Annotated in this window: 109 protein-coding genes, 5 tRNA genes and 28 pseudogenes (2 of these 142 cut by a window edge); 96 read left to right on the top strand and 46 right to left on the bottom strand. The window is 46.4% G+C overall.

Translation table 11 applies throughout. The features are described from left to right. The 9 genes in view from trpA to DXE35_RS10300 are tightly spaced (at most 60 nt apart) and all read left to right on the top strand, a layout consistent with a single transcriptional unit that may run on beyond the window. Positions 1-254: the final stretch of a tryptophan synthase subunit alpha gene (gene trpA / locus DXE35_RS03700; protein ID WP_114689611.1), read on the top strand. Its footprint begins 544 nt before the window's first position; 254 of the gene's 798 nt are visible here — the last part of the coding sequence; the start codon falls outside the window, past its left edge; it ends in the stop codon at positions 252-254. Positions 255-259: 5 nt separating this feature from the next. Continuing rightward, the gene (gene accD, locus DXE35_RS03705; protein ID WP_114689612.1) at positions 260-1147 is read left to right on the top strand and encodes an acetyl-CoA carboxylase, carboxyltransferase subunit beta; all 888 of its coding nucleotides are present in this window, start codon (positions 260-262) and stop codon (positions 1145-1147) included. A 29-nt stretch (positions 1148-1176) separates the two neighbouring features. Then, positions 1177-2475 carry a bifunctional tetrahydrofolate synthase/dihydrofolate synthase gene (gene folC, locus DXE35_RS03710; protein ID WP_114689613.1) on the top strand — a complete coding sequence of 433 codons (1299 nt, stop codon included), beginning with the start codon at positions 1177-1179 and terminating at the stop codon, positions 2473-2475. A gap of 3 nt (positions 2476-2478) precedes the next feature. Then, positions 2479-3291: an SPOR domain-containing protein gene (locus DXE35_RS03715; protein ID WP_114689614.1), complete on the top strand. Its 813-nt coding sequence runs from the start codon at positions 2479-2481 to the stop codon at positions 3289-3291. Beyond that, positions 3291-3839: a CvpA family protein gene (locus tag DXE35_RS03720; RefSeq protein ID WP_231969987.1), complete on the top strand. Its 549-nt coding sequence runs from the start codon at positions 3291-3293 to the stop codon at positions 3837-3839. The genes DXE35_RS03715 and DXE35_RS03720 overlap by 1 nt, the downstream gene beginning before the upstream one ends. 23 nt (positions 3840-3862) lie before the next feature. Beyond that, on the top strand, positions 3863-5401 hold the full coding sequence (gene purF, locus DXE35_RS03725; protein ID WP_114689615.1) for an amidophosphoribosyltransferase: 1539 nt from the start codon (positions 3863-3865) through the stop codon (positions 5399-5401). A 60-nt stretch (positions 5402-5461) separates the two neighbouring features. After that, entirely contained in the window at positions 5462-6670 is a 1209-nt protein-coding gene (locus tag DXE35_RS03730; RefSeq protein ID WP_114689616.1) for an O-succinylhomoserine sulfhydrylase, read from the top strand. A gap of 22 nt (positions 6671-6692) precedes the next feature. Next, on the top strand, positions 6693-7136 hold the full coding sequence (locus DXE35_RS03735; RefSeq protein ID WP_231969988.1) for a class I SAM-dependent methyltransferase: 444 nt from the start codon (positions 6693-6695) through the stop codon (positions 7134-7136). 26 nt (positions 7137-7162) lie between these two features. Beyond that, on the top strand, positions 7163-7309 hold the full coding sequence (locus tag DXE35_RS10300) for a hypothetical protein (RefSeq protein WP_231969989.1): 147 nt from the start codon (positions 7163-7165) through the stop codon (positions 7307-7309). Between the two features lie 93 nt (positions 7310-7402). On the opposite strand, the gene DXE35_RS03740 is transcribed toward DXE35_RS10300, so the two are convergent. After that, positions 7403-7711, bottom strand: coding sequence for a high-potential iron-sulfur protein (locus DXE35_RS03740; protein WP_114689617.1), 309 nt, complete (start codon positions 7709-7711; stop codon positions 7403-7405). Positions 7712-7913: 202 nt separating this feature from the next. Between DXE35_RS03740 and DXE35_RS09610 the strand changes: the two genes are divergently transcribed. The 14 genes and pseudogenes from DXE35_RS09610 (at position 7914) to DXE35_RS03790 (ending at position 13756) form a co-directional block, all read left to right on the top strand. Then, entirely contained in the window at positions 7914-8183 is a 270-nt protein-coding gene (locus DXE35_RS09610) for a hypothetical protein (protein WP_197713959.1), read from the top strand. Next, a complete protein-coding gene (locus tag DXE35_RS09615) occupies positions 8184-8483 on the top strand; it encodes a rhodanese-like domain-containing protein (protein ID WP_197713960.1) in 300 nt (99 codons plus the stop codon). It abuts the gene before it with no gap. A 184-nt stretch (positions 8484-8667) separates the two neighbouring features. Next, positions 8668-9030 carry a hypothetical protein gene (locus DXE35_RS03750; RefSeq protein ID WP_197713961.1) on the top strand — a complete coding sequence of 121 codons (363 nt, stop codon included), beginning with the start codon at positions 8668-8670 and terminating at the stop codon, positions 9028-9030. A gap of 69 nt (positions 9031-9099) precedes the next feature. Continuing rightward, a pseudogene (locus tag DXE35_RS11355) lies at positions 9100-9168 on the top strand (hypothetical protein); the annotation flags it as partial. A gap of 30 nt (positions 9169-9198) precedes the next feature. Further along, positions 9199-9405: a hypothetical protein gene (locus DXE35_RS03755; RefSeq protein WP_114689618.1), complete on the top strand. Its 207-nt coding sequence runs from the start codon at positions 9199-9201 to the stop codon at positions 9403-9405. Between the two features lie 3 nt (positions 9406-9408). Next, positions 9409-9630: a hypothetical protein gene (locus tag DXE35_RS03760; protein ID WP_114689619.1), complete on the top strand. Its 222-nt coding sequence runs from the start codon at positions 9409-9411 to the stop codon at positions 9628-9630. Further along, positions 9623-9778 (top strand): hypothetical protein, encoded by a 156-nt coding sequence (locus DXE35_RS09235; protein ID WP_162784954.1) that lies wholly within the window; start codon positions 9623-9625, stop codon positions 9776-9778. Before DXE35_RS03760 ends, DXE35_RS09235 begins: the two co-directional genes overlap by 8 nt. 18 nt (positions 9779-9796) lie before the next feature. Further along, the gene (locus DXE35_RS09240; RefSeq protein WP_162784955.1) at positions 9797-9949 is read left to right on the top strand and encodes a hypothetical protein; all 153 of its coding nucleotides are present in this window, start codon (positions 9797-9799) and stop codon (positions 9947-9949) included. A gap of 8 nt (positions 9950-9957) precedes the next feature. After that, complete coding sequence (locus DXE35_RS03765; protein ID WP_114689620.1) at positions 9958-10584, top strand: DUF6969 family protein; 627 nt, start codon at positions 9958-9960, stop codon at positions 10582-10584. 10 nt (positions 10585-10594) lie between these two features. After that, positions 10595-11572, top strand: a complete 978-nt coding sequence (locus DXE35_RS03770) for a sulfurtransferase (RefSeq protein ID WP_114689621.1) — start codon at positions 10595-10597, stop codon at positions 11570-11572. An 11-nt stretch (positions 11573-11583) separates the two neighbouring features. Beyond that, positions 11584-11901 carry an ArsR/SmtB family transcription factor gene (locus tag DXE35_RS03775; protein ID WP_114689622.1) on the top strand — a complete coding sequence of 106 codons (318 nt, stop codon included), beginning with the start codon at positions 11584-11586 and terminating at the stop codon, positions 11899-11901. Positions 11902-11918: 17 nt separating this feature from the next. Continuing rightward, positions 11919-12137: pseudogene (locus tag DXE35_RS03780) on the top strand (YgaP family membrane protein). Between the two features lie 590 nt (positions 12138-12727). Continuing rightward, positions 12728-13219, top strand: a complete 492-nt coding sequence (locus tag DXE35_RS03785) for an OmpA family protein (protein WP_114689623.1) — start codon at positions 12728-12730, stop codon at positions 13217-13219. A 15-nt stretch (positions 13220-13234) separates the two neighbouring features. Next, complete coding sequence (locus tag DXE35_RS03790; RefSeq protein ID WP_114689624.1) at positions 13235-13756, top strand: hypothetical protein; 522 nt, start codon at positions 13235-13237, stop codon at positions 13754-13756. A gap of 304 nt (positions 13757-14060) precedes the next feature. Here the strand turns inward: DXE35_RS03790 and DXE35_RS03795 are convergent, their stop codons facing one another. Together DXE35_RS03795 and DXE35_RS03800 are read right to left on the bottom strand one after the other, a co-directional pair. Beyond that, positions 14061-15194, bottom strand: coding sequence for an ABC transporter ATP-binding protein (locus DXE35_RS03795; RefSeq protein ID WP_197713962.1), 1134 nt, complete (start codon positions 15192-15194; stop codon positions 14061-14063). Positions 15195-15252: 58 nt separating this feature from the next. Then, on the bottom strand, positions 15253-15822 hold the full coding sequence (locus DXE35_RS03800) for a molybdate ABC transporter permease subunit (protein WP_269459899.1): 570 nt from the start codon (positions 15820-15822) through the stop codon (positions 15253-15255). Positions 15823-16001: 179 nt separating this feature from the next. Between DXE35_RS03800 and DXE35_RS03805 the strand changes: the two genes are divergently transcribed. From DXE35_RS03805 to mnmH, 20 genes and pseudogenes are all read left to right on the top strand, one after another. Then, positions 16002-16343, top strand: coding sequence for an ArsR/SmtB family transcription factor (locus tag DXE35_RS03805; RefSeq protein ID WP_114689625.1), 342 nt, complete (start codon positions 16002-16004; stop codon positions 16341-16343). Positions 16344-16362: 19 nt separating this feature from the next. Further along, positions 16363-17167 (top strand): annotated as a pseudogene (locus DXE35_RS03810) (molybdopterin-dependent oxidoreductase); the annotation flags it as partial. Then, on the top strand, positions 17151-18230 hold the full coding sequence (locus DXE35_RS03815) for a c-type cytochrome (protein ID WP_114689626.1): 1080 nt from the start codon (positions 17151-17153) through the stop codon (positions 18228-18230). The pseudogene DXE35_RS03810 and the gene DXE35_RS03815, both read left to right, overlap by 17 nt. Positions 18231-18297: 67 nt before the next feature. Then, positions 18298-18750 (top strand): thiosulfate oxidation carrier protein SoxY, encoded by a 453-nt coding sequence (gene soxY / locus DXE35_RS03820; RefSeq protein WP_114689627.1) that lies wholly within the window; start codon positions 18298-18300, stop codon positions 18748-18750. Positions 18751-18804: 54 nt separating this feature from the next. Then, complete coding sequence (soxZ, locus tag DXE35_RS03825) at positions 18805-19113, top strand: thiosulfate oxidation carrier complex protein SoxZ (RefSeq protein WP_114689628.1); 309 nt, start codon at positions 18805-18807, stop codon at positions 19111-19113. A 249-nt stretch (positions 19114-19362) separates the two neighbouring features. Continuing rightward, positions 19363-19473: pseudogene (locus tag DXE35_RS11190) on the top strand (sulfur oxidation c-type cytochrome SoxA); the annotation flags it as partial. 27 nt (positions 19474-19500) lie between these two features. After that, positions 19501-19923, top strand: a complete 423-nt coding sequence (locus DXE35_RS10305; protein WP_231969991.1) for a hypothetical protein — start codon at positions 19501-19503, stop codon at positions 19921-19923. Between the two features lie 105 nt (positions 19924-20028). Beyond that, on the top strand, positions 20029-20619 hold the full coding sequence (gene soxX, locus DXE35_RS03835; protein WP_231969992.1) for a sulfur oxidation c-type cytochrome SoxX: 591 nt from the start codon (positions 20029-20031) through the stop codon (positions 20617-20619). A gap of 48 nt (positions 20620-20667) precedes the next feature. Next, positions 20668-22398 (top strand): annotated as a pseudogene (soxB, locus tag DXE35_RS03840) (thiosulfohydrolase SoxB). Between the two features lie 21 nt (positions 22399-22419). Continuing rightward, a complete protein-coding gene (locus tag DXE35_RS03845; RefSeq protein ID WP_114689629.1) occupies positions 22420-22857 on the top strand; it encodes a DsrE family protein in 438 nt (145 codons plus the stop codon). A 41-nt stretch (positions 22858-22898) separates the two neighbouring features. Continuing rightward, complete coding sequence (locus tag DXE35_RS10310; protein ID WP_231969993.1) at positions 22899-23120, top strand: hypothetical protein; 222 nt, start codon at positions 22899-22901, stop codon at positions 23118-23120. Positions 23121-23174: 54 nt separating this feature from the next. Next, entirely contained in the window at positions 23175-23375 is a 201-nt protein-coding gene (locus tag DXE35_RS10315) for an MBL fold metallo-hydrolase (protein ID WP_231969994.1), read from the top strand. A 45-nt stretch (positions 23376-23420) separates the two neighbouring features. Then, positions 23421-23654: an MBL fold metallo-hydrolase gene (locus tag DXE35_RS10320; RefSeq protein WP_231969995.1), complete on the top strand. Its 234-nt coding sequence runs from the start codon at positions 23421-23423 to the stop codon at positions 23652-23654. A 225-nt stretch (positions 23655-23879) separates the two neighbouring features. After that, complete coding sequence (locus DXE35_RS03855) at positions 23880-24191, top strand: hypothetical protein (RefSeq protein WP_114690368.1); 312 nt, start codon at positions 23880-23882, stop codon at positions 24189-24191. 20 nt (positions 24192-24211) lie between these two features. Further along, positions 24212-25333 carry a YeeE/YedE family protein gene (locus DXE35_RS03860; protein ID WP_114689630.1) on the top strand — a complete coding sequence of 374 codons (1122 nt, stop codon included), beginning with the start codon at positions 24212-24214 and terminating at the stop codon, positions 25331-25333. A gap of 19 nt (positions 25334-25352) precedes the next feature. Next, positions 25353-25790 (top strand): YeeE/YedE family protein, encoded by a 438-nt coding sequence (locus DXE35_RS03865; RefSeq protein ID WP_114689631.1) that lies wholly within the window; start codon positions 25353-25355, stop codon positions 25788-25790. 1 nt (position 25791) lies between these two features. After that, positions 25792-26239: pseudogene (locus DXE35_RS03870) on the top strand (DUF6691 family protein). Between the two features lie 38 nt (positions 26240-26277). Further along, the gene (locus DXE35_RS03875) at positions 26278-26622 is read left to right on the top strand and encodes a protein tyrosine phosphatase family protein (RefSeq protein WP_114689632.1); all 345 of its coding nucleotides are present in this window, start codon (positions 26278-26280) and stop codon (positions 26620-26622) included. A gap of 21 nt (positions 26623-26643) precedes the next feature. Continuing rightward, positions 26644-27063: an acyl-CoA thioesterase gene (locus DXE35_RS03880; protein WP_114689633.1), complete on the top strand. Its 420-nt coding sequence runs from the start codon at positions 26644-26646 to the stop codon at positions 27061-27063. Positions 27064-27069: 6 nt separating this feature from the next. Further along, complete coding sequence (mnmH, locus tag DXE35_RS03885) at positions 27070-28158, top strand: tRNA 2-selenouridine(34) synthase MnmH (RefSeq protein WP_114689634.1); 1089 nt, start codon at positions 27070-27072, stop codon at positions 28156-28158. On the opposite strand, the pseudogene DXE35_RS03890 reads toward mnmH, so the two are convergent. Continuing rightward, positions 28148-28468, bottom strand: a pseudogene (locus DXE35_RS03890) (acyl-CoA dehydrogenase family protein); the annotation flags it as partial. The gene mnmH and the pseudogene DXE35_RS03890 overlap by 11 nt on opposite strands. A 135-nt stretch (positions 28469-28603) precedes the next feature. On the opposite strand from DXE35_RS03890, the gene DXE35_RS03895 reads away from it, so the two are divergent. Continuing rightward, complete coding sequence (locus tag DXE35_RS03895) at positions 28604-30211, top strand: ABC-F family ATPase (RefSeq protein ID WP_114689635.1); 1608 nt, start codon at positions 28604-28606, stop codon at positions 30209-30211. Positions 30212-30252: 41 nt separating this feature from the next. On the opposite strand, the gene DXE35_RS03900 is transcribed toward DXE35_RS03895, so the two are convergent. The 4 genes and pseudogenes from DXE35_RS03900 to DXE35_RS03915 form a co-directional block, all read right to left on the bottom strand. Then, the gene (locus DXE35_RS03900) at positions 30253-30522 is read right to left on the bottom strand and encodes a DUF1289 domain-containing protein (RefSeq protein ID WP_114689636.1); all 270 of its coding nucleotides are present in this window, start codon (positions 30520-30522) and stop codon (positions 30253-30255) included. Further along, positions 30519-31691 (bottom strand): annotated as a pseudogene (locus tag DXE35_RS03905) (GNAT family N-acetyltransferase). Before DXE35_RS03905 ends, DXE35_RS03900 begins: the two are co-directional and overlap by 4 nt. A 2-nt stretch (positions 31692-31693) precedes the next feature. After that, positions 31694-32080: a lactoylglutathione lyase gene (gloA, locus tag DXE35_RS03910; RefSeq protein ID WP_114689637.1), complete on the bottom strand. Its 387-nt coding sequence runs from the start codon at positions 32078-32080 to the stop codon at positions 31694-31696. A gap of 82 nt (positions 32081-32162) precedes the next feature. Then, a complete protein-coding gene (locus DXE35_RS03915) occupies positions 32163-33833 on the bottom strand; it encodes an electron transfer flavoprotein-ubiquinone oxidoreductase (RefSeq protein WP_114689638.1) in 1671 nt (556 codons plus the stop codon). Positions 33834-33990: 157 nt separating this feature from the next. Here DXE35_RS03915 and DXE35_RS03920 point away from each other — a divergent pair. From DXE35_RS03920 to DXE35_RS03995, 16 genes and pseudogenes are all read left to right on the top strand, one after another. Further along, positions 33991-34691: pseudogene (locus DXE35_RS03920) on the top strand (CoA transferase subunit A). Between the two features lie 42 nt (positions 34692-34733). Beyond that, positions 34734-35380: pseudogene (locus tag DXE35_RS03925) on the top strand (3-oxoacid CoA-transferase subunit B). Positions 35381-35415: 35 nt separating this feature from the next. After that, complete coding sequence (locus DXE35_RS03930) at positions 35416-37278, top strand: alpha/beta fold hydrolase (RefSeq protein ID WP_114689639.1); 1863 nt, start codon at positions 35416-35418, stop codon at positions 37276-37278. Between the two features lie 17 nt (positions 37279-37295). Next, a complete protein-coding gene (locus tag DXE35_RS03935; RefSeq protein WP_114689640.1) occupies positions 37296-39338 on the top strand; it encodes a RelA/SpoT family protein in 2043 nt (680 codons plus the stop codon). 18 nt (positions 39339-39356) lie between these two features. Continuing rightward, a tRNA-Val gene (locus tag DXE35_RS03940) sits at positions 39357-39433 on the top strand. A gap of 99 nt (positions 39434-39532) precedes the next feature. Beyond that, positions 39533-41455 (top strand): threonine--tRNA ligase, encoded by a 1923-nt coding sequence (thrS, locus tag DXE35_RS03945; protein WP_114689641.1) that lies wholly within the window; start codon positions 39533-39535, stop codon positions 41453-41455. A gap of 36 nt (positions 41456-41491) precedes the next feature. After that, positions 41492-42025, top strand: coding sequence for a translation initiation factor IF-3 (infC, locus tag DXE35_RS03950; protein ID WP_415070285.1), 534 nt, complete (start codon positions 41492-41494; stop codon positions 42023-42025). Between the two features lie 127 nt (positions 42026-42152). After that, positions 42153-42350, top strand: coding sequence for a 50S ribosomal protein L35 (gene rpmI, locus DXE35_RS03955; RefSeq protein WP_011902674.1), 198 nt, complete (start codon positions 42153-42155; stop codon positions 42348-42350). Between the two features lie 25 nt (positions 42351-42375). Then, entirely contained in the window at positions 42376-42741 is a 366-nt protein-coding gene (gene rplT / locus DXE35_RS03960; protein ID WP_114689643.1) for a 50S ribosomal protein L20, read from the top strand. Positions 42742-42766: 25 nt separating this feature from the next. Then, entirely contained in the window at positions 42767-43813 is a 1047-nt protein-coding gene (gene pheS / locus DXE35_RS03965) for a phenylalanine--tRNA ligase subunit alpha (RefSeq protein ID WP_114689644.1), read from the top strand. A gap of 29 nt (positions 43814-43842) precedes the next feature. Continuing rightward, positions 43843-46299, top strand: coding sequence for a phenylalanine--tRNA ligase subunit beta (gene pheT, locus DXE35_RS03970; RefSeq protein ID WP_114689645.1), 2457 nt, complete (start codon positions 43843-43845; stop codon positions 46297-46299). Positions 46300-46347: 48 nt separating this feature from the next. Beyond that, the gene (locus DXE35_RS03975; RefSeq protein WP_114689646.1) at positions 46348-46659 is read left to right on the top strand and encodes an integration host factor subunit alpha; all 312 of its coding nucleotides are present in this window, start codon (positions 46348-46350) and stop codon (positions 46657-46659) included. After that, on the top strand, positions 46649-46999 hold the full coding sequence (locus DXE35_RS03980; protein WP_114689647.1) for a MerR family transcriptional regulator: 351 nt from the start codon (positions 46649-46651) through the stop codon (positions 46997-46999). Before DXE35_RS03975 ends, DXE35_RS03980 begins: the two co-directional genes overlap by 11 nt. A gap of 25 nt (positions 47000-47024) precedes the next feature. Continuing rightward, positions 47025-47101: transfer RNA gene (locus DXE35_RS03985), tRNA-Pro, on the top strand. A gap of 35 nt (positions 47102-47136) precedes the next feature. Further along, positions 47137-47550 (top strand): PaaI family thioesterase, encoded by a 414-nt coding sequence (locus tag DXE35_RS03990; protein WP_114689648.1) that lies wholly within the window; start codon positions 47137-47139, stop codon positions 47548-47550. 229 nt (positions 47551-47779) lie between these two features. Beyond that, positions 47780-48029, top strand: a pseudogene (locus DXE35_RS03995) (H-NS histone family protein). Between the two features lie 50 nt (positions 48030-48079). Here the strand turns inward: DXE35_RS03995 and DXE35_RS04000 are convergent. Then, positions 48080-48814: a helix-turn-helix domain-containing protein gene (locus DXE35_RS04000; protein WP_114689649.1), complete on the bottom strand. Its 735-nt coding sequence runs from the start codon at positions 48812-48814 to the stop codon at positions 48080-48082. A 300-nt stretch (positions 48815-49114) separates the two neighbouring features. On the opposite strand from DXE35_RS04000, the gene DXE35_RS04005 reads away from it, so the two are divergent. From DXE35_RS04005 to bamC, 9 genes are all read left to right on the top strand, one after another. Next, a complete protein-coding gene (locus DXE35_RS04005; protein WP_114689650.1) occupies positions 49115-51970 on the top strand; it encodes a 2-oxoglutarate dehydrogenase E1 component in 2856 nt (951 codons plus the stop codon). A 48-nt stretch (positions 51971-52018) separates the two neighbouring features. Further along, positions 52019-53161: a 2-oxoglutarate dehydrogenase complex dihydrolipoyllysine-residue succinyltransferase gene (gene odhB / locus DXE35_RS04010; protein WP_114689651.1), complete on the top strand. Its 1143-nt coding sequence runs from the start codon at positions 52019-52021 to the stop codon at positions 53159-53161. 12 nt (positions 53162-53173) lie between these two features. Next, positions 53174-54610, top strand: coding sequence for a dihydrolipoyl dehydrogenase (gene lpdA, locus DXE35_RS04015; protein ID WP_114689652.1), 1437 nt, complete (start codon positions 53174-53176; stop codon positions 54608-54610). Next, complete coding sequence (gene zapE / locus DXE35_RS04020) at positions 54611-55714, top strand: cell division protein ZapE (RefSeq protein ID WP_114689653.1); 1104 nt, start codon at positions 54611-54613, stop codon at positions 55712-55714. A 9-nt stretch (positions 55715-55723) separates the two neighbouring features. After that, positions 55724-56575 carry a 3',5'-nucleoside bisphosphate phosphatase gene (locus DXE35_RS04025; RefSeq protein ID WP_114689654.1) on the top strand — a complete coding sequence of 284 codons (852 nt, stop codon included), beginning with the start codon at positions 55724-55726 and terminating at the stop codon, positions 56573-56575. A gap of 52 nt (positions 56576-56627) precedes the next feature. Beyond that, a complete protein-coding gene (locus DXE35_RS04030) occupies positions 56628-57830 on the top strand; it encodes a tryptophan--tRNA ligase (RefSeq protein WP_114689655.1) in 1203 nt (400 codons plus the stop codon). Between the two features lie 9 nt (positions 57831-57839). Continuing rightward, positions 57840-58226, top strand: coding sequence for a class I SAM-dependent methyltransferase (locus DXE35_RS04035; RefSeq protein ID WP_331851932.1), 387 nt, complete (start codon positions 57840-57842; stop codon positions 58224-58226). A gap of 253 nt (positions 58227-58479) precedes the next feature. Continuing rightward, on the top strand, positions 58480-59352 hold the full coding sequence (gene dapA, locus DXE35_RS04040) for a 4-hydroxy-tetrahydrodipicolinate synthase (RefSeq protein WP_114690369.1): 873 nt from the start codon (positions 58480-58482) through the stop codon (positions 59350-59352). Next, positions 59349-60497, top strand: coding sequence for an outer membrane protein assembly factor BamC (gene bamC, locus DXE35_RS04045; protein ID WP_114689656.1), 1149 nt, complete (start codon positions 59349-59351; stop codon positions 60495-60497). Before dapA ends, bamC begins: the two co-directional genes overlap by 4 nt. 62 nt (positions 60498-60559) lie before the next feature. Here the strand turns inward: bamC and DXE35_RS09365 are convergent, their stop codons facing one another. From DXE35_RS09365 to DXE35_RS10330, 3 genes are all read right to left on the bottom strand, one after another. Further along, positions 60560-60736: a hypothetical protein gene (locus tag DXE35_RS09365; protein WP_174220938.1), complete on the bottom strand. Its 177-nt coding sequence runs from the start codon at positions 60734-60736 to the stop codon at positions 60560-60562. Positions 60737-60847: 111 nt separating this feature from the next. Then, the gene (locus DXE35_RS10325; RefSeq protein WP_231969996.1) at positions 60848-61195 is read right to left on the bottom strand and encodes a hypothetical protein; all 348 of its coding nucleotides are present in this window, start codon (positions 61193-61195) and stop codon (positions 60848-60850) included. A 150-nt stretch (positions 61196-61345) separates the two neighbouring features. Beyond that, positions 61346-61957 carry a cupin domain-containing protein gene (locus DXE35_RS10330; RefSeq protein ID WP_231969997.1) on the bottom strand — a complete coding sequence of 204 codons (612 nt, stop codon included), beginning with the start codon at positions 61955-61957 and terminating at the stop codon, positions 61346-61348. Between the two features lie 175 nt (positions 61958-62132). Here DXE35_RS10330 and DXE35_RS04055 point away from each other — a divergent pair, with 175 nt between their 5' ends. After that, positions 62133-62726, top strand: a complete 594-nt coding sequence (locus DXE35_RS04055; protein ID WP_162785015.1) for an FKBP-type peptidyl-prolyl cis-trans isomerase — start codon at positions 62133-62135, stop codon at positions 62724-62726. 177 nt (positions 62727-62903) lie between these two features. Here the strand turns inward: DXE35_RS04055 and cysE are convergent. Together cysE and DXE35_RS04065 are read right to left on the bottom strand one after the other, a co-directional pair. Beyond that, positions 62904-63559, bottom strand: a pseudogene (gene cysE / locus DXE35_RS04060) (serine O-acetyltransferase); the annotation flags it as partial. A 23-nt stretch (positions 63560-63582) separates the two neighbouring features. Further along, positions 63583-64335, bottom strand: coding sequence for an RNA methyltransferase (locus DXE35_RS04065; protein WP_114689658.1), 753 nt, complete (start codon positions 64333-64335; stop codon positions 63583-63585). Positions 64336-64466: 131 nt separating this feature from the next. Between DXE35_RS04065 and DXE35_RS04070 the strand changes: the two genes are divergently transcribed. Next, complete coding sequence (locus DXE35_RS04070) at positions 64467-65255, top strand: inositol monophosphatase family protein (protein WP_114689659.1); 789 nt, start codon at positions 64467-64469, stop codon at positions 65253-65255. Positions 65256-65285: 30 nt separating this feature from the next. Here DXE35_RS04070 and DXE35_RS04075 read toward each other — a convergent pair whose 3' ends face one another. From DXE35_RS04075 to DXE35_RS04085, 3 genes are read right to left on the bottom strand one after another with little or no spacing between them, the layout of a single operon-like run. Continuing rightward, the gene (locus tag DXE35_RS04075) at positions 65286-66068 is read right to left on the bottom strand and encodes a UDP-2,3-diacylglucosamine diphosphatase (RefSeq protein ID WP_114689660.1); all 783 of its coding nucleotides are present in this window, start codon (positions 66066-66068) and stop codon (positions 65286-65288) included. Beyond that, a complete protein-coding gene (locus DXE35_RS04080; protein ID WP_114689661.1) occupies positions 66065-66568 on the bottom strand; it encodes a peptidylprolyl isomerase in 504 nt (167 codons plus the stop codon). The genes DXE35_RS04075 and DXE35_RS04080 overlap by 4 nt, the downstream gene beginning before the upstream one ends. Then, entirely contained in the window at positions 66543-67451 is a 909-nt protein-coding gene (locus tag DXE35_RS04085) for a tetratricopeptide repeat protein (protein WP_197713963.1), read from the bottom strand. Before DXE35_RS04085 ends, DXE35_RS04080 begins: the two co-directional genes overlap by 26 nt. Before the next feature lie 89 nt (positions 67452-67540). On the opposite strand from DXE35_RS04085, the gene cysS reads away from it, so the two are divergent. From cysS to DXE35_RS04115, 6 genes and pseudogenes are all read left to right on the top strand, one after another. Then, on the top strand, positions 67541-68962 hold the full coding sequence (gene cysS, locus DXE35_RS04090) for a cysteine--tRNA ligase (RefSeq protein ID WP_114689662.1): 1422 nt from the start codon (positions 67541-67543) through the stop codon (positions 68960-68962). Beyond that, positions 68962-69588 (top strand): annotated as a pseudogene (locus DXE35_RS04095) (DNA-3-methyladenine glycosylase family protein); the annotation flags it as partial. The gene cysS and the pseudogene DXE35_RS04095, both read left to right, overlap by 1 nt. A gap of 81 nt (positions 69589-69669) precedes the next feature. Continuing rightward, the gene (locus tag DXE35_RS04100; RefSeq protein ID WP_114689663.1) at positions 69670-70641 is read left to right on the top strand and encodes an acetyl-CoA carboxylase carboxyltransferase subunit alpha; all 972 of its coding nucleotides are present in this window, start codon (positions 69670-69672) and stop codon (positions 70639-70641) included. After that, positions 70607-71899 carry a tRNA lysidine(34) synthetase TilS gene (gene tilS / locus DXE35_RS04105; RefSeq protein ID WP_114689664.1) on the top strand — a complete coding sequence of 431 codons (1293 nt, stop codon included), beginning with the start codon at positions 70607-70609 and terminating at the stop codon, positions 71897-71899. Before DXE35_RS04100 ends, tilS begins: the two co-directional genes overlap by 35 nt. A 63-nt stretch (positions 71900-71962) precedes the next feature. After that, on the top strand, positions 71963-73213 hold the full coding sequence (locus tag DXE35_RS04110; protein WP_114689665.1) for an aspartate kinase: 1251 nt from the start codon (positions 71963-71965) through the stop codon (positions 73211-73213). A 74-nt stretch (positions 73214-73287) separates the two neighbouring features. Continuing rightward, positions 73288-73382, top strand: a tRNA-Ser gene (locus DXE35_RS04115). 61 nt (positions 73383-73443) lie between these two features. On the opposite strand, the gene DXE35_RS04120 is transcribed toward DXE35_RS04115, so the two are convergent. Beyond that, positions 73444-73989 (bottom strand): hypothetical protein, encoded by a 546-nt coding sequence (locus tag DXE35_RS04120; RefSeq protein WP_114689666.1) that lies wholly within the window; start codon positions 73987-73989, stop codon positions 73444-73446. A gap of 371 nt (positions 73990-74360) precedes the next feature. On the opposite strand from DXE35_RS04120, the gene DXE35_RS04125 reads away from it, so the two are divergent. From DXE35_RS04125 to DXE35_RS04135, 3 genes are all read left to right on the top strand, one after another. Continuing rightward, entirely contained in the window at positions 74361-74660 is a 300-nt protein-coding gene (locus tag DXE35_RS04125; protein WP_114689667.1) for a hypothetical protein, read from the top strand. 53 nt (positions 74661-74713) lie between these two features. Next, positions 74714-75058, top strand: a complete 345-nt coding sequence (locus DXE35_RS04130; RefSeq protein ID WP_231969998.1) for a Smr/MutS family protein — start codon at positions 74714-74716, stop codon at positions 75056-75058. Between the two features lie 129 nt (positions 75059-75187). Next, positions 75188-75529: an ElaB/YgaM/YqjD family protein gene (locus DXE35_RS04135; RefSeq protein WP_114690370.1), complete on the top strand. Its 342-nt coding sequence runs from the start codon at positions 75188-75190 to the stop codon at positions 75527-75529. 287 nt (positions 75530-75816) lie between these two features. Here DXE35_RS04135 and DXE35_RS04145 read toward each other — a convergent pair. The 5 genes and pseudogenes from DXE35_RS04145 to DXE35_RS04155 form a co-directional block, all read right to left on the bottom strand. Beyond that, positions 75817-76846 (bottom strand): annotated as a pseudogene (locus tag DXE35_RS04145) (thiolase family protein). Between the two features lie 17 nt (positions 76847-76863). Continuing rightward, positions 76864-79205: pseudogene (locus DXE35_RS09620) on the bottom strand (3-hydroxyacyl-CoA dehydrogenase/enoyl-CoA hydratase family protein); the annotation flags it as partial. A 258-nt stretch (positions 79206-79463) separates the two neighbouring features. After that, a pseudogene (locus DXE35_RS10945) lies at positions 79464-79955 on the bottom strand (AMP-binding protein); the annotation flags it as partial. Further along, positions 79922-80587: an AMP-binding protein gene (locus DXE35_RS10950; RefSeq protein ID WP_197713964.1), complete on the bottom strand. Its 666-nt coding sequence runs from the start codon at positions 80585-80587 to the stop codon at positions 79922-79924. The gene DXE35_RS10950 and the pseudogene DXE35_RS10945, both read right to left, overlap by 34 nt. A gap of 226 nt (positions 80588-80813) precedes the next feature. Beyond that, positions 80814-81539 carry an outer membrane beta-barrel protein gene (locus DXE35_RS04155; RefSeq protein WP_114689668.1) on the bottom strand — a complete coding sequence of 242 codons (726 nt, stop codon included), beginning with the start codon at positions 81537-81539 and terminating at the stop codon, positions 80814-80816. A 242-nt stretch (positions 81540-81781) separates the two neighbouring features. On the opposite strand from DXE35_RS04155, the gene DXE35_RS04160 reads away from it, so the two are divergent. The 6 genes and pseudogenes from DXE35_RS04160 (at position 81782) to DXE35_RS04185 (ending at position 86353) form a co-directional block, all read left to right on the top strand. Then, positions 81782-82315, top strand: coding sequence for a TetR/AcrR family transcriptional regulator (locus DXE35_RS04160; protein WP_114690371.1), 534 nt, complete (start codon positions 81782-81784; stop codon positions 82313-82315). Between the two features lie 164 nt (positions 82316-82479). Then, positions 82480-84256, top strand: a pseudogene (locus tag DXE35_RS04165) (acyl-CoA dehydrogenase C-terminal domain-containing protein). Between the two features lie 10 nt (positions 84257-84266). Then, positions 84267-84569 (top strand): AMP-binding enzyme, encoded by a 303-nt coding sequence (locus tag DXE35_RS04170; RefSeq protein ID WP_114689669.1) that lies wholly within the window; start codon positions 84267-84269, stop codon positions 84567-84569. Then, positions 84566-85539 (top strand): annotated as a pseudogene (locus DXE35_RS04175) (NAD(P)H-dependent flavin oxidoreductase). The gene DXE35_RS04170 and the pseudogene DXE35_RS04175 overlap by 4 nt, the downstream one beginning before the upstream one ends. 336 nt (positions 85540-85875) lie before the next feature. Continuing rightward, a complete protein-coding gene (locus tag DXE35_RS04180; RefSeq protein WP_114689670.1) occupies positions 85876-86115 on the top strand; it encodes a lysophospholipid acyltransferase family protein in 240 nt (79 codons plus the stop codon). Between the two features lie 58 nt (positions 86116-86173). Continuing rightward, the gene (locus DXE35_RS04185) at positions 86174-86353 is read left to right on the top strand and encodes a hypothetical protein (RefSeq protein ID WP_114689671.1); all 180 of its coding nucleotides are present in this window, start codon (positions 86174-86176) and stop codon (positions 86351-86353) included. 22 nt (positions 86354-86375) lie between these two features. Here the strand turns inward: DXE35_RS04185 and DXE35_RS04190 are convergent, their stop codons facing one another. From DXE35_RS04190 to DXE35_RS04205, 4 genes and pseudogenes are all read right to left on the bottom strand, one after another. Next, positions 86376-86801, bottom strand: a complete 426-nt coding sequence (locus DXE35_RS04190; protein WP_114689672.1) for a DUF4442 domain-containing protein — start codon at positions 86799-86801, stop codon at positions 86376-86378. 42 nt (positions 86802-86843) lie between these two features. Next, a pseudogene (locus tag DXE35_RS04195) lies at positions 86844-88498 on the bottom strand (IlvD/Edd family dehydratase); the annotation flags it as partial. A 34-nt stretch (positions 88499-88532) separates the two neighbouring features. Beyond that, positions 88533-89051: a transporter gene (locus tag DXE35_RS04200; protein WP_114689673.1), complete on the bottom strand. Its 519-nt coding sequence runs from the start codon at positions 89049-89051 to the stop codon at positions 88533-88535. A 51-nt stretch (positions 89052-89102) separates the two neighbouring features. After that, complete coding sequence (locus DXE35_RS04205; protein WP_114689674.1) at positions 89103-89375, bottom strand: hypothetical protein; 273 nt, start codon at positions 89373-89375, stop codon at positions 89103-89105. Positions 89376-89692: 317 nt separating this feature from the next. On the opposite strand from DXE35_RS04205, the gene DXE35_RS09265 reads away from it, so the two are divergent. Continuing rightward, positions 89693-89983: a hypothetical protein gene (locus DXE35_RS09265; RefSeq protein WP_162784957.1), complete on the top strand. Its 291-nt coding sequence runs from the start codon at positions 89693-89695 to the stop codon at positions 89981-89983. Position 89984: 1 nt separating this feature from the next. On the opposite strand, the gene trhP is transcribed toward DXE35_RS09265, so the two are convergent. Together trhP and DXE35_RS04220 are read right to left on the bottom strand one after the other, a co-directional pair. After that, a complete protein-coding gene (trhP, locus tag DXE35_RS04215; RefSeq protein ID WP_114689675.1) occupies positions 89985-91292 on the bottom strand; it encodes a prephenate-dependent tRNA uridine(34) hydroxylase TrhP in 1308 nt (435 codons plus the stop codon). 133 nt (positions 91293-91425) lie between these two features. Then, positions 91426-91501 (bottom strand) — tRNA-Asn (locus DXE35_RS04220). Positions 91502-91571: 70 nt separating this feature from the next. On the opposite strand from DXE35_RS04220, the gene thiD reads away from it, so the two are divergent. Further along, positions 91572-92390, top strand: coding sequence for a bifunctional hydroxymethylpyrimidine kinase/phosphomethylpyrimidine kinase (gene thiD, locus DXE35_RS04225; RefSeq protein ID WP_231969999.1), 819 nt, complete (start codon positions 91572-91574; stop codon positions 92388-92390). Positions 92391-92430: 40 nt separating this feature from the next. Here the strand turns inward: thiD and thiE are convergent, their stop codons facing one another. The 11 genes and pseudogenes from thiE to DXE35_RS04270 all read right to left on the bottom strand — a co-directional run bounded on the left by thiE (position 92431) and on the right by DXE35_RS04270 (position 101287). Next, a complete protein-coding gene (thiE, locus tag DXE35_RS04230) occupies positions 92431-93057 on the bottom strand; it encodes a thiamine phosphate synthase (RefSeq protein WP_197713965.1) in 627 nt (208 codons plus the stop codon). A gap of 18 nt (positions 93058-93075) precedes the next feature. Then, a complete protein-coding gene (locus tag DXE35_RS09635) occupies positions 93076-93357 on the bottom strand; it encodes a hypothetical protein (protein WP_197713966.1) in 282 nt (93 codons plus the stop codon). A gap of 26 nt (positions 93358-93383) precedes the next feature. After that, a pseudogene (locus tag DXE35_RS04235) lies at positions 93384-94203 on the bottom strand (thiazole synthase). 21 nt (positions 94204-94224) lie between these two features. Then, entirely contained in the window at positions 94225-94422 is a 198-nt protein-coding gene (gene thiS / locus DXE35_RS04240; RefSeq protein WP_114689676.1) for a sulfur carrier protein ThiS, read from the bottom strand. Next, positions 94413-95564 (bottom strand): annotated as a pseudogene (locus DXE35_RS04245) (FAD-dependent oxidoreductase). The gene thiS and the pseudogene DXE35_RS04245 overlap by 10 nt, the downstream one beginning before the upstream one ends. 15 nt (positions 95565-95579) lie before the next feature. Next, positions 95580-97406: pseudogene (gene thiC, locus DXE35_RS04250) on the bottom strand (phosphomethylpyrimidine synthase ThiC); the annotation flags it as partial. 148 nt (positions 97407-97554) lie between these two features. Further along, a complete protein-coding gene (locus DXE35_RS10340; RefSeq protein WP_231970001.1) occupies positions 97555-97926 on the bottom strand; it encodes an NUDIX domain-containing protein in 372 nt (123 codons plus the stop codon). A 628-nt stretch (positions 97927-98554) separates the two neighbouring features. Continuing rightward, positions 98555-98629, bottom strand: a tRNA-Arg gene (locus tag DXE35_RS04260). A 62-nt stretch (positions 98630-98691) separates the two neighbouring features. Beyond that, entirely contained in the window at positions 98692-98835 is a 144-nt protein-coding gene (locus DXE35_RS09270; protein ID WP_162784958.1) for a hypothetical protein, read from the bottom strand. Further along, positions 98828-100027: pseudogene (locus DXE35_RS04265) on the bottom strand (MFS transporter). The gene DXE35_RS09270 and the pseudogene DXE35_RS04265 overlap by 8 nt, the downstream one beginning before the upstream one ends. Before the next feature lie 38 nt (positions 100028-100065). Beyond that, positions 100066-101287, bottom strand: a pseudogene (locus tag DXE35_RS04270) (CaiB/BaiF CoA transferase family protein). Positions 101288-101366: 79 nt separating this feature from the next. Between DXE35_RS04270 and DXE35_RS04275 the strand changes: the two are divergent. Then, positions 101367-103355: a DNA topoisomerase IV subunit B gene (locus tag DXE35_RS04275; protein WP_114689677.1), complete on the top strand. Its 1989-nt coding sequence runs from the start codon at positions 101367-101369 to the stop codon at positions 103353-103355. A 71-nt stretch (positions 103356-103426) separates the two neighbouring features. Next, a complete protein-coding gene (gene parC / locus DXE35_RS04280; protein ID WP_174220957.1) occupies positions 103427-105802 on the top strand; it encodes a DNA topoisomerase IV subunit A in 2376 nt (791 codons plus the stop codon). Between the two features lie 15 nt (positions 105803-105817). Here parC and DXE35_RS10345 read toward each other — a convergent pair whose 3' ends face one another. Together DXE35_RS10345 and DXE35_RS10350 are read right to left on the bottom strand one after the other, a co-directional pair. Next, positions 105818-106234, bottom strand: a complete 417-nt coding sequence (locus tag DXE35_RS10345; RefSeq protein WP_269459900.1) for an XdhC family protein — start codon at positions 106232-106234, stop codon at positions 105818-105820. A gap of 18 nt (positions 106235-106252) precedes the next feature. Next, a complete protein-coding gene (locus DXE35_RS10350; RefSeq protein ID WP_231970002.1) occupies positions 106253-106777 on the bottom strand; it encodes an XdhC family protein in 525 nt (174 codons plus the stop codon). A 139-nt stretch (positions 106778-106916) separates the two neighbouring features. Between DXE35_RS10350 and DXE35_RS04290 the strand changes: the two genes are divergently transcribed. Then, positions 106917-107498, top strand: coding sequence for a nucleotidyltransferase family protein (locus DXE35_RS04290; protein WP_114689678.1), 582 nt, complete (start codon positions 106917-106919; stop codon positions 107496-107498). 9 nt (positions 107499-107507) lie between these two features. Here DXE35_RS04290 and DXE35_RS04295 read toward each other — a convergent pair whose 3' ends face one another. From DXE35_RS04295 to DXE35_RS04305, 3 genes and pseudogenes are all read right to left on the bottom strand, one after another. Beyond that, complete coding sequence (locus tag DXE35_RS04295) at positions 107508-107966, bottom strand: RidA family protein (protein WP_114689679.1); 459 nt, start codon at positions 107964-107966, stop codon at positions 107508-107510. Between the two features lie 60 nt (positions 107967-108026). Further along, the gene (locus DXE35_RS04300) at positions 108027-109166 is read right to left on the bottom strand and encodes a vWA domain-containing protein (protein WP_415069963.1); all 1140 of its coding nucleotides are present in this window, start codon (positions 109164-109166) and stop codon (positions 108027-108029) included. Positions 109167-109231: 65 nt separating this feature from the next. Next, positions 109232-110101, bottom strand: a pseudogene (locus DXE35_RS04305) (AAA family ATPase). Between the two features lie 165 nt (positions 110102-110266). On the opposite strand from DXE35_RS04305, the gene DXE35_RS04310 reads away from it, so the two are divergent. Further along, the gene (locus DXE35_RS04310) at positions 110267-110632 is read left to right on the top strand and encodes a c-type cytochrome (RefSeq protein WP_114690373.1); all 366 of its coding nucleotides are present in this window, start codon (positions 110267-110269) and stop codon (positions 110630-110632) included. A 31-nt stretch (positions 110633-110663) separates the two neighbouring features. Next, the gene (locus DXE35_RS04315; protein WP_114689680.1) at positions 110664-111017 is read left to right on the top strand and encodes a c-type cytochrome; all 354 of its coding nucleotides are present in this window, start codon (positions 110664-110666) and stop codon (positions 111015-111017) included. Positions 111018-111105: 88 nt separating this feature from the next. Here the strand turns inward: DXE35_RS04315 and DXE35_RS04320 are convergent, their stop codons facing one another. Continuing rightward, complete coding sequence (locus DXE35_RS04320; RefSeq protein ID WP_114690374.1) at positions 111106-111744, bottom strand: GntR family transcriptional regulator; 639 nt, start codon at positions 111742-111744, stop codon at positions 111106-111108. Between the two features lie 143 nt (positions 111745-111887). Here DXE35_RS04320 and scpA point away from each other — a divergent pair. The 3 pseudogenes from scpA to DXE35_RS04335 form a co-directional block, all read left to right on the top strand. Next, positions 111888-113991: pseudogene (scpA, locus tag DXE35_RS04325) on the top strand (methylmalonyl-CoA mutase). Positions 113992-114005: 14 nt separating this feature from the next. After that, a pseudogene (gene meaB, locus DXE35_RS04330) lies at positions 114006-114883 on the top strand (methylmalonyl Co-A mutase-associated GTPase MeaB). 10 nt (positions 114884-114893) lie between these two features. Further along, positions 114894-115343 (top strand): annotated as a pseudogene (locus DXE35_RS04335) (acyl-CoA carboxylase subunit beta) (its annotated part continues 456 nt past the right edge of the window); the annotation flags it as partial.

Raw genomic sequence — 115343 nt, forward strand, 5'->3', positions numbered from 1 at the left:
TCACGGGAGCATCCCACCTTAATACCCAAGATGTAGCTAGTATCATCCCCAAAATCCGTGAAGAAACCGATATTCCGATTGCTGTTGGATTTGGGATTAGCGATGCCGCTAGCGCCAAGGCGGTATCCGCTAGCGCTGATGCGGTGGTAATTGGCAGTCGAATTATTCGCCTTTTAGAGGATGCGCGCCCGGGGCAGGCAGTACAATCACTGGAAACCTTCATTCGTGAGATTCGTGATGAATTGGATAGTTAAAACTAATGAGCTGGATAGATAAATTACTCCCACCCCAAATTCAACATACTGATCCTGCAAATCGCAAATCAGTACCAGAAGGATTGTGGGTTAAATGCCCTGGTTGCGAAACTGTTCTCTATAGCACGGACATTGAAGCCAATTTATCGGTTTGCCCAAAATGCAGTCACCATATGCGTATCGGTGCGCGCTTGCGTTTGGAAAGTTTGTTGGATGAAAAAGGACGCCATGAAATCGGCGCAGATATTTATCCAACAGACCCACTGCAATTTAAAGACTCCAAAAAATATCCAGATCGCATTAAGGAGGCAAACGACGCCTCTGGCGAATCTGAAGCATTGATCGTCATGAGCGGCAAGATCGAAGCGATTCCTGTAGTGGCAGCCTGCTTTGAGTTTCAATACATGGGCGGATCAATGGGTTCCGTAGTGGGTGAGCGTTTTGCCCGCGGTGTTCAAGAAGCGAACAATAAGCAGTGTGCCTTTATTTGTGTCACTGCTACTGGCGGCGCTCGTATGCAAGAGAGTTTGCTGTCACTTTTTCAGATGGCCAAGACCAATTCCATGTTGACCTTGCTGGCCAAAAAACGCCTGCCTTACATTAGTGTTCTTACAGACCCAACCATGGGTGGTATTTCAGCAAGCTTTGCTTTCATGGGTGATGTGGTGATGGCTGAACCAAAGGCTTTGATTGGTTTTGCTGGTCCACGCGTGATCGAGAAGACTGTGCGTGAAAAGTTGCCTGAAGGCTTCCAACGTTCTGAATTCCTGATGCAAAAGGGTGGCATTGACATGATTGTTGATCGTCGCCAAATGCGCGGAAAGATCGCTCGTCTCTTGGCTTTGTTGCAAAAGCTTCCAGAGCCTGCGATATCGGGTAGCGCAGTCATTTAAGCGCTTGAGCTCAGCCCACCAAGCCCCATATATTTTCTAGCCTAGAGGCTTTTCTTAGCCACCTCGAGACTGCTCCCCCTATTGGTATCGATAGGGGTCTTGAGCGCATTAATCGCGTGAAGGCTGCGCTAGATTTGCATTTTGATTGTCCTGTTATTACCGTTGCCGGAACGAATGGCAAGGGATCTACTTGTGCTTTTTTAGAAAGCATTCTGCTGGCTTCTGGCTATCGTGTCGGTTGCCATACATCGCCGCATCTGTTGCAGTTTAATGAACGTGCTCGCATTAACGGCGAGAACGTTAATGACAATCTCTTGCTTGAGCATTTTGTCGCTGTAGAAAAAGCGCGCGTGAGTTTGATTGATGCCCCAACGTTGACTTATTTTGAGTTCACCACTTTAGCGATCATGCATTTGTTCGCTAAATCCAATTTAGATGCGGTTGTTTTAGAGGTCGGAATGGGTGGGCGTTTAGATGCGGTCAATATCGTTGATGCGGATTGCGCAATCGTCACTAGCATCGATATTGATCATGCGGATTTCTTGGGTGGGACACGCGAGGCCATTGGTTTAGAAAAAGCGGGCATTTTCCGTCCAGGACATATTGCGGTTTGTGGCGATCCCGTGCCTCCTCAATCACTCATTGATTATGCGGCAAAGCTAGGTTGTGATCTTTGGTTGCAGGGACGTGATTACAACTTCCAAGGTGATAAGCAGCAATGGGGTTGGGCCGGGCGCAATAAACGCTTTAGCGGATTGGGTTATCCAGCCCTCAGAGGGGCAAACCAAATACTCAATGCCTCAGCTGTAATCGCTGTTTTGATGGCCTTGCATCAGAGATTGCCGGTGAGCGCCCAAGACATTCGTAATGGATTCGCTTTGGTCGAGTTACCGGGGCGCTTCCAGGTGCTTCCAGGGCAGCCTACGGTGGTCTTGGATGTGGCTCACAATCCCCATGCGGCAGCCACCTTGGCCCAAGGTCTCGATAAGATGGGTTATCACCCTTATACCTATGCCATTTTTGGGGCGATGGCCGATAAGGACATTGAGGGGGTTATTAAACCTCTTTTGGATATTGTGGATTTCTGGTTTTGCACAGATTTGCCTATGTCCAGGGCGGCTAGCGCCAAGGTCTTGGCCGAGAAGCTTGAGGCCATGGGCGTAAAGCCTAAAAATGGAGCAGATGGCGGTATCGAAATCTTCGAAAACCCTGCTTTAGCGTATCAAAAAGCGCTGTCTTGGGCGGGTGAGGGTGATAGAATTGTTACCTTCGGATCCTTCTATACCGTTGCAGGCGTAATAACTTACCGAAACAGCCAGGCTCACTGATCCATGATTCGTTTACCAAGCTTTTTTAAGCGAAAAACCCAGTCTAATGACCTTGCAAAAGGCTCAAGGGGTGGTCGCGCAGCCAAAAGAGTGGCGTCACGTAGTTTTCAGCGTGCAGCAGAGGCTGAGGAGCTTGCTCTTACAGAGGATCCAGAACAACAAAGAGCGCGTCATCGTCTTATTGGCGCCGCTGTCTTGGTACTCATTGCTGTGGTTGGCTTGCCCCGTATTTTGGATAACAAGCCAAAGTCGGCTCCAAACGATATCGCCGTCAATATTGTTACCAGCTTGCCCATTCCCGGCGCTGAAACCAAGGGTGAAGAAAAGTCAAAAGCAGAAGCGCCAGTTGAGCCTGCTAAAGAAGCCCCTAAAGTTGCAGTAACGCCCGCACCAGAAGCAAAGGCAGAGCCTAAGCCAGAGGTGAAGTCAGAAGCTAAGCCAGCGGCGCCTGCTGTAAATAAATCTGGCGCATTGGGTTTGGCGGCAGGTGAGGAAGTGGTTGCGGCAAGTACTCCTAAAGTGGAGTCTAAGCCTAAGGCTGATGAAGTTAGTAAACCAAGCACATCAACTGGTTCTGGAAAGTTCGTTATTCAGATTGGTGCTTTCGCATCTGAAGAGCGCGCTAAGGGTTGGGTCGCAAAACTCAAAGAACAAAAGATGCCGAACTATGTCTTAAACAAGACGGGTAGTGATGGGGCGAAGTTATATGTTCTGCGTGCTGGGCCGTACACCGACAAAGATGCAGCTGAGGCGGCGGAAAAGAAAATTAAGGCAATGGGTCTTGCGCCAAGACTCGTTGAATCCGGCAAGCAATAATGGAATACCTATCCACCCTCAAGCTAACATCGGTGGATTACTTCACCCTAGTTGTGCTCCTAGTTTCCGCCTTGGTTGGAATTTCTCGTGGATTGTTTAAAGAAGTTCTCGCTTTAGCGTCTTGGTTTGCCGCAGCTTGGATTGCTTATCACTATAGTACTTACCTCTCTACAGAATGGCTCTCTACTTTCCATTTGGATGAGTGGCTGAGCCTTGGAGTGAGCTTTCTTATTCTCTTCATCCTCACCTTCATTGTTTGTGGTTTGTTTGGTGGGGTAGTGCAAAAAATTATTTTGTCAGTTGGGCTGAGTTTGACTGATCGTTTCCTTGGTTTGATATTGGGCGTGCTTCGTGGCGGCCTGATCGTGGTGGTTTTTGCCACCCTAGCAGCACTCACCCCAATTCCACAAAGCATGGCTTGGAAGAATGCTATTACTAGGCCGGCGATTGATATGGCAACCGGTTTAATTAAAGGTTGGCTACCCGCTGACTGGGCTAAACAATTAGGTGATGCTATGCCTAAAGTTACCCAACACCATTACTCCTAAATTCACAATAGGAATCTAGAGATATGTGCGGCGTCGTCGGAACCGTTTCCCACTCACCAGTAAATCAACTTCTCTATGATGCGTTGTTGCTCTTGCAACATCGCGGTCAAGATGCCGCAGGTATTGCGACGATGAATGGTAATTCGTTCACGATGCACAAAGCCAACGGTCTTGTAAGGGGTGTTTTCAGAACGCGCAATATGCGCAGCTTAGTTGGTAATGCGGGTATTGGTCAGGTGCGTTACCCAACTGCTGGTTCTGCGAGTAGCGAAGAAGAGGCGCAACCTTTTTATGTCAGCGCACCTTATGGCATTATCTTGGCGCATAACGGTAATCTTACTAACGCACCAAGTTTGCGCGTAGAGATGGCCTATCGTGATCGTCGTCACATCAATACCAGTTCCGATACCGAAGTATTGTTGAACGTATTGGCCGATGAGCTGCAAAAAGAAACTAATAGCGCAGCGCTTGATGAGGTTGCGATGTTTAACGCAGTGACTGGTGTCACCAGTCGTGTTAAGGGTTCCTATGCTGTTGTATCACTGATTGCTGGTTATGGTTTGTTAGCCTTCCGAGATCAGTATGGTATTCGTCCTCTTTGCATTGGACGTATCGATACGCCTCAAGGTCCTGAGTGGATGATTGCATCAGAGTCTGTGGCGCTTGAAGGTCTTGGCTTTACGTTTGTGCGCGACGTTAATCCAGGCGAGGCGATTTACATTGATTTAGATGGCAATTTTTACTCATGTCAGTGCGCGCCTAATGCCGTGCTGACCCCTTGCATATTTGAATATGTTTACATGGCTCGTCCTGACTCCACGATTGATGGTGTCACCGTCTATAACGTGCGTATGCGCATGGGTGATTATTTAGCCGAGAAGATTCGTCAAGAGACTAATGTCGATGAGATCGATGTGGTGATGCCGATTCCGGATTCTAGCCGTCCTGCAGCAATGCAAGTGGCAAAAAACTTGGGTGTAGATTACCGCGAAGGCTTTTTTAAGAACCGTTACATCGGCCGCACCTTCATCATGCCAGGGCAGGCTGTTCGCAAGAAGTCAGTACGTCAAAAACTCAATGCTATGCGGATTGAGTTCAAAGATAAAACGGTATTGATTGTGGATGACTCGATTGTGCGTGGAACAACCTCATTTGAGATTGTGCAGATGGCGCGTGAATCTGGCGCGAAGAAAGTGATCTTTGCATCAGCGACGCCTCCAGTTCGCTTCCCCAACGTCTATGGTATTGATATGCCTACTCGCAGCGAGTTGGTTGCCTATGGTCGTACCGATGAAGAAATTAATAAGATGATTGGCGCCGATCAACTCATCTATCAAAGTATTGAAGATATGAAGCAGGCGGTGAGGGATGTTAATCCAGATCTCAAGAACTTTGAGGCATCTTGTTTTGATGGTAACTACATCACAGGTGACATCACTGAGTCTTATTTGGATGCTTTGGAGGTCGCTAGAAATACCTCGGCTGCTAAAGCCGATCGCCAAAAGGATTCAAGCGATTTTGCCCGCTCTCAACTTCATCTACATTTGGCTATCGAAGACTAAAAAGCGACAGGAATTTGCCTCATCCGAGGCCAATCCGCAATTCGGTGTCAAAATAGCAGCATGAAGAGCAAAACCACACGCAAAAAACCGAATTTTTTTAAGCTAGCGCTTGAGACCTTGTCGGTCCGCGCTGGTACACGTCGTACGGCCGAGTATCAAGAGCACTCAGAGGCGATGTTTCTTACTTCTAGTTTCTGTTTTCATAGTGCTGAGTTAGCGGCCGATGGTTTTGCACATACGGATCAAGGCTTTATCTATTCGCGCTTTACCAATCCTACAGTGAGTATGTTTCAAGAGCGCTTAGCCGCCTTGGAGGGTGGTGCGGCTTGCATTGCTACTGCTTCTGGCATGTCTGCCATTTTGACCATGGCGATGGCGCATTTGCAAGCGGGTGATCATGTCGTTTGTTCTCGCTCCGTATTTGGCGCAACGATTCAATTATTCACAAACATCTTGGGTCGCTTTGGTATTACAACGACTTATGTTGATTTGGCTGATACCAAGTCATGGCAGGCTGCTGTCCAGCCAAACACTAAACTCTTTTATTTAGAGACGCCATCCAATCCCTTGACTGAGATTACGGATATCAAAGCAATTTCTAAGATTGCCAAGAAGACCAAAGCATTATTTGCGGTGGATAACTGCTTCTGCACGCCAGCTTTGCAAAAACCCCTCTCTTTGGGTGCTGATGTGGTCATCCATTCAGCCACTAAATACTTGGATGGTCAGGGGCGCGTTGTTGGTGGTGCGATTGTAGGTAGCAATGATTTCATTATGGGCAAGGTATTTCCTTATGTGCGCACAGCCGGTCCAACCCTCTCCGCATTTAATGCCTGGGTATTCCTGAAGGGCTTAGAAACTTTAGAGCTTCGCATGAAGCAGCAAAGTCAAAATGCGTTCGCGCTGGCGCAATGGTTGGAGAAGCAGCCTGGCGTTGAGCGTGTTTACCATCCGGGTCTGAAGTCCCATCCACAACATGATTTGGCTAAGCGCCAACAAAAAGAGGGTGGCGCGATTTTGTCTTTCACCTTAAAGGGTGGAAAGAGGGCGGCATTCAAACTTATTAACCAAACCAAGCTTTGCTCGATCACCGCAAACTTGGGTGATACCCGCACGACGATTACGCATCCGGCTACAACGACGCATTGCAGAGTATCACCAGAGGTTCGAAAAGCCGCAGCCATCTCCGATGGCTTGGTGCGAATTGCTGTAGGGCTTGAAAACATCAACGATTTAAAGAATGATCTCGTTGGCGGACTCAAAAAATAATCAAGTTCATCAGGACGGGCTCATGGGATTCTCCGATGCCACTCAGTTCTGGAATGAACGTTTTGATAAAGAAGAGTTCATCTTCGGCAAAGAGCCAAATGAATATCTGGTTGAGAAAACAGAACAATACCTAAGGCCCAAAGATAGGGTGCTATGTATCGCTGATGGCGAGGGGCGCAATGGCGTCTGGCTTGCTAAGCAAGGTATGCAAGTAGTTGGCTTTGATGCATCGGATATCGCCCTGGCCAAGGCAAGGCAGTTTGCCAAAGATAATCAAGTAGAAGTCGAGTATTCATTTTCGGATACGGATAGCTATGCTTGGCCTGAAAATACTTACGATGCCGTGATTGGTATCTTCATACAGTCCGCTGATTCAGCAATGCGCGCCAGAATATTCCAACAGGCATATAAGGGCGATCAGGCCGGGCGGTCTCTTGTCTTCAGGGCTATACGCCTAAGCAGTTAGATTACAAAACTGGTGGATCATCTTTAGTGGAGCAGCTGTACACAGAAGAGTTGATTAGAGATCTTGCTAAAGAGTTTCAGATCATAGAGCGTGTTCGTTACGAGAAAGAACTCTCTGAACGCCCAAGACATACGGGGATGTCTGCTATTTTGGGCTTAGTAGCTAAAAAGTGAGTTTTCCCTGATGAGGGTTGTTTAAAAATAAAAAGACTGCCAAGGCAGTCTTTTTATCTATTGAAACAATTCGACTAAAAATGAACGGCTAACCTAAGCTTTCTTGGCATAAGCAGAGCACCAGCCTTTACCTGCAACCTTCTGCGTTCCAAATAATGAACAGCCCCCAGTCGCATCGCCTGCTTTGCCTTGGAACAGTGCGCAGTTATCGCACTCCTGGCCGGCAGCATATTTTGCATACTTAGCCTTATCAACAGTTGTTGCATTGACTTTGTACCCCAATGCGGCAGCTTGTGGATCAGTTTCAGAAACCATTGCTTGGGCTTGAACTTTACCGTTTAATGCAAGAGTGCAAGCGCCAGCGGCAGACAAAACCATAAATTGGCGACGACTATTTTTCATAAGAGCTCTCCAGTATTTGGATGGATAAAAAGATTAAATAACTAGCTAAATTGCATATCAAATGGGATAGCACCATCAACAATAGGGGTTTCTCAGTATTAAGTTTAATCAAGCTTGGCTCCACACTACATAAATATGCATAAATGCGTATAGAAGCATTTAAATTAGCGTTTCATATCAAAACGATGCAAAAAGGGGTTTTATGAAAAGGTTTCTTTCTCTTGGTCTGATGTTGTTTTCAGGTTTTGCCGCAGCGCAAACCGGTACACCCGCCAATCCAGAGTTGCTACAAATTATTGATAGGTCTACAAATTTTGTAGTCAAAACGGCCAAAGGACCAATTGAGATCACGCATGTAATGACGTCTTGTGCAAAAAATAAAGGTTGGCCACAACCTTTAATTCCGATTAAGGGCGTTATACCGGTTGATGAGATTGATGTTCTTAATGCATTAAATGACAAGGATTCGTGAGTGGTTGATGATCGCGTTAAAGGCACTATCCCTGGCTCTATTGGCATTCCATATACAGAAGTGGCAATGCGAATGGATGAATTAGGTTGCAAAAAGCCAGCCGCAGGATCAACTAAATGGGACTGCTCTAAGGCGAAGAAGGTTTATGCCTTCTGTAACAGACCAGTTTGCCCACAAAGTCCAATGGCGATGGCTGATATGACGCGCGATGGTTTTCACGCTACTAAGATTTATTACTATCGTGGCGGTATGCTTGACTGGGATGCGTTGGGTCTAACCACCATTAAAGGTGAGTTTTAAACCAAGCTTTATCGAAATTGATGCAAAAAGGGAGGTTAGACTCCCCGTTTTTATTGCACTCAAGCCGAATTACATGATGTAGCTCAAATGCTTGTCGTTATTTCATGTCAATAGCTTGACATTAAGTGTGAATTGTATAATATATAAATATATATTATTAAATGGTTAAATGAAATGAGTAAATATGCTGAATAAAGTAGAGCAGAGTAAGCCGGCTCCATACATGAATCCACTTTTAGCGGGCATTCTTCCCGGAGTGGTTTTGTTATTCACTTTTTTAGTCACAGGTCATGGGCTAGGGGCTACAGGCTTTACGACACGCTTAACAGCCTGGGTGGGAATGTATGTTGCCCAAGTTGCAACTAATGCAAACGACTACCTTGGTGGAATGGTCGAAGAGTGGAAGCCATTAAATGCATGGATTACATGGCAGGTGCTTGGTTTAGCTATGGGTGCATTGCTGTCAGCCTTCTTGGCGAAAAGAATTCATATTCAAATGGACGGCAAAACATTTCTAGGTGGCTCTAAGCGTCCATGGACAGCTTGATTTGGCGGCATATCGGCTTGATTTGGCGCGCGAGTCGCAGCAGGTTGCACTAGCGGTCTTGGGCTTTCTGGAGCGGCGGTACTAAGTCTGACCGGCTTTACCTTCTTGGGAACGTTTTTTTTGCAGTTGGTTTATTGATAAGTCGTTTCTTGAAAGAAGGGAAATAAGATGAGTGAGATTCTTTCAGGTCTTTTGCTGGGATCAGCCTTTGGCTTTGTATTAGAGCGCGCAGGGTTTGGTAACCCAAATAAGTTAACTGGCCAGTTTCGTTTGACCGATTGGTCTGTATTTAAAGTGATGTTCACGGCTATTGTGTTTGCCGCCGTAGGCCTCTTAATTTTGGAAAAGACAGGTCTTGTGGACGCGGGTAATTGATTTGTGCCTCCTGCATTTTTAGGTGCTGCTGCATTAGGTGGTGATTTGGTTGGTGCGGGATTTGCAATCGACGGGTATTGCCCGGGAACCGCGGTAGTGGGTTTGATGTCTGGGCGCATTGAGGCGGCGATCTTTTTGTGCGGATTAATACTGGGCACTGTATTGTTTGCGGGTATCTATCCAAGCATGGACTTCTTGAATGGACTTCTTGACGACCATGGGTGAATACGTAAAAGCAGATGCGCTGCCAGATGCTTTCAATATTTCGGGTTTATCAATCGCTGTTGGTATGGTTATCGCAGCGGTCGTAGTCTTTATCTTGGGTTCTTGGATGGCAAAGAAGTCCAAAGGCTCGGTTAGCTCGCAAGTTTAATTATTTGAAAGGCAAAATATGCCTAAGAAATCAACTGTTGCTGCATTGGCGATCGCTTTGGCTGGTTTAGCAGCTGCGCCATTGGCGTATTCAGCGGATGCTCCTGTTGGTCCAACAAGCGCAGACCAAAAGAGCCCTTGTGGTCCTAAAAAACGTAAAGCCGCAGAGTAATTTAATTAATGCTTACTCAATCTAATCTTTGGTTAGCCGCTCAAGCGCTAGCAAATATTCAGATGCGATATGCCGAAACCGGGCGCACCTTGAATGAAGCTGCTTTATATGGCGCCAAGGAATTCATTGAGTGGCGGCACTATCCAATTAATGATCTTGTAGATGAGCAGAGTGGTTATGAGTTCTACTACCATGCGCATTCTGCAGATGAAATGCCCAATGGTGAGCATGGTCATTTTCATGTGATTAAGCGTGATGCACGGAGCTTTCATCACCTTATTGGCATTTCCTTAGACCAGAAGGGTTTGCCAGTTCGCTTATTTACCACTAACCAGTGGGTCACCGGCGAAGAGATGGCGGATTCGAACATTGCAATCAAATTCATTAAAGGATTTGAGTGGACGACAAAAGGTCGCATGGCTCCAGTAAGTCAATGGATTAGCGCTTTGATTCAATTATTTGCTGCAGAGATTGAGAGTTTACTTTTAGAGCGAGATCAAAAGAGTGCGCGACTAGTGGTAGAGCGGGGCGATCGTGAGATGGTATTGAACTCAAAAAAGCATCATGTTTTAACGGAATGCAAGCTTGATTTGATGGGTCGTCTTTCAGACACTTTGTTAGTTGTAAATTCATAAGGGAGTAGAGATGAAAAAAATTCAATGGCTTTTAGCAATTGCCCTAACGGGCTTGGTGGGTCTAGCTCAGGCAATCACTTTGCCCGGTGCTGTGGTCAGCGCCGATTGGTTGTTCAATAATCTATCTGATGTTCAGGTAATTGAAGTCAGAACGGATTTAGCAAGCTACCTCAGAAACCCTGAATGTGATACTGACAAAAAGACTGGTAAGCAATTCCTGGTTGAGGTGGGTGGCCATATTACCAATTCCACCCTATTGGATTTTAAGAAGGTGCGCGTAGAGCGTCTGGTAGATGGGAAAAAGAGTAAGTTTCTGATTCCTGAAAAAGCAGATTTTGAGAAGTTGGTGCAATCTTTAGGTATCAACTCTGATAAGCCGATTGTGCTCGTACCTATTGGGCAGGATATGTCCGATATAGACGAGGCATTAAGAACTTATTGGTCATTTAAGGTGTATGGCGAAGATCCAGTAGCCGTATTGGATGGTGGAATTGCCGGTTGGCTGGGTGACGGGCGTGAATACGTAACCACCAATGCTCAAAAGGCAATTGGTAATTGGTCTGCAAAAGCGTATCGCCAAGAATTAATCGCAAGCTCGGATGATGTGGCTGCTGCGTCCAAAGCAGGTAAGCCGCAATTATTGGATGCGCGTCAGCCTGCCCAATATCTGGGTCTTGCAAAGCTACCAGATGTACTGACATTCGGTCATATTGCCGGTTCAAAAGAGTTGGCGCCTGAGTTATTGGCAAAGCCAAGCAATGGCGAATTGTATTTCTGGCAAAAGAATAGCTATGATGCGTTGATGTCAGCCAATGGTTTAAGTGTTAAAGGCCCAACAATTGCCTATTGCAACACTGGCCACTTAGCAGCCGGTGGTTGGTTTGTGATGTCAGAGCTAGTTGGTAATAAATCCACTAACTTATACGATGGCTCTTTGTATCTTTGGACACTTGAAGGTCGACCATTAGTCGGTGTTCCGTTGGATTAAGGGCGCACACTATGCCAGTTCTTAAAGCCAGTATTAATTTAAAGAAGATGCAGTCATCAGCAGACGACGCTTGTCGTTTGATGAAGGTGCTCTCAAATAGAGATCGTATGTTGTTGCTATGCCAGATAAGTCAGGGGGAGATGTGCGTTGGTGAGCTCGAAGAATGTCTTGATATTTATCAGCCTACCTTATCCCAGCAACTCACTGTTCTTAGAAATGAAGAGTTGGTCCAAACAAGAAGGGATGGTAAGCAAATCTATTATTCACTATCCAATCGGATTGCTTTGGAGGTGATGAATGTGCTTTATCAACATTACTGCAGTAAATAACCAAAGGGGGTCTTAATATGAAATGCAATGTCGGTGGTATTGATCGTATGTTACGTATGTTGGTTGGCTTGGTGTTAATTGGTCTAACTGTAACTGGAACTGTTGGCGTATAGGGGTGGATTCGTGTTGTACCTCTCGCAACTGGCTTATTCAGATTTTGTCCAGCGTATCCACTCTTGGGAATTAATACTTTCGGTACTGATTCTTCATGTGGTGGTGGCGGTTGCTGTAAATAAGTTTTGCGTCATCAGTATGGACAAAAGCCAACTTAATGGTTGGCTTTTTACTGGGATAATTTAGTCAAAATTGTCTAAAGCACCTTATTAGGTTACTTTCAAAGGCAATCATCCTTGCAGAGTAGAGCCCTCTTTAGGTATAAAATTGCACTATGCGATCCCGAAGTAGATCGCTCGTAATTCTTATTTGCCTTTTCCTGATTTCATTCCAGATTACGGCAGGTAGCATCTTTATTGATGCTGCTCTTGAGCGTGCTCATATGCATCAAACTTCATTCTCCACACTGGTTTCCGATCATGTTCACGCTGGTCACGATACCGATGGTTGACAACAGGAATCTCGCACACTTTTCTTATAATGAGTCATGTAACAGCAAATATTAGCGAGAATAGGATTATTGTTTTTCTTCCGCCAGCGGTCACGCATAAATTTACCGTGGCAAATGAAGTTTTATTTACCCAAAACTTTTCTGATTCAGCATTTAAACCACCAAAAGCTATAGCCTAATGTTCTTGGGTTGGACTTGCTTTGCGGCATGTCCATTTGCTATTTGGCTAGTTGTGTGTAGTCATTTTTGGGAAATCTCATTATGTTTAAATTTATAAAAATAGTGCCTTTGGCATTATTTGTCTTACTTGTTTCCGCCTGTAGCAACGTTAAGTTAGATGATGCCAATGGCATCGCTACCGTTAATGCCGGCTGCTCTTTTACTTACGATCCTATTAGCGATCCAAAGTCTAGTGTGTATGGTAAGCGTGCAATCTATTTTGAGTGTGATGACCTTACCGTAGATCCGAAATATGTTTCAACAATCTCAGCACATACCGCTTACTTAAAGGCATTTCAAATGCAAAGGGCATCGATCATTATTCAGGGCAATACAGATGATCGTGGAACTGCCGAATACAACTTAGCACTGGGCCAAAAGCGATCTGAAGCCGTCAAGAAGGTTTTCCTTGCTCAAGGCGTCAGTGCATCTCAGTTAGAGGCGGTGAGCTTTGGTAAAGAAAAGCCAGCTAACACAGCTCAGACAGAAGCGGCAGTTAAAGAAAATCGCCGCGCTGATTTTGTCTATCAATAACTCGTAGGTTGCCCAATGAAAAACATATTTCAATTCAGTTTGATAGGCATTGCTTTCCTAGGCGGATGCGCGACAAACGTTACATCCAATAATCCAGTGCAGATTGTTAACGCACCGTCACCCATGACTGCAATATCCCCTGATCACTCGGTGTCAGTGGCTAAGCGGCTTAATGATTGCATCATTCGCGGAAATCAAAGTGCTGATGCATTGTTGGTGGATGCCCAGGTCATTGCTGTCACAAGAAATAATCCCCATGCCAAGGCCTTGTTTAGCTCCGCGGATAAATTGACGGACGAGCAAGCTAAGGCGCTAACGAATTATCTTGCTGAGGCAAATTCCTGCCGACCTATCGCCTTGGATGGCCTAAGCCCAGAAAAGAAAGCAGTCTACGAAGATTTCTTTAAAAAGATTGATGGCGTGTATGCTGATCTTATAGCCAGAAAGATCACCATTGGAGTGGCTAATGAAGAAAGGCAACTGCTTATGCAAGATGCGCACATGAAGAAGCTGGCACTTCAATCTCAAAAGAATTAATGAGGTTGATTTATGGCTAGATATAAATTTGTAGGTCGTTCCTGTAAGTTTGAGTGCATTAGTGGCATAGGCAAAGAGATTGGGCTTCACTCTTCAAGAGTGGTAATGGTTTGCAAATCTTGCTCAACAATTGATGCTTATACAGTAGCTCATCCAGGAAGCATCAATACTGAAATTAGCAAGCCGCCGGTTTGTACTAGCTGCCACTATAGTGATTATCTATTGGAGTGGGATGGTCTTACATGTCCGCATTGCAATATGACTATGAGAGCTCTGGGCGGAGATGTAGATGCTGAGAGACCTTTTAAATATTGGTAAACAAGGGTAAGTGCCAATACAGGGGCTGCTGATGGATGTTAGATTGGGGATCCGTTTTTAATTCTATTCCGTGATTGTTGTTGGCTGGGGGAGACACGCAAGCCACCTTCGGGTGGTTTTTTCTTAAGTGCTGACTTGCTATAGAGTAGCGATCAATAAATCGCCTTGGGTCATTGATTGGCCGTAATGGCATGATGTGAATTTGATTGCCATCCAATTCAATATACATTTGGCTGCAAATCTCTATATTCAGTCTTTTCACTTCAGATGCAGAGGCCATCCATTCAATTTTATGTACGCTATCTTTAATTTGTAGTTGGATACTGAAACCATCTTGTGGAATCACCCATGCTACTTCCGCATTTGGAGAAATTTTGCCTTTATCGGCTACGGTGAATGTGTTATCGCAGCCATCCCAACTGAGATTGCCTGCATTAAATATGCCATGAACTAAATGACTGATGCCAACCAACTCGGCTACACGTGAATTTCTGGGTCTTTGCAATCGCACTTGGGGCGCAGCTGTTTGTAAGCTGATACCGTTATCAATCACGGTGATGCGGTCGGTAATCAAGTCGGCTTCATGCAAATCATGCGTTACCAACACAATCGGAATGTTTAAATCCTTACGCAAATCTGCAAGAGTTTTATATAGACCTTGTCGCGTTGGCGCATCGACAGCGGAAAATGGCGCATCTAACAATAAGAGCTTTGGCTGTCGCGCCAATGCGCGAGCAAGTGCTACGCGTTGCTGTTGTCCGCCCGAGAGTTGGTGTGGAAAACGATGGGCAAGTTCAGCAATCCCCATGCGACCAAGCCGGTCCTGAGCAATGGCTTTAGGTTCAGCCATCTTATGTGCAGCATTCTGTAAAGGGATGAGGACATTCTCAATTGCCGATAAATGTGGGAAGAGCGCGTATTGCTGAAATAAAAATCCGCAAGAACGTTGTGCGGGAGACAGGTTCTGCATTACTCCTGCAAGTTCATGAGCCTCAAACCAGGTTTCACCATCACATTCAATTTTTCCAGTCTTCGCTTGGCTGAGGCCGGCAATCGTTCTTAGGGTGCTGGTTTTGCCGCTACCAGATGGTCCTACAAGCGCATGTAATTGACCGGCCACGCATTCCAGTGTGCTCTGCAGAGGGTTTGGAAGGCTTGGCTTATTTTTAGCTTAAGCATCAGCTTCTCCGTTGGCGCTGTTGGGAGACACTTTTGCCAAAAACACCGTATGCAAGGGCAATTGCAGTCAGGGATCTACCAAGCAGTAATAAGGCCAGTGCGCCGGCGCCTGCGGTATCAAAACTTTGCACTTTGTCGTAGATCGCAATCGATACCGTTTTGGTTTCCCCGGGGATCGGACCCAAAACCATGAGGATGACCCCAAATTCACCTATGGTGTGAGCCAAGGTTAGTACTGCTGCACTGGTAATGCCTCTCCATGCCAGCGGAAGCTGAATCAAGCGAAAAATTTGCCAATTGGATAAGATGCTGACTTGGGCGGCCTCAATAATTTCTGGGTTGATAGCTTCAAATGCACGCTGAATCGGCTGTATTGCAAAAGGCGGGTTGACTATGATGGATGCAATGAGAATTCCGGCAAAGGAAAACACCAGTGGGATATTAAAAAAGTCTTGCCGCCCAATCCAACCAAAATAACCCAAAACCGTAGGGGGTAAAACGAGCGGTAGGTCTATGGTAGCTTCAACCCAGGGTTTGCTTCTATTGAGGCCTAAGAGGGTATGGTCAATTTAAACTCCAAATGGAACGATGAGGACCAGATTCCAAAGTGCTAGCTTAAGCACGCGAAGGATCGCATCCATGTCCATTGTTTGATTGTATTGCTAAGCAATATAGGGTATCTCACTATACAGATTTACCTGCTTAAAGGGTCAAATATATGCGTATACATGCATATATTTAAGGGCTGGTGAAATTGAAGGCAAAAGTTCAAAAGGCAACAAAAAACTTCTCTCCAGAACAGATGGAGAAGGTGTTTACACATGTGGCTGCTTATTTCAATGTCCTATCTGAGCCCGCACGTTTACGCATCATGTACGCAGTCTGCGGTGGTGAAAAATCCGTCTCTGAAGTTGTGGAGATGTGTGGTACGAGCCAGGCCAATGTTTCGAGACATTTATTAGCGCTTCATAAATCTGGAATTTTAATGAGGCGAAAAGAGGGTGTGACAGTTGATTACTCGATTGCGGATAACGCAACGGTTGAGATGTGCCAAACAGTCTGCGCAAAGATTGCAGAAGGCATCCATTAAATTTTTGCAGTAAATCACTTCTGGATTGGAGTGGGGTAACGTTGCTGTGCCAACAGTGCAGTACACCCATGGTATGTTGTCTTGCTGTGAATTTATAGGTGTTCCACTCAAGGTATTGCTTGAAGAGTGTGACGCTGATCTGAAAAAAAAGCAAGTTCTTGCTTGCTGAGGGTGGCGACGGTTCTGGTATGACTCGTACCATCAATCTAGAAAGCTGCTTAGAAGACACTATTGTTGCTTGGAGTATGAATGGTGAGATGTTGCAGCCAGAAAACGGTTTTCCACTACGTCTGGTAGTGCCTGGCGTTCAAGGAGTTAGCTGGGTGAAGTGGTTGCACCGCCTGGAAGTTGGCGATATGCCATGGAATGCCAAGGATGAGGCGGTTCACTATATTGAACTGATGCCAGACGGCATGCACCGTCAATATGCCTCAATTTAAGAATGCAAATCAGTGATTACTACACCTTCTGGTGGTCAGCAGTTACTGGACAAAGGTTTCTATAACGTTAGCGGTATGGCTTGGTCGGGTCGAGGCAAGATTAAGCGTGTAGACGTCTCGTTTGATGGCGGAAAGAACTGGCGTCAAGCGCACCTGGAAACTCCGGTGCTCACTAAATCTATTACCCGTTTCAATATAGATTGGGTGTGGCATGGTTCGCTGGCAATACTGCAGTCAAGAGCGGTGAATGACACTGGCTACATTCAGCCTTCTATTAAGGTGTTGCGTGATTTACGCGGTAATCGTTCTATCTATCACAACAATGCAATTCAGTATTGGAAATTGGATTCAAACGGCGAGGTGAGCAATGTACAAGTTGGATAAATTATTTGCTCGCTTGACTGTTGCAGCCTTATCAATTCAATGTGCTTATGCGCAAAATACTCTGGGGTCTGTAAAGTTCCCAGGTATTGGCCGTAATGCCACTCCTGCCGAAGTCATGGCTTGGGATATTGATGTGCGCCCAGACTTTAAAGGCTTGCCAAAAGGATCTGGCTCTGTTCAGCAGGGTCAAGCAATTTGGGAATCCAAGTGCGCTAGCTGTCATGGCATTTTCGGTGAATCTAATGAAATTTTTACTCCGATCGCAGGTGGCACCACTACTGATGACGTAAAGACAGGAAGAGTGGCCTCTTTGGCTGATCGTAAGCAGTCTCAGCGCACTACTTTGATGAAAGTTCCCACGGCCTCTACGTTGTGGGATTACATCTATCGTGCTATGCCTTGGAATGCGCCTAGATCATTAACGCCGGATGATACGTATGCTCTAGTTGCATTTATTTTGAGCTTGGGTGAAATTGTTCCTGATGACTTCGTGCTGAGCAATACCAATATTGCCGACGTACAGAAGAAGATGCCCAATCGCAATTGCATGACACGTAATCATGGTTTCTGGAGTGTGAACGGTAAACCGGATGTGAATGGTTCATCTTGTATGACTAATTGCGTGCAGTTTGTGCAAATTGGCTCTACGCTTCCAGACTGCGCCAGAAATGCCCATGGCAATATTGCAGAGCCAAATCGTTTGTATGGGCCATATCGCGGCTCAGACTCAACCAAGCCACCGCTTGTTAAGTTGCCTGGAGCGACGGGTGAGGGCTTAGCCCATGCCGCTGATACCCATGCTGCCACTACAAAATGCCCTGCAGCATTGTTTAAAAATGAGAATTGCTCAGCATGTTATGCGCCTAATGCTAAATTGGTTTGGCCATCGATTGCCGATATTGCGGCGAAATATAAAGGGCAGAGCGGGGCTCAAGAAAAGCTCATGGCTAAGGTTAAAAACGGGGGTTCGGGAGTATGGTGGACGATTCCAATGCCACCACAATCACAGTTATCGGATGAGGATAGGGCGGCTCTAGTGCATTGGGTGCTTACGGGGGAATAGGTTTACAGAAGGTTTTTTGAAATACCGCTATATTTGATGCTAAGAGTAGATTATTAAAGGAGTTTTTATGAATCAGCAGCGACGCAGTTTATTGAAATATTCAGCTGTTTTTGGCTTGATGGCTTCTGCGGGTCTTATTAGCGTAGCCCAAGCTCAAGAGTGGAATAAAGCCGCTTTTGAAGGCAAGAGTCTAGATGACGTATTCAAAATCTTGGGAGCAGGCAGTCCAGATAAATCTGGCGCCGTGACTTTGAATGCTCCAGATATTGCTGAAAATGGCGCAGTAGTTCCAGTTGGGATTACTACAACGTTAAAAGCGGAGCAAATGGCAATCTTGGTTGAGAAAAACCCAAGCGCCTTGGCTGCGCGATTCTTCATTTCTTCTGGTACAGAACCATTTGTTACGACGCGCATCAAAATGGGTCAGACCTCTAACGTATATGCCTTGGTAAAAGCGGATGGCCATTGGAGTATGGCTGTTAAGGAAGTGAAAGTGATTTTAGGTGGTTGTGGCGGCTAATCCCCCAATCTGACTAAACCCCATTAATTAATTACTAGATTACAAGAGGAAAACATGGCTGATCCAATGCGCGTTAGAGCTGCTGAGAACGGTGGAATTGTGGATGTAAAGATTTTGATGAAGCACGATATGGAATCTGGTCAGCGTAAAGATGCTGCCGGCAAAACGATTCCTGCATGGTTTATTAGCACCACTAATGTCAAAGCTAATGGCAAAGATGTATTGAATGGTCAGTTTGGTCCAGCGGTTTCTAAGGATCCATTCTTGAACTTCAAATACAAAGGCGCTAAAGGCGACAAGATTGTAGTGAGCTGGGTAGATAGCAAAGGCGACAAGCGTACTGACGAAGCGACTGCTTCTTAATTGCTGGTTGTATCCATAAATCTTTACCATCTCATGAGTTTTGAAAGGGTTGCAAATGCAGCGTAAATTTAAATTAGGGCTAGCCTCTGGATTGTTGGCTACCTTATTAACAGTGTCATCGTCAGTCTCAGCGCAAAATATCGCGAGATGATTGCTGATGGCAACCCTTCAGAATTGTATTAGGCGGCTGGTGAAGATTTATGGAAAAAGCCTGCTGGACCAAAGAATGCCACTTTAGAAAAGTGCGATTTAGGTTTAGGGCCTGGAGCAGTGAAGGGCGCAGCAGCTCAGTTGCCGCGCTATTTCAAGGACACCAATAAGGTTCAAGATCTCGAGTCCCGTTTGATGACTTGTATGTAAAAGCTACAAGGGCGTGCTCCGCAAGAGATGATTGATGCGCCGTTTCACAAAGGCCACAAGAAAGATATGGAGGCTATTGTTGCTTACGTAGTTACCTTGTATAAGGGTGAAAAAATCAAAGTCAGCACAGCACATCCGAAAGAAAAAGCAATGTATGATATTGGTAAGCGCGCATTCTTTTTCCAAGGCGGTCCAATGGATTTCTCATGCGCCTCTTGTCATGGTGAAAATGGTACGCGTATTCTCTTGCAAGATTTGCCAAATATCACAACACAAAAAAGGTGCCGCTATGGGTTGGGGTTATTGGCCTGCATATCGAGTGTCACGTGGGCAGTTCTGGACGATGCAACAACGTTTAAACGATTGGTATCGTCAGCAGCGTTTCCCGTTCCCAATTTATGGCTCAGATGTGACGATTGCTTTGTCTATGTATATAGCAAAGACTGCTAATGGCGGAATAGTAGACACCCCTGTACTAAAGCGTTAAGGGATAAGAGATAAAGATCATGAAAAATACAAATATCAAAAAGCTCTTAACTATCGCTGGATTTATTGTTGCTGCAAGTTTTTTTACAAAACGTAGCCGTTGCTCAACAAAAGAATGATCCAAAGTTCAACAAAATGATGTCCGATAGCTTTAAAGCCGAATGCATTGCGGGATTGGATCGTATTCAGCAAGATGAAACGCAAAAGTTTTGCTCAGATCCTGTGTTTGCAAACAGTAAGCGGGGCGAAAAGATGCGTGACAAGATTCAAAAAATGAATATGGACTCTATTAAACAGTCATCAAATGGAAAATATATTGGCGATTGGAAAAAGGGTGAGGCAATTGCACAAAGCGGTCGCGGTGCAACGTGGACCGATAAGGCTGATACCGTTATTGGTGGTGGCTGTTATAACTGTCACCAAATTGATCCTAAAGAGATTTCCTATGGAAATATCGGCTCATCATTAACGGGTTATGGAAAACTTCGCGGCTACTCAAACAAAGTGGTGACTTATATGTGGAATCGCATCAATAACTCCAAGGAATATAACGCGTGTAGCAATATGCCACGTTTTGCTCACTTCAAACTCTTAAATGAGCAGCAGATTCAAGATGTCATGGCATTGCTGCTTGATCCTGAATCGCCAGTAAACAAGTAAGAAATCAAAAAGACAGGCCGACAGGCCTGTTTTCACAAGGGAAAAATTATGTCTTTAAGTCGTCGTGATTTTTTGCAGGCTTTGGCCATTGCTTCTGCAGGTGGCATGAGCTTGCAATCCAATTTTGTAAATGCACAAACAACTGCGTAAAAATTTTATGACTTGCCTAAATTTGGCAATGTGCATTTCCTGCATTTCACGGACTGTCATGCGCAATTGTTACCAATTTATTTCCGTGAGCCAAACGTCAATCTAGGTATCGGCTCTCAAGAGGGTAAAACTCCGCACTTGGTTGGCGAATATTTCTTAAAAGCCAATGGTATTGCGCCAGGTACACGTGATGCCAATGCGTTTACCTATTTAGATTATGTGGCTGCTGCCCAGAACTATGGCAAGATTGGTGGCTTTGCTCATATGACTACGCTGATCAAGCAAATGAAAGCCAGTCGTCCTGGCGTCTTATTACTTGATGGTGGCGATACTTGGCAAGGCTCTGGTACTGCTCTCTGGACCAATGGTCAAGATATGGTTGATGTCGCCCTAGCATTGGGTGTGGATGTAATGACTCTTCACTTGGAGATGACTCTTGGCGAAAATCGGGTGATGGAAATCGTGAACGGCGACTTCAAAGGTAAGGTTTCCTTCATCGCGCAAAATATTAAGACATCAGACTTTGGTGATGCGGTATTCAATGCTTATGTCATGAAAGTGCAGAACGGTATTCAGGTTGCCATTATTGGTCAGGCCTTCTCATATACCCCGATTGCAAATCCGCGTTATTGCACACCAGATTGGACGTTTGGCATTCAAGAAGAGCATATGCAAAAGACGATTGATGAGGTGAGATCGACAGGCGCTAAGGTAGTGGTACTGCTCTATCACAACGGTATGGATGTGGATTTAAAGATGGCGTCTCGCGTACGCGGTTTGGATGCGATTTTAGGTGGTCACATTCATGATGGTGTTCCGATCCAAGTTAAGGTGAAGAATGCGGGTGGAGTTGCTCTGGTTACCAATGCTGGATCGAATAGTAAATTCTTGGGTGTGCTGGATTTTGATGTGAAGGGCAGCAAGCCAGTAGATTTCCGGTACAAGTTACTGCCAATCTTCTCCAATATGATTCCGGCAGACTCAACTATGAGTAAGTTGATCACCAAGGTCAGGGCACCATATGAGGCTAAGCTGAATGAGAAATTAGCTACGACTGAGGGTCTTTTATACCGCCGCGGTAATTTCAATGGCAGTTTTGATCAACTGATATTGGATGGCCTCATGGCACAGAAGAATGCGGAGATCGCTTTTTCACCTGGCTTCCGCTGGGGAACTAGCTTATTACCAGGTCAGGCGATTACACGTGAAAATCTCCTGGATCAAACGGCAATTACTTACCCGTATACGACTGTTACCAATATGAGTAGCGAGACAATCAAAACCATTCTTGAGGATGTGGCGGACAACTTATTTAATCCCGATCCGTATTACCAGCAGGGTGGCGATATGGTGCGTGTTGGCGGCATACAATACACCATTGATCCACCCAAATCGGCTGGAAAACGTATCACTGATATGCGTTTAAATGGCAAGCCTATCGAGGCCAGCAAGAATTATAAAGTGGCGGGTTTGGCGCCGGTTAGTGAAGAGGCGAAAAATGCTGGCGGTGAGCCTATTTGGGACGTGATTGAGCGTCACTTGCGTGATGTCAAAGTTGTTAAAGCGGTAAAGCTCAATGAGCCAATTATCAAAGGAGTCTCCAACAATCCTGGTATGGCTCCAATCTAATAACATTCATCGAATGGTCATATGAAAAAACTACTTTCCTTTCTTGCTGCTCTGGCTCTTGCTTTAGGGTTCTGCTCCATTGCAACAGCCCAATCCACCGGCAATACTAAGGTGGTTTATCACATTGACGATGCTGAGACTCAGGGCTTAAATGGTCTACGCAACATTCGCAATCATTTGGATGTGTCGCCACAAACCACCATTATTGGTGTTACTCATGCTAGTGGCGTCGATTTACTAATGGAAGGCGCCAAAGATAAGAAAAACAATACGGAGTACGCTCCATTAGCTTCCGCTTTAAAGTCTCGCGGTGTGAAGTTTGAGGTTTGTGAGATTACTCTGAAGAACCGCAATCTAAAGAAAGACCAATTTATTCTGGATGCGGATTTCACGCCATCAGGTGTGGTACGTGTAGCTGATCTGCAGTACAAGGATGGCTTTGCATACATTAAGCCATAAGCAGCCGCATGAATTGTTTTAAAAGTTTTCTTAGGATCCTTTTGGGATCCTTTGTCTTTTATGGTCTAGCCTTTTGGCAGGGTAGGCCTGCCGATACAGTTCAGTTAAAACCCATTCAGGTGACGCCGCATACGTATTTTGTTCAAGGTTTTCCGGAAATGGGAAGTAGCGCCAATCAGAATTTCATATCCAATGCTGGATTTGTTGTAACTCCTGCTGGCGTGGTAGTTGTTGACGCTTTAGGCTCACCCATTCTTGCCTAAAAGTTAATTGCAGAAATTAAAAAGATTACTCCGCAAAAAGTTGTTGCACTTATCGTGAGTCATGACCATGCTGATCATGTGTATGGTTTACAGGAATTTAAACAAATTGGTGCAAAGATTTATGCGCAGGGAGAGGGGCGAAATTACCTTTCTTCTGAAATTGCAAAACAACGTTTAAGTGCATCCAGAATCGATTTTCCTCCTTGGGTAAATGCCAATACAAGGTTGGTTGCTTCCGATGAATGGATTGATTAAAAAACAAGGTTGATGATCGGGAGTACCGATTTCTTTATTAGCAGAGTGGGGCCTGCACATGCTCCAGAGGATCTGATGGTGTACGTGCCATCAGAAAAGGTGCTTTTTGCTGGGGACTTGGTTTTTAGAGAACGCATCCAATTTGTAGGAAATGCGGATAGCAAGGGGTTGTTAATTGCGCTGGATGAAATAGAAAAACTGAATCCCAGTTTCGTGATTCCGGGGCATGGAAATTATTCGATTAAGCCTGCTGAGGACATCGCTTTTACCAGGGATTGAAATACCTGCGCGAATCGATCTCCAAGGCTGCCATCAATATGGATCCCTTTGAGGATGCTTACAAGCAGGCTGATTGGTCAGAATACGAAGGAATGCCTTTATTTAGAGCGGCCAACCGGATGAATGCCTATAATGTCTACCTGTCTATACAGGCAGAGTACGGCAAATTCCCCCTTTGGGCCTTAAAATGGAGGATTAATGCTAAATCCTTGATTTGTAATGGAAATGGCTTTCCCTAGAACCCTTTTTGCAATCCTATTGGGCGCTCTAATCAGCGTACCAGTGATTGCTGCTCCGGATTTGGCGAATGGTAAGGCCATTGATCAACAAAAGTGCTATGCCTGCTATGCTAGGAAAAGTGGCTTTGGTAATGGGGATATGATTTATACCCGCTCGGATAGCAAAGTGAAGTCCTTAGCAAATGTGAAGAAGATGGTTTCTCTCTGTAATACCGAGCTCCGTCTCGATTTATTTCCGGAAGATGAAGCGGATGTTGCTGCTTTTCTCAATCAACAGTTTTATAAATTTACACCTTAATTTTTCAAGATACAGTCGCCATGGATGTTGTTGATATCAGATCATTAAGTCAGTCCGTTCTCTGGGCAACCTTTGCCATGACCTTTTTTCTCGGCGCGGTCATGCAAAAGACAGGCTTTTGTAGCATGGGTGCCGTATCCGATGTTTTCATTATGTCTAGCTGGGATCGCCTAAAGCAATGGTTCCTGGCAATTGGTGTTGCCATTATTGGCTTTGCTTTCATGTCGTACTTTGGGGTGATTGACCCACTGAAAAGCATGTATACAGGTAATAAATTTTTATGGCTTTCAACAATTGTTGGAAGCATCTTATTTGGTTTTGGTATGGTATTGGCTTCGGGGTGTGGCAGCAAAACCTTAGTACGCATTGGTGGCGGCAATCTAAAGTCTGTGATTGTTTTTATGGTGCTTGGTCTTACGGCATATATGACAATGCGTAGTTTCTTGGGCGTTATCCGTATTAATACTTTGGATACATTTTTTATCGCATTCAATACACCACAAGATCTGCCGAGTCTTTTAAGTGCCCCACTCGGTATTGCGCGTCCAAATCTTCACTTGGCCATGGGCTTAATCATTGGTGCTGCATTTATTACCTACGCCTTGGTCAGCAAAGCTTTTTGGACTGCTGAAAACATCTTTGCTGGTGTGGCTGTAGGACTAGCTATCTGTGCTGTATGGTGGGTATCAGGGAGTCTTGGTTATGTTGCTGAAGATCCAAATACTTTAGAAGAAGTGTTTTTGGTAACGAACTCCGGTCGTATGGAGAGTCTTTCTTTTGTAGCCCCATACGCTTATTCGCTTGATTGGTTAATTATGTACAGCGATACCTCTAAAGTATTAACAGTGGGCATTACGGCTGTTTTGGGAATGATTCTGGGTTCCGCTGCAATCTCGATTGCGACAAAATCATTCCGCTGGGAATCCTTCCGCAATACCGAAGATACCGCTAATCATTTGGTTGGTGCCGCATTGATGGGATTTGGCGGTGTAACTGATTTGGGTTGTACGGTAGGGCAGGGCTTGAGTGGAATCTCTACTCTTGCCATTGCTTCATTGCTGGCTTTGCCCGGATTTATTTTTGGAGCCTATTTGGGTTTGCGTTACTTGCAGGTACGCCTTGCTCCCAACCCTTGTAGTTAATTTCTAATACGGCTGAATAATGCAAATTGATTGGATATCTTTTACCCCCATTCCTTCCTTGCTAGGCGGGATGATTCTGGGGGTTGCAGCAGCCTTATATGTTTTATTGCATGGACGTATTTTGGGAGTTAGTGGAATTATTGCCGGATTGCTACATCCAAAATTGAGCGATTCAGCCTGGCGCATTAGCTTGGTTTTGGGATTGATTAGCGCGTCTTTTCTGGCGGCATTATGCTTTGGCATCTTTCCCGTGGTAGAGATTGAGTCGGATTGGCTGGCGATTGTGATAGCCGGTCTTTTGGTTGGATTTGGCGCCCATTATGGCTCCGGCTGTACTAGTGGGCATGGCATCTGCGGACTTGCTCGCTTGTCACCGCGTTCGCTGGTTGCCACCCTGTCATTTATGGGCGCAGGCTTCTTGACTGTTTTCGTTCTGCGTCACTTGATTGGGGTCTAAGATGAAAAAACATTTTGGCCTTCTGAGTCAGTATGCAATTGGCGTCCTTTTTGGTTGGGGTTTGATCATCTCAGGCATGAGTAACCCTCAAAAGGTGTGGGGTTTTTTTGGATTTGACTGGCAACTGGGATCCTTCGTTGATGTTTGTGATGTTGGGTGCTGTATTAGTGGGTTTATGTGGTTTCTATGTGGTTAGCAAAAGAACAGAAGCTTTTTGTGGCGGCGCCATACACATCCCAACTCGTACGGATATCTCGAAGCCACTCATTGTTGGCAGCCTCATTTTTGGCGCAGGCTGGGGGATTGCCGGATTTTGCCCGGGTCCAGCCCTCGTTGCCTTGGGTGTCGGTCACCTCAAAGCTTTGGTATTTGTGGTTTCCATGCTGATCGGGATGGAGCTCTGCGAATGCTTCTTTGTAGCCCACAAACATCTGACAAGCCTGATTTAGAATCTCTCTATCCCTATTTGTTCAATATAGAGGGTCTCATGAGTCTTCCTATTTCTTGTCATAACGCTCAGTTCGGCACTCTTGGCCAAATTGAGCCAAGCCATTTGGCTGAAATTGCTAAACAAGGCTACAAGAGCGTTATTAATAACCGCCCTGATGGCGAGGGTGGTCCAAGTCAACCTACGCATGCGTCGATTCAGGCGGAAGCGGAAAAGCTGGGTTTGAATTATGTTTATTTGCCAGTTGTACCAGGTGCATTTACTCCTGCGCAGGTTCAAGAAATGGCACGCCTCTTAAAAACATTACCAGGCCCTGTTTTAGCTTTTTGTCGTTCAGGCGCACGCTCTACAAACTTGTATCAACTTGCATTGCAAGTAGGTTAACCCAAGAGTATTTCTACAGTCATGCGCATCACCATTCCGGAAGAGCGAAAGCTGGTTCATGAAATGATCATGCCCATTCGCTGGGGGGATATGGATGCATACGGCCATGTCAACAATACGGTTTACTTTAGATACATGGAGCAAGCCAGCTGTGAGTGGATTACTGCCATGGGTTACGAAGTGGCTCCTGGTCGCGAATCGATGTTGATGCTCAATGGCTTCTGTAATTTTTGTCAACAACTCTCTTTCCCTGGCGAGTTGATATTAAAGACCTCCATTGGTGCCATTGGTAGAACCAGTCTCGATGTTTACACGAATATGACGTTGACCACATCGCCTGATGTCGAGGCTGCGATTGTTGGCGCCACTATGGTTTTGGTTGATCTCACGACCAATAAATCGGCCAATTGGCCTGAGCATGTTTTAGAGAGGTTGCGCTAGTTCATCGTGCAACCCAGCAATCCCCACATCCTAAAGTTAGACCAATTTCTATCAGAGCTTGATAGCTTTGATCTCATTATTGATGTTAGATCGCCTGCGGAATTTGCTTTAGACCATATGCCGGGTGCAGTGAATTACCCAGTGCTGGATAACGAAGAGCGTGCCAAGATTGGAACGCTCTATAAACAAGTCGCTCCCTTTGCGGCCAAAAAACTTGGTGCTGCATTGGTTTCTAAAAATATTGCCACTCATTTAGAAAATCATCTTTTGGAGTTGCCTCGTGAATGGCGGCCGCTAATCTATTGTTGGCGAGGTGGTGAGCGAAGTGGTGCTTTCACCCACATCCTCAATCGAATTGGTTGGAAGGCGAAACAATTGGAAGGTGGCTATCAAGGCTTTCGTCGTACAGTGATCGATGGTCTCGATCAAGCCGCGAATCAATTTTCATTTCAGGTGATTTGTGGGATGACGGGTAGCGGCAAGACTAGGGTGTTGCAAGAGATCGGCGCCTTGGGTGCTCAGATCCTGGATTTAGAAGGTTTAGCCGTGCATCGTGGCTCGGCGCTGGGCAATGAGCCTAATATTGACCAGCCATCTCAAAAAGGGTTTGAGACGGCCTTGTGGCATGCATTACGCGGTCTAGACCCCTCAAAACTTGTTTTTGTGGAATCAGAAAGCAAGAAAGTAGGTGGCTTGCATGTACCCGACGCTTTGATGGAAAAAATACGCAATGGAGCCTGCATTGAGCTGAGATCGAGCATGCAGACTCGTGTCTCCTGGTTGATTCATGAATACCATCACTTTTTAACGGATACCGATAATTTCAAGCGCAAGCTTGCCCTGCTCACCGCTCATTATGGAAAAATGCAGATTGCTAAATGGAATGAAGCGATTGATGCGGGAAATGTTCCAGAACTTGTTGAGGCGCTGTTGGTAAAGCATTACGACCCCTCATATCAATCATCGATCATGCGCAACTTTCCTCAATACAATATCGAGAATTTTGTACAACTAGAAAATGATAGTGATGAGGCCTTCACCAAAGCGGCAAAGGCCACTCTAGATAAGCTAGGGTCTTCGTTAATCAAATACTAAGTGAACTAAAAGCCTGCATACCAGTTTGTGCACGACCTAAGATTAGGGCGTTAATATCATGAGTGCCTTCATAGGTGTTCACAACCTCAAGATTGAGCATATGTCGCCCAACGCCGTACTCATCAGAAATGCCGTTACCGCCATGCATATCGCGCGCCATGCGCGCAATATCTAAAGACTTGCCACAAGAGTTGCGTTTCATGATGGAGGTAATCTCAGGCGCGGCAATCCCTTCATCTTTCATGCGGCCTAAGCGTAAACAGTCCTGGAGTCCTAAGGCGATCTCTGTTTGCATATCAGCCAACTTCTTTTATTTCACCCCATTTAGAGTCAAAGTCTAGCTAGCCCCAGGAGTTCCTGCCAACAAAGACGGCTAAGCCGTTAAAATAACCGTCTTTGCCCCTTTCGGGGCGACCATTGCATTTCAGAAAGCTAGAAAACATCCGTGCTGTCAGCATCTAATATCACCATGCAGTTTGGGGCAAAGCCTCTGTTTGAAAATATCTCCGTGAAGTTTGGCGGTGGCAATCGTTATGGCCTTATCGGTGCAAACGGTTGCGGTAAATCCACCTTCATGAAAATTTTGGGCGGCGAGCTCGAGCCAACCAGCGGCAACGTGAGTTTGGATCCTGACATTCGTTTAGGTAAGTTGCGTCAAGATCAATTCGCCTACGAAGATGTACGCGTGCTCGACGTCGTGATGATGGGTCATGAAGAAATGTGGAAAGCTGCCGCGGAACGTGATGCGATCTACGCCAACCCAGATGCTACCGATGAAGATTACATGAAGGCTGCCGAGCTCGAAGGTAAATACGCTGAATACGGCGGCTATACCGCTGAAGCGAAAGCAGGCGAGTTGTTATTAGGAATTGGTATTCCAATCGAGAAACACAATGGTCTGATGAGCAACGTTGCTCCGGGCTGGAAGTTGCGCGTTTTGCTTGCGCAAGCCTTGTTCTCTGATCCAGATGTATTGCTGCTTGATGAGCCAACTAATAACTTGGATATTCACTCTATTCACTGGCTTGAAGACATGCTTAATCAAATTAAGAGCACCATTGTCATTATTTCCCATGACCGTCACTTCCTCAACGAAGTCTGTACGCACATGGCTGATATGGACTATGGAACCTTAAAGGTTTACCCAGGCAACTACGACTCCTACATGCTTGCTTCTGTGCAGGCACGAACACAACAGTTAAGCAATAACGTAAAAGCCAAAGAAAAAATTGCTGAATTAGCAGCTTTCGTGGCGCGCTTTTCTGCAAATGCTTCTAAAGCGCGTCAAGCTACCTCACGCCAGAGACAGTTGGAGAAAATTGAGATTGTTGAAGTGAAACCTTCTTCACGTCAAAATCCATTTATTCGTTTTGATACTGAGAAGAAATTGCACAATATGGCAGTTGAGTGCAATGCACTGACTAAAGCCTATGACCGCACCATCTTCAAAAACTTTAAGCTTGGCGTACGCGCCGGCGAAAAGATTGCCATCATCGGACAAAATGGTGCTGGTAAGACCACTCTTCTCAAAACTATTCTGAGTAAGCGCTTTGATGGTATCGCCGCTGATAGTGGGGATGTGAAGTGGGCTGAGAACGCCAACGTTGGCGTGATGCCCCAGGACAATACGGAGATGTTTGCCAAAGACGAGTTGCTGATGGACTGGATGAACAATTGGCGCAAGACAGGCGACGATGATCAGGTAATCCGTGGCACATTGGGTCGTTTATTGTTCTCTGGTGATGACATTGGCAAGTCTGTCAAAGTCCTTTCTGGTGGTGAAAAGGGCAGAATGATTTTGGGCAAACTCATGCTCCAAAAATATAACGTGCTCGCGATGGATGAGCCGACCAACCATATGGATATGGAATCGATTGAGAGCTTACAAATTGCGCTCGAAAAATTCGATGGTACTTTGATATTTGTTTCTCATGACCGTGAGTTCGTATCCGCACTAGCCAATCGCATCTTGGAAGTGAAGATGGACGGCACTGTAGTAGACTACTCTGGAATCTATGAAGAGTATTTACGTAGCCAAGCCTTAGAAGGCTAAAAGCATCCTCAGTAATTAAAAGTAAGATCTTAAATAAGCCCCTAAGTGGGCTTATTTTCTTTGGCTTGTCGTTGGAAGCGTGTTGCAGTGCCTTCTGCCCGAATGCGCTTCCATACAGATGCTTTTTCATCGTCAGAAAAGAATATCCAGTTACTTACTTCATTCAGGGTGCGTCCACATCCCTGGCAAATCTCATCGTAAAGGGTTGTGCATACGCCGATGCATGGCGAGTCTGATTCATCATCCCCGGTTAATAGGGAGTGAGAGCCATCTTGCGATAGTGGTTTGACATCGTTGCTTCCAGAATTCATGGCTGTACTTTAGACGATTTCAGTGGACTGTGCTCGGCAAGCTCATCAACATATGCCCCTATGCCTTGATGCTCGCGATCTAGGAAGTGTTTGACCGCTTTTGCAAACTGGGGATCCGCAATGAAATGCGCGGATTGAATGGTGGTTGGTAAAAAGCCACGAGCCATCTTATGTGCGCCTTGAGCGCCCCCTTCAAAGGCTTGAATCTTCTTCGCAATACAGTACTCAATTGCTTGGTAGTAGGCAGTTTCAAAGCGCAAGCAGGGTACATACTCAATGGCGCCACAATATCCTCCGTAAGCTTTGGAATTGTCTTTGTCAATTACGAGTAATGAAGCGGCAATAGGATTGCCATTGCGCTCCGCAATAATCAAGTGCAAATTCTCTGGCATACGCTGCGCCCACAGCTTAAAGAATGCCTCGTTGAGGTAAGGACTAGCGTGATGCTCTAGGTAAGTATTTTCATAACAGCGATAAAAGAATTCCCAATCTGCATCAGCTGACGAATGTCCTGGGATATGCCTAAAGTTAACGTTCTCTCACGCTACTTGTTCACGTTCGCGTCGAATATTCTTGCGGCGCTTCATAGTGAGGGCAGACAAAAATTGTTCGAAGCACTCGTAACTTTGGTTGTGCCAATGAAATTGCACTGAGTCACGCAACATAAAGCCTTGTTCCTGAAGGATTGTTACTTCTAGTGTATTGGGAAATAACACGTGCGCAGACGATAAATTATTTTGAATCACTAAAGTCTTTAATCCTTCGGTTAAGTATTGCCGAGCCACTTTGGCATCAGTGCCATTGGCAGTCAGGACTCTCGATCCTTGTACGAGCGTCAATGGAATAGCGCAGAGTGTCTTTGGGTAATATTGCATCCCTTGTTGCTCATAGGCTTGCGCCCACGACCAGTCACACACAAACTCTCCGTAGGAATGTTGTTTCAAATACAAAGGCATTGCGCCAATGAGTTTTCCGTATTCTCGCAAGAGTAAATGGGTGATTTGCCACCCAGTATTTCCTCCAACGCAGCCTGTTTCCTCTAGTGTGCTAAGAAATTCATGACAAAGAAAAGATCCCGCATCCGCAGTCAGTAGGGCATTCCATTCTTCGCGGGGGATATCGCTTAAGCGATCGAGTATTGCAAGTTGAAGTGAATCGGGCGCCGCCACGATTAACGCTGAATAAGCTCTATTTTGTAGCCATCGGAATCGGTTACAAAGGCGATGATGGTGTCACCTCCAGCTACAGGACCAGCCTCACGGATAACATTACCACCAGCCGCCTGAATATTGGCGCAAACAGCATAGGCATCAGGAACTTCAATTGCGATATGGCCATAGGCTGTTCCTAGTTCATAACTATGAACTCCATGGTTGTAGGTGAGTTCGATCTCTGCTTGACCATCCGCATTGCCTTTGCCGTATCCCACAAAGGCAAGCGAATATTTTTGCTCAGGACGCTCTGTCGTACGCAGCAAATTCATACCCAGTACATTGGTGTAGAAATTAATTGAGCGATTCAAATCGCCAACGCGAAGCATGGTGTGCAGGATCATCATGAGTTAAATATAACGCTATTTATTAAATCGTGTGTTGAATGAAAAACCCCGGCATAGAACCGGGGCTTGCTTTTTTATTTCTTTACATTGATGCGTAGTTCGGGCCACCACCACCTTCGGGTGTAACCCAGACAATGTTCTGAGTAGGATCTTTGATGTCACAAGTCTTGCAGTGCACACAGTTCTGTGAATTAATCTGTAGACGCGGTTTGCCGTCAGTTTCCACAAACTCATAGACACCAGCGGGGCAGTAGCGTTGCTCTGGACCTGCATAGATTTCGAGATTCACGCCTACAGGAATTGAATCATTCTTCAGGGTTAGGTGAATAGGTTGATTCTCAGCGTGGTTTGTATTGGAAATAAATACAGAGGAGAGTCGATCAAATGTGATCTTGCCATCGGGCTTTGGATAGTCAATGGGTTTGTGTTGTGCTGCGGGCTCTAGGCACTCGTGATCAGCATGTTTCAAGTGCACTGTCCATGGCATATTGCCGCCTAAAAGCTTTTGCTCCAGACCTACCATTAGAGTGCCAACATAAAGTCCTTTGGACATCCATGGCTTGAAGTTTCGCGCTTGATTGAGTTCTGTATACAGCCAGCTATTTTGGAAGGCTGTTGGGTAAGCGGATAAAACATCTTCAGAGCGATTCTCATTGATCGCTGCTACTGCCGCCTCCGCCGCAAGCATACCGGTTTTAATTGCAGCATGACTACCTTTGATTCGGGAGGCATTTAAATAGCCAGCATCGCAACCAATGAGTGCGCCACCGGGGAATACTGTTTTAGGAAGGCTATTTAATCCGCCAGCAGTGAGCGCGCGTGCGCCGTATGCAATACGTTTATCACCTTCAAAGGTTTCTCGGATCTTTGGATGTAGCTTGTAGCGTTGAAACTCTTCAAATGGGGAGAGGTAAGGGTTCTTGTGGGAGAGACCCACAACCAAGCCAACAGCCACTTTGTTATCGCCTAAGTGGTAGAGGAATGAGCCGCCGTAGGTGGCGCTCTCTAATGGCCAACCCGCAGTGTGGACAACCAATCCAGGCTTGCTCTTAGAGGGTTCCACTTCCCAGAGTTCCTTGATGCCAATGCCGTAGCTTTGTGGATCCGCATCTTTATCTAATGAAAACTTAGCGATGAGTTGCTTACCAAGATGACCACGTGCGCCTTCCGCGAAAAGGGTGTATTTGCCGCGTAACTCCATACCAAGTTGAAACTGGTCAGTAGGATTACCTTCTTTATCCAGACCCATTGAGCCAGTAATTACTCCGCATACTGCACCTTGCTCGTTATAGAGAATTTCCGCAGCAGGAAAGCCTGGAAAAATTTCTACGCCTAGATTCTCAGCTTGTTGACCGAGCCAACGCGTTACGTTCGCAAGGCTCACAATATAGTTGCCTTCATTTTTAAAGCAGTGCGGCAACATCCAGTTTGGCACTTGATATGAGTTATCGCTGGTTAGGAATAGAAATTGATCTCCAGAAACCGGGGTGTCAAGTGGCGCGCCTAATTCTTTCCAGTTGGGGAATAACTCAGTAAGCGCTTTCGGATCCATGACTGCGCCCGAAAGAATATGAGCCCCAATTTCTGATCCCTTTTCCAGAACGCAAACGCTGATTTCTTTGCCAGAGGCATTAGCTAGTTGTTTGGCTTTAATAGCAGCGGATAGGCCGGCCGGGCCACCCCCAACAATGACTAAGTCATAGTCCATCGAGTCTCTAGGACCAAATTGCTCAACTAGCTTGGCAGAATTCATTCAATTTCTCCGAAATTTCTCAAAAATAGGGCATTTAAGCCCGAATAGTTTAGTTCGAACTGGCAAAAACGGATTTAGTGTCAAGACCGCCTAGTTTCGGGAGTCTGAGGCGTTATGATTGCTTTTTTACCCATTTTGGAATATTAGGACAAAAGTTATGAATAAAACTTACCCATCGGCAGTTGATGCCCTGCGGGATATCTTAAAAGACGGACAAAATTGGCTGTAGGTGGTTTCGGCCTCTGCGGTATTCCTGAGGCTTTGATCCAGGTGGTCAAGGATCTTGGCGCTCAAACCCTGACGGCGATTGCCAATAACGCAGGCGTTGACGGTTTCGGCTTGGGTTTATTGTTCAATTCTCGTCAAGTTAAGAAAATGGTTGCCTCTTACGTGGGTGAAAACAAAGAGTTTGAACGGCAATATTGAGCGGGTGAATTGGAGTTGGAATTTACTCCACAAGGCACTTTGGCTGAGAAACTACGCGTTGGTGGATGTGGTATTCCGGCTTTCTACACTAAAACAGGTGTGGATACATTGGTTGCTGAAGGCAAAGAGGAAAAAGAATTTGATGGTGAGAAATACATCATGGAGCGCTCGATCGTTTCCGATATTTCGTTGGTTAAGGCTTGGAAGGCGGATAAGTCCGGTAACTTGGTCTATCGCTATACGGCCCGTAACTTTAATCCAGTGGTGGCAATGGCTGTCAAGATCACGGTTGCTGAAGTAGAAGAGATTGTCGAGAACGGTCAACTGCATCCAGATGAGATTCATACACCGGGTATTTATGTGCATCGCCTGGTGATTAATAAAACACCTGAGAAGCGGATTGAGCGGCGTACTTTGACTGCTCAAGCGTAATTACCCAAACAGCAATAGAACAGAATATTTAGGAATATCGAAATGCCTTGGAATAGAGATGAGATGGCGGCGCGTGGTGCCAAAGAGTTAAAAGATGGTTACTACGTGAACTTGGGTATTGGTATGCCTACATTGGTAGCGAACCATGTGCCAAAAGAGATGGAAGTGTGGCTTCAGTCAGATAACGGTTTGTTGGGTATTGGCCCATTTCCAACCGAAGAGACTATTGACGCTGACTTAATCAATGCGGGCAAGCAAACAATTACGACGCTACCTGACTCGTCTATTTTCGCTTCTGCTGCTTCATGCGGAATGATTCGTGGCGGCAAAAGCAATATTGCCATGTTGGGCGCAATGCAGGTGAGTGAGCACGTTGATTTGGCTAACTGGATGATTCCAGTAACAATGGTCAAAGGTATGAGTGGTGCGATGGACTTAGTTGCCGGCGTCAAGCACGTGGTTGTTTTGATGGAACACGTAGCTAAGAGGACGGTACTGAAGAGCTCAAAATCTTGCCAAAATGCACATTGCCTTTAACGGGCGTTGGCGTTATTAGCCAGATCATTACGRACCTCTGCGTGCTCGATATCACCCAAAAGGGCTTGAAGTTGGTTGAGCTGGCACCAGGCGTGACGAAGGAAGAGGTTATTGCTAAAACCGGTGCCCCTGTTGATACAACAGGCTTCTAACAACGACCATCTTGTAATGGAATAATGGGTTCACCATGTCGGGCACCCATCATTTCCACTCGAAGCCGTCAAAGACTCAGAATCAATCTGAGCTTGATCCCTCATTGCACGCTCACAAAAAAGGCGATGCAAAGCATACTCATAGCAAGCAAGCCTCCAATCAAAATCTGCTCTTAATTGCTTTAGTACTTACTTTAGGTTTTTCAGGTATAGACGCCGCCGCGGCATACTTTGCTAATTCCTTGGCATTGATATCAGATGCTGGTCACATGGTGACTGATGCGGCGGCGTTGGGTCTGGCTTTATTGGCGCAAATTATTTCTCGTAGACTGCCAGCTCCTCAACATTCTTTTGGCTTTGGGCGCGCTGAAGCATTGGCTGCATTTGTGAATAGTATTGTGATGTTGGCTTTGGTGGCTTGGATTATTGTGGAGGCGATTAGCCGCTTCTATGATCCGCATAAAGTCGATGGACTCACGGTAACCGTGGTCGCTGCAGTGGGCTTGGCCATGAATATCGTTGTCGCTTGGGTGTTATCGCGCGACAAAAAGAGTGTAAATACTCGCGCCGCTTTGGTCCGTGTGATCGGTGCTTTATTGGGGTCGGTTGCGGCATTAATTGCCGGTGTTGTGATTCAGTTGACTGGTTGGATGCCAATGGATGCCATTCTCTCTATTTTGGTATCACTTTTGATTCTGAAGTCGATTATTTCCATTTTGCATGAGTCCTATCACTTCTTGATGGAAGGTGTGCTGCTTCATATTAACTATCTGGAGGTTGGAACTGAACTGAAAAATGTTCCAGGCGTACTTGCAGTTCATGATTTGTATGCATGGGAAATGACCCCTAGTTTTCCAGCCCTTATTGGTCATATTAAAATTGCCAATATGCAAGAGCGGCCGGACATCATGTCTAGGATTAATGCGATGCTTCTAAATAAGCACGGAATTGATCATGTGACTTTGCAGCCAGAAGAGGTTGGTGAAGACCATGATCATGTAAGTCATGAAATTCACAATGAAGCTCAGGCAGCAAATGTATTTCATGATGGTGAAACTTGTTATGTAGAGTGTTCAAGTGGTGAAGAGCGGTACCGCATGGCTTATCACGTATCGGAAAGACCAAGCAATAAAGTATTACTCTGCGTTCACGGCCTTACAAGAAGGGGTAGTGACTTTAAGATGCTTGCGCAAGCCATGTGCAAGGCTTATTACGTTGTTTGTCCAGATATAGTTGGTAGGGGCGATTCTGATCGCTTATCCAATCCAATGATGTATGCAGTACCACAGTACGTATCCGATCTTGCCGCCTTAGTGAAAAAACTCGGTATGTCACAAGTGGATTGGTTTGCCACATCCATGGGCGGTCTTATTGGTATGGTGTATGCCGCTATGCCAAATTCCCCAATACGCCGCATGCTAATTAATGATGTTGGACCGCGAATTGAGCCTGAGGCAATTAAGCGTTTAGGTTCTTACGTAGGTCAGCCATTTGCTTTTGCAAATCGTGCTGACGCACTTGATCGTTTGAATGAAATATGCGCTAGTTTTGGCGAGCACACGCCGCAAGAGTGGGAAAGCTATAACGGCCCTATGTTGGTTCAGAAGGATGGTAAATGGATCATGCATTACAACCCAGATATTTCTGTGCCTTTTGCTTCTGTGAACCCTATCATGGCCAAGGCTGGTGAAATGGCGATGTGGCATGCCTTTAAGCAAATTCATATTTCTATGCTAATCGTGCGTGGCGGCAACTCAGATTTACTATCTGCAGCAACTGTTGCCAAAATGTGTAAGGTAAATCCTTATGCGCGCAGCATTGAAATTCCGAATGTGGGTCATGCTCCTGCATTTGCAAAGCCAGAACAAATTGCTTTGGCAAAAGAGTTCTTTAGCTAATTTCTTATTCATTGCCAATGGCAAATGCTTCTCCACAATCAGAAAAAGTAGCGTTATTTCAGGATGCTTGGTATGGCGAGCCGGCAGAGCTGCATGCTGCAGGTGTACTGAGAATATTGCAGTCCCTTAATCTCGATGAAGCCACATTAATTGCCGCAAGTAATATTGCCAGCACTCATGGGAAGGAAGCGCTGATTAAGCTCATAGGCGAAGAGCCTGCTAAGTTGCTCATTGGTTATCGCGGTTTACGTCAAGCGCAAGCAAAGCTGATGCGCGATGATGGTGGCCTTAGCGTTACCGGACAGGAAGAGATGCTGCGCAAAATGCTTTTAGCATTTGTCGATGATCTACGTGTAGTACCCATTTATCTTGCCTCTCGTTTGCAGACTTTGCGTTGGGTCACTCAGGAAAAAATTGATATGCCGGGTGCTTTGGCACAGGAAATTTTGAATATCGATGCTTCATTAGCTAACCGCTTGGGTATTTGGCAAATGAAATGGGAGATGGAGGACTTGGCGTTTCGGGTAATGTCGCCCGACACCTATCGTGAGATCGCTAAGATGCTCGATGCTAAACGCATTGAGCGCCAATCCTTCATCGATCAAATCGTATTGCAGTTGCAAGAAGAGCTAAAAGCAGCGCAGATTAATGGCGAAGTACTGGGGCGTCCAAAACACATCTATAGCATCTGGAAAAAAATGCAGGGCAAGTCTTTGGATTTTGCTAATTTATATGACGTGAGGGCGTTTCGGGTATTGGTAGAGGATGTGAAGACGTGCTATGCCGTTCTGGGGATAGCACATAACATCTGGCAGCCCGTTCCACGTGAGTTTGATGATTACATCGCAAGGCCTAAGCCTAACGGTTATCAATCATTGCACACCGTCGTGATGAATGATGACGGCACCGCGTTTGAGATTCAGGTGCGCACACAAGAGATGCATCAGCAATCTGAGTATGGTTTGGCGGCACACTGGCGTTACAAGGAGGGTGCTTGCGTCGGCATGGCTACCCCACCTAATCTAACAAAGACTAATAAGCCAAATGTTAGCCATCAACAAGGTACGCATAGCGCTGAAGTGGCTTATGAGCGACAAATTGCTTTGGCTCGTCAGCTCATTTCCTGGAAAGAGGATGCATGGGAACAGCTGAAGCATCATGAGATTGACGATCATATTTATGTTCTCACACCCTTTGGAAAAGTGATCTCGCTCGAGAAGGGTTCGACCCCCATTGATTTTGCTTATGTGGTCCATACCAATCTGGGGCATCGTTGTCGTGGAGCCAGAGTTGATGGCGCAATGGTTCCTCTAGAGACTGCATTGCAGAATGGTCAGACGGTAGAAATTATTGCCGTGAAACATGGCGGACCATCTAGAGATTGGATTAGTCCGGATAAAAACTATCTTCGCTCTCAAAGAGCGCGTCAAAGAGTGCGAGCATGGTTTAACGCGCTAGATGATGAAGAGGCTGGGCAAAATCTAAAGCCAGTGGATAGTAACGCTGACGCTCATGTAGAGACTAAAGGCAGCCCAATAAATCCAAACCCACCAGAAATTGTTTTGCGAACGAGTGCGGGCAAGCACGCCCAAAGCGGCGATGTTTTGGTGGTAGGCGTCGACTCACTGCTAACTCAGTTGGCGCGTTGCTGCAGGCCCGTTCCACCGGATGCAATTGCGGGATTTGTGACGCAAGGAAGGGGTGTTGCGATTCATCGGCGTTCTTGTAAAACTTTTAGGGGTTTACTGGAAAGGGCTCCTGAGAGGGTTATTCAGACAGCATGGACCGCTTCGGCGTCGGATCCCGTAGTAAACCAAGAGCAAAAACGGGTATTCCCAGCTGATTTAGTAGTCACCGGCTTAGATCGTCCCGAGTTAATGCGAGAGCTCTTTGAGACTCTGACTAGGCAGGGCGTACATGTCATTGATCTGCGCAAATCGGCCAAAAAAGGTCTAGCGCAGATCCTTTTAACGGTTGAGGTGAAGGGCTCTGAGGTCTTGAGGGTCGTTCAAAACAGTCTGGAAGAGGTGAAAGAGGTCACCCAAGTGCGCCGCCGGTGATAAACTATATGGCTGTATAGGCTCGTAGCTCAGCTGGTTAGAGCACCACCTTGACATGGTGGGGGTCGTTGGTTCGAGTCCAATCGAGCCTACCAACGAATAAGACCCAGAGGCGCGGTTGCCCACAAGCTACCGCGCTTTCTTTTTAGGTTGATGAAGTAAAGCTGAAGTTCAGTTAATAAGATGGAGTTGTCATGCTTGTAGTTACTCTGCCCGATGGAGCAAAACGTGAGTTTGAGGCTTCAGTTCGTGTAGCGGATGTCGCCCAGAGTATTGGTAGCGGCCTCGCAAAAGCCGCCTTAGGTGGCATTGTGGACGGCAAGATGGTCGATACCAGCTTTGTGATTGATAGAGACAGTCAGCTAGCTATTATTACTGACCAAAGCCCTGAAGCTCTAGAAATTGTTCGTCATTCCACTGCGCACTTGTTGGCTTACGCCGTAAAAGAATTATTCCCAGATGTGCAAGTGACAATTGGTCCAGTGGTAGAGAATGGTTTTTACTATGACTTTTCCTATCATCGTCCATTTACACCGGATGACTTAGTTGCTCTAGAAAAGAAAATGACTGAGCTCGCTAAAAAGGATGAGCCAGTAACACGCACTGTATTGCCGCGTGACGAAGCAATTCAATTCTTTAAAGATAAAGGTGAGAATTACAAGGCAGAACTGATTGCCAGCATTCCTCAAGGTGAGGATGTCTCCTTATATGCCGAAGGTAAGTTCACCGACTTATGTCGTGGCCCGCACGTACCATCTACTGGCAAGCTCAAGATATTTAAGTTGATCAAGCTCGCTGGTGCTTACTGGCGCGGTGATAGCAAGAATGAGATGTTGCAGCGTATCTACGGTACAGCTTGGCTGCGTAAAGAAGACCAAGATGCTTATTTGCATATGCTTGAAGAGTCCGAGAAGCGCGACCATCGTCGCCTCGGTAAGCAACTGGATTTATTCCATTTTCAAGAAGAAGCGCCGGGACTCATTTTCTGGCATCCAAAGGGTTGGTCAATTTGGCAAGAGGTAGAGCAATACATACGTCGCGTGTATCAGCAAGAAGGCTATCAAGAAGTCAAAGCGCCACAGATTTTGGATCGTGGCCTATGGGAAAAATCGGGTCACTGGGAAAACTATAAAGAGAATATGTTCACGACTGAGTCGGAGAATCGTGCTTATGCATTAAAGCCGATGAACTGTCCTGGTCACGTACAAATTTATAACTCCGGCTTGCATAGTTATCGTGAGTTGCCATTGCGTTTCGGTGAGTTTGGTCAGTGTCATCGCAATGAACCATCGGGTGCATTGCATGGCTTAATGCGTGTCCGCGGCTTCACGCAAGATGATGGCCATATCTTCTGCACCGAAGATCAAATTCAATCTGAGGTTGCTGCTTTTGATAAAGCCGTACGTGCGGTTTATCAGGATTTTGGTTTTACCGAAGTAGCTGTCAAGCTAGCTTTGCGTCCAGCTAAGCGTGTTGGCGACGATGCTATTTGGGATAAAGCGGAAGAAGCCCTTCGTGGCGCATTGAAAGCTTCTGGCAAAGCATGGGAAGAATTACCAGGCGAGGGTGCCTTTTACGGTCCAAAAATCGAATATCACCTCAAAGACTCCATTGGACGCACTTGGCAATGCGGCACGATTCAGGTGGATTTCTCAATGCCGGCTCGTTTGGGTGCTGAATATGTCGCTGAAGACAATGGCCGCAAGACTCCGGTCATGCTACATAGAGCAATTGTGGGCTCTTTAGAGCGTTTTATCGGCATTTTGATCGAAAATCATGCTGGAAATATGCCAGTTTGGTTTGCTCCAACCCAGGCTGTAGTCCTGAATATCTCCGGAAATTCTGCTGCATATGCACAACAAGTGCAGCAATTGATGAAAAAACAAGGGTTTAGAGTCGAATCGGATTTGCGGAACGAGAAAATTACGTATAAAATACGCGAGCACGCATTACAGAAGATTCCGTTTTTGCTTGTTGTAGGGGGTAAAGAATCTGAAAGTAATACGGTGGCCGTTCGTGCCCGTGGCGGAGTGGATTTGGGTGTAATGCCTATTGATGCCTTCGTTGCCCGACTCCAGCAGGATATATCCCAGAAAGTCGGACCCGAGCCTAGCTAGGGTTAGAAAGGTTTTTTTTATTGTTTTTTTAAAGGAATTAAGAAGATCGCTACTGAAAAATTGCGGCGCATTAACCGGGAAATTACTGCTCCTGAAGTGCGTTTGATTGGAATGGATGGTGAGCCCATCGGCATCGTTAAGTTGAGTGAAGCCTTGGCTGCGGTAGAAGAGAAAGAAACCGATTTGGTTGAAATTGCTCCGACGGCTGTGCCACCTGTAGTCCGCATCATGGACTTCGGCAAATTCAAATACCAAGAAGCCAAGCGGATGCATGAAGCTAAGCTTAAGCAAAAGGTAATTCAGGTGAAGGAAGTGAAATTCCGCCCTGGTACTGATGATGGTGACTACGGTGTGAAGCTACGCAATCTAATCCGCTTTTTGGAAGATGGCGATAAGACAAAGATTACGCTGCGATTTCGGGGTCGTGAAATGGCACACCAAGAAATCGGAGTCAGAATGTTGGAGCGTTTGAAGTTGGATCTCGTGGAGTACGGCCAAGTCGAACAGTTTCCGAAGATGGAAGGCCGCCAGATGGTGATGGTGTTGGCCCCCATTCGTAAGGCTAAGTAATCAGGTTCTACCTGGTTCTTATGTAGGGAGACATCGAAAGATGCTGGCAGTGTGAAGTGCTTCTGGGTACAGGAAGAGTGACCGTCGGTTACCACCTATGTTGCACAAGTAATTGAAGGGGTGCTTTATGCCCAAGATGAAGAGCAAGAGTAGCGCTAAAAAGCGCTTCACGGTTCGCGCAGGCGGAACGATTAAACGAGGTCAGGCTTTCAAACGCCACATCCTCACCAAGAAGACCACAAAGAACAAGCGTCATTTGCGTGGTTCCACAGAAGTTGCGAAAGCTGACGTTAAGTCAATTCGCTCTATGCTTCCATATGCTTAACCTCAGACTAGATGAGGAGAAATAAATGCCAAGAGTCAAACGTGGGGTTACAGCAAGAGCCCGTCATAAGAAAATTACTGATGCCGCTTCAGGTTACCGCGGTCGTCGTAAAAACGTATTCCGTATTGCTAAGCAAGCGGTTATGCGTGCTGGTCAATATGCCTATCGTGACCGTCGCAACAAGAAACGTGTATTCCGTGCTTTATGGATTGCTCGTATCAACGCGGCAGTTCGTCAGCATGACATGACCTATAGCGTGTTCATGAATGGTATGAAGAAAGCTGCGATCGAACTCGACCGCAAAGTACTTTCTGATATGGCCATTGCTGACAAAGCGGCATTTTCTGCTTTGGTGACTCGGATCAAATCCGTAGTAAACGCTGCAGCTTAATCTTAGTTTTCTAAACTAAGCTGCCATGGTTTCTATCGACCACATTGTCGAGGATGCTAAACGTGATTTCCTCGGAGCTGCCGATGCGGCGGCTCTAGAGGACGCGAAAGCCAAGTATCTCGGTAAGTCAGGTGTTCTCACTGAGCGTTTAAAAGCGCTGGGTGGAATGTCGCCTGAGGAGCGCAAGAGTGCTGGCGCCCAAATTAATCAACTCAAAACCAAAGTAGAAGCTGCATTACAAGAGCGTCGCCAAGCTTTGTCCGATGCTGTATTAATGCAACGTCTTGCAGCGGAGTCTATTGATGTTTCCTTGCCTGGTCGTGGTCAAGCAGTAGGTAGCTTGCATCCAGTGATGCGCACCTGGGAACGCGTTGAGGAAATTTTCCGCTCCATTGGTTTTGATGTGGCAGACGGACCTGAAATTGAAACTGATTGGTTTAATTTCACCGCCTTAAATAGCCCTGAGGATCATCCTGCGCGCTCGATGCAGGATACGTTTTATATCGATGGCAAGGATTCCCATGAGAAACCTTTGTTATTGCGCACGCATACCAGCCCAATTCAGGTTCGCTATGCGAGTGAGCATGTTAAGAAATACGCGCACGCAGATGTCATGCCGCCAATCAAAGTGATTGCGCCTGGCAGAACTTATCGTGTTGATAGCGACGCAACCCACTCACCAATGTTCCATCAAGTTGAAGGCTTGTGGATTGCTGAGAGCGTTTCTTTTGCAGACTTCAAAGGCGTCTATACAGACTTCTTAAGAACCTTTTTTGAAACCAACGAATTACAAGTTCGTTTCCGTCCATCGTATTTTCCATTCACTGAGCCATCAGCTGAGATTGATATGGCTTTTGGTAGCGACAAACTTGCTGGCCGTTGGTTGGAAATCTCGGGAGCGGGACAAGTGCATCCAAACGTATTGCGCAATATGGGTATCGATTCAGAGCGCTATACCGGCTTTGCTTTTGGCTCTGGTCTAGAGCGCTTAACGATGTTGCGCTACGGTGTGGATGATTTGCGCTTGTTCTTTGAAAACGATTTGCGTTTCTTGGCGCAGTTCCCTGCATAACAATTGAGTAAGAAATCTTAGATCGCGCTATGCAATTTTCTGAATCTTGGCTTCGTCAGTATGTAAACCCATCAATCGATAGTGATGCATTGGGTCATGCAATGACAATGGCTGGTTTAGAAGTTGAAGCGCAGCATTCAGTAGCCCCCGCATTTACCAAAATCGTAATTGCACAAATTTTATCTGCCGAGCAACATCCAGATGCAGATCGTTTGCGCGTTTGCAAAGTAGACGCCGGTACCAGTCAAGAATTGCAAATCGTATGTGGTGCACCTAATGCGCGTGCTGGCATCAAGATTCCTTGCGCCCTGGTTGGCGCTGAGTTGCCTCCTGCAGAAGCTAGCGGTAAGCCTTTTATGATCAAGGTTGGCAAGCTGCGTGGTGTAGAAAGTCAGGGCATGTTGTGTTCTGGTCGCGAGCTTGGCCTTGGTGATGACCATGAAGGCATCTTGGAGTTACCAGCCGATGCGCCAATCGGAAAAGATATCCGCGAATATCTTGATCTTGACGATCAAATTTTTGTTATTAAATTAACCCCCAATAAAGCGGATTGTCTGTCGTTGATGGGTATGGCAAGAGAAGTCTCAGCGATTACTGGTGCTGCGCTTTGCGCGCTGAAGTGGGCGCCACCGGCGGTAGCAATTGAAGATAAACGCAAAGTAACCGTAGAGAGCAAGGAGCTTTGTGGACGTTTTGCTGGTCGCGTGATTCGAGGTGTCAACCCTCAGGCAAAAACACCGGCATGGATTGTGCAACGTTTAAGTCGCGCTGGTCAAAGAAGTATTTCTGCCTTGGTAGATCTTTCTACCTATGTAATGTTAGAAATGGGTCAGCCTACCCATGTGTTTGATATTGATAAATTGAATGGTGATATCACCGTGCGTTGGGCCAAGGCTGGCGAAACGCTGGAGTTATTAAATGGGCAGACGGTAACCCTGCAAGGCCCAGACTCCGCTGGCAAGATGCAAGATGCAGGTGTAGTGGCTGATCAAAATGGCCCCGTAGCGCTTGCGGGAATTATGGGTGGCAATCATTGTGCCGTGTCTGATGACACTAAGAACGTCTATGTTGAGGCAGCGTATTGGCTGCCTTCAGCCATTCAAGGTCGCGCCCGTCGCTTTAATTTCAGCACAGATGCAGCACACCGTTTTGAGCGTGGAGTCGATCCACAAAACATAGTCAATTGTTTGGAATATCTCAGTTCTTTGATTATTGAGGTTTGTGGTGGACAAGCCGGACCTTTAGATGATCAAGTATTGAATGTGCCTGAGCGTAAACCGGTCAAAATGCGTTTAGCTCGCGCAGAAAAAGTGATTGGAATACCGCTCACGCAGGAAATTGTTGCTGATGTATTTCACCGTCTCGGTTTTGAATTCAAACAAGAGGGCGATGCATTTGTTGTAACTCCCCCAAGTTATCGATTGGATATTGAAATCGAAGAAGACTTAATTGAAGAAGTCGCACGCATGTACGGCTTTGAAAATATTCCAGATCAACCGCCGGTAGCTTCGTTGAAGATGAGCGCTAAAGCGGAATCAAAGCGCGGTATTCATTTATTGCGCCAGCGTTTGGCTTTGCAGGGCTACCAAGAGGCAGTCAATTTTGGCTTTACCGATCTTGAAAGTGAGCAGCGTCTTGCTGCTGCTAAAGAACAAGATTTGATTAAAGTTCTTAATCCCATTGCAAATCAGTATGGCGTCATGCGCAGTACATTGTGGGGTGGATTGCTTGGCAACCTCAAGGCCAATTTGAACCGCGGAGCAGGGCGTGTACGTTTATTTCAGACTGGTCGTGTATTTAAACGGGATGCTACCGCCAAAGAAGAGGCCGGCAGGGTGGCGGGCTTTCTTCAGCCACAAAAAGTCGGTGGTTTAGCCTATGGTTCATTCGTGCCAGAACAATGGGCTAACGCAACACGCCCCGTAGATTTCTTTGATATGAAGGGTGATCTTGAGCGCGTTTTGGATCCCCTGCATTTTGTGACTGAAGCTGCAAAACACCCAGCGCTGCATCCAGGTCGTAGCGCGAAGATATTCTTGATTGCCCTCAAGAATCGTATCGAGGTAGGTTGGATTGGTGAATTGCATCCTGGCTTGCAGCAGGCCTATGAATTGCCACAAGCATCAGTATTGTTTGAGTTGGATTTAGATCCGATTCGAGAGCTTGGTTTGCCTGTGCCCGAGGAGTTAAGTAAATTTCCTGCGGTACAGCGTGACTTGGCCTTGGCAGTGAAGCAAAATGTTTCCGCTCAATCCTTATTGGATGCGATGGCTGCAAGTAAGCAGAATTTTGTTCGCAATATTGAGCTCTTTGATGAGTTCAAGCCAAAGGCGGGTTCAAGCAGTATGGCGGATGATGAGAAAAGCTTAGCTTTCCGCGTCACTCTGTTGAATCCTAATGAAACATTGCAAGATCCCCAAATTGATGCGGTAATGGCTGCTTTATTGGGCGCCGTTGAGAAAAAGTGCGCAGCTCGTTTGCGCTAGGTTTACTATTAGGTATAAATCAAATAATTAGTTACGAAGAGACTGCCAATGAATCAATTGATTTCTAGCGATACCGTTACCAAGAATGAGCTATCTGAGGCTCTTTTTGACCAGGTGGGGCTGAACAAGCGTGAGGCTAAAGATATGATTGATGCTTTCTTTGATCGTATTGGACAGTCGCTTGAGTCGGGCGTAGAAGTCAAGATTTCTGGATTTGGTAATTTTCAGTTGCGCAATAAATCGGCTCGTCCTGGCCGAAATCCAAAGACAGGTCAAATCATTCCGATTGCAGCTAGACGCGTAGTTACTTTTCACGCAAGTCAAAAGCTTAAAGATGTAGTGGAGTCACATGCTCGATAAAACCGAGTTTGACACTAGCTCGGCACTGCTGAGCTCTCAACTTCCCCCGATACCCGCTAAGCGCTATTTCACCATTGGTGAAGTAGCCGATCTGTGTAGCGTCCGTTCACACGTTCTACGCTATTGGGAGCAAGAGTTTTCTCAGCTAAGTCCTCAAAAGCGCCGTGGTAATCGACGCTACTATCAGCATCACGAGGTAGTCTTAATCAGAAAAATTCGTTCACTTCTCTATGAAGAGGGTTTTACGATTAGCGGTGCGCGAAATCGCCTAGAGGAAGCGCGCGGAGACCTCCGTCTTCGTGAGGAACTGCAGGCCGTACTGCAGATTCTCTCTAAATAGTTACTGATACAATTTTATTTTCCGTCGGGGCGTAGCGCAGCCTGGTAGCGTACATGCATGGGGTGTATGTGGTCGGAGGTTCAAATCCTCTCGCCCCGACCATTCGATATCTTTCCATCCATTCAACAACCATTTCGATGACAAGCACAGAAAAATCGATTGAATATTTTGGTCTCAAGATCCCTTTTTTGGCCCACTTAGGAGTAGTCCCTGAATATGCAAAAGATGGAAAGTCTAGGATTAGTCTGGAAATCAAGCCAGAGTATGAAAATAGCTTTGGCATTGCTCATGGTGGCGTCATCATGACACTCTTGGATTTCGCGATGGGTGCGGCCGCTCGAAGCACTACAGATGTGCCGCTGGGCGCAATGACGATTGATATGACAGTGAGTTTCTTGCGTCCAAGTATCGGCAAAATCGTGGTTGAGGGCTCTATCCTCAAGCCGGGAAAAACAATTCATTGCTGTGAAGCGATTGTTTTAAATGAAGCTGGGGAGATTACCGCCAAATCTAGCGGAACTTTTATGCTGAGAAAAGCAAATGGATCTTAAATAAATAAATATAGTATTTATAAAGATTATGGTATTTATTTAATTTAAATGAATAAAACACTGATAAATATAGGTTAATAAATCAAATAATATATATTTGCGACAGCGATTAATTTATATATAATCACTATATACCGAAGCATATAACTGCTGTATATAAAACAACTAATTATTCGGAGAGTGCAAAAATATTCCTTCTTATAAAGAGCTTTTAGCCCAACGCGAGTAGTTGGACAAACAGATTAAAGAAGCTATTGCCTTGGAAAAGGCGGATGGTATCGCTAAAGCAAAGGCAATTATTGAGCAATATGGCTTAAGCGCATCACATTTATTTAGCCGTAAAGCGGGGGGGGGGAAGGAGTGTCGGTGGCAAGGTGGCCACAAAATACCGCAATCCCTCTACAGGTGAGACTTGGACTGGTCGTGGTAAAGCCTCGAAGTGGATTGTGGGCAGAGATCGTAGCAGCTTTTTGATCTAAGTTATTGTTTGAATTGAAATTAATAATAAGGCCGCTATATAGCGGCCTTATTATTGCACCAAGCCTATATCTCTCCAGCTCTCTTTTTTGTAGGCGCACTTCCTGGCCAAGGCTTCCACAAACAGCGGCTCTAGTAGCTCATGCCTGCTGCCGTGAGCCCAGTTACCCTCCGCCTCGGGGTTGGTTGCTGGGTAGCCAATAATGAGTGGATTTAAGTTGATTAGACCATCTAATTTCTTTTTGATGCTTTCGGTAAAATGGTGTTTGCCGCCTGAGTTTTCGTCTGCAAGGGCAACAACACCAGGGTGAAGCTTAATAAAACCCTCATCCACTAGGATAGGAATGCGCTGTGTGTCGTTGTTTTTACTCAAAGAATGGATTAGATGCACTTGTTCTGCAGGAGGAATGAGTGCGTCTAAAAAGATTAAATCTGGCGCAATCGAAACCGCTTTCATTAGCCCTTCTATGCTATCTACAGCCATTTCCATATCAACCTTTAGTTGCCAATCGGCAATAGCCTCCATGAGCTCTTGTCCATTTTCACTTCTTCTGAATATCCCCATGGCTACACAGTTTTGAGTGGTTTTTTGTAGCATTGCCCTCTTTCTGTCTTGTAATTGTTGGTCTAAAGAGCTGGCCAATATGCGTCTATGACCTCCACGTGGTTTCCAGACGATTAATTCCCCCAATTCCACCATTTTCTGAACGGTACCCAAGGAAACCTGCAAAATCTTGGCGCTTTGACGGGTACTGAGATATTCCGTTTCCGGAGTAATTGATTTCATGTTTCCCTTAATTTCATTTAATTGTTTGAAGATTTAGAGAATAAAAATCAAAATCAATTGAATCTGTCGGCAATCATTTAAAGCGGGGTAGAAAAATTCTTATTAATTTTCCTTAAATAGGGGGATACCCCAAAAACCCCATAAATCAGGGAAAGCCCTTTATCCATCAATGGTCATTCGTGTTAAATTACTCCCGTAGTATCAGTATTTGCACAGATCAATTCGTGAGACGGTACAGCCGTGTAACGGATGGTTATAACCACAGTTTTTATTCGGGAAACCCGATGAAAGGTGAGCATCATGATGCAGGATCAAAGAGATAATTCCTATCTCTTCGGCGGAAATGTCCCCTACGTAGAGGAGCTCTACGAATCCTACTTGCACGATCCAGCTTCTGTAGCTGATCATTGGCGACATTATTTCGATAACGTGAAGCAAGTACCAGCGGTTGATGGCTCATCTCGAGCTGACATTGCCCATGGGCCAATTGTTGCTTCATTTTCCGAGCGCGCTAAGCAAGGTCCCATCAGAACGATTGCTGATTCGGCTGACTCAGAAATGGGTCGCAAGCGCGTTGCTGTTCAGCAGTTGATTGCCGCGTATCGTAACGTTGGTAATCGCTGGGCAAACTTAGATCCATTAAGGCGGACGGAGCTCCAGGACATTCCTGAGTTAGATCCCGCTTTCTATGGCTTTACTGATGGCGATATGGATATCGTCTTCAATACTAGTAATACATTCTTCGGTAAGAACGAAATGTCTTTGTGCGATTTGCTGCAAGCATTGCGCGAAACCTATTGCGGCACGATTGGTGTCGAATTCATGTTCATTGTCGATCAAAAAATTAAGAAGTGGTGGCAAGAAAAGCTCGAATCTATTCGCTCAACCCCACAATTTAATGTCGATGAGAAGCGTCAGATATTAGATCGTGTGACTGCTGCTGAAGGCTTAGAGCGCTACCTCCAGGCTAAGTATGTTGGTCAAAAACGATTCTCTCTTGAAGGTGGTGAAAGCTTTATCGCCTGTATGGACGAGCTGATTCGTGATGCCGGCAATAAAGGCGTTCAAGAAATTGTGATTGGTATGGCTCACCGTGGTCGTCTCAATGTGCTGGTTAATATTTTGGGTAAAATGCCAAAAGACTTGTTCTCCGAGTTTGAGCACAAGGGTCCAGAGACATTGCCTGCGGGTGACGTGAAGTATCACCAAGGTTTCTCAAGCGATATTTCTACCCCGGGTGGTCCAGTTCACTTGTCATTGGCGTTTAACCCATCCCATTTAGAGATCGTCAATCCAGTGGTTGAAGGTTCCGCGCGTGCTCGTATGGAGCGTCGTGGCGATATGTTGGGCGAGCAGGTAATGCCAGTCTTGGTTCACGGTGATGCTGCGATTGCGGGTCAAGGCGTGATGCAAGAAACATTAGCAATGTCCGAGGTTCGTGGTTATTCCACAGGCGGCACAATGCATATCGTTATTAATAATCAAATTGGTTTTACCACCTCCGATCCGCGTGACTTGCGTTCAAGTTTGTATTGCACAGATGTCATGAAGATTGTTGATGCCCCTGTATTGCACGTTAATGGTGACGATCCTGAGGCGGTGGTCTTGGCAACGAAGTTAGCTGTTGAATTCCGCATGAAGTTCCATAAGGATGTTGCTGTTGACATCATTTGCTTCCGCAAATTGGGTCACAACGAACAAGATACTCCGGCAATGACTCAGCCTTTGATGTACAAAATCATTGCCGCGCACCCTGGTACACGTAAGTTGTACGCTGACAAATTAGAGGCTCAAGGTGTATTGCCTGCTGGTACTGGCGACCTTATGGTTAAAGAGTGTCGCGCGGCGATGGATGAAGGTAAGCAAACTTCCGATCCAGTGCTGAGTAACTTGAAATGGAAGTTCGCGGTAGATTGGTCACCATTCTTGAATAAGAAGTGGACAGATGAGGCGGATACAGCGATTCCATTAACTGAATGGAAGCGTCTGGCTGAAAAGATTTCGACCGTTCCAGAAGGTTTCAAGGCGCACCCATTGGTTGCCAAGGTCTATCGCGATCGTGCTGCGATGGGTCGTGGCGAAGTCAATATTGACTGGGGCATGGGTGAGCACATGGCTTTTGCATCCTTGGTGGCTAGTGGCTACCCAGTACGCTTATCCGGCGAAGATAGCGGACGTGGAACATTTACTCATCGTCACGCGGTATTGCATGAGCAAAATCGCGAGAAGTGGGATACCGGTACTTATATCGCGCTTCAACATATCACCAAAGATCAAGCGCCATTTGTGGTGATTGACTCGATTTTGTCTGAAGAGGCAGTGCTCGGATTTGAATACGGTTACGCCGCTGCAGCACCAAATACGCTCACGATCTGGGAAGCCCAGTTCGGCGACTTCGCTAACGGCGCACAAGTGGTGATTGACCAGTTTATTGCCTCTGGCGAAGTGAAGTGGGGTCGTGCTAACGGTTTAGTCATGATGTTGCCACACGGCTATGAAGGTCAAGGCCCAGAGCATTCTTCTGCGCGCCTTGAGCGTTTTATGCAGTTATGCGCTGATACCAATATGCAAGTCATTCAGCCAACGACAGCATCGCAGATTTTCCATGTATTGCGCCGTCAAATGATTCGTCAGTTCCGCAAGCCGTTGATCTTGATGACACCAAAATCTTTGTTACGTAATAAAGAAGCTGCATCGCCTTTATCTGACTTTACCAAAGGCGGTTTCCAAACTTTTATCGGTGAGCGTGATGACTCTATTGATGCTAAACAGGTTACTCGTTTGGTTATGTGCTCAGGTAAGGTTTATTACGACTTGGTTAAGCAACGCGCAGAGAAGAAGATTGGCGATGTCGCCATTATTCGTCTAGAGCAGCTCTATCCATTCCCTCATAAAGCATTGACTGCTCAATTGAAGAAATATCTAAAGCTGGAAGAGGTGGTGTGGTGTCAAGATGAACCACAAAACCAGGGCGCTTGGTTCTTCGTGCAGCACAATATCTTGCAAAATATGTCTGATGGCATGAAGTTGGGTTATGCGGGTCGTCCTGCATCAGCATCACCAGCTTGTGGTTATGCGCACCTTCACCAAGAACAGCAGAAGTCATTACTCAATGCGGCATTTGCCAAATTAAAAGGTTACGTGATCACGAAATAATCGTCTTCATAACTCAACATATACACATACATATCAACAGGATTAATCATGGCTATTTTCGAAGTTAAAGTTCCACAACTCTCTGAGTCAGTTGCTGAAGCAACTTTGTTGCAATGGAAAAAGAAAGTCGGTGATGCAGTTGGTCAAGACGAGATCTTGATCGACATCGAAACAGATAAGGTTGTTCTTGAAGTACCAGCGCCATCTGCTGGTGTTTTGACAGAAATCGTTGTTGCTAACGGTGGCACTGTTGTTGCTGAGCAATTGATCGCAAAGATCGACAGCACTGCTGTAGCAGCCGCTCCTGCCGCTAAAGCTGGCGCAACTGCCGCTCCTTCGGCCGCAAAAATTCTTGCGGAGAAGGGTGTTGATGCCGGACAAGTTGCTGGTTCTGGACGTGATGGTCGTATCACCAAAGGCGATGCATTGAATGCTTCCGCAGGTGGTGCTAAGTCTGTCGCATTGCCAAGCGCGCCAATTCCAACTGGCGACCGCCCAGAAGAGCGTGTGCCAATGAGCCGCTTGCGTGCTCGTATTGCTGAACGTTTGCTGGAGTCCCAAGCAAACAATGCGATCTTGACTACCTTCAATGAAGTCAATATGGGTCCAGTGATTGCATTGCGTAATAAATACAAAGACCAGTTTGAGAAGACTCATGGCGTGAAGTTAGGTTTCATGTCCTTCTTTGTTAAAGCGGCAACACACGCTTTGAAGAAATTCCCACTATTGAATGCCTCTGTTGATGGCAATGACATCGTTTACCACGGTTACTTCGATATCGGTATCGCTGTAAGTTCACCACGTGGCTTGGTAGTGCCAATTCTGCGTGATGTTGATCAAATGAATTTGGCTGATATCGAGAAGAAGATTGCTGAGTTTGGCGTGAAGGCTCGTGAAGGTAAATTGTCAATTGAAGAATTGACTGGCGGCACATTCTCCATCTCTAACGGTGGCGTATTCGGCTCCATGCTTTCTACACCGATCATCAACCCACCACAATCCGCTATTTTGGGTATCCACGCTACTAAAGACCGTGCTGTAGTTGAAAATGGTCAAGTAGTGGTTCGCCCAATTAACTACCTTGCTTTGTCATATGATCACCGTATCATTGACGGCCGAGAGGCTGTGCTTGGTTTGGTTGCTATGAAGGATGCGTTGGAAGATCCTTCACGTCTTCTCCTTGATTTGTAAGAAGGGAAGATCATGAGCCAAGCTTTTGATGTGGTAGTTATTGGTGGTGGCCCTGGTGGCTACATCGCTGCAATTCGTGCGGCGCAACTCGGCTTCAAAGTTGCCTGTGCTGAATCTAGTTCTTATGATGATCCCAAGGGTGAGCCACGTTTAGGTGGTACCTGCTTGAACGTCGGTTGTATTCCTTCTAAGGCCTTGTTGGCTTCTGCTGAAGAGTTCGAGAAAATTAATCATCATGCTGCCGATCATGGAATTAAAGTGGGCGCAGTGAGCATCGACTCGAAGAAGATGATTGCTCGCAAAGATGACATCGTTACCAAAATGACTGGTGGTATTCAGGTCTTATTCCGCAAGAACAAGATTACCTTGTTAAAGGGTCACGCTTCCTTTGAAGGCAAGGGTGCTGATGGCTATCAAATCAAGATTGATGGCAAGGATAAAGAGACTGTTACCGCAAAAAATGTAATTATTGCGACTGGCTCTAAAGCGCGTCACCTCCCAGGTATTGCTGTAGATAACGTATTGATTTGCGATAACGAAGGCGCTCTCAAGTTTGATTCTGCTCCTAAGCAATTAGGAGTGATCGGTGCAGGCGTGATTGGCTTGGAGTTGGGTTCTGTATGGCACCGTCTCGGCGCCGAAGTAACTGTTCTCGAAGCGATGCCTTCATTCTTGGCTGCTTGCGATGTCAGCATTGCTAAAGAAGCGCAAAAGCTTTTTGCTAAACAAGGCTTGAGCATCAATACTGGCGTGAAGATTGGCGATGTGAAGGCTGATAAGAAGGGTGTAGTTGTTAATTACACCGATAGCGCTGGTAAAGCCGCTAAGTTGGAATGCGATCGCTTAATTGTGTCTGTTGGTCGTGTGCCAAATGCCGACAAATTAGGCTTGGGTAAGATTGGCCTCAAAGTGGATGAGCGCGGCTTCATTCCAATTGATGACCATACTTGTGCTACATCCGCGCCAGGCGTATACGCTGTGGGTGACGTAGTTCGTGGTCCGATGTTGGCTCATAAGGCGGAAGATGAGGGTGTCTTGGTTGCCGAAGTGATTGCCGGTCAAAAACCGCATATTGATTACAACTGCATTCCCTGGGTTATCTACACCGATCCAGAAATTGCATGGGTTGGTAAGACTGAGCAGGCACTCAAAGAAGCCGGTGTTGCTTATAAAGCAGGTCAGTTCCCATTTGCCGCTAACGGTCGTGCATTGGGTATGGGCCGCGCTGATGGTTTCATCAAAGTATTGACAGACGCTAAGACCGATGAAATTCTTGGCGTACACATCATTGGCCCAAATGCCTCTGACCTGATTGCTGAAGCGGGAGTTGCAATGGAATTCAAAGCGGCAGCGGAAGATATTGCCCGTATCTGTCATGCACATCCAAGTTTGTCAGAAGTGATGCGTGAAGCAGCATTGGCGACAGACTCACGTGCATTAAATATGTAATTGAAAACCATTGAGTTTTACCAACAAGAGTTAAAAGCGCGCGGGTATCAAAGTGATCCAGTGCAGCTTCGTGCTGTAGAGCGTTTGCAAAAATGCGAAGATGAATGGATTGCCTATAAGGAAATCCGCAGCAATAACTTCAAGAAAAAGCTTTTTAAACCAACACTCCCGCGTGGCCTCTATTTATGGGGTGGTGTAGGGCGTGGCAAATCCTTTTTAATGGACTGTTTTTACGCGGCTTCACCATTAGAGAAAAAGATTCGCATTCATTTTTATGAGTTCATGCGTGAAGTCCACCGTGCACTTCATGCGCTTTCCGGTCTCTCAGACCCGCTCGATGAGCTTTCTAAGCGGATTGCCAATCGCTACCGCTTAATTTGTTTTGATGAATTTCACATTAACGATATTGCCGATGCGATGATTTTGTATCGCTTACTGAGTGCGCTTTTTGCCGATCGCGTGCAGTTTGTGATGACATCTAACTATCGTCCAGATCAGCTTTACCCTAATGGCTTGCATCGTGATAGATTGCTTCCCGCGATTAAGCTGCTTGAAGAAAAGCTCGACGTATTGAACGTGGATGCCGGCAATGATTATCGCCGGGTACAAATGGCTCAAGTTGAGGCATATCTAACACCAGTGAATGCGACAACTGAAGCAACACTTGGTCAGATGTTTCAAACCTGGATTGGCAATCAAAAAGAAACCCGCAATCCTGTTTTGCATATTGCGTCACGTGAACTGCGCCCTTTACATATGGCTGACGGCGTGGTTTGGTTTGATTTTCAAACTCTGTGTTGTGGGCCGCGCTCGCAAAATGATTACCTAGAAATAGCCAACCAGTTTCATACGGTGATTTTGTCTGGAGTGCCTTATATGCCATCCAGAATGACCAATGAAGCGCGCCGCTTTCTTTGGCTTATCGATGTCTTGTATGACCATAAAATCAAGCTCATCATGTCTGCCGAGGTTCCAGCCCCAGATTTGTATACCGAAGGCCAAATTACGGCCGAATTCTCAAGAACCATATCCCGTTTGATCGAGATGCAGTCTCGAGACTACCTAGATACGCCGCGCCGGGTAATTGATACCAGCTTGACCTAAAATAGGGTCATGAGCAGCTTTTTACCCCTAAATGCCGACTTGCATTGCCATTCAGTGATTTCTGATGGCACTCTGACGCCTGAAGAATTGGCTGAGTGCGCTAAAGCGAATGGAGTGCATTTATGGGCTTTAACAGATCACGATGAACTGGGTGGACAAAAGCGCGCCCGTGAAGCAGCTAGCGCGCTAAAGATAGATTACCTCGCTGGAGTGGAAATCTCTGTCACTTGGATGGGCGAAACCATTCATATTGTTGGGCTTGGTATTGATGCGGAACATAGCGGCATTATTGAAGGGTTGCGGCGCACCCGTGATGGTCGCGCGAATCGCGCGCAACTCATGGCTGAACAGTTGCTTAAGGTGGGCATTCCTGGCGCCTATGAAGGCGCACTCCATTTTGCTGGTAATCATGAGTTGATTTCGAGGACTCACTTCGCGCGCTTCTTGGTGGAGCAAGGAGTTTGTCGCAATACTGAACACGTATTTAAAAATTATTTAATTGAAGGCAAGCCAGGCTATGTCTCTCATCAGTGGGCCAGCCTGTATGATGCCGTTCGCTGGATCAAGTCTGCTGGTGGCGTGGCAGTCATTGCGCACCCTGGTCGCTACAGTAGACTCAATGCTATGCAGATGAATGAACTCTACAAACACTTCAAAGATCTTGGGGGTTTGGCTATTGAGGTGATTACTGGCAGTCATAGTCCAGATCAATACAAAACATTTGCAAAAATTGCGCAGCAATATGGTTTTTTAGCTTCTCGCGGCTCAGACTTTCATGACCCGAATGAAAGTCATATCGACTTAGGTAATTTGCCGCATTTACCTGATCATCTGACACCAGTGTGGTCTGCTTTTCATTAAACGCTTGATTTACTAATTTCCTAAACCAATTTAACACTTAGAAAAAATACAGATGTTTGCTGAACGCGTTCTCTCTGGCATGCGACCAACCGGTAGTTTGCACCTCGGCCATTACCATGGTGTTTTAAAGAACTGGGTGCGTTTGCAGTCAGAATACCCTTGTTTCTTTTTTGTGGCGGATTGGCACGCATTAACTACTCATTACGAAACCCCAGACGTTATTGAACAATCCGTATGGGATATGGTGAGTGATTGGCTGGCGACTGGTGTAGATCCAAATCAAGCCACTTTATTTATCCAAAGTAAAGTGCCTGAGCATGCGGAACTCTTTTTGCTACTCTCCATGGGAATCCCATTAGGCTGGTTAGAGCGGGTGCCAACCTATAAAGATCACATCGAGAAGTTAAAGGAAAAGAATTTGCAAACCTACGGTTTCTTGGGTTATCCGTTGCTACAGGCGGCTGATATTTTGATTTATCGTGCGCAGTTTGTGCCGGTGGGTGAAGATCAGGTTCCGCACGTAGAGATGACTCGTGAAGTGGCGCGTCGTTTTAACTATTTATATGGTCGCGAGCCAGGATTTGAAGAGAAGGCCCTGGAGGCGGTAAAAAAATTGGGCAGCAAACGCGCCAAGATGTACGCGGAATTACGCGTGGCTTTTCAGGAGCGTGGCGACGATGAAGCCTTGGAGCAAGCGAAAGCATTGCTTCAGGAAGCGCAAAGTTTATCGATGGCTGACCGCGAGCGACTTTTTGGTTTTTTGGAGGGCGCTCGCAAGATTATTCTGCCAGAACCTCAGGCATTATTAACAACAGCCTCACGCATGCCTGGCATAGATGGTCAGAAGATGTCGAAGTCTTACGACAATACCATTAGCATTCGCGAGAATACAGAAGATGTTATTAAAAAGATTCGGACGATGCCAACCGATCCTGCGCGTGTGCGTCGCACGGATGCGGGTGACCCAGCTCGTTGCCCAGTTTGGCAGCTGCATACCGTCTACTCAAATGAGGAGACAAAGCATTGGGTGGATAAAGGTTGCAAGTCAGCGGGCATTGGATGCTTAGAGTGTAAGCAACCCGTGATTGATTCAATTTTAGCTGAACAACAGCCCATGTTTGAGCGTGCTCAGAAATATCTTGATGATCCTAGTTTGTTACGTTCTATCATTGCTGATGGTTGTGACAAGGCGCGCAAAGTCGCTCAAGAAACCATGCGCGAGGTTCGTGAAGCGATGGGCCTTGCTTACGATTGAGAATGTGTCATGCTTCGTTCGCATGATGTGATGTTGGCCGTATCGCCTTGGGTTAAGCGTTTTTCACCCCTGATTTCACAGGGTGGGGTGGTGTTTGATTTAGCCTGCGGGTCAGGCCGTCCTTCTGAGTGGATTGCAGGCATGGGCCATCAGGTGTTGGCAGTCGACCAAGATATTTCCGCAATTAAGGCTTTAACCAATCCCCTTATTTCTTCCAAGCGCCTCAATCTGGAAGCGCTTGATTGGCCACTGGCGGACCTCCAGTTCAGTGCGATTGTGGTGACCAACTACCTTTATCGTCCGCACCTAGATCAATTGCCTGGAATGCTGCAGGATGGGGGTGTTTTAATGTACGAAACCTTCGCCCAAGGAAATGGCGATTTTGGTAAACCCTAAAACCCTAATTTCCTCTTAAATTCGGGAGAATTGCTGACATTTGCCGCCCGTCATGGGCTCAAAGTGGTGGCTTATGAGGATATTTATGTGGATCAACCAAAACCAGCTTGGTTCAGCGCCTATGTGCCGTAAAATGCGCTCTAAAACAGCGCATTCCGTTACAATTTCAGTGTTAAGACAGCTAAAAATCGGTGCGTATTCGGTGACAAATACAGATCAATCAAAAGGTAGTAAAAAGCCCATCGCTGGCAGCATGCCGGCTATTGTTACACCGATGTTTGAGGATGGCAGCTTAGATTTTGTTAGCTTGCGCTCCCTCCTGGATTGGCATGTATCTGAAGGTACCGATGGAATTGTGATTGTTGGTACGAGTGGTGAGTCCCCCACGGTTTCTGTTGACGAGCACTGCGAACTCATTCGCGTCACAGTGGAGCAGATTGCTGGACGTATTCCAGTGCTTGCTGGCACAGGTGGCAACTCTACGATTGAGGCAATTGAACTAACTAAATTCGCCAAGCAGGTTGGCGCGGACGCCAGCTTGCAAGTGGTGCCGTATTACAACAAGCCAACACAAGAGGGTATGTATGCCCACTTTAAAAAGATTGCGGAATCTGTTGATCTTCCAGTAATTTTATACAACGTTCCCGGTAGAACTGTTGCTGATTTAGCTGGTGATACGGTGGTTCGTTTGGCTGGAGTGCCAGGCATCATTGGCATCAAAGAAGCGACTGGCAGTCTAGAGCGTGGCACCTTACTAATCAACGATCTTAAACGCGCTGGCCATGCGGATTTTTCAGTGTTCTCTGGCGATGATTTGACTGCCGCTATGTTGATGCTGATGGGTGGCAAAGGAAATATTTCTGTTACCGCCAATATTGCGCCGCGTTTGATGCATGAGCTCTGTGTTGCCGCCATGTCTGATGATGTGAAGCGAACGCGTGAGATTCAATATCAATTAATCGCCGTTCATAAGGCCATGTTCACTGAAGCCAGTCCAATTCCAGTTAAATGGGCGCTCCATGAGATGGGCAAGATTACGGCGGGTATACGTTTGCCCTTAACCCCCTTGAGTAGCTCCCTGCGTGAACCCTTAAAGGCAGCTTTAAAACAGGCTAACTTATTATGATGAATATGCTTCAACTGAGTCGTCGATATATATCGATCTTGGCTTTAATGATTTTTGTATCTGCCGCCTTATCGGCATGTCAGTCAGTTACTAGTAACGATACGGTTGACTATAAAAGCGCTGGCGCAGTGCGAGGCCCCAATCTTTCTTACCCTCCTGATTTAATTACTGCCCAAGCAGATCGTCGTTATATTGTTCAGGATGGCACAGCCACGATGTCCGAATACAATGCGGCTGTTAAGAAGTCTATACAGATGTGCAGCAATGTGATGACAGGAATTCCTGGTATGCGTATCGCGCGCGATGGTGAGCGTCGTTGGTTGGTGGTGGAAAAGCCAGCGTCAGAACTCTACCCGCAGGTAAAGGATTTTTGGCAAGAAAATGGTTTCTTGTTGGTAGTGGATTCTCCATCAACTGGCATTATGGAAACCGATTGGGCTGAGAATCGCGCGAAGATTTCGCAAGATTGGATTCGCTCAACGATTGGTGTAGCAATTGATTCTATTTATGACACTGGCGAGCGCGACAAATACAAGACGCGTTTGGAGGTTTTGAAACCAGGCGAGACGGAAATCTATATCACTCAACGCGGCGCAATTGAAAAATGTACCTCTGACTCGACTGGCAACTGTATTTCCACTGTGTGGACTCCGCGTCCGAATGACCCAGAATTAGAAGCCGCGTTTTTGGCTCGTTTAATGGAGCGCTTGGGCATGACTCAAGAGCAGGCAAAAGCAATGGTGGCTGTTCCGCTTGACCCTAAAACTCCAAAAGCGAAGTTTGTGCAAGATGGCACAAATCAAGCTCATATTGAGTTAAGCGCAGGTTTTGATCGCGCTTGGCGTGATGTTGGTTTAGCGCTTGATCGCTCAAACTTTACGGTAGAGGATCGTAATCGCTCTACAGGTGTTTACTATGTACGCTATGTAAATCCAAAAGATCTGGGTGATACCAATGGCTTCTTCTCAAATCTCTTTAGCAGCAAGGATGACTCCAGCTTAAAGGCTAAAAAATATCAGGTGGTAGTGAAAACTACTGGTGATAATTCTGCGAATGTATATGTGCAAAATGCCGAAGGTAAACCAGAAAATACCCCGGCCGGCTTTCAGTTGTTAACAGTGTTGACCTATCAACTGACAAAGTAATTTATTTTTTTGCCAAATAAAAAAGCCGCTTTTCAGCGGCTTTTTTTTATTCATGAAGAAGATTACTTCTTAGCGTCAGCAGCTGGAGCAGGCGCTTCAGCAGCAGGAGCTTCAGCAGCAGGCGCTTCAGCAGCAGGAGCTTCAGCAGCAGGAGCTTCAGCAGGTTTTGCTTCTTCTTTTTTACCGCAAGCGGCCAAGGCGATTGCTAACATAGCAGCGAATACGAGTGACTTCTTCATTTGTAAATTCCTTTAAAAAAAATTAACAACAATTACCGGTAATTGTTTTCTGTATTTTCCGAGGGATAGTACCTAAGTAGTTTCCAGGATTTATTATATCCATCTCCGTATTTACTGCTCAAAAACCAGCCAGCCCGATAAGTAGGCAGTGTAAATACTTGATTCTGCTAGGTCTTGAAGATTGGCGGTAAGTTGCTTGGATTTGGCCAAAGCTCGCCACGCTTGTTTGGCGGCTGCATTCTGACCTTTGCCCATGCATTCCCCATTGCAGTAAATCTGCCTATTGAGATTTAACATCCGGGTCTGAGGGTGGGGCACTAGCTTGCTACAGACTAATTTCTTTTGAAAGTCCTTTGGCTTGAGGGGGTTTTTCGGAGCATCAAAAATAGCCTGTTGTTTCGGATCGGAAAGATATGCGGTGATGCCCGGCAAAAATTCTTCAATTCGATCTAATTTCAATTCTTTCAGCTTTGAGCTTAGTTGGTTAATTAGTGCATCTGGCAATTGATCTGCGTGATGAGTTGCCCTTTGTTTGGGGTCGGCGAATTTCTGATCCAATGCGGGTATGTCATCAAGTGATTCTGCTAAGCGCCATAACTCCTCTTGTAATCATTCTTTAAAGCTGGGCGATCGCAATCCAACTGACCAGGTTTGACAGCCCGCATCAAGGGCGATGTCATCGTGCGCTATATGTGGTGGTAAGTACAGCATGTCCCCAGGCGCTAGCGTCCATTCTTGTTCGGACTTAAAGTTTTGCAAAATCTTGAGTGGTAACTTTGTGTTGAGGCTGAGATCTTTTTGCTCAGAAATGCGCCAGCGCCTTCTGCCTGACATCTGGATCAAAAAGACGTCATAAGAATCAAAGTGTGGTCCAACACCACCACCAATGCTTGCAATGCTAATCATGAGGTCATCTAGGCGCGCATCTGGAATAAAGCGAAACCAGGAGAGGATTGCCGCTGCGGCAGGGTGATGTGCTTCCATGCCATGCAGTAATAAAGTCCAGCTGGGTTTATCGATGGATGGGATTGCTTGTTTAGAAAATGGTCCTTGATCAAAGCTACAGGGTTTGGATTTGACCAAACGAGATTCCACTTCTTCTTGCAATTCAAGGTGGATGAGTTCTTTGGTTGAAATGGGGCTACTCAAGACATCTCCATCTTGTGCTGAGAGGGTGAATGCCGGAATCGCCCCGCGAATCAGAAGAGGTTTTTGTGCCAATACTGCGCCATGCACTGATCTGGGCTAATACCCCAAAATAAGGCCAAGGGCACCTCTAAAGGAGGTTTGGCTGGTGCTTTGGGTGGCTGATAGGGTTTGCTCAAGTAAAATGAGGTCATAAAGAAATATAAGCTTTTAGAAACTAATTAAAAACCGAATGTTTCACAAATTTCGCATGAAGATTGAAAAAAATACTATCGTATCCCTACGTTATAAGTTAACCGATGCGCAAAATAATGTAATCGAAGAACCTGATTCTCCGATGGCATACCTGCACGGCGGCTATGAGGGCACTTTTCCTAAAATTGAAACGCTGCTTGATGGCCAAGATATTGGATACGAGGCGACGATCCAGCTGGAGCCAAATGAGGCTTTTGGTGAGTACGATCCTGAGCTCTTAAAAATCGAACCGCGTACACGCTTTCCTGAGCCGTTGGAAGTGGGCATGCAGTTTGAGGGCGTGCCAGATGCGGAGGAGGATGCGGCTGCCGATGATGCAGACGATGAGCCTTTGATCTACACCGTGATCGATGTTGCTGATAACCAAGTTGTATTGGATGGCAATCATCCATTGGCAGGAATGGCTTTGCGTTTTTGGGTGCAGGTTGAGGATGTGCGCGCCGCCACTGATGATGAGATTGAAAACCGCCATTCAGAAGGCGGCGAAAGTTTTTCATTTGGCATGCCTAATGACGATGGTGATGACGATGAAGATTTTTCAGGTGGCGCATTAGGCGCGAATGAATCAGGCCCGCGTACGCTGCATTAACTGAAAATCAAAACGCAAAAATAAAAGGAATGGCATGCCATTCCTTTGTACTTTCCAGTATTGCCCCGAGTTATTCTTGCAGCCATTCCTTGATGGCATCTAGGTCGCGCTTGGTATCACTTGCGCTGGCATCACGACCTGTAGGGGTGGTATTGAGCTTGGCAAGAGCTTTTTCTAGGACTGCATTTTGGCTTCTTGCTCAATTGTGGCAGCGATTAAACCCTTTAGCGCCATGGATACGGGATCATCCACATTTGGTGTTACGCCGTAAGCAGAAAAGTACCCCTTAGTTTTGCTATCGGCGCTTTGCGGTAAATCTGGATGCAATATTCGCGCTGGAATACCAACAGCGGTGGCGCCCGCTGGAATTTCTTTCAAGACGACGGCATTGGAGCCAACGCGTGCTCCATCTCCCACGGTAAATCCGCCTAAGACTTTTGCGCCAGCGCTAATCACTACGCCCTTACCAAGTGTAGGGTGACGTTTAACGCCCTTGTAAAGTGAGGTGCCACCAAGAGTAACGCCCTGATAAATGGTGCAGTCGTCACCAATCTCAGTGGTCGCACCAATCACAATACCAAGTCCGTGATCGAGAAATACTCTGCGACCAATCTTGGCCCCCCCGGATGAATTTCAATGCCAGTTAAAAAACGGGCAAACATGGAGAGTAAGCGCGCAATCCATTTCAGTCCAAGATCCCATAAAAAATGGGAGAGGCGATGCAGCCAAACCGCATGCAGTCCTTGATAGCAGGTAATGACATCAAGGCGATTTCGAGCGGCTGGATCTCTGGCAATAATGGAGTCGACTTGGTCGCATAGGGAATTAGGCATAAATGGATTTTAACGGGATGCGCTTATTTTCTCAGGAGCATCTGTTTGGCAATGCCGCGCAATAGTTCAATCTCCTCTTTATGTAATCGACTACGGGCAAATAGAGCCTGAAGGCGTGGCATGAGCTTTTTAGGGTTTACGGGATCCAGGTAGCCTATAGCTTCAAGGCCAGCGCGCCAATTCTCCAGCATGGCTGAAATAGCTGCGGGATCGGCAAATTCAGCCATTTCTTCCCGATTTACTAAGGTATTGCGTTTGTTAGAACCCTGGGTAAAAGCTTCTCTCAGAGTGAAGGCGCAGACCATAATGGCTTGGGCAAGATTGAGTGAGGGGTAGTCGGGGTTGGCATCCAGCCAGACCCGATGGGTGCACAAGGCCAAATGTTCATTTTCTAGGCCGGTTCTTTCTGGGCCAAAAAGCAGCACAACCGTTCCGCCTCCTTGAGTGGTGCCCGAGATGAGGGACTTTGCTGTACCCCAATCCATCGCAGGTGGCCCAAATTCTCTATCTCGGCTGGTGAGGCCGAATACCAGGGAACATCCCTCGACGGCGGAGACTAAGGAAGTGCCTTCAATGGCAGTCTCCAGGATATCTGCCGCACCACTAGCCAGGGCTATTGCCTCTGGGTTGCTAGCCATATTTTTTATCTTGGGATTAACTAGTCTAAGATCGCTAAAGCCCATGGTTTTCAGGGCGCGAGCGGCTGATCCCACGTTACCGGGGTGACTTGTTTCAATGAGAGTCCAACGTAGAAGACGAGCTTGATCGATATTCATTGACTGCTTAATAGTGGTGAGTCTGGTGTGGTGATAGGCAAATCGTTTAGAATCAGGGTATTAGTTTCGTATTGTTACTCACTTTCGGCAATATTGCAGGCTCGTTCTTATTTAATTTATCCACCAGTACTATGCATCCCATGTTAAATCTGGCCGTAAAGGCCGCCCGTCGCGCTGGAACTGTTATCAATCGCGCCTCTCTGAATTTAGAGCGCCTTCAGGTTGATCGCAAACAGCACAATGATTTTGTAACCGAGGTGGACAAGGCCGCAGAAGCGGCCATAATCGAAACGCTGAGCGAAGCCTATCCGACTCATGGATTTTTGGCTGAAGAAACTGGCGAGCGCAACGCGGATGCGGAAAATGTGTGGATTATTGATCCGCTCGATGGCACAACCAATTTTATTCATGGCTTTCCGCAGTATGCGGTTTCAATTGCTTTAGCAGTGAATGGTGTTACTCAACAGGCTGTTGTCTACGATCCGACTCGCGATGAATTGTTTACTGCTACACGCGGTGCTGGCGCGTATTTAGACCGTCGGCGTTTACGTGTCGCCACGCAAGATCGTTTAGCGAATTCATTATTGGGAACAGGTTTTCCATATCGTGAAGATCAAGACCTAGAAAAATATTTAAAAATCTTTCTTGAGATGTCTCGTCAATGCGCCGGTCTTCGTCGTCCGGGTGCCGCATCTTTGGATTTAGCTTACGTAGCTGCTGGTCGTTACGACGGTTTCTTTGAGAGCGATCTCAAGCCTTGGGATATGGCTGCAGGCGCTTTGCTCATCACTGAAGCAGGCGGTTTGATTGGTAACTACCACGGCGAGGAAGGTTTCTTAAAAATCGGTGAAGTCATGGCAGCCAATCCACGCATCTTTGCGCAGATGGTGCAAACGCTTTCTAAGTACTCTGCCTGCTAATTAAAAAATCGAACTGAGTAGCCGACCTGTTTAAATTTTGATTAGCTCGATATATCGAGCTCCGGCATCATCAATGAGCAGGGCGCTTGCTTTCTGGCGAGCACTCTCTGGATGATCGAGGTCCCAGTCAGACAAGACCCAACGTTGCCACTGCTGGACACCCAGCGATTCTTCATGGTGCGCTGGCATATGGGTATGTCCATGAATTAATAAATCCCCTGAATGCGCTTTTAACACTGCAGCGCAAGCTTGTTTTGTGACATCCATCTTGAGTTGATGCGCGCTTGATGATTGTGTTTGTTGATATTGGGCGAGACTGTTGCCCCGCAGGTGTTGTGCAATAGCCTTGCGCCAATGGAGCGGCAAACTCAAAAAGATTTTTTGTATCCAGGGTTTTCTAACCCAATTACGAAATACTTGATAGCCAATATCAGCAGTACACAAAGCATCACCGTGGGCTAAAACCCATTTTTGCGAGGCAATTTCAACCGCAGAAGGGTCCGGCAAAAGCGTCATGCCGGTCATCTTAATAAAGTGTTGGCCAATTAAAAAATCGCGATTGCCGTGTAGGTAATACGTTTTTACTTTGGTCGATAGATTGGCGATCGCACGCTGCACTTCCTGTTGAAAATGAGATTGGGTGGCTGCATCATCACCCACCCAATATTCAAACAAGTCACCCAGAATAAATGCAGCCTGAACCTTTGGTGCTTCCTTTTCACAGAAATCAAAAAAGCGTTGCGCCGTCAAGGGTATTGACGGCGTTAGGTGTAAATCTGATATGAGCAGCGCGCTCTCGTATTGCGGAATCATTCCCCTAGAACAGTCGCTTTCTCGATCACAACATCTTTAGTAGGTACGTCTTGGTGAAAGCCGGAGCTACCTGTTTTTACCTTGCGAATGGTATCAACCACATCCATTCCATCAGTTACTTTGCCAAATACGGCATAGCCCCAGCCCTGGGCATTTGGAGCGGTGTGATTTAAGAAGTCGTTGTCATTTACATTGATAAAGAACTGAGCAGTCGCAGAGTGTGGATCACTAGTGCGTGCCATTGCTACGGTGTAGCGATCATTTTTAATGCCGTTACTCGCCTCGTTTTCAATTTCCGCGCCAGTGGGCTTTTGTTTCATGCCGGCAGACATGCCGCCGCCTTGAATCATGAAGTTATCAATTACGCGATGAAAAATGGTGCCATCGTAATGACCACTTTTCACATATTGTAAAAAGTTGGCAACGCTTTTAGGGGCCTTGGCAGCATCAAGAGTGAGGGTGATATCACCCTTGTTAGTTTTTAGGAGAACTTGCGACATTATTGGATCTACTTTCTGGAGGGTTAGTGGATGGATTATTGCTGGGCAATGAATTTGCCGCATTAGGGTCCGAGTTCACTGCTGGGTTGAGGGCGCGATTAACGGGGTGTTTTGCAGGTAGCTTTAGCACATCTAGGAGGGCTGTAGCGCGGTTTGAATACTGGCGCCGATTAAGTTGAGCATTCTTTGCGGCATCCTCATACGATTGCGCGCCAAGACGAATATAGATTTCGCCCAAATTGGCTGAGGCAATCGTATAAGTAGGGCGCAGTTTTAGCGCCAGCTCAAGATAATCTCTCGCTTCAATCCACTGACCTTGGTGAGCCGCAAGTGCTGCTAGGTTGTTGTAAGGCTCTGGCAACTCTGGAAATTGTTGGGTAATTTCTATCAAGGTCTTTTTGGCTTGATCAAATTGGCGCATTTCAATTTGTAAGCGTGCTTTTACAAAACGCAATTGGACATTTCGCGGAGTCTTCTTTAGATCAACATTAATTTGGGTGACCGCGTCTTGGTATTTTCGAGCTTTGATGAGTTTTTCAACGTCGGCTGGCACGGCGTTTTTGGTAATGGGGTCTGGCTCAATGATCAAGAATGATAGAAACGGTACGCCTACAGTCTCGGAGAGTTCTGGATTTAATGGATCAAAGCCCATATCAGCCGAAAGTCTCGGGGGATCGGTAGGGCTGTAGCCACCTAAATAGGGTTGTGGGGTAGCTTGCGGCGAATTCGCATTTTTGGTGCTCAGTGCCCGCATTTCCGCATCAGCACGCTGCTGAGCGGGGGTGCTACAGCCAGTCATCAAGACTAAGGTTGCCAATAGGGCAAAAATTGGCGCTAAGGCATTCTTAGGGGCTAGATACGGCGTTGGAACGTTGTTTGGCATAAAGGTATAGGGGTGTGAAACGGGCTCATTCGATATACTCAGCGCTCAGTCTAACAAATTGGCGCTACTTGCCCCACCTTTATAGCTCTATGCTGCAAATCTATAACACCCTTAGCCGTTCAAAACAGGTCTTTAAGCCCATCGAGCCTAGTAAGGTGAAGATATATGTCTGTGGTATGACGGTTTATGACTTTTGCCACATTGGCCATGCCCGAGTCATGATCGTTTTCGATATGGTGGTGCGTTGGCTCAGAGCTAGTGGCTATGGGGTGATCTATGTGCGCAATATTACTGATATTGATGACAAAATCATCAACCGCGCCATTGAGAATGGCGAACCGATTTCCGCATTAACCAATCGCTTTATTGATGCCATGCATGCCGATTCCGATGAATTGGGCTTAATGCACCCCGATCAAGAGCCGCGCGCCACTGATTACATCCAACAAATGCAAGGCATGATTGGCAGGCTCATTGAAAATCAATTGGCCTATCAAGCCAACGATGGCGATGTCAATTTTGCTGTACGCCTATTGCCGCGTTACGGTCAATTGTCTGGCAAGTCACTGGACGAGCTGAATGCTGGCGAGCGTGTGGCGGTGGGTGATGGTAAGCGCGACCCGCTTGATTTTGTTTTATGGAAAAGCGCAAAGTCGCAAGAGCCGGCAGATACGCGCTGGAAATCTCCTTGGGGAGAAGGACGTCCCGGTTGGCATATCGAATGCTCTGCCATGTCTTGCGATTTATTAGGTGAGCACTTTGATATTCATGGGGGCGGCGCTGACTTGCAGTTCCCACATCACGAGAATGAGATTGCTCAAAGTGAGGGCGCTTTGTATGGCAAAGATCGCAAAGACGATGATGCGCCATTTGTGAATTACTGGATGCATAACGGCCACATCCGCGTGAATGAAGAGAAGATGTCTAAGTCATTGGGCAATTTCTTCTTGATACGCGATGTCTTAAAAAGTGTGGACTCTGAGGTAATACGCTTCTTTATGTTGCAGGCGCATTACCGTAGCCCTATCAATTACAGCGATGCGCAATTAGAAGAAGCGCGTTCAGGATTGGTACGCTTGTATACCGCTTTGGCTCAAGGCCCCAAATCCCAAGCAATCGAGCTAGAGTCCAGCAACCCTTTGGTTAAGCGCTTCACTGACGCTATGAATGATGATTTCAATACGCCTGAGGCGATTGCAGTCTTGTTTGATCTGGCCAGTGAAGTCAATCGCGCGCAAGGTGAAGAAAAGCAGTTGCCTGCCGATACCCTAAAGTCTCTTGGCGCTTCTTTGAATTTCTTGCAACGCGACCCAACCACATTTTTGCAGTCGGGCTCTAAGGATCAAGATGGTCTCAGTCGAGAGCAAATTGAAGAGCAAATTGCGGCACGTGTATCCGCTAAGCAGGCAAAAGATTTTGCTAAAGCAGACTTCATACGTACAACCTTGCTGGAGCAGGGTGTCGTTTTAGAAGATAAACCTGGCGGCTTAACAGAATGGCGTAGGGCTTAATGACGGCGGTAAAAGATAAAGAAAAAGAAGCAAAAGCAGTGATAGTTGAAAAGGCTGCAGAAACTATTATTGAAGAGGTGGCGCCGGAATATTGGGAGCAAGCTTGTAAAGAGTTAATGCAGCAAGACAGAATTCTGAAAAAACTCATACTCAAATATGGCTCAGGATTTTTAGTGACGCGCGGAGATTCGTTTAATACGCTGGCGCGAGCTATTGTTGGCCAACAGATTTCAGTAGCCGCTGCGCAATCGGTTTGGCATAAAGTGGTGGTCGCTAGTAAAAAGAAAGTGACTCCGAAAAATATCCTGGCGCTTTCTGTAGAAGAATTGCGTGCTGCAGGATTGTCTGGACGCAAGGTCGAATACATCCGAGATTTGGCTGATCATTTCGATTCTGGGCGTCTGCACACCAATCAATGGAAAGAGATGGATGATGAGAGCGTTATCAAGGAATTAAGCTCAATTCGAGGTATTTGGCGCTGGACCGCCGAAATGTTCCTCATTTTCAATATGGTTCGCCCTAATATTCTCCCCTTGGACGATGTTGGTCTAATTAAGGCTATTTCCCTCAATTACTTCGGTGGAGAGCCTGTCAGCCGCCATGAGGCGCGTGAGGTGGCTGCAAATTAGGCCCCGTGGCGTACGGTTGCCACTTGGTATATGTGGAGAAGTATCGACCCAATCCCGGTTGAATATTAAAATCAGCCTATGAAAACGATTTTCCTGGATTTTGAGCAGCAAATAGCCGAATTAGAGTCAAAGATTGAAGAGCTGCGTTTTGTTCAAGACGAATCATCGGTAGACATCTCCGATGAGATCAAAACGCTTGCTGAGAAAAGTCAGCAACTCACTAAAGATGTTTACGCCAATCTCACTCCTTGGCAAGTTTCTCAAGTAGCGCGTCATCCACAGCGTCCTTACACTTTGGATTATGTTGGCGCCTTATTTACCGACTTCCATGAATTGCATGGTGATCGTACTTTCGCAGATGATCAATCCATCATCGGCGGCTTAGCCCGTTTTGAAAATCAGCCCTGCATGGTGATTGGTCACCAGAAGGGGCGCGATACTAAAGAGCGTGCTCTCAGAAATTTTGGCATGAGTCGTCCCGAGGGCTATCGCAAAGCGATGCGTTTGATGCGTCTGGCGGAAAAGTTTGGCATCCCGCTTTTCACTTTTGTGGATACCCCAGGTGCATTTCCTGGTATCGATGCGGAAGAGCGTAATCAATCAGAAGCGATTGGTCGCAATTTATATGTGCAAGCGGAGCTCGAAGTTCCGATTATCGCCACCATCATTGGCGAAGGTGGTTCTGGCGGCGCATTGGCAATTGCCATGGGTGACGTAGTGCTGATGCTGCAAAATTCCACCTACTCAGTGATCTCACCGGAAGGTTGCGCTTCTATCCTTTGGAAGACGGCTGATAAGGCGCCTGAGGCGGCTGAGCAGCTCGGCCTTACAGCGCAGCGCTTAAAGGCTTTGGGTCTCATTGATAAGATCGTGGCTGAGCCTATTGGTGGCGCGCATCGCGATTACGACAATATGATGAGCAATATGCGCAAGGCACTTGTTGAATCCTTAAAAACTTTTGACGGCATGAAAGTAGATGCATTACTACATCGTCGTCATGAGCGTTTGATGAGTTATGGCAAGTTCAAGGAAATCGCAGCAAAACCCTAAACTGAGTAAACGAATTGCGGTTGCCCTTAGCGGTGGCCTCGATTCAGTTGTGTTACTCGACAGTGTTTGCAAAGCGCAAGCTAAAAATCAGATCTATGCATTCCATATTCATCATGGTTTGCAAAAACAAGCGGATGATTGGTTAATTTTTTGTGAGAAGCTCGCCAAAAAATATCAGATTCATTTTGATTTTAGACTGCTTCATCTCAGCACCGAAGAGACCAAAGGAAATATTGAAGCGCGCGCAAGAGTGGGACGCTACGAGGCTCTCGTAGATCTTTGTGAAGAATATGGCGTGGAAGATTTACTCTTAGCGCATCACCAAAATGATCAGGCTGAAACGGTTCTTCTCCAACTTCTCAGGGGGTCTGGCGTTGCCGGCTTATCTGGGATGCCGATTAGCAGGGAACTCTCAGGCAAGCAAAATATTACCCTTTGGCGGCCACTCTTAAATCAAAGTAAGCAAGAGTTAGAGACTTACGCCAAAGAACATAAGCTCAAGTGGATTGAGGATCCTAGCAATCAAGATACTCAATACCGACGTAATGCCTTACGCAAAAAGATTATCCCCGCGTTAGAAAAGATTCAGCCAGAAGCGCTGGCAAACATGGCGCGCAGTGCGGAACTCTTGGGTGAGGCGCAAACGCTTTTGAATCGCTTAGCGCAGCAGGATGGTAAAGCACTCTTGCATCAGGAGCAAATCAAGGTGGAGCCACTGCTCGCTTTAGCGAAGCGTGACTTGCCGGCCGCGAACAATGTGTTTCGGTATTGGTTGCAAACTCAACAATTGGGGATGCCATCCCAAGAGCGCTTACAAGCTTGGTGGCGAGATCTCGAGAAAGCCAAAGCGGATGCCAGACTGGAGTGGTCGCATGATGAAAGAAAAATCTACTGTTGGTGTGGCATGCTTCAGGTCGGCAATGTGGAAGAAGGGCGGTGGAGTTTAAAAACAATCCCGGCCAAATCCAAACAATTGGGCTTGCCAGCGGATTGGGTTAAACAAGCACAAGACAATAATCAAATTAGTCTGAGAAAGCGTTTGGGTTCGGAGAAGATTCAAATTAAACCCAAGACCCCTCGTAAAACCCTCAAAAACCTCTACCAAGAGGCCGATATGCCGCCTTGGGAGCGTCAGGCCCCCTTGCTCTATATCCATGAAGAATTGATCGCTGTGGCGGGTATTGGACTCAGCTACCCGCATCTGGTTTCCTCCGGCAGGCGGGTGCTCCCAGAATGGGTGCAAAACCCTGTAAAATAAGCCCTTTTGAGATCCTCAGGGATTTATTTCCCTGTCACAGATAGTTAAATATAGACGGTTTTTATGGCTCTTATCGTTCATAAATATGGCGGCACCTCAATGGGCTCAACGGAGCGCATTGCGAATGTTGCTAAGCGCGTTGCGAAATGGATGCGTGCTGGCCACCAAGTGGTGGTTGTGCCTTCTGCCATGTCCGGCGAAACCAATCGCTTGCTCGGCCTTGCAAAAGAAATTAATCCCGAAGCTAATCCACGCGAGTTAGATCAAATTGCTTCTACTGGTGAGCAAGTGAGCTCCGGTTTGTTGGCGCTGGGACTCATGCGTGAAGGTATTGACGCAGTGAGCTACGCTGGGTGGCAAGTCACGGTGCATACCGACTCATCATTTACCAAAGCGCGAATTAAGAGTATTGATGATAAAAAAATCTTGGCCGATCTTGATGCGGGTCGCGCTGTAGTGGTGACTGGTTTTCAGGGTGTTGATCCGAATGGCAACATTACGACATTAGGTCGTGGCGGTTCCGACACATCCGCGGTAGCGATGGCTGCAGCCTTGAAGGCGGATGAGTGTCTAATCTACACAGACGTTGATGGTGTTTATACAACTGACCCATGTGTTTGCGAAGATGCACGTCGCCTAGATAAGATTACTTTTGAGGAGATGCTAGAAATGGCTAGCTTAGGTTCAAAAGTGTTGCAGATTCGTTCAGTTGAATTTGCAGGTAAGTACAAAGTTAAAACCCGGGTTCTGTCTTCCTTGACAGACCCTTTGATGCCTTTAGACCAAGAGATGAAGTCGGGCACCTTGATTACATTTGAAGAGGACAGCACTATGGAAGCCGCAGTTATTTCCGGCATCGCCTTTGCGCGTGATGAAGCGAAGATTACCGTTCTCGGAGTTCCTGATCGCCCAGGTATTGCCTATCAAATTCTGGGTCCAATTGCGGATGCCAACATTGATGTGGACATCATCATTCAGAATCAATCCGTTGAAGGCAAGACCGACTTCACATTCACACTACCACGCTCTGATTATCAAAAAGCACTTGATTTGCTCAAGAACACAGTTCAAGCTCACATTGAAGCAAAAGAAATCTCTGGCGATCCAAAGGCATCTAAAGTGTCAGTAGTGGGCGTTGGTATGCGCTCTCATGTTGGTATCGCCAGCAAGATGTTCCGCACTTTGTCGGAAGAGGGCATCAATATCCTGATGATCTCAACTAGTGAAATCAAGATCTCAGTAGTAATTGATGAGAAATACATGGAATTGGCTGTACGTGCCTTACATAAGGCATTTGAGTTGGATCAAAAGTAAGCAAAACGAGCAATAAACCCCTCAGAAGCGGTTATCCGTTAAACTATGGGGCATTGTAATAGTAAGAAAAGTACGGAGGCGTGGCCGAGCTGGTCGAAGGCACTCCCCTGCTAAGGGAGCATCGGGGCTAAAACTCTGATCGGAGGTTCGAATCCTCTCGTCTCCGCCAGTACTTAAAAAATAAAGGAGTCCCAGACCGCTTTATTTATTGTCAAATCCGAAATTGGAAATTAGTTAACTCCATTCACTGCCTGCATATACCCCTGAATATATTGCGGTGGCACAAACAATTCGGTCTTCATACCAGTTTTAGAAGAGAGGGTGATGATGAAACCCTTCTTGATGCGATCCTTTAAGACAGTCTCACTCAACTGAATAGAAACCACTTCCCTGAAGATGCATCCTCTGTCACCGCACGCACCAGCTTCTCTGCCCACTGCTTTAAATGTAGTAGCTGGAGCGCCTTCTTGTGATGCGGAATCGTAGTAACGCCATTGTGAAAAATAAGTCAGCTGTGCGAGAAGTTCGTAAGTCTTTGCGCCTTGCGTTGATTGATCGGCCTTAAGACTAAACATCTCATAAGTGTTGGCTTCATCCATCGTATTGATAGGATGGCCTTGATAGGTTTTTCCACCATTGGAGTTGGGTGTAATGATGGTTGAGTGATAGACATCATTGATTTCCCAGCCGCTAATTTTTCTGTCATTGTGATTACAAGCAACTAGGCTGGCGCTGATGGCTAGCAATAAAACAAGTCGATAGATGATTCGATGCATATAAAACTCCCTAAGTTCCACAAATCATGCTATTTCCAGGTAAAGACCCCGCTTTCTTATTCGCCGCCTATGTTCTTAAAGGCTGAAGACCTCAGTCCAATTGATTTTTGTCATTAGAGTATCTCACTAGTCATTTACTATACTTCACAACTTCAGAAGTTGTGTTATAGTTATAGGACTGGGAGATGAAATGAAGAGACAAATACCAAAAACACATCAAGCCTTGGAGTGGGTTGGGAAGGGTCTGACTGCTGCGGAAGCGGCCAGAAAGATGCAGATTTCAGAATCCAGTGTGTATGCCGCTCTTAGAAAGACCAGAGCAAAGGAAGTGGGTTGTTGTCCAACATGTGGTCACAAAATAAGGAACTAAGATGAAAAAGACTCTATTAGCAGTCGTATCAATTGCCGTAGCTGCGTTTGCGTATGCCAATACGCAGCCGTCAGATTCTTCTGAGTTGGTAAATCAGCAGTGCAAGATATCCGCTGAAGCGGTATCTACATTGAAAGGTTTGCGTTATGGCAATACTTCAATTCGCAAGGATGTTTCAACTTTAATTAACGCAAGTTTGAAGACTCCAGAAAATCGCGATCTTGCGCAAAAGACCTTAAATATGATGGTTGACGATAAGTCGACTGATACTAGAAGTCTAGAAGGTAAGTACTGCTCTTAAAAGATCAGTAGTCAGCTTTGGCCAATAAGGTGGAATGTCCTGACTGCGGGAATATGCGGGCATTGTTTAATCAGTGTCCGCATTGCGGTTCTGTAGATTTTCCCATCTTAAGTTCAGACACTATTGAACTAAATATCAAACAAGATGGGCCTTATGTTGAAGAGGCTTTGGAGCGGCTAGCGGATTATTTACGGAAGTCGCTGGAGGTTGGTATTAAGGCTATTGTGTTAATTCATAGATATGGATCTAGCGGGGAGGGTGGTCGAATTAAATGGGCTATTCATGACGCGCTGGAAAATAATCGCTATTCCGACAGGGTAGATGAATATCACGTCGGTGAAGATGTGGCTTATGGAAGTGCAGTCTATTACACCTTACTCAAAGACGTCCTGGTCTAAAGTCTTATCTCAAGCGCTTTAAGGAAGGAAATGCCGGTATGACGGTCCTATTACTAGGGGCTCAGGCGAGAAGTGCTTAGAATAGGGTTGTGCACAATTACTGCCTTATATTCATTATGAATGCAATTTATGACAACGAAGAAACTGGATCATTCGATCGATCATGGCGACAAGCAGGTTAGCGCAGAAAGCTTAATAGGTGAATTCAAATCCTTCATGGCGGATGCGGAGGCCTTAATTAAAGCTACTGAGGATCATCCTGGTGAGGCAATTGGCTCCATTCGTAACAAGGCCTTAGCGACTCTGGCTGGCGCCAAGGAGAGTTTGTCCAATGTAGAGGGCAAGTTGCTCGATAAGGCTAAGGTAGCTGCTGAAGGCGCGGATGATTTTTTGCATCGGAACCCTTGGGAGGCTGTTGGTGTTGCTGCAGGTCTGGGCTTGTTGATTGGTCTATTTATTCGTCGTCGCTAGGCTCTTATGTCCCAATACAGCCTACTTTCCTCAATCAAAAGTTTAGCTTCAACTGGGGCATCTATTGCCCAAACCCGTTGAGAGCTTTTATCACTTGATGTCCAAATTGCTAGAAGCAAATTTATCAATTTGCTGGTCATGATTATTGGCGCCTTGTTTTTCTTATTTTTTTTTGGCCTGGTCATGTTGGCATTGTTGATTGTGATTTACAGCTGGGAAACTGATTAAGCAGGCTCATGCGGCGAGTAGTTGTTTTGCAATCAAGATAGTTCCCGGGGAAAAGGTAATTAACAGCGTTCAAAAATGCCGGCAGCACCCATACTGGTTCCAACGCACATAGTAACCATAGCGTGCTTTAGATTGCGTCGTTGTAAGGCGTGTATAGCAGTCGCGGCACGAATGGCTCCAGTAGCACCCAATGGATGTCCAATGGCAATCGCACTGCCTAAGGGATTTACCTTGCTTTGGTCTAGGCTGAGATCGCGAGTAACCGCCAAGGACTGGGCGGCAAAAGCTGCCACTGGCTAGAATCGGTGCGCCAACACCATCAGAGGTTTGCGAGCTATTTCCAGCGGTAACGCTGCCTTTTGCTGCAAAAGGAGATTGCAGCTTTGCTGAACCTTCAAGCGAAGTGTCAATGCGCGGACTTTCATCTTTGGAAAATTCACGCCACTGAATATCTACCTGACCCCGATCCAGATTCATAGAGCGATCAGCTACTTTGACAGAAAAGATTTCAGAATTAAATTCACCAGCAGCTTGAGCAGCCATGGCCTTTTGATGTGACTGATAGGCAAAGGCATCTTGATCTTCGCGGCTAATCTTCCATTGTTGCGCTACTTTTTCAGCGGTTAAACCCATGCCACAGGCAATTCCAATATTTTCATCGCCTATAAAGATTTCGGGTGATATAGATGGGGTATTGCCACCAATGGGAACCATGCTTATGGATTCCATGCCTCCAGCGATCATGACATCCGCCTCGCCAAACCGAATGCCATCGGCTGCCATTGCAATGGCATTCAAGCCAGATGAGAAAAAGCGGTTGACGGTAATACCACCTACGGTATTGGGCAGGCCTCCTAAGAGAAGTCCGATGCGGGCCACATTCAAGCCTTGTTGTGCTTCTGGCATAGCGCAACCAATAATCGCATCCTCAATCACCTTGGTGTCAAGGCTGGGAACTTGCGTCAAGATATGTGGAAGTGCATTGCCCAGCAAATCATCTGGGCGAGTATTTTGTAAGGCACCACGTCCAGCTCTGCCAACAGCACTGCGAGTGGCTGAAACAATGTATGCGTCTTGGATATGTTTCATAGTGATATCTCAGTAAATTAGTTGCGAACCGGCTTGCCGTTTTGGAGAATGCCCATGATGCGTTCTATGGCCTTAACCAATCAGTTCAACAAAGGCTTGACGCTCTAATTTGAGTAGCCAGTCTTCGGTCACCAGGGTTCCAGCATCGACATCGCCGCCTGTAATGATGGCAATAATCTTGTTGGCGATAAACGCATCATGCTCGGAGATAAAGCCGCCATCGCGCATATCAACTACCTGACCAATGACCGTAGCCGCCACAGATCTTCCGCCAACCGGTATCAACGCCGGTATAGGTGGTCTATAGCCAGCGTAGCGCATTGCCTGCACTTGGCTTTGCGCCAGAGAAAGTAGCTCATATACGTTTGGCACAATAATGTCGCCTTTTTGTAAATAAGGCATCTTCATGGCTTCTTGAGCTGACGAAGAAACTGTAGCCATTGCCGCATTTTCAAAAGCGGCTTTTGTGAAATCCAAGTAATTGGTATTGCCAGCAAGCGCTACGCCTTGTGCGGCGCGCATAGCCGCCTCTTTAAGGCCACTACCAGCTGGGAGCAATCCAACACCCACCTCAACAAGGCCAATGTCACTTTCAATTGCAGCTACTCTGCGTGCTGATTGCATAATTAGCTCGCAACCCCCACCAAGGGCGATGCCCGATACCGCGCAAATCACAGGAACTTGTGAGTACTTCACGCGCATCATGGTGTCTTGGAAAAGTTTGACAAAAGGTTCAACGGCAGCAGGCCCACCTTGCATCACCATTGGCAAGGCGGCTGCTAAATTAGCGCTGGCGGAGAATGGGCCGCCAGGTGTACCCAGTTTTAGTGAGCTTGGTTGCCAAATCACTAGACCTGCGTAACTGGCTTCGGCACTTTCAATTGCTTTTTGAATACCATTCAGCACATCATGACTAACGGTATTCATTTTGGATTTGAATGAGGCGATTAGTACATCAGGCTAAGTTTCATCTACCCAGGCACGCAGATCGGGATTTTCATAAACGGTAGTGCCAGTGGTTTTAGGGTCAGGTGATCCATCGCCCAGTAGTGGTGCTCTAAATACTTGCTTCTGATACACCGGCAAATTAGACCGTAGTACGTATTTATTTTCAGATGCAGACCATGAGCCTTCGGGAGTATGAAAGGCTTGCTTCTCCGCTACAGGTCCGTTCAACAGCCATGCTGGCAAAGGTTCTTTGCTAAGCGTTTTGCCCGCATCAATATCCTCTGTAATCCAATTGGCTACCTGCGTTACTCCGGCAGCTTGTCAATCTTCAAATGGGCCTTTATCCCAGCCATAACCCCAGCGCATCGCAAAATCAATTTCTCGGGCTGCTTGGGCAATATCGCCCAGGTGAATCGCGCAGTAATGGAAAATGTCGCGATAGATGGCCCATAAGAATGGTGCTTGAGGCTCATCGGTCTCTCTGAGTAGCTCAAGTCGCTCAGCAATCGGCTTTTTCAGAATGCGTTCAATCAAGGGCTCAATTGTTGCGGTAGATGGCTTGTATTCAGCGGTAGCGGCATCAAGCACGAGAACATTCTTACCCTCTTTACGATAAAAGCCTGCTTTGGTTTGCTGACCCAGCGCGCCTTTAGCGATCAGTTGTGTAACTACATCCGGGGTCTTAAATAGCGTTGAGCATGGATCCCTCTGCAAAGAGTTCTCCATTGTCTTGATGACGTGAGCCATCGTATCTAGGCCAACCACATCGCTTGTTCTAAAGGTGGCCGATTTAGCACATCCAAGTTTGCTGCCGGTAATCGCATCTACCTCATCAAACCAAAGGCCAAACTTTTGAGCCTCAGCAAATACCGCTAAGATGGAGAACACGCCAACGCGATTACCAATAAAGTTAGGTGTATCCTTGGCTCGCACAACACCTTTACCCATGGTAGAGGTCATAAATGTTTCTAAGGCATCTAGAACAGCGGGATCAGTGTCTGTTGCTGGAATAAGTTCTAGCAAATGCATGTAACGCGGTGGATGAAAAAAGTCCACACGACAGAAACGCTTCTGCAAGTCGCCCGAGAATCCTTTAGCGAGTTCACCAATTGGCAGTCCAGAAGTATTGGTGGCAAACAGCGCATGCGCCGGAATGTGGGGCGCTACTTTTTCATATAGGGCGTGTTTCCAATCAAGACGTTCTGCAATCGCTTCGATGATGAGGTCGCAATCAGCCAGCAAGCCTAGGTCATCGTCATAGTTTGCTGCTTGAATCAAATTGGCATTACTAGCTAAGCCCAAGGGAGCTGGCTTGCGTTGTTTTGAGATTCTCGATGGCTTTGATGGCAATCGCATTTTTGGAGACTGGCTTGTCATCTTCGGCTTTCCCTGGGAGGTCAAATAGCACGACAGCGCACTCTAAGACACCCGGAATAAGAGATAGAACCTCCTCCACCTCATTCGGGTAGACGTTAAATCCAGAAACCAAAACCATGTCTTTTTTGCGATCAACGATTTTGGTGTAGCCATCGGCATTCATGATGCCGATATCGCCTGATTTAAAGAAGTCATCGGATGTCATGACATTCTTCGTCTCCTCTGGTTTATTCCAGTAACCAGCCATAACTTGTGGACCCCGAATACAGATCTCACCAGGAGTGCCCAAAGGCACGTCAATACCATCATCGCTCAAAATTAAAACTTCCGTACCGGAAACTGGCAAACCGATATAACCCGTAAAACTTTCAATCAAAGGAGAATTAACACAAGCTACAGGTGAAGTTTCGGATAGGCCATAACTTTCAGAGATTGGCGCGCCAGTGGCTTTCTGCCATTGATCGGCTACCACCACCTTTTGCATTGCCATGCGGCCACCGATAGTAGCCAAGATATTAGGAAGCTTTACTGAAGCAAATTCTGGCTTGTGGAGCAAGGCATTAAATAAAGTGTTTACTCCAGGGAAAATATTGATATCAGGGTGTTTCTTTAATAACCTAATGAGCCCATCAAAATCGCGAGGATTGGGCACTAAGATGAGTAAGCAATCCTTGTGCATGCCCAGTACCGCACACGCTGTTAATGCGAAGCTGTGATACATAGTCAACGCGCACAAGAACACCAACTGATCTATTTTTTGCGCTTGAGGCCAGGCTCTAGCCATAACTCTGTCTGAATGACGTTAGACAGAATATTTCTGTGCAGCAAAATAGCACCTGTAGATAAGCCTGTAGTGCCACCGGTGTACTGAAGAAATGCAATGTCATTCAAAGAAGTGCTGGGCTTACTCCAACGAGAGCGACTGCCCTCACTTAATGCCTCATTAAAGGTAATATGGTCAGGCAAATCCCGGGCGGGCACTAACCTCTTCACATTGCGTACGACAAAATTCACGACCACACCCTTCATGCCAATCATCTCACCAAGCGAAGTAACCATTACTTTCCTTAGGGGAACGCTAGCGGAAATTTGCTGATCAACATGAGCAAAATTTTCTAAGATAACAATGGCTGATGCACCACTATCCTTGAGCTGGTATTCCAACTCACGCGCGATATATAAAGGATCGACGTTGACAACTACAAAACCGGCGCGCAACACACCCAACATCGCAATCTGAAACTGCAATACATTAGGCAACATGATTGCGACTCGAGAGCCCGGCTTCAGCCCTAAACTCTGCAGGTAGGAGGCGAAGTGTTTTGAGTGCCGGTCAAGTTCCCGATAAGTCATAAACTTGTCGAGGTATTCACAAGCACGGCGATTGGGGAAACATTCAAATGATTCCTCGAACATATCCAGCAAGGATGAGTATACCGAGATATCTACCTCATGAGGCACACCTTCAGGGTAGTTTGTTTATGAGGGATTCACCATCTAGTTATTTCCAGTCTCAATCTATTTTTATTTGTATTCAGATTATTAAATCTGCAAGACCCATTCTAAACACAGCGATACATTAAGTCGAAAAGAAAAAGCCCTCTACATACAGAGGGCTGTGACTTTTGATGCAGACAAAAAATTAGAAACGGTAGCCTACGCCAACCAAGAAATCGATACCAGTACCGCTAATTGGGGCGGTTAAATTTACGCCGCTGGTATTCGTAAGTACTGGATTTTTTGTGGAGTAGCTTGCGTAATTAAACTCACCCAGCAGGTAGATGGATTGGGCAACCATCTGCTTATAGCCCAAGCCGAGGGTATAACCACCTAAATTAACTGTTGAGTAGGCTAAAGTTGGCCCATTAAGCCCAATAGTTGTTCCTGTATAGCCAACTTTTGCATATACCAGTCGGTCCTTATCTATCACATAACCAGGATTAAGTGTGACGCTGTATAAATTTTTAACGTTATATTGAACAGCTGCAATACTGGATGCACCGCCTCCATTGACTGGATAGGTAGTAAATGCCCCCGGCGCAGAAGAACTTGCTCCAGGGTAATAAGCCGCACTAATGCCTAAAACAAAATCACTATTAATGCCAAAGTTATAGCCCACTCCAATATTGTCGGTTCCAGTATTAACATTATCCGCAGATGAAGAAACGCTTCCAGTAGGGCCTCCGCGCAACAATGGGATGTTTGATGCACTTCCACCGCCGATATTAGGCGTGAATGATCCATAACCGACTGAGACTTGCCCGTAAGCACCTTCCCACGCATTTGTCTTGGCTGACTGTGCATTGGCACTCGTTGCGAATACACCAGCCATTGCTAAAACCAAGGCACTAATCTTTACTGTTTTCATGTGTTTTCCTATGTTTTATTTTGTAATAAATCTGTAACAACTCGGTGCATCTTATTTAATTTCAATTCGGTTTGTATCTCGGGTTTTTCCTTTATTTGTTTTGCATCGCAATAAATTTACTGGTCCTTTTATGGACAAACACGCTTTAAGACCCATAGGATGAGAATTTAACGTTGTAGGAATTTATTGTAATGTAAAGATCGTATTATTTTTACAACAGAGAAGATAATTTCTTAATGCCCATGCTTGATATAAGGCCTACCCACTCGATTGCCTCCACTGAATCCAAGAAAGGTTTGGCAACTAAGTCGACCATATTGCAAGTTGCACTTGAAATAGCCAGCAAGTCCGGCTTGGCAGGGATCACAATTGGTCACTTAGCCGACTCAGTAAGCATGAGCAAGAGCGGTGTCTTTGCCCGCTTTGGCTCACGCGAAGAACTGCAGATTGAAGTGATTCGCAAGTATTACGAATATTTTTCAGCGATCGTCTTCGCCCCTGCTCTAACTAAAGCAAAAGGATTGTCTCGCTTGCGTCACATGATTGATGCATGGCTCAAGATTAGTGTTGGTGAAAACACTTCTAGCTGCTTCTTTATCGCAGGCGCCGCTGAATTTGATGATCGCCCCGGGATTGTTGGCGATGAGCTCATTCGTAGCGTAGAAGACTGGCGCTCCGCCTTGTTGCGAGCCATTAAAGAGTCTATTGCTGCCGGACATCTTAAAAAAACCGTTGTTCCACAAGAAATGCTCTTCAATCTTTACAGCATTGTTTGAGGCGTGCATCACGACTCCAGATTTTTACAAAACCCCAAGAGTATTACGTTAGCAAACAAGCTCATTAAAAATATTTGTCTGACACATCAAACTAGAAAAAAATAATTTTTTTATTGAATTTTTTCATTTTTTATTAATTACTCCATACTTCATTCGGATCTCATATGCCTCAATACAGCCCCCCTCTTCGTTATATTCACTTTGTTATTCATGAGCTGCTCGATGCTTGTAAAGCATTTTCTGCTTTGCCAGCCCATCAAGATGTCGATAAAGACACTATCAATCAGACCATTGAAGAGGCGGGTAAATTTGCGAGCGAGATTGCCTTTCCTCTGCATCAAATAGGCGATAAAGAAGGCTGCACACGTGATGATGATGGCTCAGTTACTACACCCAGTGGCTTTAAGCAGGCGTATGAACAATATGTTGCTGGTGGTTGGCCTGCTTTGTCCTGTGACCCTGAGTATGGTGGCCAAGAATTGCCACAACTCTTGAACACAGTTCTTTATGAAACCCTGAACTCCGATAATCAATCCTGGACGATGTATCCAGGCTATCACATGGCGCTTACGAGTGCTTACATGCTCATGGTACAGATGAGCAAAAAAAGACTTATTTAGAAAAATTAGTTTCCGGCGAATGGACTGGGACTATGTGTTTAACGGAACCACATTGTGGCACTGATCTTGGCTTATTAAAGACCAAAGCGGAACCCCAATCTGATGGTACTTATGCGATCACTGGAACTAAGATTTTTATTTCTAGCGGAGATCATGATCTCGCAGAAAATATTGTTCATCTCGTACTAGCACTCTTGCCATACTCACCGATTGGCAGCAAAGGCATCTCCCTATTTGCGGTTTCTAAATTGAAGATTGCTGCTGATGGATCGCTTGGAGACTCTAATGCGGTTTCTTGCGGTTCGCTTGAACATAAGATGGGCATCCATGGCAATGCCACTTGCGTAATGAACTTTGATGGCGCAATTGGCACTCTGGTTGGTGAACCCCACAAGGGTTGAAACGCCATGTTTGTCATGATGAATGCAGGTGGGCATGCAAAGTCTTGGGTTGACTGACATTGCCTATCAAAACTCTGTCGCTTACGCCAAAGAACGCTTACAGATGCGCAGCTTAACCGGAACTAAAGCACCCGAAAAGGCTGCGGATCCTATTATTGCCCATTCTGATGTGCGCAGAATGCTGATCACACAAAGAGCTTATGCGGAGGCTGGTAGAGTCTTCTCCTATTGGATTGCCCTCATGATTGATACGGAACACAATCATCCAGACGAGAAGGTTCGCAAGGAAACCGGTGCAATGGTTGCCCTACTAACTCCAATTATTAAAGCCTTCCTCACTGATAATGCTTTTATTGCTACCAATGATGGTATGCAAGTATTTGGTGGTCATGGTTGCATCACCGCATGGGGTATGGAGCAATATGTTCGCGATGCCCGCATCAATATGATTTACGAAGGCACCAATACGATGCAATCACTCGATCTCCTGGGCCGCAAGGTGCTTGGGGATATGGGCAAAAAAACTCACTAAATTCGGCAAGATCATTGAGCAATTTATTGAAGATGAAGGTGTTCGCAAAGAGATGCAGGAATTTATTGACCCTCTTGCCGATATTGCCGTGAAAGTGGAAAAGCTCACCAAAGAAATCGGCATGAAGGCGATGATGAATCATGAAGAAGTCGGCGCCGAGGTTGTTCTCTATCTACGTGTTGTTGGTCACTTGATCTATTCATATCTTTTTGCTTGCATGGCCAAAATTGCCTTAGCCAATAAATCAAGTGATGACCCCTTCTATGAAGCGAAATTGGCGACCGCCCGCTTTTACTTTGCCAAACTCTTACCTGAAACTGCGATGTTGATCCGCCAGGCTCGCGCTGGCTCGAAACCATTAATGGCAATGCCTGCTGATTTTTTCTGAAAGATGAACCATGAGTGAAAACAAGATCATTAAAAAAGTAGCCATTCTCGGCGCCGGTGTCATGGGCGCGCAACTTGCCGCTCAATGCATTAATGTTGGCTTACCTGTCAGCGGCGTGCCTGATGAAGATTCTGGCGAGGCAGTCAAGGCATTCATTGTTAAATGGGATTCATCTTTAACAGAGGAGATGATATTGGCCTACTGCAAAGAAAATATCACCAATTACAAGCGCCCTAAACATATTGTGTTCCGCAACGATTTGCCTAAGACTAATGTTGGAAAAATCTTAAGACGCGAGTTAAGGGATTTATGAGTCATATTCCCAAAATACTGCAGGATCTACGTTTGCCGATAATTTCGGCGCCGATGTTTACCGTGAGTTACACGGAGTGGGTGCTTGCCGAGTGTAAGGCAGGAATTGTGGGGTTATTTCCCGCTCTGAATGCCAGACCTCAAGAAATGCTGGATGACTGGTTAAGTCAAATTCAAGTCCAGCTTGCACAGTATCAAAAAGCAAATCCCAGCGCGAAGGTCGGTCCATTAGCTGTAAATCAAATCGTACATGTGTCTAATGCACGGTTAGAGCAGGATATGCACTCCTGCATCAAACACCGCATTCCCATTTACATCACCAGTCTCAGGGCGCCAGTTAAAGAGATTATTGATGCCGTTCATAGTTATGGTGGCCTCGTGTTGCATGATGTCATTAGTATTCGCCATTCTGAAAAAGCGTTAGAGGCTGGTGTAGATGGCTTGATATTAGTGGCTGCTGGAGCGGGTGGTCATGCGGGAAGTCTCTCGCCATTTGCTTTAGTTGGCGAGGTCAGACAGATATTTAAAGGACCGCTTGTATTATCTGAAGCAATTTCTACAGGTGATGCGGTATTGGCTGCACAAGCCATGGGCGCAGATTTTGCTTATATGGGTACCCGGTTTATCGCTAGTCAAGAAACGTATGCTAGTGAGCAATATAAGCAGGCCATCGTGAACGCTCAAGCAGCCGATATTGTGTATACGGATCATTTCACGGGTATTCATGGAAACTATATTAAGCAAAGTATCCTGAATGCCGGCTTAGACCCAGCCAATTTGCCAGAAGGCGATCCGCAGGCTTTCGCAAAACTGTCTCAAGCAGGCAAAGATGGTGCTAGTGCAAGGCTTGGAAGGATATCTGGGGTGCTGGTCAAGGTGTTGGTCTAATCGCAGGTGTTCCTAGTGTTGCGCAAATTGTTGATCGGCTGGAGATGGGATACCTAGCAGCTAAAAAGCGCTTGCTTGGCTAATGAGCGCCTAATATAAAAATAATGGGGTGGTTACTACTTTATTAAATTATTTAGCTGCTTTACGCAAGATAAAATCCTCATCGTGATTCTTTGGCTACACTCACTACTGTTTTATCTATTTGGCTTTACGTCCGTCACTATTTTTGCCAGTATAATTATACTGGCACTTCCTTTTACTACCACTCGTACGAGTTACAACATCGGTGTTGTGTGTTGTCAATTAATCGAGCAGGTTTTATCTTTACTGTGTGGGATTGATTCGCAAATCAAGGGTCTAGAACATATCCCTCGAGATCCGAATAAATCCCTTATTGTTCTGGGTAAGCATCAATCTGCATGGGAGACTTTTTTTACCCGGCTACTTTTCCAAAAGAGCTTTGTTTTGTATTGAAACGAGAGCTTCTGTATGTTCCTTTTTTCGGCTGGGCGTTAGCTTCCTTGCGCATGATTCATATCAACCGCGGTGATCGCGAAAAAGCAAGAGAGGCAGTCGCTGCGCAAGGCAAGCAGGTGCTTAAAGAGGGTAGATGGATGGCTATTTTTCCAGAGGGGACTCGAACCTCGCGGCTCCTTTAAGCCTTACTGGAAAGGTGGTGTTCGTCTTGCCATCAGCACTCAGATTGATATTCTGCCAGTGGCACAAAACTCAGCTGCTATTTGGCCGAGAAATACTTTTCTCAAACGCGTTGGTTTAATTACGATGTCGATTGGACCTGTTATTTCAGTGCGGGGAAAGACGGAAGAGCAATTGCAATTAGAGGTAGAGGCGTGGATTGAGGGTGAGATGCGTCGCATTGACGCAGTCGCCTATTAGGCAATCAACCGGCCGAAAGTCTTTAGCTTTTCTGAATCTTCTTGCGGATGTAAAGAGGCTTCGTAATACGGGCGCCCACATCTTCTTCGCGGTCTTTTACGTCGACCACAAAGTCTTTTAAAACCTTATCGCCTGATTCTGCGGTGTTGATGATGTCATTAATTTTCTCTTGGGTGATTTCAAAAGTGGCATGAACAGCCCCTTTACCTGGTTTAAGAAATTCAATCTTAGCCGCTTGATCCCAAACGATATAGCTCTTACCGATATTTTGAGACACCATCATCATAAAGAAGGGATCAGTCATCGCAAAGAGACTGCCTCCAAAATGAACGCCAAGGATATTGCGATCTAACATGCCATGCTTCAGGCGCACCTTTGCATGACGAAAGTCCTTGGCGATTTTTTGAACGGTAAAGCCCGCCACTACAAACGGAGGCCATAGGTTCATGCCTCTGCGTAATAGGTTGGCGTTAATCACTGATTTCGATCTTTATTTGGGTGTCGTGGTCTTGCCCACCATCTTGGCTGCCCTCAAGAAATCAAAGTCTACGCCTTGATCAGCTTGCGTAACAGTATCTAAAAATAATTTCTTGTATCCACGCTCAGCGGTAGGTGAGGTGATGGGATTGTCTTTGATGCGCTGCGCAAGTTCTTCGTCTGAGATTAAAAGGCTAATCTCGCGATTCTTGACGCTCAAGCGAATGCGATCACCGGTGCGCACTTGCGCCAATGGACCGCCTATCGCGGATTCGGGTGTGACATGCAGCACAATCGTGCCAAAGGCGGTGCCACTCATGCGACCATCCGAAATGCGCACAATATCTTTAACGTCAGCACGCGCTAACTTCATGGGGATGTAGCCAGCTCCTGGCATGCCAGGAGCGCCTTTAGGGCCAATATTCTTAAGCACTCAAATATCTTCTGCTGTGACATCTAAATCAGGACTATCAATTCGGTTGGCTAAATCAGCAGCATCTTCAACAACTACGGCGCGACCTTCGTGCTCCATTAGTTTTTCATTGGCGGCAGATTGCTTAATGATGGCGCCACCAGGCGCTAAATTGCCGTGTAGGACTGCAATACTGCCACGCGGATAAATCGGCTTATCAAATGGACGCACGACATCTTGCTTAAAGCTAGGTGGACCTGCGTCCATTTCTTCGCCTAGTGTTCTGCCGGAAACCGTCATGGCATTAAGTTTTAATAATGGCTTGAGTTCACGCAGTAGGGTGGTCATACCCCACGCATCATGGAAGTTTTCCATGTAATGATCACCGAATGGTTTTAAATTAACCAGCACTGGAGTCTCATCACCCATCTTATCTATGGCATCTAAATCAATTTCCAACCGCATGCGACCAGCAATCGCAGCAAGGTCAACAATGCCGTTTGTACATCCACCAATCGCCAACAATACGCGCATGGCATTCTCAAAAGCGTCCGCCGTTAATACCTTATCAATAGTTAAGCCTTCTTTAGCCATCTTCACAGCGCAAGTACCGGTTTCTTCGGCGATGCGGATGCGGTCTGCGGTGACGGCTGTAGGTGTAGCGCCACCTGGAACAGTCATGCCCAGCGCTTCAGAAATGCAAGCCATGGTGCTCGCCGTTCCCATCACCGAACAAGTGCCAACGCTCGCCACTAACTGATCATTGACTTCATCCTTTTCTACCTCATCAATTTCGCCAGCGCGAAATTTACCCCAGTAGCGGCGGCAATCAGTGCATGCGCCAACCATCTCACTGCGATGTGAGCCGGTTAGCATAAACCCGGTAATCAGTTGAATTGCAGGCAATCCCTCTGAAGCGGCGCCCATCATTGGTGCTGGTATCGTTTTATCGCAGCCGCCGATCATCACAACCGCATCCATCGGTTGCGCGCGCAGCATCTCTTCCGTATTCATGGACATCAAATTACGCAAGTACATACTCGTCGGCGCGGCAAAACTTTCATGGATGGAGATTGTCGGAAACTCCATTGGTAAACCACCAGCCAACATGACGCCGCGTTTTACTGCTTCCAGTAGTTGTGGGGCATATTGCCGTGACACGGGTTATATGCGCTGCCAGTGTTAATGATGCCAATGACGAGGCGATCTACCGCGCTATTGGTGTAGCCGGCGCCCTTAATGAACGCTTTGCGCAAGCATCTTATTGTAGCGATGAAGTGCCCAATTTACCTATATGCCGCCGCCCCAGCGATACTGCCAGGCAACGCTAATAGCATCATAGCTATTGTTGGTTCTGGAATAGACACCTTTGCTACCGGTGAGCCGTATTGAATTGTGTTTGTTGATTGGGTACGACAGGGTGCTGCCAAAACGCCAGTTTTCTTGGGAATCATTAATCGGTAGGCCATTTACATAGGATTGGACGCCCATATAGTAAGTCGCATCCGCTGAAATCCAAGCCATATTCTCAAAGTAATAAATCCCGTGGGATTCAGTTGAGTACATCGGATTTTGAGAGAGTGTATTGCTGCCCATAAAACTCGTATTGCTTTTGTAAACGGTGGCCATACCAGCCAACTCTAAACGCCATGGGCCTATTGCTTGAGATGCGCCGATGCCGGGCTGAATTAAAGAGCGATTTGCCCCTACGTTCAACCTTTGTTCGCTGTTGTACTTACCCCAGGGGATGGATGCTGCCAGACTAGCCCCAATCATTAAATCCTGTTGATAGCTTTTGAATTCATCCAAAGAAAGTGCTGGCGCACCGTATAGATTGGCAGAGATTTTTACTACAGGGTCTTATAAGCCTTCGGCGGATGCGTTGATACTTTGGCGTCCCATGCTGCCGGCGCCTGAGAGTTGGGCGTAAGGCAAGAGTAGGCTCATCCTACCTGACTGCCCAAAAACATCAATAATGCGAGTGACAGTGACTGCCTCGGTAGTGAGGCGATAGGAGTCGCTTTTAGCTTGGGCTATGCCGCCGGTAATAAAGTTGATTCCAATGGGTGCATTGGAGTACTGGCGCGCTTCAATTTCTTGAGCAGAGGCTTGTTGGAAGAATATGCCAAGCAAGCAAAGTCAAAAAATTTTCACGTAAGACAAATGGAGCAATTATTTTTTGGAGCCAAATAAGATTGTCAGGGTAGCCGTATTGCCTAGGGCTTGATTGACGCCAATAAAAATCAAGTAAGGCCACACAATGAGCCAATAAAGAATAGACAGTGCAAAGATTCTGATCGGTGCTCCATTACCAAATGGCTGCCATAGAGGGTATAAAAGCATGGCTATTAATCAAGCCATGTATGCTTGCCTCAAGAAAATTCAATCCGAGAACAACAAACAGATAAATAAAGGACTCTAGAACAAGTGAACTCACTATTCCATGATCGTTGTTTACTTTGATTGGGTATGCTGCTTGTGCTATCAACATAAATTTGGCCGATATGCCCGCTTTGATCAGAGCAAAACCAAATACATCTAGTTGGATAGGGCGCTCTTCTAAGGCGGTTACTGCAAAAAAAATAAATTGCGCAAAACCAGGCGCCAAAGTACAGCTTCAAAGCAAAAGCCTTCTTCGCCTCTTCCTTGAGCTTTTCTTTCAGGTGATGGTGTCCACAGGAGTTATTCGTGTTGTTGGTCATATCAGTGTTTATTTAAAAAAAGAAGGCGAAATTGACTGAATTACTCGCCACAAGTGGCACATGAGCTAGCAACTTCTGCTGGAGCTGGTTCTTGCGTATAGCGTGCAATAAAAGCATGCTTACTAGTCATTGGAACTTTGATCCAAACAAAGTGGCCTGAGCCAGGCGCTACATCAATTGACTCGCCATTCATATTCCACATTTCCAATAAAGCGATATCGGTATTGCCGCTGGGTTCAATAATCTCAAGCTTATCGCCAACAGAGAAACGATTTTTCACATCAACCTTGATGCGTCCTGTTGTGGCATCCATATCCAAGGTCTCGCCAACATATAAGCTGCGCCCAGATAAGGAATGCCCGCGCATATACAGTTGATATTCTTTGTCGTGATGTCGCTCGTAAAAGCCATCGGTGTAACCGCGATTAGCAAGGCCTTCCAGATTACCTAATAAGGTGGTGTTAAATGGCCTGCCAGCAACAGCGTCATTAATGGCTGCTCTATACGCTTGAACAGTGCGTGAAACATAGTAGGGTGATTTGGTACGGCCTTCGATCTTGAAAGAATCCACGCCCATCTTGGTAAGGCGTTCAATATGCTCAATTGCTCGTAGATCCTTGGAGTTCATGATGTAAGTTCCATGCTCATCTTCTTCCATTGGCATCAAATCATCAGGACGACGGGCTTCTTGAAGCAGAACAACATCGCCACTGCCATTTTGCTGACCAGGCTTAACCTTGTAATCCCAGCGACAGGCATTAGTGCAGGCGCCTTGGTTAGAGTCACGATGGGACATGTAGCCCGATAACAGGCAGCGACCAGAATAGGCGATACACAATGCGCCATGTACAAAAACTTCAAGTTCCATTTCTGGACAGTCTTGACGTACTTCTTCAATTTCATCAAAGGAAAGTTCGCGCGACAAAATAACGCGGCTGATACCAACGGAGCGCCAGAATTTGGCTGAAGCACCATTTACAGTATTTGCTTGTACGGATAAATGAATGGGCATATCCGGCCAAGCTTCGCGTGCCATCATGATTAAGCCAGGGTCCGACATGATTAAGGCATCAGGCTTCAATGCAATCACGGGGTCCATATCTTTAATGTAGGTACGGGTCTTGCCACCATGAGGTAGTAAGTTGGAAACCAGATAGAACTTTTTGCTCATGTCATGAGCAGTATCAATACCCTGTTTTAAAACTTCAATCTTGCCAAAGTCGTTGTTACGTACCCGAAGAGAGTAGCGAGGTTGTCCTGCGTAAATGGCATCTGCGCCAAAGTCAAAGGCGGTTTGCAGCATCGAAAGGCTACCGGCAGGAGCGAGAAGTTCTGGAATTTTGGACATAGTGCTTATTTTAGTGTGCTGAAAGTCCTTGTGCTTCTCTGTTGAATCATGCGTGGAAGGCTATGAAAGAGGCTTGAATCGGGTTTTGTGTAATAAAAAAGCCCCTAGATTTCTCTAGTGGCTTGACTTTATTTGGCTCCTCGACCTGGGCTCGAACCAGGGACCTACGGATTAACAGTCCGGCGCTCTACCGACTGAGCTATCGAGGAATAATCCAGTATTATAGCAAGATGAAATCACTCCTTCCTACGTCTGTGCAGATCCCCAAAGTACTGACCATTGCTGGGTCGGACAGCGGCGGGGGCGGGCCTCCAGGCTGATCTCAAGGTGATTACCGCCTTGGGTGCATACGGCATGTCGGTGATTACCGCCATTACCGCCCACAATCCATTGGGTGTTATGCGGATTCAGGACATAGATTTGGATGTAGTGGAGGCTCAGATTGACGCTGTTTTATTGGATATTGGGGCTGATATTGTCAAAATCGGGATGCTGTCCAGCCCTGAGAGCGTTACAACGGTCTCTAAAGTCTTGCGTCTTCATGGTGTGAAGCGCATCGTGCTTGATCCCGTGTTGCGCGCCACATCGGGTGCTAGTTTGGGTGGCGACGACACTTCGCAAGCCATGATCGCTGAATTATTTCCAATTGCATTGCTCATCACTTCTAATTTGGATGAAGCTTCTTTATTGTTAGGTCGTGAGATCCGTGGTCCTAATGATTTCAAGTTAGCGGCAGAAGAGTTGCTTGAGATGAGGCCGCAAGCAGTGCTGATGAAAGGTGGCCACCTAGATAGTACGCATACTCAAATTACTGACTTCTTAATGTGGCGCACGATTGAAGACGGCCTAGAGGTGCTGCAGACAAAAGAATTCAAACACTACCGTGTGAATACGGTAAATACTCACGGCACAGGTTGCTCATTGGATTCTGCAATTGCCACCTATCTTGCGGGTGGCCATGATTTGAATCATGCGGTGGTTAAGGCGATTGCATATGTAGAGGCAGGCTTGGAGGCTGGGCGCTTTTTAAGTATTGGTGAAGGTCCCGGGCCACTATGGCACATGCACGACTTCTATCCAACAGCACTTCTTGATTAAAAAGAAAAGCGCTAATACAGATTCTTAAAGCAAGGCCGCTTTAAGCCTGCATTAATTGCTGCAGGTGTTTTACTGCAGCCTTTGGATCTTTGGCTTGGGTGATAGCTCGCACGACTGCTACTGAGCCGACACCACTTGTTGCTACCGCGTGAATGCTGTCTTGATCAATACCGCCAATGGCAACTAATGGATAGTGACTCATCAGTTTGGCGTATTGATATAGGCAACTAAGGCCTTGTGGTGCGGTAGGCATCTTCTTGGGATTGGTCGGAAACACTGCGCCCATTGCGATATAACTGGGACAAAAACGATCAGCATATGCCAGTTCAGCGTAACCATGAGTGCTTAAACCTAGTCGCAAGCCAGCGGTACGAATTTCATCTAAATCAGCGAGTTCTAAATCTTCCTGGCCTAAGTGAACGCCGTAAGCACCAGCATCTATTGCCTCTTGCCAGTAGTTATTAATAAAAAGCAGAGTCTTTCTGTCTTGCACTGCGGAAACGGATGCTTTGATTTGCTTGCTGAGCTTGGATCGCTCATCTGATTTAAAGCGTAATTGCACAGTGGGGATTTCCGCTTCAACCATGCGCTTTACCCAATCTGCATTGGGCATTACTCCATATAGACCCAGTCGCTTCGGACATTCTTTAAACGCATTGGGATTCATGTTGCGAGTCCACGGCAGTCAATCAAAATGCTCTGGTCTATTAGGCCACTTAAAAGGATTAAAGCCACCATCTTGCAAAGTCATACGCGACCAGGCTTTGCCAAGAGTTCTAGCATCCGATTCAATCAAACCCATTTCAATAGCCGCTAATGCGCCAGCTAGCTCATAGTGATCAATGGCTGACTCATTATCAATTTGTGGTGGTGGCGTGTTCAAACTAAACGCCGGAATCCCAATGCAGAGATCCCAATTGCGATGTGCCGCAACGATTTGGTCTGCTAGGTCACCAATCAGGCTCATAGCTTCAGTGTACTTAACTTATCCAATTAAGCTTGGTGCCAAAATGGTGTGCCCACCAAAGGGGTGCTTGCTTGAGCTGATTCTTGTGTTTTCATGGCGCCTGACAAGTAGGCAGCTCGGCCCGAATCTACTACCATAGCAAAAGCCTTAGCCATGACCACTGGGTCATCCGCCAAAGCCACAGCGGTGTTGAGTAAAACACCATCAAAACCCCATTCCATCACCGTGCAGGCGTGACTAGGAAGCCCCAATCCAGCATCCACCAAGAGTGGCACCTGAAGGCGATCTCGCAAGAGCTTCATGGCGTAAGGATTAAGTGGTCCTTGACCGGTGCCAATCGGCGCAGCCCAAGGCATCACTGCTTGGCAACCCACATCCACTAATCGTTGGCACAAGATTAAATCTTCAGTGCAATAAGGTAGAACCTTAAATCCATCTTTAATTAAGGTTTCAGCTGTTTGCGCTAAGCGCAAAACATCGGGTTGCAAAGTGTAATCATCGCCAATCAACTCTAGCTTGATCCAGGCTGTTTCAAAAACTTCGCGTGCCATTTGCGCGATGGCAATGGCCTCTTGTGGGCTGTGGCAGCCAGCGGTATTCGGCAGGACGGGAACAGCCATCTTTTTTAGTCGATCCCAAAAAGCCGTTATGGGCTTCAGCGGTAGATGTGCCTTGACGACGCAAACTTACCGTAATCATGGCTGGATTTGATGTTCGCACAGCGTTTTCTAAGACCTGTGGAGAGGGGTAGCGTGAGGTCCCTAAAAGCAAGCGGCTAGCAAAACTCTCGCCATAGAGAACTAGCGTATCAGTACTATTCAGATTGTTGGGTAAAGGGGCATTCATATGAAATTCGTTCGTTTTAAATCAACCGCCGGTAACGGGGGCGATCACTTCAATGTGGTCATTCTCATTTAAAACAAACTCAGCATATTTTGTCTTGGGTACAAAATTGAGGTTCACGGCAACGGCGTAGGGAGGCTTTGCATCGATAAGCATAAGCGCATCGCTCATCATGCTTTTGCTTGGTAATTCATCTTCGATTTGGTTGACGATTACGCGCACAGAACCTCTGTATGCTCTTTATCTTCCGTGATGCTCAGGTCGAGTTCTAACGCAGTCTTGCTTGTCTGATGCTCCAAAAGGTCAAGAGCGCAATCCAGTATTGCTGGCGCGATCATAAAACCATGGCGATATAAACCATTGATCATGATTAAATCCACAACCCCATTTTCTTTTCGCACCCGAATTTCAGGAAGATTATTTGTTAAGGTGGGGCGACACTGCGTAGCCATCTCCAAAATACGAGCTTCCGCAAAACCGCTGTGAACTGTATATACCGCGCTGAGTAATTCCATGGCTGAACGTACATTCATCTCAGAGAGATCATCAGACTCAATTTCAGTCACGCCAACTACGTAAATATCATTCTCTTTTGGGACGGTATAGATGGGATAGCGCGGATGAATTAAGCGAGTAGGGCGACGCAATTTCACTTCCGGTGCATATAGGCGTACCACTTCACCGCGAACACAACGTAATGTATTTGGCTTGCTTCCAGATGCCCAAGAATCTTTTGCGCCAGTACCACGACAATCAATGACTGCTTTGTAATTTGACTCTTTGCGCAACTCCTGCGGCTCAATTTCCGTATGCCAATGGCAATTCACTTTTAGCAACACCAATTCTGTAACCAGTGCATCCAATAATTGGCGGTTATCTGGTTGACCTTCATTGGGTAGGTAGAGGCCCTGGGTAAAGCGATCCGCAACACCAGGCTCAAGATCACGCAGAGCCTCAGTATTTAATTTTTGTGGAATGCTTAAAACGGGGTTGGAGCAACTATTCTTCTCTAAATGAGCAACAAAGCGCTCGGCATCACTAACATCTTGTCGATGTCAGAGAATCAGCGTACCGTCTTGCTGAAAGTAAACGGGCCTTGCAAGTTCCGCAATCAATGTCTTCCAGCGAGGCAGGCTATATAAGCCCATGCGAACGACTGAATCTTCAGTGATGGCGGATTCAGCAAGAGGTGCCAACATTGCCGCGGCAATACGTGCTTCAGCATGAGCTCCGTCAGGACCGCCTTTATCAAATAGGTCAACTTGAACTCCAGCTTTGGCAAGCGCTACTGCCAGCAAACGACCCATTAGGCCGCCACCAACAATAGCGTATTTGCTTTGAGAAAAGTTCAAGCTATTTGCCATCTCTGCAATCAACTCTTACTGATAAATCTCGCTACCGCGCTTGCGGAACTCTGCCGACATTTCTTCCATATCTTTGGATGGATCAGCCACTTCAGTAATTGGAATCACTGTTGCTTTAGGGTTTCCATCAGTATCTAATATATCGCCGCATAGTCGCGTACTTCTTGGGTGATCTTCATAGAACAGAACTTTGTCCCGCACATAGAGCAGAAGTGAGCAATCTTCGCGCCTTCAGCCGGCAGTGTTGCACCGTGATACTCGCGCGCACGCTCAGGGTCTAAACCGAGGTTGAACTGGTCTTCCAAGCGAAACTCAAAACGGGCTTTAGAGAGGGCGTTATCACATACTTGAGCGCCAGGTAAGCCTTTGGCTAAGTCGGCACCATGCGCTGCGATCTTATAAGTAATGATGCCTTCACGCACATCTTCTTTGTCAGGCAGACCCAAATGTTCTTTAGGGGTCACATAGCAAAGCATGGCGGTACCGTACCAACCAATTTGGGCTGCGCCAATACCGCTGGTAATGTGGTCGTAGCCTGGGGCGATATCGGTAATCAATGGTCCGATCGTGTAGAAGGGGGCTTCTAAGCAGTGTTTGAGCTCTTCGGTCATATTTTCTTCAATACGCTGCATTGGAACGTGACCAGGGCCTTCGATCATGACTTGTACATCATGCTTCCACGCTTTGGCAGTTAATTCACCTAGGGTATGGAGCTCGCCAAACTGGGCGGCATCATTCGAGTCAGCAATACAGCCTGGACGCAAACCATCACCCAAACTAAATGACACGTCATAGGCTTTCATGATGTCGCAAATTTCATCAAACTTGGTATAGAGGAAGTTCTCGTTGTGATGGGCTAGACACCATTTCGCCATGATTGAGCCGCCACGAGAAACAATGCCGGTAATACGATCGGCGGTTAACGGAACATAGCGCAGCAATACGCCCAAATGAATAGTGCAGTAATCCACGCCTTGTTCTGCTTGTTCAATCAGCGTATCGCGGAACATTTCCCAGGTGAGATCTTCGACAATACCGCCGGTTTTGTCTAATGCCTGATAAATTGGCACGGTACCAATTGGCACAGGAGAGTTTCGAATAATCCATTCGCGGGTCTCATGAATATGTTTACCGGTAGACAGATCCATGATGGTGTTGGCACCCCAACGAATGGACCAAACCATTTTTTCAACTTCTTCATTAATGGAGGCGGTAACAGCGGAGTTGCCAAAGTTGCCGTTAATTTTCACGCGGAAGTTGCGACCAATAATCATTGGTTCTAATTCAGGGTGATTGATGTTGGCTGGAATAATCGCGCGACCAGCTGCAATCTCAGAACGTACAAATTCACCGGTAATGATTTCAGGTAGGTTGGCGCCATAGCCTTTGCCAGGATGTTGCTTTAAGAGTTGCTTATAGGCTGGATCTTTGCGGAGTTGCTCAAGGCCAATGGATTCTCGCAAGGCAATGTACTCCATTTCTGGGGTAATGGTGCCTTTGCGGGCGTAATGCATTTGAATCACGTTGTGACCAGATTTAGAAACCCTTGGTGCGCTAATGTGTGAAAAGCATAAATTTTTGGGTTGCTTCATCGTGTTAGCGTGCAACACCATACTCTGAGCTGGGGCCTGCTAATTGAATTGTGTCGTTGCATTCCTCAATCCAAGCATCACGCAATCTAGGTAAACCCTTTTCAAGATTAATCACCACATCCGGATCACTATAAGGACAAGATGTGTCGTAAACAGGAACTGGTGGATTTGCCATGAGCTCCTCACCCACACGGGTCGGGAGCTGCTCAATCATGCGGATCGGCGCCTTGATATCGGAACGGGTGTCGGTCTGATGTAACTCCCCGCGCCAGCATTACCTGGATCGGGTTAAAGAGTCTTTCTCAGCGCCTTCAAGCTTAAGCCGCTTAGAAGGACCACCCTGTTTCATCCTTAAGAAGGCTTTAACCACGAATTGCTAAATGTCTGTATGACCCAAATCAAGTCATGGACGCAGCTTCGCCAAAAGAAATTTCAATAAAGCCGCTGACTTCGCCGTCCTGATTGGTGGGGACAAAGTTGTTGGCTAGCTCTAAATCATAAATGTAGAGTTGTTCATCATGAAAGCCTCGACCAAGAGAAGGGCGGCGCATATGCATGCGCCCTACGGGTTCAATTTGGGCGGCGATTTGTTCGGACACGCCAGCCTCTTCCCAGAGTGCTCGACGAGCGCTTACCCAAGGGATTTCATCGGCGGTGATGCCGACAGCAGCTAGGTTATCCAACTTACCAGGATCGGTTGGCTTGGTTTCGCTACGTCCGCCAAGCCAAATCGTATTGCCTTGTCTGCAGCCATTAATGTGAGTTGCCATACTGCGAAAACCAAAGGTGCGAAACGCACCACGCTCCATGCGAAAGTATTTGTGACCATTTTGATCAACCCAGGCAAAGTCCTCGTTGCGCCACCCTGGAATAAAACCACCTAAACGTATGCGATTCGCTAGCTGATAAAGACTGTTAGATAGAGATAGGTCTCTTGGCTTACCAGGCTGAATAGTCAGCTTGTCATGACTGATTGCAATTAGTGGAATCGACTCCTTGTGCAGCGACTATTGCAAATAGGGTATGAATTCGGGGTTGAGATAGCCGATGACTTGGTCGCCTAAGAAGCCCTGGGATAAGTAAATCGGCATGAAATCGGCGGGGGCCGGAGCGCGCTGTGTTTTGGAGCATTTCCTCGAGGGCGGCAAGCGCGCTAGTTGAAAGGCTGGTCATGGCCCTAAGTGTAAGGGAACTTGGCGGGTTGTACGCATAATGAGGGATCTCCATAACATACAATTACGTAGGTATTAGCTTAAATATTCATAAGCAATTACGCAAAATGGGGAAAGGCAATCTGCACAGAAATTAGGCAAGCTAGGTCAGACTATACAAATCTGTGACTTACGAAAACTTTTGAGGATTTATCCACAAAGCCTGTGGATAAGTATGGGGGAAATTTGGTCCCGCCGACAGGAATCGAACCTGTATCCCACGCTTAGGAGGCATGTGCACTATCCATTGTGCTACGGCGAGCGGTGTTAAAAAATAATTTGTGTTGAGCGAATTCTAAAGAATGATCAGTAATGCATTCAAAATTACCAACCACATAACGCCAATACTTGATTGGTGATGGCTACCATCATATCGGGTGCAAAGTACATTGAGAAAATAAATAACAAAATAAGCAAACCAAATCCATAAGAAATGATTTTCCACATTGCTGGTTTTTTTCTAAGCATTGGCAACTCGATGTATAGCGCGCTCTTTGACAGGAAGATTAACTAAGAAGGTAAACACGCCCAATCCAATCGCGCTTTCCCATACAACTAAATATGAGCCGGTTTGGTCGAATAAATAGCCACCCAGAAATGCGCCACAGAAACTGCCTAATTGGTGAGAGAAAAAGACAAACCCAGAGCGCATCGTTAAATACTTCACACCAAATATTTGCGCTACGATTCCATTGGTGATGGGAATGGTCGATAGCCACAAGAAGCCCATCACTGCCCCAAAAATATAAGTGCTCATTGGGCTTGGCGGTATCAATAAGAAGGCGGTAATGGCAAATGAGCGACCAAGATAGATTGCAGATAGTAAATAGCGTTTCGGAAAGCGTTGCCCTAAGATTCCTGAGCTGTAGGTACCAAAGATATTAAAGAGGCCGATTGGGGCAAGGGCAGTTGTGGCTACGACAGGTGCGCCTACCGCTGGGTAGTTGGAAGACAGATCTTTGAGATAGGGCGCCAAATGAACCGCAATAAATACCACCTGAAATCCGCAGACAAACTAACCTAATGTAAGTAAGCGAAAGCTGGGATTGTTTATCACTTCTTTTAAAGGTTGCTTAATGGTTTGATCGTCCAAATTGTGAGAGTGGGTGAAATGCTTCTCACGCAACATAAATGCCGTAGGAATCATGAGGCTTGCTATGCGCCCCAAAATGAGCAAGGCATCTTGTGCGYCATAGCCGCTAAGTAAACCTTGTTCGACTGGAATCATCAGGAATTGACCAAATGATCCAGCTGCCGCAGCAATGCCCATTGACCAAACTCTTTTTTCTGCGGGAACATTGCGACCTAGAATTCCGTAGACCATGCTGTAGGTTGTTGCTGTTTGCGCCAAGCCGATCAACAGACCGCCCGCTAAGGTGAAGTTCATGACATCGGAAGAGATGGCCATGCCCATCAACCCAAGCGCATACAAAATTCCACCGGCAACTATGATTTTGAAAGCGCCATAGCGATCAGCCAGGGCGCCAGTAACGGGTTGCACTGCGACCCAGATCAGATTCTGTAGGGCAATTGTTAAAGCAAAGGTTTCGCGACCCCAGCCATTGGCTGAAGTGATGGGTAGATTAAAAAGACCAAAACCATGGCAAATGCCCATGGATAGAGTCACCATGAGTCCATCGTAGATGAGGACCTGTCGCATAGAGAGGCCGAGTTTGGTACTTTGCTGGCTGATGGTTATTAGATGATTTCTTTGCTTCGCAATGCTTCAATAGCCTTGGCATCGAGCTTGAGGCGCTCATGCAAAATTTCTTCGGTATGTTGACCGAGCATTGGTGGTGCCATGCGCACTTCTGTAGGCGTCTTTGATAAACGCATAGGACTGGCTACTAATTTCATAGTGCCTACAGTGGGGTGTGGAACATCGATTTGCACACCACGATGTTTGACTTGCTCGTTTTCAAAAACTTCTTTGAAATTATTGGTTGGTCCACAAGGAACATTCGCTTGTTCGAACAGCTTGATCCACTCACTCTTGGATTTCTTGCGAGTCATCTGCTCTAAAAGCGGTATCAGTTGCTTGCGATGCTCGACGCGCAAAGGATTTGAAAAAAAGAGGGGGTTATCGGCTAAATGCGCTTCACCGCCCGCAATGACAAAATGCCTAAATTGGCCATCATTTCCTGCACCAAACAATCATCCAGCCATCCGAAGTGGGAAAGGTTTGGTAAGGGACGATGATCGGAGAAGCATTGCCCCAGCGCTTTGGCACTTCACCTGAGGTGAGATAGGCGCTGGAGACGTTTGCCATGACCGCTACCTTGGGATCAAGCAAAGACATAACAATGTATTGACCTTCGCCAGTGTGGTCACGATGGACTATGGCTGCCAGAATCGCGGTTCTGGCATACATGCCGGTGAAGATATCCGCAATCGCCACCCCTGATTTTTGTGGACTAGCTCCAGGAAAGTCATCAACCTCACCAGTAACGCTCATAAAGCCACCCATGCTTTGAATAATAAAATCGTAGCCAGGGTGATGTGCATACGGTCCGGTTTGACCAAAGCCTGTGATGGAGCAATAGACTAGGTCGGGCTTCACCTTGTTACGGATTTCATAGTCGATGCCGTACTTGGCTAGGTCGCCAACTTTATAATTTTCGATCACCACATCCGATTCGGCGGTTAGTTGGCGAATGAGTTCCTGGCCCTCAGGTTTGGCAATGTCGACCGTAATTGAGCGTTTATTGCGGTTAATGCAAATACAGTAGGCATATCCTTCTGTTTCATGGCCATTGGAGTCTTTGGCGAAAGGAGGCCCCCAATGGCGGGTGTCATCCCCAACTACCGGTCTTTCAACTTTGATGACGTCCGCACCCAAATCCGCTAGATTTTGAGCGCACCAAGGACCAGCCAAGACGCGGCTAAGGTCTAAAAAACGAATATGACTTAAGGCTCCCATCTCTTGATTTTGGCATTAATGACAGGGGAATTCCCGAACAATTCAGTCTAGAGTTCAGACATGACTACAATTTGCGCGCATGGTTACCCGTAAAACTTCCGAATACAGCGAATCGTCAATTCAGGTCCTAAAAGGGCTGGAACCAGTCCGTCAGCGGCCTGGAATGTACACCCGCACCGACAATCCTCTCCACATCATTCAGGAGGTGCTCGATAACGCTTCTGATGAGGCTTTTGGGGGATTTGGTAAGCAAATCATCGTCACAATGCATACCGATGGCAGTGTGAGTGTTGAGGACGATGGCCGCGGGATTCCGGTGGGTATGCATCCTACCGAGAAGTTGCCGGTGGTTGAAATCGTTTTCACCCAATTGCATGCTGGCGGTAAGTTTGAAAAAGGCACAGGTGGCGCCTACGCATTCTCAGGCGGTTTGCACGGTGTTGGTGTTTCGGTAACCAATGCATTATCTAAGAGGCTCGAAGTAACCGTTTGGCGTGATGGCCAAATGTCCACATTAACCTTTGCCGATGGCAAGGTGATTAAAAAACTAAAATCGATTGCCTCTTCAAAAGAAGACAAGTCACACGGCACACGCGTACGCGCCTGGCCGGATGGCAAATACTTTGATAGTTCAGCTATTCCGATGCCTGAGCTTATACGCTTATTGCGCTCTAAGGCGGTTCTATTGCCCGGTGTCAAAGTTACCCTGATCCAAGAGAAAAGTGGCGATACCCAAACTTGGCAATATGCCGAAGGCCTGCGTGGCTACTTAAATGAAGCTATCGCACAGGCTGGACACGGCGTAGAGGTGATTCCACCATTTGCAGGTGAGCAATACGCCACTGGCACTGGGGATGATGATTCCTTTGCTGAAGGTGAGGGCGCGGCTTGGGTGGTTTGCTGGACCGAAGATGGCGCGCCAGTGCGAGAGAGTTATGTGAACTTGATTCCGACTCCCGCTGGCGGTACACATGAAAGTGGTTTGCGTGAAGGCCTATTCAATGCGGTTAATGGCTTTATCGAAATGCATGCTCTGCAACCAAAGGGTGTGAAATTAATGCCAGAGGATGTGTTTGCCCGCGCATCTTTCATCTTGTCTGCAAAGGTTTTAGATCCACAATTCCAGGGTCAGATTAAAGAGCGCCTCAATTCTCGTGATGCGGTACGTTTAGTTTCTGGCTATGTTAAATCTGCTTTAGAGCTCTTGCTTAATCAGCACGTTGATTATGGGCGCAAGTTAGCGGATCTCGTCATTAAACAGGCCCAGGAAAGAACTCGCGCCGGCCAAAAAGTCGAGAAGAAAAAATCTTCTGGTGTAGCGGTTCTACCGGGCAAGTTGACCGATTGTGAAAGTCAAGATATCGGCATGAACGAAATCTTCCTCGTGGAGGGGGACTCAGCAGGCGGCTCGGCCAAAATGGGCCGCAATAAGGAATATCAAGCCATTCTGCCTTTGCGTGGCAAAGTCCTTAATACCTGGGAAGCCGAGCGAGATCGCTTGTTTGCCAATAATGAAGTGCATGACATCGCAGTGGCGATTGGCGTTGATCCACACGGTCCGAATGAGAATCCTGATCTATCGAATTTGCGTTACGGCAAGGTTTGCATTCTTTCTGATGCGGACGTCGATGGCGCGCATATTCAGGTTTTACTCTTGACGCTGTTCTATAAGCATTTCCCTAAATTAATTGAGTTGGGTCATGTGCATATTTCGAGGCCCCCTCTATTTAGAGTAGATGCACCGGCACGCGGCAAGAAGCCGGCGCAAAAGATTTACGCCTTGGATGCTAGCGAACTGCAAGCGATTGAAGATAAGTTACGCAAAGATGGCATTAAAGAAACTGCTTGGCAGATCTCCCGCTTTAAAGGTTTAGGTGAAATGAGTGCAGAGCAACTGTGGGATACAACCTTAAATCCTGATACACGCCGTTTATTCCCGGTGACCCTAGGCGCTTGGACTGAAGACGAAACATTTAAAACAATGGATATGTTGATGGGTAAGTCTGAATCTGGGGCCCGTCGTGATTGGCTCGAAGAACGTGGCAATGAAGTAGAGGCTGATATCTAATGACTACTAAAAAGACTCTTGGAAAAAACACTCCAGCCGATCAGGCGGATTTATTATCCAATCCGATTGAAATGGACGTTGTTGAGGTAGATGAAGCGCCAGTAATAGCGGCATCATCGAATGGTGGATCAGGCAATCACGATCCTAAAACCATTGATCTGAACGAAGACGGCAAAGACAGCTTAACCCTCGCTGTCTACGCAGAACGTGCCTATTTAGATTACGCCATTAGCGTTGTTAAAGGCCGCGCATTGCCAGATATTGCTGATGGCCAGAAGCCAGTTCAGCGCCGCATCTTATTCTCCATGAGTGAGATGGGTCTGCGTGCTGATGCCAAACCAGTAAAAAGCGCTCGTGTAGTGGGTGATGTGCTTGGTAAGTTCCATCCGCATGGCGACCAATCCGCTTACGACGCTTTAGTACGCTTAGCGCAAAGTTTCTCATTGCGTTATCCATTGATCGATGGTCAAGGAAACTTCGGTTCTCGTGATGGCGATGGCGCGGCAGCAATGCGTTATACCGAGGCACGTTTGACCAAGATCGCTAGCTTGCTCTTAAGTGAGATTGATGAAGGTACGGTGGATTTCGCACCAAACTATGATGGTTCATTCCAAGAACCTAAATTGTTGCCAGCACGTCTTCCATTTGTGTTGCTCAATGGCGCTTCTGGTATTGCAGTGGGTATGGCAACCGAAATTCCTTCACATAACTTGCGTGAAGTAGCCTCTGCAGCTGTGGCTCTCATGAAGTCTCCTAAAATGAGCACTGCAGAGTTGCTCGAAATAATGCCTGGCCCTGACTATCCGGGTGGCGGACAAATTATTTCTTCTGCCGCGGAAATCGCGCAAATTTATGAAGTGGGGCGCGGCAGCATTAAGGTGCGCGCGCGTTGGTCTATCGAAGAACTGGCTCGTGGACAATGGCAGATTGTTGTGAATGAATTGCCACCGGCAACCTCATCTCAACGCGTCTTACAAGAGATTGAGGAGATTACGAATCCGAAGGTGAAGGTTGGTAAAAAGACCTTAACACCAGAACAAAATAACCTCAAATCGACTATTTTGAATGTGCTCGATGGCGTGCGCGACGAGTCCAGCAAGGATGCCGCGGTGCGCTTGGTCTTTGAGCCCAAGAGCAAGAATATCGACGTGAATGAGTTCGTCAATCTATTATTGGCTCACACTTCACTGGAGTCCAATGCGCCAATGAATTTGGTGATGATTGGCAACGATGGGCGTCCACGTCAAAAGGGCTTGAAAGAAATTCTCTCCGAGTGGATTGCGTTTAGGGTGGCTACAGTTACTCGCAGAACGGAGCATCGTTTGGGTAAAGTAAAAGACCGCATGCATATCTTGGAAGGACGTTTAACCGTTCTTCTGAATATTGATAAAGTCATTAAGATTATTCGCAATAGCGATGAACCCAAAGCGGATTTGATCAAAGAGTTCAAACTAAGTGATCGTCAGGCCGAAGATATTCTGGATATTCGTTTGCGTCAGTTGGCTCGCTTAGAAGGCATTAAGATTGAGCAAGAGTTGAAAGAGTTCAAGTCTGAACGTGATGATTTAGAAGGTTTATTGCAAAGCGACACCGTCTTGCGTAAGCGCATCATTAAAGAGATCGAATCCGACATGAAGGATTTCGGACATGATCGTCGTACTCTGATTCAAGAAGACAAACGCGCTGTAGCTGAGACTAAAGTCATTGATGAGCCGGTAACGGTAATTGTTTCTCAAAAAGGCTGGGTACGTGTACGTCAAGGCCATGAACACGACCCAACTCAATTTAGCTTTAAAACTGGCGATGCTTTGTACGCCACTTTTGAGGTGAGGACAGTTGACGTGATCCAAGGCTTTGGCAGCGATGGTCGTGTCTACACTGTTCCTGTTAGCGAATTGCCCGGAGCCCGTGGCGATGGATCTCCTTTGACTCGTTTTGTGAATTTGGCCGCTGGGTCGCAGATGGTTGCCTACTACGCGGGACAACCTGATGACTTGGTCTTGCTTTCTACAAAAGCGGGTTATGGTTTCTTGGTTAATGTTGCGGACATGAGTACTCGTAATAAGGCGGGCAAATCATTCTTAAGTATCGATGCCAAAGTTCCTGGTGATGCGCCATTAGGTGCCGCTAAGGTGAAAGTGGGTATGAAACAAGTTGCCTGCTTATCTGAAGCCTCTAAATTACTAGTCTTCCCATTGGATGAAATTAAACGTCTGCCAACGGGTGGCAAAGGCGTCATTCTGATGGGCTTGGACGATAAGGAGTTTTTAGCTTCCGCTATAGCGGTAGGGTCTGATGGGGCTACTTATTCAGGGTCTGGTCGTTCGGGCAAGCCTACTGAGCTCAGTTTAGACGCGAAAACCTTAAAGTCATTTGCGGGCAACCGTGCACGTAAGGGGCATTTTGTTGAGCCACGTTTGAAAGATGCGAAGCTAAAAGCAAATTAACTTACTTAATTTGACTTAGTTTTTCTTCGGAACACTTAGGCCGTATTTAACAGCAATCACTTCCGTCAGAATCGATATTGCGATTTCTGGTGGAGTGAGGGCGCCAATAGACAGACCAACATGGCCGTGCAACTTTTCTACTTGCTCTTGGTTAACATCAAACTCTAGTAAGCGCTCTTTGCGTTTCTGGGTATTTTTGCGGCTTCCTAGTGCGCCAACATAGAAGACTGGTGATTTCAGTGCCTCCATTAAAGCCATGTCATCAAGCTTGGGATCGTGCGTCAAGGCAACTACAGCGGTGTGAGCATCTACGCCAATCTCGAGCAAGACATCATCTGGCATGCCCTTAACAAACGTAATATCTTCGCGATGCAGCCCTTCCGCATACTCTTCGCGGGGATCGATGACGATTACTTCAACATCAGAGGCCAGCGCAAAATCAGCTGTGTATCAGGAAAGTTGTCCAGCACCAATGATGATCATGCGCCAGCGTGGACCATAAGTAGTTTGCATTTCTTGCTCGGTGCAAATAAATTCATCGCTACGTTCACCAAAGTTAAGGGTGGATTTGCCATTAGATAGATTGACGGAGCGACGCGTCATTTGATGCGCAGAAATATTCTCTAGCAGCTTTTCAAGAACGGGTAATTCAGGTTTGGGTTCCACTAAGAGTCGAAGTGTGCCGCCGCAAGACAAGCCAAAATGTGCGGCCTCTTGTTGGATTACACCATACACAACCATCTCAGGGGTGCTGCGCGTCAGGATTGCAGATTGCACCCGACGAATGAGGTCATCCTCAACGCAGCCGCCCGATACCGAGCCGGCAACTTGTCCATCAGATCTAATCGCAAGCCATGAACCAACAGGGCGTTGGGCTGACCCCCAAGTCTGAGCCACGGTCGCAATCGCTACGGGTTGGCCAGACTTGAGCCATTCAACTGCGGATTTGAGGACGCTTACATCGGTGCTATTCATGCCGTATTTTCTTTTGCTAATACTTTTGCCAATAATTAATTATTATCACTCTAATGACTAATGTAGGTGAATCCCTCAAAAACCCAAAATTGCGCTTAGCCATCCTATTGCTGGCTGCGGGTGAGGGTAGTCGTTTGGGTTGTCATCCAAAAGCTCTACTAATGGTGGAGATACCTTATTAAAGCGTTTCTTTCATTCAATACAGGCCTTAAGCCCTGTGGAGACTTTGATGGTCACCGGATTTTACTCTGAAAAAATTGATGCGGAAATCAATTTACTAAGGTCGGTTATGGCAGCCCCAATAGCCTTGCTCAAAAACCCCCATCCAGAACTTGGTCAGTTTTCCTCTGTCAGGCTCGGTCTTGAATCACTGCGATCTGACTATGACGTTTTGATAATTGCTTTATGCGATCAACTCAATATTGGTAGAGTAGAGCTTGAATCTTTGTTAGAAAAATTTACTCAATTAACTAAAGAAGAAAACGCAAAGCAAGAGATCGTATTGCCGATTGTCAAAGGACAAAGAGGCAATCCAGGGTTATGTTCCAAAAAGGTGCTTGAGCAAATTTTGGAGATTCCCGGAGTGGCCTGCAGGTCTTATATGGACAAGCATCCAGAGCTGGTAAACGCAGTTGTTACCGAAAATGAGGCTTATGTATTGGATGTCGATACACAGGCCGACATCCAAAAATTGGGGCTTGATCCGATCGAATCGGTTTAAAAGAATAAATTAAATCTCAGCGATTAATTCAATTTCAACACAGGCGCCCAGAGGAATTTGCGCAACGCCAAAAGCGCTACGAGCATGTTTACCAGCGTCACCAAATACTTCAAAGAGTAATTCGGAGCAGCCATTTACAACCAAGTGTTGTTCGGTGTAGTTTTCAGTAGAGTTGACTAGGCCCATAACCTTAACAATGTGTTTTACTTTGTCTAAAGAACCAAGGTGATTTTGTAAAGTCGCAATCAAATCGATTGCGATAGAGCGTGCGGCGGCCCTACCGGTTTCGCTATCCATGTCTTTGCCTAGCTTTCCAACCCAAGGCTTGCCATCGCGTTTAGCAATGTGACCAGAAAGAAAAACAGTATTGCCTGTAGTTGCTGCCATCACATAAGCGGCGGCCGGAGGTCCTGGGGGTGGCAAATCAATTCCAAGGGTTTTAAGGCGTTCGCTAATGTTTATAGTCATGTTGAATATAGAAAAATGTAAGAAAAAAGGGGGATGAAAACAATCCTGAATGGCTAGATCTTACTTGGAAAGTTGGTGCATCGCACTCTCAAGGCCATTTGAAGTTACGGGATATATGTGGTCTTTCATGAGGTTTTTCATAATGTCGATCGATTGACGGTATTGCCAAATGGACTCAGGCTCAGGATTGAGCCATGCAAAGTGGGGGAAGTGATCAATTAAGCGATTAATCCAAACTGCGCCAGCTTCTTTATTGTTGTACTCCACAGAGCCATTGGGACTCAAGATTTCATAGGGGGACATCGTGGCATCGCCTACAAAAATTAGTTTGTAGTATGGCCTATACTTGTGAATGATGTCTTGAGTTGGCGTAACTTGATCGCGTCTGCGACGATTACTTTTCCAGAGATTTTCATAAACGCAGTTATGAAAATAGTAGTGTTCTAGATGTTTAAATTCGGCTTTTGCCGCCGAAAACAATTCAGCAATCCGCTGAATATGATCATCCATGGATCCACCGAAATCCATGAGGAGCAATACCTTCACCTGATTATGGCGTTCAGGGCGGATCTTGATATCCCGCATCCCTGCATTGGCAGCAGTTGAATGAATAGTCTTGTCCATATCCAGCTCCAAAGTGGAACCTTCGCGCGCAAAGCGACGCAAACGTCGTAATGCCACTTTAATGTTGCGAGTGCCTAAAGCTAAATCGCTGCCATAGTCTTTGAATAATTCTCGAGCTTCCCAAAATTTTATGGCGGTGTGATTGCCAGCACTGTCGCCGCCAATGCGGATACCCTCGGGGTGATAGCCGCTATGTCCAAATGGTGAGGAACCGCCGGCGCCTATCAATTGATTACCGCCACCATGCCACTCTTTTTGCTCTTTTAAAAGTTCTTCAAGGCGATTTTTGAGAGCGTCCGGACCGCCGAGTTTTTGAATCGCTGCTTTTTCTTCTTCAGTTAATACGCGTTGCAGTTTTTTCTCAAGCCAGTCCATTGGTATATCTGGCGAGAGCGCGATGATTTGCTCAACCCAATTGAAGTAGCTGCCAAATACTTGATCAAAACGATCAAAATGCTGCTCATCTTTTACCAAGGCCATGCGGGCAAGTTGATAAAACCCATCGATAGATGGGTTGATAACGCCTGCCTTCAGAGCCTCTAGAAGTGTTAAAAACTCTCGCACTGAGACAGGCACTTTGCCTCCTTCAGATTAAGAAAGAATTAAATCAGCATGGCTGAGTGAGGTAAATGAAACTTGCCTTAACGATGATTGCGATTCATCATCACTAGGCGCTCAAATAAATGAATATCTTGTGCATTCTTCAGCAAGGCGACATGTAATGGCGGCACCACGATCTTTTCGTCTTGACTGTACAACGCCTCTGGCGGGCTATCCTCAGCCAATAAGAGTTTTGGCCAGTCTATTAATTCAGATGTAGAGGGCTTCTTTTTCAGTCCTGGCAAAGAGCGTATTTGGTAAAAGGCTTTGAGGGCTGCATCGAGAAGATCTTGTTTAATGTTGGGGTGGTGAACATCTACGATGCTTTGCATGGTGCCCGCATCTGGGCAAGTGATGTAATGAAAAAATCCGCGACGTAAGAAAGCGTCTGGTAACACTTTTTCATTATTCGAGGTGATGATGACAAGAGGGCGGTGCTGTGCTTTAATTAATTCGCGGGTCTCATATCCCTAAAACTCCATGCGATCAATTTCGCGTAGCAAGTCGTTCGGAAACTCAATATCAGCCTTATCAATTTCATCAATCAATAGAACTGTTGGCTCATCCGCTTCGAAGGCTTGCCAAAGTACGTCTTTCACAATGTAGTTGCGGATATCTTTTACTTTTTCATCGCCGAGCTGCGAATCACGCAAGCGACTAACGGCATCGTATTCATAGAGGCCTTGTTGGGCCTTTGTGGTGGATTTAATATGCCATTGCAAGAGCGGCATCTTCAGGGCGGCTGCCACTTCTTCGGCCAGCATCGTCTTCCCGGTTCCTGGATCGCCTTTAATTAAAAGTGGACGCTGCAGAGCGATGGCGGCATTTACAGCCAATTTCAGGTCGTCGGTGGCTACGTAGCTTTGGCTGCCAGAAAAGCGGTTTTTGGCAGGCGAGGTGGTTTTGTTCATGGCTTAGCTAAAGATAGTGCTGAGTCTAACGTTGTAGTATAGATAAAGGAGGCGAATTTTTCAGTGTTTCTACTGATTTTGCTATCCAGAATGGCGGGGAAGGGCATCTGTCCGCTATACTCTTCCAAAATTGATCTAAATCAAACCCATTAAATAATGATTGCCATGAAAAAACTCTCAATTCTTCCTCATGTAGCCGTAACTACAGCTTTGGCTTTTGCTGGTTCTGTTGCTCAGGGTGATGAAGTTAAAGGTAACGCCGCGGCTGGTAATGCAAAGGTTTGGCTCTGTATTGGCTGCCACTCCATTCCTGGCTATCGCGCTGATTACCCAATGACCTACAAGGTGCCAATGTTGGGCGGCCAAAATGCCGCTTACATTTCTAGCGCATTAGCTGCCTATAAAAATGGTGAAAGAAAACACCCAACGATGCGTTCTATTGCTGCCAGCCTCTCTGATCAAGATATGGCGGACCTCGGCGAGTACTATGCCGCACAAACCGCTAGCTCACCTAACAACCCATTGAAGTGATTCATTGATAAAGAGACATAGAGATACTTTTATGAAATTCGCACTAATTACTGCAGTTTTGTTCTCAAGCATTGGTTTGGTTCATTTAGCTAATGCTGCTAGCGTTGATAAAGGCCAAGCACTTGTAGAGAAAGCCAACTGTGCCTCCTGTCATGGTGCCTGGCTTAATGCTCCAATCTTGCCGGCTTATCCTAAGTTGGCTGGTCAGTATTCCGATTATGTGTACTATGCCCTTAAGGCCTACAAAGTTGGCAATGGCAATGCTCTATACGGTCGCAATAATGCGGTCATGGGTTCCCAAGTTCAAAATTTCAGCGGCGCTGATTTACAAGACATCGCCGCTTATATCGCATCGTTGCCAGGAAACTTTGTGATTAAAAAGTAATCTTCAAAGTAAATATTAGTAGCTGATGCTACTAACACTAAAGGCTTAGAATACTCTTCTAAGCATTTATTTTTTATAGCTATTATTTTTAGCGAAGCGTCTCAATCCCTCTGGCCAAATGCTTACGCATTGCCAGTTCAGCAGCCATTTCATCCCTTTTCAGTATTTCCTTCAGAATATCCCGGTGCTCAACCAGGGGGGCTTGAAGTCTTCCTGTGCTAGTTAATGAGTCACGGCGATGTAGCTTTAGAACTTTTCGTAGGTCAGCAATCACGCCATTCATCCAGCGATTTCCGGCTATTTCTTGAATTAATTCATGGAATTTGCCATTGATCTCAAAAAACTGCTCAATATCACGATCGGCGGCCGCTTTTTCTAGCCTATGGTGCAAATGGTCTAGTAGATTGAGTTCTGCCTCGGTAGCTTTTGTTGCTGTTTCTTTGGCTGCCTGACCCTCGAGCAGGGATAGGATAGTAAAGATCTGCTCAAGATCCTTTCTTACAACCTCTGTAACGTAGGCTCCTCGACGCATTTTGATTGTGACCAGGCCTTCAGAGGCCAAAACTTTGATGGCTTCACGCATTGGAGTGCGACTAATGCCGAATTGATCCGCTAATGATTGCTCGTCCAGCCAGCTTCCCGGGGCAAGTTGTTTGCTAAATATTTGCTCTCGAAGCCTGTCGGCAACGTCTTCATAAAGAGGTCTATTATTCAGTTTTGTATCCATAATTATGAATGATGTAGACAAATGAAAAATTGTCAAGCAGAATGTAGTGATATTTCGATGCAATGCAACAAAAATCAACCAGGAGTTTTTGTGAGTTCTAAAGAAAAAAATCATGGCCTTCATTTCCGGAATCTAGCTTAGATATATGGAAAAAATCAGCACAGCAATCAGCGCCTAATGGCGATGTGGATTCCTTGGGCTCGAAAACACCAGATGAAATTCACCTAAAAGCGCTATATACGTCATCGGATGTTGATGGTCTGAATTACACCGATACATTGCCTGGCTTTGAGCCGTTTGTGCGCTGACCTCAAGCGACGATGTATTCAGTTCGTCCATGGACTATTCGTCAGTACGCTGGTTTTTCTACAGCAGAAGAATCCAATGCTTTTTATCGCACGGCCTTAGATGCTGGTGGTCAAGGTGTTGCAGTGGCTTTTGACTTGGCAACGCATCGTGGTTACGACTCGGATCATCCGCGTGTAACAGGTGATGTTGGTAAAGCCGGTGTTGCAATTGATTCTGTTGAAGATATGAAATTTTGTTTGATGGCATTCCATTAGACAAGGTGTCTGTATCAATGACTATGAACGGCGCTGTGTTACCTGTACTTGCTGAATATATTGTTGCTGGTGAAGAGCAAGGCGTTAAGCAGAAGTGGTTATCTGGAACGATTCAGAACGATATTCTGAAAGCGTTCATGGTGCGTAACACCTATATCTATCCGCCAGAACCCTCAATGCGCATTATTGGCGACATTATTGAATACACCGCCAAACATATGCCTAAGTTCAACTCGATTTCGGGTTATCATATGCAACAGGCTGGAGCCAATCAAGTATTGGAATTGGTTTTTACTTTGGCTGATGGCAAAGAATATGTCAAAACTGCGCTTGCTAAAGGGTTTGGATGTAGATGGATTTGCTGGCCGTCTATCTTTCTTCTTTGCCATTGGTATGAACTTCTATCTTGAAGTTGCCAAATTGTGTGCTGCCCGTTTGTTGTGGTGGCGCATTATGAAGTCCTTTGAGCAAAAGAATCCAAAGTCATTGAGGTTGCGCACCCATTGCCAAACATCAGGATGGTCCTTAACCGAACAAGATCCATATAACAACGTAGTAAGAACTACTGTTGAAGCGATGGCGGCCGTGTTTGGTGGCCACAGTCGTTGCATACCAACTCATTGTATGAGGCGATTGCACTTCCTTCTGAGTTCTCGAGCCGTATTGCCCGTAATACCCAGCTCATTTTGCAAGAAGGAATCCATATTCCAAGCGTCATTGATCCATGGGCCGGTTCTTACATGATGGAGAACCTCACTCAAGAGATGGCCGATAAAGCCTGGGAAATAATCCAAGAAGTTGAAGCCATGGGTGGTATGACAAAGGCCGTTGAAAGTGGTTGGGCTAATCTCAAGATTGAAGCGGCAGCCGCGGAGAAGCAAGCCAAGATTGATTCCGGATCCGATGTGATTGTTGGTGTTAATAAATACAAACTCGGTAAAGAAGATCTGGTTGATGTATTAATGATCGATAATGACAAGGTTCGTGAAGGCCAGGTTGCGCGATTGAAAGACATCAAAGCAAAGCGTGACACGCAAAAAGTACAGGCTGCATTAGAGGCTTTGACTAAAGCCGCCGAAGATAACCCTGGAAACTTATTAGAGTTGTCGGTAAACGCCATTCGTTTGCGCGCAACTGTAGGCGAAGTTTCTGATGCATTAGAGAAAGTTTACTCGCGCCATCGCGCCGATACTCAAAAGGTGACCGGTGTGTATGCAGCTACCTATGACTCAGCCGAAGGCTGGGCGAAACTCCAGACAGAAATCGCTGATTTTGCAAAAGACTTCGGTCGTCGCCCACGTGTGATGATTGCCAAGCTTGGCCAAGACGGTCATGACCGTGGCGCAAAAGTCGTTGCTACGGCCTATGCTGATTTAGGATTTGACGTAGATATTGGACCTTTATTCCACACTCCTGAAGAATGCGCGCGCCAAGCAATTGAGAATGATATTCATGCTCTGGGCGTTTTCACTTTGGCGGCTGGCCATAAGACTTTGGTGCCGGCCATCATTGCCGAATTGAAAAAGCAGGGTGCTGACTTTTCGTGGGTGGCGTGATTCCAAGACAGGATTACGAATTCCTCTATGAGGCGGGCGTAAAAGGGATCTACGGACCTGGTATGCCGATTCCGGCTTCAGCCAAGGATGTGCTAGAGCAAATTCGCAAGTCTGTTAAACCAGCTTAATACGGATCATAGGCATGATCGAAGCTGCTGACCAGGCTCTTGTGAATGATCTTACTGGTGCGCCATCGCTTAAACAGCGCCGCGCACTGGCGAAGATTATTACCTTGCTTGAATCAACCCGCTTGGATCATCGTCATCGCGCTGATGACGTGCTTAATTCTCTATTGCCAAAAACCGGCAAATCATTCCGCCTGGGTATTGCTGGTATTCCAGGGGTTGGTAACTCGACCTTAATCGAGTCTTTTGGTCTTTACCTAATCGAAAAAGGGCATCGCGTTGCTGTGCTAGCAATTGATCCTTCTTCAAGCTTATCTGGTGGCTCCAGTTTGGGTGATAAGACGCGCATGGAGCGCTTATCTGTACTTGAAAACGCCTTTATGCGCCTAAGCCCATCTTCATGCACCGTGAGCGGAGTGGCCGAGAAGACGCGCGAAGCCATGTTGGTTGCTGAAGCCGCAGGATTCGATGCGATCATCGTAGACACAGTGGGCGTAGGGCAACGTGAAATCGCGGTTGCTGGTATGACGGATATGTTCTTGTGATTGCAGCTACCTAATGCTGGCGATGATTTGCAGGCAATCAAAAAAGGCGTGATGGAAATTGCCGATCTGATCGTGATTAATAAAGTGGATATCGATCCAGACGCCGCAATGCGTGCCCAGTTGTTTATTACCAGCTCGCTACGTCTTTTGGGTTTTCAGGGTAATCTGATCATGCGTCGCATGATAAAGAGTTTTATCGCATCGATGCAGTGTTAAAAAACGCATTTCGTGGCAATGTGGCAGTGCAAGCGCTCTTACCCAGTTTGAGCCCGCAAGTAAACCAAGGAACTATCGCAGCTTCAGTAGCCGAAAGGCGCGTATTGGAGTCCATGGGACATGAATTTTTCTAAAGAGCAGGAAATGAAGGAAATCATTCAACAGCTTGAAGCCAAGCGTGAGTTGGCCCGATTGGGTGGTGGACAAAAGCGTATTCAAGCTCAACACGCAAAGGGCAAATTAACTGCCCGTGAGCGTATTGAACTCTTGCTTGATGCTGGCACATTCGAAGAATGGGATATGTTCGTTGAGCATCGTTGTCATGACTTTGGCATGGGCGATCAAACTGTTCCCGGCGATGGGGTTGTCACTGGTTATGGAATGATTAACGGACGACTCGTTTTTGTATTCTCACAAGACTTCACCGTATTGGGCGGCTCCTTATCTGAAGCGCATGGTGAAAAGATTTGCAAAATCATGGATCAAGCCCTCAAAGTAGGTGCTCCAGTTATTGGATTAAATGACTCAGGTGGTGCCAGCATTCAAGCAGGTGTTGCTTCGCTTGGTGGCTATGCGGAAATTTTCCAGCGTAAC

This window comes from Polynucleobacter necessarius (genome assembly GCF_900095215.1).
In the GTDB taxonomy this organism is placed as follows: Bacteria; Pseudomonadota; Gammaproteobacteria; order Burkholderiales; family Burkholderiaceae; genus Polynucleobacter; species Polynucleobacter necessarius_H.

Bases quoted from the DNA above. Each gene is read 5' to 3' on its own strand.
- DXE35_RS03730 (WP_114689616.1), top strand. From the start codon at position 5,462: ATGAAGAGCAAAACCACACGCAAAAAACCGAATTTTTTTAAGCTAGCG.
- soxY (WP_114689627.1), top strand. From the start codon at position 18,298: ATGAATCAGCAGCGACGCAGTTTATTGAAATATTCAGCTGTTTTTGGC.
- soxZ (WP_114689628.1), top strand. From the start codon at position 18,805: ATGGCTGATCCAATGCGCGTTAGAGCTGCTGAGAACGGTGGAATTGTG.
- DXE35_RS03740 (WP_114689617.1), bottom strand. From the start codon at position 7,711: ATGAAAAATAGTCGTCGCCAATTTATGGTTTTGTCTGCCGCTGGCGCT.
- cysS (WP_114689662.1), top strand. From the start codon at position 67,541: ATGCTGCAAATCTATAACACCCTTAGCCGTTCAAAACAGGTCTTTAAG.
- trhP (WP_114689675.1), bottom strand. From the start codon at position 91,292: ATGTCCAAAATTCCAGAACTTCTCGCTCCTGCCGGTAGCCTTTCGATG.
- DXE35_RS03790 (WP_114689624.1), top strand. From the start codon at position 13,235: ATGAAAAACATATTTCAATTCAGTTTGATAGGCATTGCTTTCCTAGGC.
- thrS (WP_114689641.1), top strand. From the start codon at position 39,533: ATGCTTGTAGTTACTCTGCCCGATGGAGCAAAACGTGAGTTTGAGGCT.
- DXE35_RS03860 (WP_114689630.1), top strand. From the start codon at position 24,212: ATGGATGTTGTTGATATCAGATCATTAAGTCAGTCCGTTCTCTGGGCA.
- DXE35_RS04065 (WP_114689658.1), bottom strand. From the start codon at position 64,335: ATGAATATCGATCAAGCTCGTCTTCTACGTTGGACTCTCATTGAAACA.
- DXE35_RS03975 (WP_114689646.1), top strand. From the start codon at position 46,348: ATGAATCAATTGATTTCTAGCGATACCGTTACCAAGAATGAGCTATCT.
- DXE35_RS04000 (WP_114689649.1), bottom strand. From the start codon at position 48,814: ATGAAATCAATTACTCCGGAAACGGAATATCTCAGTACCCGTCAAAGC.
- DXE35_RS04100 (WP_114689663.1), top strand. From the start codon at position 69,670: ATGAAAACGATTTTCCTGGATTTTGAGCAGCAAATAGCCGAATTAGAG.
- DXE35_RS04155 (WP_114689668.1), bottom strand. From the start codon at position 81,539: ATGAAAACAGTAAAGATTAGTGCCTTGGTTTTAGCAATGGCTGGTGTA.
- DXE35_RS03935 (WP_114689640.1), top strand. From the start codon at position 37,296: ATGGCAAATGCTTCTCCACAATCAGAAAAAGTAGCGTTATTTCAGGAT.
- DXE35_RS04120 (WP_114689666.1), bottom strand. From the start codon at position 73,989: ATGCATCGAATCATCTATCGACTTGTTTTATTGCTAGCCATCAGCGCC.
- DXE35_RS09365 (WP_174220938.1), bottom strand. From the start codon at position 60,736: ATGAAGAAGTCACTCGTATTCGCTGCTATGTTAGCAATCGCCTTGGCC.
- DXE35_RS03765 (WP_114689620.1), top strand. From the start codon at position 9,958: ATGCTTACTCAATCTAATCTTTGGTTAGCCGCTCAAGCGCTAGCAAAT.
- DXE35_RS04085 (WP_197713963.1), bottom strand. From the start codon at position 67,451: ATGCCAAACAACGTTCCAACGCCGTATCTAGCCCCTAAGAATGCCTTA.
- DXE35_RS09635 (WP_197713966.1), bottom strand. From the start codon at position 93,357: ATGAGCCTGATTGGTGACCTAGCAGACCAAATCGTTGCGGCACATCGC.
- DXE35_RS10340 (WP_231970001.1), bottom strand. From the start codon at position 97,926: ATGGCAACTCACATTAATGGCTGCAGACAAGGCAATACGATTTGGCTT.
- DXE35_RS03815 (WP_114689626.1), top strand. From the start codon at position 17,151: ATGTACAAGTTGGATAAATTATTTGCTCGCTTGACTGTTGCAGCCTTA.
- DXE35_RS03990 (WP_114689648.1), top strand. From the start codon at position 47,137: ATGACAAGCACAGAAAAATCGATTGAATATTTTGGTCTCAAGATCCCT.
- DXE35_RS03980 (WP_114689647.1), top strand. From the start codon at position 46,649: ATGCTCGATAAAACCGAGTTTGACACTAGCTCGGCACTGCTGAGCTCT.
- tilS (WP_114689664.1), top strand. From the start codon at position 70,607: ATGGCAAGTTCAAGGAAATCGCAGCAAAACCCTAAACTGAGTAAACGA.
- DXE35_RS04025 (WP_114689654.1), top strand. From the start codon at position 55,724: ATGAGCAGCTTTTTACCCCTAAATGCCGACTTGCATTGCCATTCAGTG.
- DXE35_RS03845 (WP_114689629.1), top strand. From the start codon at position 22,420: ATGAAAAAACTACTTTCCTTTCTTGCTGCTCTGGCTCTTGCTTTAGGG.
- thiE (WP_197713965.1), bottom strand. From the start codon at position 93,057: ATGAATCCCAATGCGTTTAAAGAATGTCCGAAGCGACTGGGTCTATAT.
- DXE35_RS04055 (WP_162785015.1), top strand. From the start codon at position 62,133: ATGAAGATTGAAAAAAATACTATCGTATCCCTACGTTATAAGTTAACC.
- DXE35_RS04295 (WP_114689679.1), bottom strand. From the start codon at position 107,966: ATGACTATAAACATTAGCGAACGCCTTAAAACCCTTGGAATTGATTTG.
- DXE35_RS04075 (WP_114689660.1), bottom strand. From the start codon at position 66,068: ATGATTCCGCAATACGAGAGCGCGCTGCTCATATCAGATTTACACCTA.
- DXE35_RS04110 (WP_114689665.1), top strand. From the start codon at position 71,963: ATGGCTCTTATCGTTCATAAATATGGCGGCACCTCAATGGGCTCAACG.
- DXE35_RS04030 (WP_114689655.1), top strand. From the start codon at position 56,628: ATGTTTGCTGAACGCGTTCTCTCTGGCATGCGACCAACCGGTAGTTTG.
- DXE35_RS09240 (WP_162784955.1), top strand. From the start codon at position 9,797: ATGCCTAAGAAATCAACTGTTGCTGCATTGGCGATCGCTTTGGCTGGT.
- DXE35_RS04160 (WP_114690371.1), top strand. From the start codon at position 81,782: ATGCTTGATATAAGGCCTACCCACTCGATTGCCTCCACTGAATCCAAG.
- DXE35_RS03775 (WP_114689622.1), top strand. From the start codon at position 11,584: ATGCCAGTTCTTAAAGCCAGTATTAATTTAAAGAAGATGCAGTCATCA.
- DXE35_RS04180 (WP_114689670.1), top strand. From the start codon at position 85,876: ATGGGAGACTTTTTTTACCCGGCTACTTTTCCAAAAGAGCTTTGTTTT.
- DXE35_RS09270 (WP_162784958.1), bottom strand. From the start codon at position 98,835: ATGCTTAGAAAAAAACCAGCAATGTGGAAAATCATTTCTTATGGATTT.
- pheS (WP_114689644.1), top strand. From the start codon at position 42,767: ATGGTTTCTATCGACCACATTGTCGAGGATGCTAAACGTGATTTCCTC.
- DXE35_RS04275 (WP_114689677.1), top strand. From the start codon at position 101,367: ATGGTTACCCGTAAAACTTCCGAATACAGCGAATCGTCAATTCAGGTC.
- rpmI (WP_011902674.1), top strand. From the start codon at position 42,153: ATGCCCAAGATGAAGAGCAAGAGTAGCGCTAAAAAGCGCTTCACGGTT.
- DXE35_RS03875 (WP_114689632.1), top strand. From the start codon at position 26,278: ATGAGTCTTCCTATTTCTTGTCATAACGCTCAGTTCGGCACTCTTGGC.
- DXE35_RS03770 (WP_114689621.1), top strand. From the start codon at position 10,595: ATGAAAAAAATTCAATGGCTTTTAGCAATTGCCCTAACGGGCTTGGTG.
- DXE35_RS09235 (WP_162784954.1), top strand. From the start codon at position 9,623: ATGGGTGAATACGTAAAAGCAGATGCGCTGCCAGATGCTTTCAATATT.
- DXE35_RS03735 (WP_231969988.1), top strand. From the start codon at position 6,693: ATGGGATTCTCCGATGCCACTCAGTTCTGGAATGAACGTTTTGATAAA.
- purF (WP_114689615.1), top strand. From the start codon at position 3,863: ATGTGCGGCGTCGTCGGAACCGTTTCCCACTCACCAGTAAATCAACTT.
- odhB (WP_114689651.1), top strand. From the start codon at position 52,019: ATGGCTATTTTCGAAGTTAAAGTTCCACAACTCTCTGAGTCAGTTGCT.
- DXE35_RS04035 (WP_331851932.1), top strand. From the start codon at position 57,840: ATGCTTCGTTCGCATGATGTGATGTTGGCCGTATCGCCTTGGGTTAAG.
- lpdA (WP_114689652.1), top strand. From the start codon at position 53,174: ATGAGCCAAGCTTTTGATGTGGTAGTTATTGGTGGTGGCCCTGGTGGC.
- DXE35_RS04070 (WP_114689659.1), top strand. From the start codon at position 64,467: ATGCATCCCATGTTAAATCTGGCCGTAAAGGCCGCCCGTCGCGCTGGA.
- bamC (WP_114689656.1), top strand. From the start codon at position 59,349: ATGATGAATATGCTTCAACTGAGTCGTCGATATATATCGATCTTGGCT.
- DXE35_RS03900 (WP_114689636.1), bottom strand. From the start codon at position 30,522: ATGAATTCTGGAAGCAACGATGTCAAACCACTATCGCAAGATGGCTCT.
- DXE35_RS03785 (WP_114689623.1), top strand. From the start codon at position 12,728: ATGTTTAAATTTATAAAAATAGTGCCTTTGGCATTATTTGTCTTACTT.
- DXE35_RS04170 (WP_114689669.1), top strand. From the start codon at position 84,267: ATGAGTGAAAACAAGATCATTAAAAAAGTAGCCATTCTCGGCGCCGGT.
- rplT (WP_114689643.1), top strand. From the start codon at position 42,376: ATGCCAAGAGTCAAACGTGGGGTTACAGCAAGAGCCCGTCATAAGAAA.
- DXE35_RS03865 (WP_114689631.1), top strand. From the start codon at position 25,353: ATGCAAATTGATTGGATATCTTTTACCCCCATTCCTTCCTTGCTAGGC.
- DXE35_RS04080 (WP_114689661.1), bottom strand. From the start codon at position 66,568: ATGTCGCAAGTTCTCCTAAAAACTAACAAGGGTGATATCACCCTCACT.
- dapA (WP_114690369.1), top strand. From the start codon at position 58,480: ATGCCGGCTATTGTTACACCGATGTTTGAGGATGGCAGCTTAGATTTT.
- DXE35_RS04310 (WP_114690373.1), top strand. From the start codon at position 110,267: ATGAAAAAACTCTCAATTCTTCCTCATGTAGCCGTAACTACAGCTTTG.
- gloA (WP_114689637.1), bottom strand. From the start codon at position 32,080: ATGATGATCCTGCACACCATGCTTCGCGTTGGCGATTTGAATCGCTCA.
- DXE35_RS04315 (WP_114689680.1), top strand. From the start codon at position 110,664: ATGAAATTCGCACTAATTACTGCAGTTTTGTTCTCAAGCATTGGTTTG.
- DXE35_RS10305 (WP_231969991.1), top strand. From the start codon at position 19,501: ATGATTGATGCGCCGTTTCACAAAGGCCACAAGAAAGATATGGAGGCT.
- DXE35_RS03750 (WP_197713961.1), top strand. From the start codon at position 8,668: ATGCTGAATAAAGTAGAGCAGAGTAAGCCGGCTCCATACATGAATCCA.
- DXE35_RS10950 (WP_197713964.1), bottom strand. From the start codon at position 80,587: ATGTTCGAGGAATCATTTGAATGTTTCCCCAATCGCCGTGCTTGTGAA.
- DXE35_RS10350 (WP_231970002.1), bottom strand. From the start codon at position 106,777: ATGAATAGCACCGATGTAAGCGTCCTCAAATCCGCAGTTGAATGGCTC.
- DXE35_RS03880 (WP_114689633.1), top strand. From the start codon at position 26,644: ATGCGCATCACCATTCCGGAAGAGCGAAAGCTGGTTCATGAAATGATC.
- DXE35_RS04125 (WP_114689667.1), top strand. From the start codon at position 74,361: ATGAAAAAGACTCTATTAGCAGTCGTATCAATTGCCGTAGCTGCGTTT.
- pheT (WP_114689645.1), top strand. From the start codon at position 43,843: ATGCAATTTTCTGAATCTTGGCTTCGTCAGTATGTAAACCCATCAATC.
- DXE35_RS04320 (WP_114690374.1), bottom strand. From the start codon at position 111,744: ATGGATACAAAACTGAATAATAGACCTCTTTATGAAGACGTTGCCGAC.
- DXE35_RS09610 (WP_197713959.1), top strand. From the start codon at position 7,914: ATGAAAAGGTTTCTTTCTCTTGGTCTGATGTTGTTTTCAGGTTTTGCC.
- DXE35_RS03715 (WP_114689614.1), top strand. From the start codon at position 2,479: ATGATTCGTTTACCAAGCTTTTTTAAGCGAAAAACCCAGTCTAATGAC.
- DXE35_RS04005 (WP_114689650.1), top strand. From the start codon at position 49,115: ATGATGCAGGATCAAAGAGATAATTCCTATCTCTTCGGCGGAAATGTC.
- DXE35_RS04130 (WP_231969998.1), top strand. From the start codon at position 74,714: ATGCGGGCATTGTTTAATCAGTGTCCGCATTGCGGTTCTGTAGATTTT.
- DXE35_RS03855 (WP_114690368.1), top strand. From the start codon at position 23,880: ATGGCTTTCCCTAGAACCCTTTTTGCAATCCTATTGGGCGCTCTAATC.
- DXE35_RS03915 (WP_114689638.1), bottom strand. From the start codon at position 33,833: ATGAATTCTGCCAAGCTAGTTGAGCAATTTGGTCCTAGAGACTCGATG.
- parC (WP_174220957.1), top strand. From the start codon at position 103,427: ATGGACGTTGTTGAGGTAGATGAAGCGCCAGTAATAGCGGCATCATCG.
- accD (WP_114689612.1), top strand. From the start codon at position 260: ATGAGCTGGATAGATAAATTACTCCCACCCCAAATTCAACATACTGAT.
- DXE35_RS04190 (WP_114689672.1), bottom strand. From the start codon at position 86,801: ATGAACCTATGGCCTCCGTTTGTAGTGGCGGGCTTTACCGTTCAAAAA.
- DXE35_RS03930 (WP_114689639.1), top strand. From the start codon at position 35,416: ATGTCGGGCACCCATCATTTCCACTCGAAGCCGTCAAAGACTCAGAAT.
- DXE35_RS04135 (WP_114690370.1), top strand. From the start codon at position 75,188: ATGACAACGAAGAAACTGGATCATTCGATCGATCATGGCGACAAGCAG.
- DXE35_RS03755 (WP_114689618.1), top strand. From the start codon at position 9,199: ATGAGTGAGATTCTTTCAGGTCTTTTGCTGGGATCAGCCTTTGGCTTT.
- DXE35_RS03720 (WP_231969987.1), top strand. From the start codon at position 3,291: ATGGAATACCTATCCACCCTCAAGCTAACATCGGTGGATTACTTCACC.